This is a genomic window from Streptomyces sp. NPDC020747 (genome assembly GCF_044334695.1).
GTDB lineage: Bacteria > Actinomycetota > Actinomycetes > Streptomycetales > Streptomycetaceae > Streptomyces.
Genome location: NZ_JBIRTJ010000014.1, coordinates 226,251 through 315,935 on the forward strand (window position 1 = coordinate 226,251; position 89,685 = coordinate 315,935).

Here is an 89,685-nt window from a genome sequence, read left to right on the forward strand (position 1 = left end):
TGCCCTTGTCCGGGACCTGTTCACCCAGTTCGTGACTGTCCTGGCCCGCCGCGAGGAGCAGGGGTACCTGTTCCTTCGTGACGTCCGCGCGGAACACCTTGACCTCGTCCGCGCCCGGGGCGGTCGTCGCGCCGGGTTCTGCCTGTGCCACGGGTGCGATGGCCACTCCGCCGAGCAGGAGCGCGCCGGCAGCGAGGATCGATCTCGCTCTTCGTCTCATGAGCCCCCCTTGCAGTTGTCCGCCACAGCAGCGAACAGATGCCAGGCTCATGACACTTCATCGTCAAGTCAAGAGCGCCTCAAGGACAGCGAAACGCCGGTGCGCTTACCCCAAATGGGCGCATACACCGGCGTGTTGAGAGGCCGGGCCGATTGCTGAGGTGTCCGTGAAACACCTCGCGGCGGGAGGGCGGGGTCCGTGGGGCGCCTCGCGACGGGACGACCGGGTCCGTGAGCCGCCTCGCGACGGGAGGGCGAGGTCCGTGGCCCCCTCGCCACGGGACGCCAGGGCCCGTGGACCGCCTCGCCACGCGGACCACTCGCTCCGTGAGCCGTCTCGCCACGGGACGACCGGCTCCGTGGGCCCTCTCACGACGGCACGACCGGGGACGTGAACCCTCTCGCCACGGGACGACAAGGCCCGTGGACCGCCTCGCCACGCGGACCACTCGCTCCGTGAGCCGTCTCGCCACGGGACGACCGGCTCCGTGGGCCCTCTCACGACGGCACGACCGGGTCCGTGGACCCCCTCGCCTCGACACGCGGGCCACTGGCCCCGTGGGCCGCCCCGTCACGGGGACCGCCACGTCCGTGAACCATCTCGCCGCGGCGACGGCATGGCCCGTAGGCCGTCCGGCCGCGGCGAAGGTCGCGGTCTCTTCCGCCACGAAGCGGCGGCCCCTCCCGGCGAGGACTGCGCGGAAGGGGCCGCGACGGTTCTCGCCGGTCAGCCCGCGAGGTTGTCGGCCATTTCCTCGGTGAGTGTGGACTCCGTCCCCGGGATGCCGATGTCCTGGGCCCGCTTGTCGGCCATGGCGAGCAGCCGGCGGATCCGGCCCGCGACGGCGTCCTTGGTCAGCGGCGGGTCGGCGAGCGCGCCCAGCTCCTCCAGGGAGGCCTGCTTGTGCTCCATGCGCAGCCGTCCGGCGGCGGCGAGATGCTCCGGGACCTCCTCGCCGAGGATCTCCAGGGCCCGCCCGACACGGGCCCCGGCGGCGACGGCCGCGCGGGCCGAGCGGCGCAGGTTGGCGTCGTCGAAGTTGGCGAGCCGGTTGGCGGTGGCGCGGACCTCGCGCCGCATCCGCCGCTCCTCCCAGGCCAGCACGGACTCGTGGGCGCCGAGGCGGGTGAGGAGGGCACCGATGGCGTCCCCGTCCCGCACGACGACCCGGTCCACGCCCCGTACCTCGCGGGCCTTCGCGGCGATCGAGAGGCGGCGGGCGGCGCCGACCAGCGCGAGCGCGGCCTCCGGGCCCGGGCAGGTCACCTCCAGGGAGGACGAACGGCCGGGCTCGGTGAGCGAGCCGTGGGCCAGGAAGGCCCCGCGCCAGGCGGCCTCGGCGTCGCAGGTGGCCCCCGAGACCACCTGCGGCGGCAGACCCCTGATCGGGCGTCCCCTGCCGTCCACCAGCCCCGTCTGGCGGGCCAGCTGGTCACCGCCCGCAACCACCCGTACGACGTAACGGGAACCGCGGCGCAGGCCGCCCGGAGCCATCACGATCAGCTCGGAGCTGTGGCCGAAGATCTCCAGGATGTCCCGCTTCAGCCGGCGTGCCGCCATCGCCGTGTCCAGCTCCGCCTCGATCACGATTCGGCCGCTCACCAGGTGAAGGCCGCCCGCGAACCGCAGGATGGCGGAGACCTCCGCCTTTCTGCAGCAGGTCCGGGTGACGGGAAGCCGGGAGATCTCGTCCTTCACCGCTGCCGTCATCGCCATGGGCCGATCCTTCCATGCATCCGAAAAATACGGTCGTACGCGGCGGCCAACAGCTCCGGATCGTGCCTCGGAGAACCGTCGGTCCGGGCCACGGGCGCCAGCTCGACCGCGGCGCCGAACCGCTTTGCGGCATCGGTGAGTAAATCGCGGTCGGGCACGGCGGCCTCGTCGGCCAGCACCACGTCCAGGGCGAGTTTAGGGGCGTGTCGTCCCAAAACCTCCAAATGACGCTGCGGGGAGAAGCCATCGGTTTCTCCGGGCTGCGGAGCGAGATTCAGGGAGAGGACCCGGCGGGCCTTCGTCTCGATGAGCGCGTCGAGCAGCTCGGGCACGAGCAGGTGCGGGATCACCGAGGAGAACCAGGAGCCGGGGCCGAGGACCACCCAGTCCGCGTCGAGGACCGCCGCGACGGCCTCGGGGACGGCCGGCGGGTCGTGCGGCACGACGTGGACGGACTGGACCTCGCCGGGTGTGAGCGCCACGGTCGCCTGTCCGCGGACGGTGTCGACGTCCTCGGGCCGCACCGGGTCGTGGCCCTTGACGAGCGCCTGGAGCTCCAGGGGCACGGCGGACATGGGCAGCACCCTGCCGTGCGCGCCCAGCAGCCTGCCGACCAGGTCGAGGGCCTGGACGTGGTCGCCGAGCTGTTCCCAGAGGGCGACGATCAGCAGATTGCCGACCGCGTGCTCGTGCAGCTCGCCCTTGGACTGGAAGCGGTGCTGGATGACACGCGCCCAGGTCTGGCCCCACTCGTCGTCGCCGCACAGCGCGGCCAGGGCCTTGCGCAGGTCGCCGGGCGGGAGCACGCCCAGCTCGTCGCGCAGCCGGCCGCTGGAGCCGCCGTCGTCGGCGACCGTGACGACCGCCGTGAGGTCGCCGGTGATGCGGCGCAGCGCGGTGAGCGAGGCGGACAGGCCCATGCCGCCGCCGAGCGCGACGACCTTGGGCTGGGCGCCGCGGCGGCGCGGCTTGGCGCCGCGGCTCTCGACGGGCTTGCCCCCGCGTGTCTCGGGGGCCATCCGCCGCAGTCTGCTCAGCCGCGGACTACGTCCCGTCATTCGCGGCCCATGTCCCGGTGGACGACGACCGTCTCCACTCCCTCGGACACCAGACGGGCGGCGAGCTTCTCCGACATGGCGACGGAGCGGTGCTTGCCGCCGGTGCAGCCGACCGCGATGGTCACGTAGCGCTTGCCCTCGCGGCGGTAGCCGGTCTGGATGAGTCGCAGCAGCTCGGCGTACCGGTCGAGGAACTCCTTGGCGCCGGGCTGGTTGAAGACGTACGCGGCCACCTCCTCGTTCAGGCCGGTGTACTGGCGCAGCTCCGGGACCCAGTGCGGGTTGGGCAGGAACCGCATGTCCACGACCAGGTCGGCGTCGACCGGCAGGCCGTACTTGAAGCCGAAGGACATGACGGTGGCCCGCAGCTCGGGCTCCTCCTCGCCCGCGAACTGGGCGTCCATCTTGGCGCGCAGCTCGTGCACGTTCAGGCTGGAGGTGTCGATCACCAGGTCGGCGTCGCCGCGCAGCTCGCGCAGCAGTTCGCGCTCGGCGGCGATGCCGTCGACGATGCGGCCGTCGCCCTGGAGGGGGTGCGGGCGCCGCACTCCCTCGAAGCGGCGCACCAGGGCGTCGTCCGAGGACTCCAGGAAGACGATCCGCCGGGTGACGTTCTTGGTCTCCAGGTCCGCGAGGGACTCGCGCAGGTTGTCGAAGAATCGACGTCCGCGGACGTCCACGACGACCGCGATCCGCGCCACGTTCCCCTGCGAGCGGGCGCCGAGCTCCACCATGGTGGGGATCAGCGCGGGCGGCAGGTTGTCGACGACGAACCAGCCGAGGTCCTCCAGACACTTGGCGGCGGTGGACCGGCCCGCGCCCGACATTCCGGAGATGATCACCAGCTCCGGAATGGCCGCCTCGGGGACGCCGGCCGGCTCGATGGTGGTGCCCGTGTTCACTTCCGCTCCGTCTTCCTGTGCCGCTTCGTCGGCTTCTTGGCCGGCTGTCTGGCCGGCCGCCTCTCGTTGTGTTCGATCCTCGCGCGCTTCGCTGTGCGATGCCTCTGTTTCAGCCGTGTGCGGTTCCCCGGTTCCGGCCGCGGGCGGTTCGGTCTCCGCCGTGCGCCCTGCCGAGGGTTCTTCCTGCTCGTGCTCGGTCATCTCTCCTGCCCCCGTCGTTCGTCGGAGGGGCCCGCGGACACGGGCTCCCCCGCGGAACCCGCCGTAGTCTCGGATTCCGCGTCTGTCGCGTCTTCCTCTGGTGCGTGTTCCTCTGGTGCGAATTCCTCGTCTTCCATGATCTCTCCGGTCGCGGTGTTCACGGCGGGTGCCGTCGGGGCCGCCTGGGCGAGGGCCACGGCGATCGACTCGGCCGTCTTGCGGCCTATGCCGGGAACTTCGCAGATCTGGTCGATTGTCGCGGACCGCAGCTTCTTCACCGAGCCGAAATGCTTGATCAACGCCTGTTTGCGCGTCTCACCGAGGCCCGGCACGTCGTCCAGCGGGCTCGCCCTGAACCGCCGGGCCCGCTTGGTGCGCTGGTAGGTGATCGCGAAGCGGTGCGCCTCGTCGCGCACACGCTGAAGAAGATAGAGCCCTTCACTGGTACGTGGCAGCACCACCGGGTCGTCCTCGCCGGGCACCCAGACCTCTTCGAGGCGCTTGGCCAGGCCGCACACGGCGATGTCGTCGATACCGAGCTCGTCCAGCGCCCGCTGGGCGGCGGCGACCTGCGGCTGTCCGCCGTCGACGACGACCAGCTGCGGGGGGTACGCGAACCGCTTGGGCCGCCCGTCCTCCTCGGTGAGCCCCGTCTCGCCGTCGGCCCACTCGCCGGTCTTCTCCTTCTCGGCGAGGTACCGCCTGAAGCGGCGGGTGATCACCTCGTGCATGGACCGGACGTCGTCCTGGCCCTCGAAGCCCTTGATCTGGAAGCGGCGGTACTCGCTCTTGCGGGCCAGCCCGTCCTCGAAGACGACCATGGACGCCACGACGTCGTCGCCCTGGAGGTGCGAGATGTCGTAGCACTCGATCCGCAGGGGCGCGCTGACCAGGTCGAGGGCCTCGGCGATCTCCTCCAGGGCCCGGGAGCGGGTGGTGAGGTCGGAGGCCCGCTTGGTCTTGTGCAGGCCGAGCGCCTGGTGCGCGTTGCGCTGGACCGTCTCCATGAGGGCCTTCTTGTCGCCGCGCTGCGGGATCCGCAACGACACGTTCGACCCGCGGCGCTCGGCGAGCCACTCCTGGACGGGCTCCACGAGTTCGGGCAGCGCCGGGACGAGCACCTCCTTCGGTACGGAGTCGCCGGTCTCCTCGCCGTAGAGCTGCTGGAGCGCGTGCTCGACCAGGTCACCCGTCGTGACGGCCTCGACCTTGTCGGTGACCCAGCCGCGCTGGCCGCGGACCCGGCCGCCCCGTACGTGGAAGATCTGAACGGCCGCTTCCAGCTCGTCCTCGGCGAGCGCGATCAGGTCGGCGTCCGTCGCGTCGGCGAGCACGACGGCGCTCTTCTCCATGGCCTTCTTGAGGGCCTCGACGTCGTCGCGCAGCCGGGCGGCCCGCTCGTACTCCATCTCCTCCGCCGCGTCCGCCATCCGGCCCTCCAGACGGCGGATGTACGTCCCTGTGCGGCCGGCCATGAAGTCGCAGAACTCCTCGGCGAGTTCGCGGTGCTCCTCGGGGGAGACCCGCTCGACGCAGGGGGCGGAGCACTTGCCGATGTAGCCGAGCAGACAGGGGCGGCCGGTGCGCGCGGCGTTCTTGAACACGCCCGCGGAGCACGTCCGTACGGGGAAGACGCGCAGGAGGAGGTCCACGGTGTCGCGGATCGCCCACGCGTGTCCGTAGGGACCGAAGTAGCGCACGCCCTTCTTCTTCTGGCCGCGCATCACCTGCACGCGCGGGAACTGTTCGTTCATGGTGACCGCGAGATACGGATAGCTCTTGTCGTCGCGGTACTTGACGTTGAACCGGGGGTCGAACTCCTTGATCCAGGAGTACTCCAGCTGCAGCGCCTCGACCTCCGTGGACACCACCGTCCACTCCACCGACGCGGCCGTGGTGACCATCGTGCGCGTCCGCGGGTGGAGGCCGGAGAGGTCCTGGAAGTAGCTCGCCAGGCGCTGACGCAGGCTCTTCGCCTTCCCGACGTAGATCACCCGGCGGTGTTCGTCGCGGAATTTGTAGACCCCCGGCGAGTCGGGGATCTGTCCCGGCTTGGGGCGGTAACTGGAGGGGTCGGCCATGTCTCACACCCTACTTGCGGGGTGTGACAGCGCGACGGCCTGTCGGCCCTCGCGGCCACCGGCTAACGCGACTCCAGGAACGTGAGAACCGCCAGCACCCGCCGGTGATCGTCCGCGGCCTCCGGCAGCCGGAGCTTGCCGAGGATGCTGCGGACGTGCTTCTCCACGGTGCCCTCGGTCACCCACAGACGCCGCCCGATGCCGGCGTTGGAGCGGCCCTCGGCCATGAGCTCCAGGACCTCCCGCTCCCGGGTGCTGAGGAAGGACAGCGGGTCGTCGCGGCGCTGGGCCGAGACGAGCTCCCGCACCAGGGAGGGGTCCACGACCGAGCCGCCCTTGTGGATGCGGTCCAGGGCCTCGATGAACTCGTCCACGACCGTGACGCGGCTCTTGAGCAGATAGCCGATCCGCCGCCCGCTCGCGAGCAGCTCCAGGGCGTCCTCGACCTCCACGAAGGCGGACAGCACGAGGATGCCGAGGTCGGGATACCGCTCGCGGATGCCGCGGGCCGCCTTCAGCCCCTCCGTGGAGTGGGTGGGCGGCATCCTGATGTCGACGATCACCAGGTCCGGCACGTGCTCGGCGACCAGTTCCAGGAGCGCGTTCGCGTCGCCCGCCTGGCCCGCCACCTCGTAGCCGAGCCGCTCGCAGAGGCTGGCCAGACCCTCTCTGAGCAGGACGTCGTCGTCGGCCAGGACGACCCTCCCGCGCGCGGGCCGCTGTGCTGCGTCCATGGTGCTCCCCGTCCGCTCGGCCGACCGGCGCGGTGCGCGTCTGCGGTACGCCTCCAACAGCCTGCCGGACATGGCCGGTTACGGCTAGCCGCAGGTGGGCAATGGTGGAGAACCGGAAGCCGTTTCGGGGGCTGGCCGTGACGACACGAAGACAGCCAGCGGGAATGCTCGTAGCAGTGCAGATGCAGGTGGGCCGCCGCCCCGGGCGAGGGGCGGCGGGCCGATGACCGAAAGGCTGCGGAAGATGCGACAGACACGGATCGAAAAGCGACGGCGGTCGGTCCGTGTCCGGCCGTACGAGGACGAGTTCTCCCCGTACGGGGACGAGGAGCGGTACGCGGACGGCCTGCGCTCCGGCCTCGACCCCCGCGACCCGGACGTCGTGCGCGCCAAGCGCCTGCGGTCGGCACCGGACGGCGGGACGCCCCGCCCCTGAAGCCGGACGGCCGCCTCACCGTCCGTGCGGACCGCCCGGAGCGTACGTACGTCGCCGAGTCCACGGCTCCCCCCTCGTCGGGTCTCCGACACGGCGTACGTTCCGGGCAGTCACATGTCCGGGGACGACCGCGGGTCGGTCCGGGGAGGGCCGCCGGTCACTCCGCGGCGGGCAGCGGCAGGGGCAGCCGTGCGATCAGCGTGGTCCCTCTGCCCTGCGGGCTTCTGACGGTCAGCCTGCCGCCGATCGCCTCGACCCGGTCGGTGAGCCCGATCAGCCCTGAGCCGCCGCCCGGTTCGGCTCCCCCGACCCCGTCGTCGCCGATGACGACCTCCAGGACGTCCTCGTACACCCTCGCCCGGACCTCGACCACCGTCGCGCGCGCGTGCTTGGCGGCGTTGGTGAGGCACTCGGAGGTCACGTAGTAGACGGCCACCTCGGTCTGTTCCGGGAGGCGGGCCCCCGGCAGCTCCAGATCCAGCTCCACGGGCACGGCGGAGCGCCTGGCCAGGGCGCGCAGGGCGGGGCCGAGGCCGCCCTTGGAGAGGATCGCCGGATGGATGCCCCGGGAGATCTGCAGCAGGTCCTCGAAGGCGTCGTCCAGGCCCTTGCCGATGTGCGCCAGCTGCTCGACGAGCTCGGCCGGCTGGTCCGCCGTCATGGACTCGGCCGTGCGCAGGTCCAGCTGGAGCGAGACGAGACGCTGCTGGACGCCGTCGTGCAGATCGCGTTCGATGCGCCGCCGGGACGCGTCACCGGCGGCCACCACGCGCGCGCGTGAAGCGGCCAGTTGGGCACGGCTGTCCGCGTTCGCGATGGCGGTGGCGATGAGTTCCGTGAAGTCGGCGAGGCGCGACTCGGTGCCCCTGGGCAGCGGTTCGGGGTGCGGGGCGGACACGACGACGGCGCCCCAAAGGCGGTCGTCGACGACGATCGGCGCCCCGGCGGAACGGCCGACACGGGCCGCGCGCCCGGTGGCGGCCACCGCCCGCGCCGCCCCCTTGCCCTCCGTCGCGGCCGTACGGGCCGAGCCGAGGACGGTGACGGCGCCGTCGGCCTCGTACCGCAGAACGGCCGCGGAACTCGTGCTCAGCAGCAGTCCCACCTCGTGCGCGACGGCCGTGAACACCTCGTGCGGCGGGACTCCGCGGGCCACCAGGGTGGCGACACTGCGCAGCGCGGCCTGTTCACGGGCGGCGCGGCGGCTCTCGGTGACGTCGCGCGCGGCGGCGTAGATGAGGCCCTCCTCGATGACGGGACGGCAACTCCACTGCAGCCAGCACTCGGTACCGTCGCCGCGTACGTAGCGGTTCTCGAACTCGACGACCTCGGCGCCGGTCGCCAGCCGGTCGAGGATGGCCTGGACGCGGTCCCGGTCCTCCTCGTGCACGAAGTCGAGGTACGGCCGGGACAGCAGGGTGCTGCCGGGGTAGCCGAGTGTCCTCTCGAAGGCCGGGTTCACCCGCTTGAAGTAGCCGTCGAGACCGCTGATGCACAGCAGGTCCAGGGAGAGGTTGAAGATGCTCTCCAGCTCCTGTTCGGCCTTGTGGCGCCGTCCGTGGGCGGCGCCGAACGACGCCATGGTGGCGTTCATGCCGCGCAGCAGCTGCGCCCAGGTGCCGCCGAAGGCCGCGACGTCGGCCCGGTGGCCGAGCCGGTTGTCGTCGATCGCCGTGTTCATCGCGCGGATCTCGGCGGCGAACCGCTCGCTGGTCACGTGGAGTTCGCGAAAGGTGTCGGCCACGTCGCCGATCTCGTCCCGTCCCGTGTAGCGGATGTCGTACGACAGGTCGCCGTCGGCGAGTGCCTTGGCGCCCTCGGACACCTCGGTGAGGGGGCGGTTGATCGAGCGGCGCAGGGCCAGCGCGAGGACGGTGACGGCGAGAAGGACCACTACGGAGAGGCCCAGTTCGCGTTCGCCGCGGTCCTTCACTGCCCGCAGATCACGGTCGGCGGCGGTCGCCAGTTCGTCCTCGGCGGCGTCCGCGATCGCGCGCAGGGCGGTGAGGCGGCCGGTGGAGGCTGCCAACCAGCGTTCCAGGGAGGGCAGTTTCGCGGTGTCGCCGACAGCGAGGGCCTCGCGCGTGGCCCGGACCGTACGGCCCGCGGGCTGGAGCAGTACACCCGACAGCCGCACCTTGAGCCGCCCCGACACGTTCTGCCGGAAGGTGTCGAGCTGGGCGGCCTCCAGTGCCTGCCAGGGGTCGCCCGTGGCACCGGGGGCTTTGTCGGGGCCCGTCGCGAACAGGACGGCCAGGTCGGCGCGTTCGCGCTCGGCGGCCTCGATGGCCTCCAGTACGGCGAGATAGCCGTCCGCGGCACGGCCGGAGGCCCGTGAGGGGCGGCCCGAGTCGAGGTGGTGGACGGTGTTGAGCAGGTCGTTCGTGAGGCTCGCGTACGCCTGACCGGTCTGTGTCGCGGTGAACGAGCCGCTGCCCGCCTCCAGTCTGGTCGCGAAGAGCTGCCGGCCCTTCGCGTCGAGTTGTCCGAGGACGTCCGGCTGACCGGTTCCGCGGGCGGCGCCTTGCGCGGCGCCGTCCCGCGCGGCGGTCAGCGCCCGGTCCGTGGCGTGCCGGGCCGCGTCCCGTTCGGCCGTCACGCCCCGCCTGTCCGGGTCCGCCGCCACGAGGACCTCGGCGAGGCGTTCGCGGGCCAGGGCGTCGGTGAGCGCGGTCAGGGTGAAGGAGACACGCGTCGCGGCCCTGAACTCCCGCAGGGTGCGCGCCTCGCGCCAGTCGGTCACGGCCGAGAAGACCGTGAAGGCGAGGAGCCCGGAGACCGGCAGCAGCACCAGCAGCATGAGCTTGGTGCCGACGCGCAGGCGGGCGAGCAGCGGGGTGCCGGCGCGGGGGCGCCCGGTTCGTTCGGGCCGGCCTGCTCGTCCGGCCCGTCCGGACTGTTCGGACTGTTCGGCCGGTCCTGCCCGTCCTGCCTGTTCCGCCTGTTTCGTTTGTGCGGACCCCCGCAGGCGGAGAGGGCCGCGTGCGCCGACGAATCTCCGTACGATGCCCGGCTGCCTTGGTTCGCCGTCCCCGGCGTCCGCCGGCCCGCGTATACCGTCCGGGGTATGTCGTCCGCCGGGTGTCATGGCCCGGCCGACGGGTAACCCTGGTGGTCGGCCAGGTCCTTGTCGATCCGGCCAACCGCCTTGTCGAGGGCGGCCTTCACCGGGGCCCGGTCGAGCATGATCTCCGCGAAGGCACGCGAGAAGGCACCGCTGACCGCCGGATAGGCCGGGGTCTGCGACCGCGGCCGCGCGACACCGCTCTTCAGCTGCTCGATGAACAGCCGCTCGGCACCGCCCTCGGCGAACCTCGGCGAGAGCTCGACGGCGCTGCCTGTCGCCGGGATCGCCCCGTTGGCCCGACTCATGCGCAGCACCTCCCGGGGCTTCAGGAGGTGGGCGAGGAACCGCCAGACCGCGTCCCCGTCGACGGCGCCCGCCGTGACACCCCACTGCCAGGAGCCCATCCCGGTGACGGTTCCCCTGCCGAAGTCGGGCAGCGGAACGATCTTCACGTCGTCGGGGAACGCCTTGCTGAACTCGGGGTACGCCCAGTGCCCCACCCAGGAGATGGGGCTGCGTCCGCTGGTGAAGGCCTTGTCGTCCTTGTTCGGGTCGACCAGCCCCTCCTTCACCCAGCTCTGCAGGACGGTCATCGCCCCGACCGCCTCGGGCCCGTTGAGGAAACCTTCCGCCGCCCGCAGGTCCCGCGGGTCGAGGAGGTCGCCGCCTGCCGACCAGACGGCGGGCACGAAACCGTACGTGTTCCACTCATGGCCCGAGAGCACGCGGTTGAGGAGCAGGTCGAGGGGCTTCTCGTAGCCCTCCTTGCGCAGCTTCCGCAGGATGCCGGTCAGTTCGGCGGCCGTCCAGGCGTCGTCCGGGCCGCCCGGGACGCGGATGCCGGCCTTCTTCAGGACGGAGGGGCGTACGTAGAGGCCGAGCCCGGAGTCGAAGGTACCGACGCCCCACAACCGGCCCTCATAGGTGCCCTGTTCGCGGATCGAGGGCAGGAGATCGGCCTTCACCGCCTCGGGCACGCAGGAGTCGAGCGGCTTGAGCTTGCCCGACCACGCGTAGTTGTAGAGGTTCGGGCCGTCGAGGTCGAGCAGGTCCGGCAGTTCGCCGCTGGCGGCCGCGGAGACGACCAGTTCGTCGTACGGGCGCTCTTCGGGGAGCGTGATCAGCTCGACCCGTACGTCCTTCTGTACGGCGTTGAAGTCCTTGACCTGGCCGCGCAGTGTGTCGAGTTCTCCGCTCGGTCCCGCGTGGAACCACACGGTGATGTCGGTGGTGCCTTCGAGCCTGCCGTCGCAGGTGGTGTCGCCGCGCTTCGCGGAGCGCTCGCCGTCTCCCCCGCCCCCGCCCCCGTCGCAGCCGGCGGCGAACAGGGCCCCGGACAACGCTCCGGCGAGGACCACGCGGCGCGTCCGGTGCGTACCGGCTTTGCTGTTGAGCTTCCTCATCGCGCACCCCCAACAGACCGACAGGACACGGTCACCCCAGGGCAGCGCCATGCTACCGCGCGTCACCCGGCACTGCGCTCCGTAAGCGCGAACGATCTTTTCCGGCATGGGACTTCAGCACTTTCCGGCTAGCCGGAAAGCCAACCCGGCAGCCGGTTGGGAAGCTGTCCGCATGTCCATGCGCTGTCTCATCGTCGATGACAGCGCCCGGTTCCTGGAGGCCGCGCGCGCCCTGCTGGAGCGCGGCGGGGTCCGGGTCGTCGGCGTCGCCTCGACGGGCGCGGAGGCGCTCACGCGCGCGCGGGACCTCGCCCCGGACGTCGCTCTCGTCGATCTCGACCTGGACGGCGAGAGCGGCCTCGACGTGGCGGGACTGCTCGCGGACGCCGTGCCCGCCGTGATCCTCATCTCGACGCACTCCCTGGAGGACTTCCAGGAGTTGGTGGCGGACAGCCCCGCCCGCGGCTTCCTGCCCAAGTCGGCACTGTCGGCACGGACGATCCGGGACCTGCTGGAGCGGTGAGGCGGGCTCCCCGACCGAGGTGGCCGGACGCTCCGGCCGGGGTGGTCCGACGCCCTGACCGAGGTGGTGGGGAGCACGTACGGACAGCGAGGTTGCGCACCAGGTGTTGTCCGGGCCTGATCAACACGCTTCAATGCGGGGTGACTTGGGCGGGCACCACCGCGCAGGGACGCGAACGTCCCCCGCGCGCCGACCGTGTGGCCTCTCCGACCAGCCCGAACGGCCCGACCAGTCGCTGCGAGCACTCACAGAAAGGCCCCTGAATGCGGGACGGCACACAACACGCGGACGCTGCCACGGCGGAGCTGGAGACGGCCCTGCGGGGCGGCCCCTTCCATGTCGCCCTGCGCGTCGCGATCGCCACCCGTGGACTGCCGCTGCAGCGCGTACAGCACCATCTGACGCGGTACGGGGTCAAGGTCGGCGTGACGAGCCTGAGTTACTGGCAGCAGGGCGCCCGGCGTCCGCAGCGCCCCGAGTCGCTGCGGGCCGTGCGCGCCCTGGAGGAGATACTCCAGCTGCCGGACGAGTCACTGATCCGGCTGCTCGCGAAGGCCGACGAACGCCCCGAGGCGGAGCGCGCCGCGGCCCGCTCGTACCGCTCCCTGGTGGAGGCCTCCGGCGCCCTGGAGAAGCTGCTGGCCGAGCTGGACTCACCGCTCGACGGCGGACTGCACACCATCGGCCACCACGAGCGCGTACGGATCGGCACCCGGCGCGAGCTGGTGGGACGCGACTCCCAGCACATCGTGCGCGCCCACAAGGACGGCATCGACCGCTTCGTCGCCATCCACCACGGCGACCCGGGATGCGACCCGGAGCACATGGCGGTGCACGCCCTGGAGAACTGCCGCACGGGACGCGTCCTCTGGCACCACGACACCGGTGTCCTCGTCGCCGAGCTGCTCTTCGACACGCGGCTGCGCGCGGGTGACACCTTCCTGTTCCGCTACGGCGTCGAGGACGGCACGGCCGGCGCGTGCGGCGAGTACGTCCGCGGGTTCGGCTTCTCCGGCGGGCAGTACGCCCTCCAGGTGCGCTTCACCGAGGACGCGCTGCCCATGCGCTGCCACCGGTTCACCCAGCACTCGGCCGCGGCACCACGGAGCGGCCGCCAGGAGCTGACACTGAGCGACCACCATCGGTCGGTCCACGTCGTGGAGCAGCGGGTGCGGTCGGGGATCGTGGGGATCGGGTGGGACTGGGAGTGAGGGGCGGGGGCGCCGTGGTGAGGGCCGGCCGGGGCGAGATGCCGGGGGCCGCGGTGAGGGCCTGACTCTGGAGCCCGAGACGTAAACGTTTACGCAAGCGTTTACGTGCCCCTTGGCATCGGGTACGGTCCGATCCGGAACGGCGCCCGACGAGGGCGTCGGCGAGGGCGAACGCAAGGGCAAGGGAGGGGCTCACCCATGGCGACCATGGTCGACGTGGCCCGGAGCGCGGGCGTGTCCGTCGCGACGGTCTCGCACGTACTCAACGACACCCGCCCGGTACGGCCGGCCACCCGCCAGGCCGTGCTCGACGCCATCGACGAACTCGGCTACACGCCCAACACCCTGGCCAGATCGCTCGTCACCTCGCGCACCCGGTCGATCGGGCTCGCGGTGTCGGCGATCAGCAACCCGTACTTCACGGAGATCCTTCAGGGCGTGGAGGCCGGTGCCCTGGAGCGCGGCTACAGCCTGCTGCTCGCGGACCCGCACGACGATCCGGTGCACGAGCGCAAGGTGGTCCAGCTGCTGCACGAGCGGCGCGTGGACGGCATGCTCGTCGCGCCGTCGGCACATCCGGAGGAGCTGCTCGGCTACCTCGGGCGGCACGACGTACCGACGGTGTTCCTGGACCGGCTGGTCGACGGCGGCCGGACGCCACCGGGTTTCGCCTTCGACCAGGTCTGCGCGGAGAACACCGAACCCGTCACGCTCCTGGTCAGGCATCTCGCCGAGCTGGGGCACAAGAGGATCGGCCTGGTCGCGGGCCTGCCGGGGCTCAGCACGACGAGTGAGCGGATCTCCGGTTACCGGCACGGCCTGGCGTACGCGGGACTCCCCTACGACGAGCGGCTCGTGGTCCCCGGCAACTCCGAGGCGGCGGGCGCCGAGCGCGCGACCGACGCCCTGCTGTCCCTCCCGGCGCCGCCGACGGCACTGGTCACCGCCAACAACGCGATGACCATCGGCGCGCTGCGGGCCGTGCGCGAGAAGGGCCTGTCCGTGCCCGGCGACCTGGCTCTGTGCTGCTTCGACGACTTCTCCTGGGCGGACCTCTTCTCGCCCCGGCTCACCGCGATCTCCCAGCCCAGCAAGGAGATCGGCGCCCAGGCCGTACGGCTGCTGCTCGACCGGCTGGACTCCCCCGGCCGCGAGGCCCGTACGGTCCGGCTGCCCTCCGCCTTCGTGCACCGCACCTCGTGCGGCTGCCCCGAGAAAGGATCCGACTCGTGATCGTCGTCGCCGGTGAGGCCCTGATCGATCTGGTGCCGCGTGAGGCGGGCGCGCTCGCGGGGCTCGACCCGCGGCGCGGCGGCGGCCCCTACAACACGGCGGTGGCGCTGGGCCGGCTCGGCTCCCCCGCGGCGTTCTGTTCGCGGATCTCTCAGGACGCCTTCGGCGAGGCCCTGGTCGGCGGACTGCGCGAGGCGGGCGTCGACGTGTCGTCCGTGCAGCGGGGCACCGAGCCGACGACCCTCGCCGTCGCGTCGATCGGCGCGGGCGGTTCGGCCCGCTACTCCTTCTACGTCGAGGGCACCGCGGACCGGCTGTTCTCGGCGTCCGCCCAACTCCCGGACGGGACAAGGGCGGTGTCCTTCGGTACGTGTTCGCTCGTGCTGGAGCCGGGTGCGACGGCGTACGAGGAGCTGATGCGGATCGCGTCCGCGCGGGGGGTGTTCACCGCGCTCGACCCCAACATCCGCTCGGTGCTGATCCCGGACGCGGACGCCTACCGGACCCGGTTCAAGAGCTGGCTGCCGTCGGTGTCGCTGCTCAAGCTGTCGGAGGAGGACGCGGAGTGGCTCGGCGGCACTCCGCGCGAGTGGCTGGCCTCGGGCCCTTCGGCCGTGGTCGTCACGCGGGGCGGCGACGGGCTGACCGCCTTCACCCGTGACGGCTCGGAGTACGCCGTGCCGGGCGAGCCCGTCGACGTGGTGGACACGATCGGCGCGGGTGACACGGTGAACGCGGCGCTGCTGCACGGCCTCGCCGCCCGCGACGCGCTCTCCGGGCCGGCGCTCGCGCGTCTGGGCGCCGACGGCTGGGCGGAGTTGCTGCGGTTCGCCGCCCGGGCCGCGGCGATCACCTGCTCACGGGCGGGCGCGGAACCGCCGTACGCGCATGAGGTGGGCGCTTTCTAACGGGCGCGACCTGGACGGCTGATCACACAACGCGCCGCGTTCCACGGGAGCTTGAGTTCCGGTGAACGCGGCGCGATGTGCCTGGCGGGTGTACGCACGCGCAGGAGTCCGGCCGTCCTGCGGGGCCGTACTCGTATCAACGAACCGGCTCAGGCCTTCTGGGCCCTCGTCGTCTTCTTCGCCGGGGTCGCCTTCTTCGTGACCGCGGCCGACTTCTTGGTGGCCGTGTTGTTGGCGGCCTTTTCGGTGGCGGCCTTGGTCGTGGTGGTCTTGGCGGGGGTGGTCTTGGCCGTCGCCGTCTTCTTTGCCGTCGACCTGGCGGCCACCGCCTTCTTGGCGGCCGTCTTGCGCGGGGCCTTCACCTCCGAGGCGTCGCTGACGCGCTCCGCGCCCAGGACCTCTTGCAGGAACTTGCCCGTGTGGCTGGCCGGAACCCCGGCGACCTCCTCGGGTGTGCCCTCGGCGATGACGAGGCCACCGCCACCGCCTCCCTCGGGGCCCATGTCGACGACCCAGTCGGCGGTCTTGATGACGTCGAGGTTGTGCTCGATGACGATGACCGTGTTGCCCTTGTCGACCAGACCGGACAGCACGGTGAGCAGCTTGCTGATGTCCTCGAAGTGCAGACCGGTGGTCGGCTCGTCGAGGACGTACACCGTGCGTCCGGTGGAGCGCTTCTGGAGCTCGCTGGCGAGCTTCACGCGCTGGGCCTCACCACCGGACAGGGTGGTCGCGGACTGACCGAGCCGGACATAGCCGAGGCCGACGTCGTTCAGCGTCTTGAGGTGACGGGAGATCGCCGGGACCGCCTCGAAGAAGTGCATGCCTTCCTCGATCGGCATGTTCAGGATGTCGGCGATGGACTTGCCCTTGTAGTGGACGTCCAGGGTCTCCCGGTTGTAGCGGGCGCCGTGGCAGACCTCGCACGGGACGTACACGTCCGGGAGGAAGTTCATCTCGATCTTGATCGTGCCGTCGCCCGAGCAGTTCTCGCAGCGGCCGCCCTTGACGTTGAAGGAGAAGCGGCCGGGCATGTAGCCGCGGACCTTCGCCTCGGTCGTCTCGGCGAACAGCTTGCGGACGTGGTCGAAGACTCCGGTGTACGTCGCCGGGTTGGACCGGGGGGTGCGGCCGATGGGCGACTGGTCGACGTGCACGACCTTGTCGACGAGGTCGTCGCCGTCCACGCGCGTGTGGCGCCCGGGAACGCTCCTGGCGCCGTTCAGCTCGCGGGCCAGGTGCGTGTACAGGATGTCGTTGACCAGCGTGGACTTGCCGGAACCCGAGACTCCCGTGACGGCCGTGAGGACGCCCAGCGGGAACGACACGTCGATGTCCTGGAGGTTGTTCTCACGGGCGCCGTGCACCGTGAGCTGCCGGGACGGGTCGCGGGGGCGCCGGATGTCGGGCAGCGGGATGGCCTTCTTGCCGGACAGGTACTGACCGGTCATCGACTCGTCGTTGGCGAGCAGCTCCTTCAGGGAACCGCTGTGCACGACCTTGCCGCCGTGCTCGCCCGCGCCGGGGCCGATGTCGACGATCCAGTCGGCGACCTTGATGGTGTCCTCGTCGTGCTCGACGACGATGAGCGTGTTGCCCATGTCGCGCAGCCGGACCAGGGTCTCGATGAGCCGGTGGTTGTCGCGCTGGTGCAGGCCGATGGAGGGCTCGTCCAGCACGTACAGCACGCCGACGAGGCCCGAGCCGATCTGGGTCGCGAGGCGGATGCGCTGGGCCTCGCCGCCGGAAAGGGTGCCCGCGGCGCGGTTGAGCGAGAGGTAGTCCAGGCCGACGTCGACCAGGAACCGCAGTCGTTCGTTGACCTCTTTCAGGACGCGCTCGGCGATCTTCTTGTCGCGGGCGTCGAGCTTCAGCTCGCCCAGGAAGTCCGCGCATTCGCTGATGGACATGGCGGAGACCTCGGCGATCGACTTCTCCATGACCGTGACCGCGAGGACGACCGGCTTGAGGCGCGTGCCCTGACAGGTGGGGCAGGGCACCTCGCGCATGTAGCCCTCGAAGCGCTCGCGGCTCGCGTCGCTCTCGGCCTCGCCGTGCCGCCGCTTCACGAACGGGACGGCCCCTTCGAAGGGCGTGGTGTAGACACGCTCCCTGCCGTACCGGTTCCGGTAGCGGACCTCGATCTGTGTCTTGTGTCCGTGGATCAGCGCCTTCCTGGCGCGCTGCGGAAGACCGGCGAAGGGGATGTCGGTCCGGAATCCCAACGCGTCCGCGAGAGCTCCGATGAGACGTCCGAAGTAGTCCTTGGTGTGACCGTGCGACCAGGGGTGGATGGCTCCCTCGTCGAGCGACTTGTCCTCGTCCGGGACGATCAGCTCGGGGTCGACCTCCATGCGCGTACCGATGCCCGTGCAGTCCGGGCAGGCGCCGAAGGGCGAGTTGAAGGAGAAGGAGCGGGGCTCCATCTCCTCGAAGGACAGGTCGTCGTACGCGCAGTACAGGTGCTCCGAGTACATGCGCTCGCGCTCGGGGTCGTCGGCGGGGAGGTCGACGAAGTCGAGCACCACCATGCCGCCGGAGAGACCGAGGGCGGTCTCCACGGAGTCGGTCAGCCGGCGCTTGGCGCCCTCCTTGACCGTGAGGCGGTCGATGACCACCTCGATGGTGTGCTTCTCCTGCTTCTTCAGCGTGGGCGGCTCGGTGAGCTGGATCGTCTCGCCGTCGACCCGGGCGCGGCTGTACCCCTTGGTCTGGAGATCGGAGAAGAGGTCGACGAACTCGCCCTTGCGCTCACGCACGAGCGGCGACAGGACCTGGAAGCGGCTTCCCTCCGGCAGCTCCAGGACCTTGTCGACGATGGCCTGCGGCGACTGGCGCGTGATGGAGCGGCCGCACTCGGGACAGTGCGGCTTGCCGATGCGCGCGAAGAGCAGACGCAGATAGTCGTAGACCTCGGTGATGGTGCCGACCGTCGAGCGCGGGTTGCGCGAGGTCGACTTCTGGTCGATGGAGACCGCCGGGGAGAGGCCTTCGATGAAGTCGACATCCGGCTTGTCCATCTGGCCGAGGAACTGCCGGGCGTACGAGGAGAGCGACTCCACATAGCGCCACTGTCCCTCGGCGAAGATCGTGTCGAAGGCCAGCGAGGACTTGCCCGACCCCGACAGGCCCGTGAAGACGATGAGCGAGTCGCGCGGGAGGTCGAGCGAGACATTCTTCAGATTGTGCTCGCGCGCTCCACGGACGATGAGACGGTCGGCCACGCCGGTCCGCACCTTTCTTGAGATAAGTGACAGGGGCGAGGCCCCCGGCTTTTCGGAGACCCTCGCCAACACGGTCTTTCAGACGACGGGGCCCCCGTCTTTTTCAGACTAGAGGGAGCCACTGACAACGCCGGTCTGGTTTCCCTCGTTCACAACAATCCCGGGCCCTCCAGCATGCCCGACGCCGCACCCGACCATATAGCACGCGCATTCGATTTACGGCGGCCGCCCGCAACCTTCACCCAAACGTGTGGCGGGACTATCGTCGGGCCCATGAACGATCATGTGCGCGACCTGGCGTCTGTACGTGACGCGACCGAGCGGCTCCTCAACGCAGTCGGCAAACTGGACAACGCCTCCGTGGCCGAGCCGTCACGGCTGCCCGGCTGGAGCCGCGGCCACGTCCTGGCCCACCTGTCCCGCAACGCGGACGCCCTCGTGAACGCCCTCGAAGGCCGACCGATGTACGTCTCCGGGGAGGCCCGGGACGCCGACATCGGGCGGGACGCCCCGCGCCCACTGGAGACGCAGCTCACCGACCTCCGCGAGAGCGCGGCCCGCTTCCAGGAGACGGGGGCCGCGCCCGCGGACTGGTCCCGCACGGTGGAGCTGCGCAACGGCGTCACCGACTCGGCGTCCCGGGTGCCGTTCCGGCGGTGGATCGAGGTCGAGCTGCACCACGTGGATCTGGGGATCGGCTACGACCTGGAGGACCTCCCGGAGGAGTTCGTGGAGCGCGAGATCGTCTTCCTCACGGACCGCTTCACCGGACACCCCGAGGTGCCGCACACGCGCGTCACCGACGGCACGCGCGCGTGGAGCACGGGACGCGTCTCCGGAGACGACGCCCCGGAGCGAGCGGTGGGCGCCGAGGGCGGTGCGGAAGTGACCGTGACCGGCCCCGCGCCCGCCCTCCTCGGCTGGCTCGCGGGCCGCCGCGACGAGTCCGCGCTGAGCGTCGAAGGCGGTCCGCTGCCCGCGCTCCCCCCGCTATAGGCTGAGCGCCATGACGTACAGCGGAGCGGTGACGGTCGGCGGCCCTGCGGATGTGCACGAGTTGCGGGACCTGATGATCTCCAAGGTCGCGGTCGGCCCGATGAACAACAACGCCTATCTGCTGCGCTGCCGGGCCACGGACGAGCAGTTGCTGATCGACGCGGCCAACGACGCCGGCACGCTGCTGACGCTGATCGGTGACGACGGCATCGCGTCCGTCGTCACCACGCATCAGCACGGCGACCACTGGCAGGCACTCGCGGAGGTCGTGACGGCCACGGGCGCGCGCACGTACGCGGGACGGGACGACGCCGACGGCATCCCCGTACCGACGGACGTGCCGGTCCAGGACGGCGACACGATCCGAGTGGGCCACGTCGAGCTGACCGCCCGCCACCTGGTGGGCCACACACCCGGCTCGATCGCCCTGATCTACGACGACCCGCACGGGCACCCGCATGTGTTCACGGGGGACTGTCTCTTCCCGGGTGGTGTGGGCAACACACGTAAGGACGCGAAGGCGTTCGCCAGTCTGATCCACGACGTCGAGACGAAGATCTTCGACGCGCTGCCGGACGAGACCTGGGTCTACCCGGGACACGGCGACGACACGACGCTGGGCGCCGAGCGTCCACACCTGCCGGAGTGGCACGCGCGGGGTTGGTGAAACCACGCGCGCCCGGAGGCGAATCGCCGATCGCCGGGCGGGAGTTGGTGAGGCGTCCGATGCCGGGTGTGCGGTTCCCGGCCGTGCGCGCCGGTGCGCGCCCCGTGTGAACGGAGCGCACACTCCGGTGCCCCGCACGCGCTCCCGGCGCACGGGGCGCGCGCGGTCCACTGGTAGCTGGTCCCGCACAGGATGACGGCTCCTGCGCGGACGGGTCGCCGGCCTGTCGATCCCCGCCCTCGGCCGGCGGCCCCGCCCTGGCAGCGGTGGCCGACGTCGGGCGGCCACCGCCCCAGAACGCCGTACGCGCTTGCGCCCCACGAGTTCACAACATTGCAACACCAGTTCCCATCATGCGGACAGTTGCCCCTGTGACCTCGACAGACGGGCCTGCCCACTGTCACTCTCCCGCCATGCATCTTGCCCAACGCGCCTTGCGCCGCGCCGCGTCCACCGCCACCGTCGCTCTGCTCGCCGTCGCCGTCGGCTGCGCCCCGCAGCCCGAGGAGAAGGCGTCGGACAAGCCCTCCGGTTCCGGCGCCGAGTCGTGCGCCAAGGGCGAACTGGCCACGGAGACCTCCGGGAAGCTGACCATCGCGACCGACGAGCCCGCCTACGAGCCGTGGTTCAAGGACGACAAGCCGGCCAACGGCGAGGGCTTCGAGTCGGCCGTCGCGTACGCCGTGGCGAAGCGGCTCGGCTACGACAAGGGCGATGTCGTCTGGCAGAGCGTGCCCTTCAACAAGGCCTTCGCGCCCGGCGAGAAGACCTTCGACTTCGACATCAACCAGGTGTCGATCAGCGACGAACGCAAGAAGGCCGTCGACTTCTCGTCCGGCTACTACGACGTGCGCCAGGCCGTCATCGCGCTCAAGGACTCCAAGGCCGCGAAGGCGAAGAGCATCGCCGACCTCAAGGGCATCAAGCTGGGCGCCCAGGTCGGCACCACCAGCCTGAACTACATCAACGACGTGGTGAAGCCGACCGAGCAGCCGGCCGCGTACGCGAAGAACGACCAGGCCAAGTCCGCGCTGAAGAACGGCCAGGTGGACGCCGTCGTGGTCGACCTGCCGACCGCGTTCTACATCACCGCGGCCGAGGTGACGGACGCGAGGATCGTCGGGCAGTTCGAGAACCAGGGCGGTACGCCCGAGCAGTTCGGGCTCGTCCTGGACAAGGGCAGCGCACTCACCTCGTGCGTGACGGACGCCGTGGACGCCCTGCGCGAGGACGGCACCCTCGCCGCCGTCGAGAAGCAGTGGCTGTCCGACGCCGTCGACGCACCAGTCCTCAAGTGACGTTCGTGAAGGAGGAGTCGGGCGGAGAGCGGGAAGAAGACTCCGGCGAGGGAGACGCACGCGAGGCGTACGTCCCGTCGTGGCGGCGGATCGAGCGGGAGCGGTACAAGCGCTCCCGTGCCCGCCGCGCGACGGCGATCGCCGCGCTGTCCACCCTCGTGACCGGCATCGTCCTCTACCTCGTCGTCGTCAACGCGCCCGGCTGGCCGCGCACCAAGGAGACGTTCTTCAGCGCGCAGTACGCGCGCGAGGCGTTCCCCAAGGTCCTGGAAGGGCTGTGGCTGAACGTCCGGCTCCTGCTGGTGTGCGGCGCCGCGGTCCTCGTCCTCGGCATGCTGATCGCCGTCGCCCGCACCCTGCGCGGTCCGGTGTTCTTCCCGCTGAGGGCGCTGGCCGCCGCGTACACCGACTTCTTCCGCGGGCTGCCGCTGATCATCAACCTGATGATCGTGGTCCTGGGCGTGCCGGCGCTGCGGCTGCAGGGCATCACGGTCGATCCGGTGCTGCTCGGCGGGACGGCGCTCACCCTGACCTACTCGGCGTACGTCGCCGAGGTGTTCCGCGCCGGCATCGAGTCTGTCCACCCCTCGCAGCGCGCCGCGGCCCGCTCGCTGGGGCTGAGCAACCGGCAGGCGCTGCGGTACGTGGTGCTCCCCCAGGCCGTACGCCGTCAGGTGCCGCCGCTGCTCAACGACCTGGTGTCGCTGCAGAAGGACACCGGGCTCGTCTCGATCGGCGGCGCGGTCGACGCCGTGCGCGCCGCGGACATCATCGTGGGCCGCAGCCTCAACTACACGCCGTACATCGTCGCGGGACTGGTCTTCGTCGCACTGACCATCCCGATGACCCGGTTCACCGACTGGGTCACGGCACGGATGGACCGGCGGCAGGCGCAGGGAGGGAGCATATGAGCGAGACACCCGGCAAGGCACCCGTGGGCTCCGGCGTGCCCGTGCTGCGGATGGAGGCCGTCCGCAAGACCTTCGGCGACTCGGTCGTCCTGCGGGACGTCGATCTTGAGGTCGCCCCGCACACGGTGACGGCGCTCATCGGGGCCTCCGGCTCGGGCAAGTCGACGCTGCTGCGCTGCGCGAACCTGCTGGAGGAGATCGACGACGGCGCCATCTGGCTGGACGACGAGGAGATCACCGACCCCCGGGCCGACCAGGACGCGGTGCGCCGCCGGATCGGCGTGGTCTTCCAGGCGTACAACCTCTTTCCGCACATGACCGTCCTGCAGAACATCACGCTCGCCCCGCGACGCGTGCACGGCGTGGACCGCGCGGAGGCGGAGGCGCACGCCGGTGAGCTGCTCGACCGGCTCGGGCTCGGCGCCAAGGCGGACGAGTACCCGGACCGGCTGAGCGGCGGCCAGCAGCAGCGGGCCGCGATCGTCCGCGCCCTGGCCGTACGCCCCAGGCTCCTGCTCCTCGACGAGATCACGGCGGCCCTCGACCCGGAGCTGGTGGGTGAAGTCCTCAGTGTCGTGCGGGACTTGAAGGAGGACGGCATGACCATGGTGCTTGCCACGCACGAGATGGGCTTCGCCCGCGATGTCGCGGACCAGGTCTGTTTCCTCGACGGCGGCGTCGTACTGGAACGGGGCACGGCCGAGGAGGTGTTCGGCGACCCGCGGGAGGAACGCACGCGACGTTTCCTGCGCCGGATCGTGGAGGCGGGACGGCTGTAGGCGACGGCCTGGCGCGGGGCGGGTCGGGATTCGTGGCTCGGGGCGGACGAGGACGGCGTTCGGAAATCCTGGATCGAGGTCATGCGTCGATGGTGGCACCCGCCACTGACAATCGGCCGCCGTCCGCCGGGCGCCTCCCGTCAGGCCGCCGATCGTCCTCTTCCGTCAGGCCTCCGCCTGAGCCTCTCCCGCCAGCGCCGCGACCCGCTCCACCCCGAACACGTAACCCTGCACCCCGCAGCCCGCGATCACGCCGTCGGCGCGCAGCGAGACGTACGAGTGGTGGCGGAACTCCTCGCGCTTGTGGATGTTGGAGATGTGGACCTCCAGCACGGGCAGCCCGTCGCAGGTGTTGAGGGCGTCCAGGATCGCGACGGAGGTGTGCGAGTAGGCGCCCGGGTTGATCACGATCCCGGAGTGTTCGAGGCGTGCCTCGTGGATCCAGTCGACCAGTTGGCCCTCGTGGTTGGACTGGCGGAAGTCCACCGTGCCGCCGTGCGCGGCCGCCGCCTTGGCGCACATCGCCTCGACGTCGGCGAGGGTGTCGGAGCCGTAGATCTCCGGCTGGCGCTGCCCGAGGAGGTTCAGGTTGGGGCCGTTGAGAATCATGATCGGGGCGTTGGCGAGGGTGCGGGGCACGGTTCCTCCGGTCCGGTCGGGTGGCTCGGCCCGTTCAGGACCGCTGCTCAGACCCGGTTTATCACGGTGCGCCGACACCGGGACGGCCCCTACCCTCCCTCGCATGACGACTCCCGCGTACCCGCCCAAGCCCGTGCCCGGCGACCGGGTGGCCGTGATCTCGCCGTCCGCCGCGCTGCCGGGGGTCCTTCCGCTCCCGTACGAGTTGGGTCTTGAGCGGCTGCGCAAGGAGTACGGCCTGGAACCGGTCGAGTTTCCGGCGACCCGGAGGATGGGTTCTACGCCTCAGGAGCGGGCCGACGACATCCACGCGGCGTTCACCGACCCGGACGTCAAGGCGGTCATGGCGTCGATCGGCGGTGACGACCAGATCACCGTGCTGCCGCTGCTGGACCGGGAGTTGATCCGCGCCAACCCGAAGCCGTTCTTCGGGTACAGCGACAACACGAACCTGCTCGCCTACCTGTGGAACACGGGAATCGTCGGCTATCACGGCGCGAGCGTGATGGGCGAGCTGGGCCGGCCCGGCGCCATGGACCCGCTGACCGCCGAATCCCTGCGGGCGGCGCTCTTCGGCTCGGGCGAGTACGTACTGCGTCCGGCCGAGAGGTGGCGCGATGTCGACCGTGACTGGGCGGACCCGGCGACCTTCGTGTCGGCCCCGGAGACCCGGCCCGGCACCGGATGGACCTGGGTCAACGCCGACCGGGTGGTGGAGGGCCGCAGTTGGGGCGGCTGTCTGGAGATCCTGGCCTGGCTGCTGATGGCCGACCGGGAGATCCCGCGCGACCTCTCCCTCCACGGCGGCGTGCTCTTCCTGGAGACCTCGGAGGAACTGCCGAGCGGTGAGGAGGTCTTCCGCGTCCTGCGGAGCATGGGCGAGCGTGGACTGCTCCGGCGTTTCTCCGCGCTGCTGATGGGCCGGGCGAAGACGTGGTCCTTCGAACGCCCCAACAGCCCTCAGGAAGGCGCGCGTTACGCGGCGGAGCAGCGCGAGGCCGTACTGCGCGCCATGCGGGCGTACGCCCCCGACACCACGATCGTCTTCGATGTGGACCTCGGGCACACCGACCCGCAGATCGTCATCCCCTACGGGGGAGTGATTCGCGTGGACGGTCCCGCCCGGCGCATCACGGTGACCTACTGAGGCCACCGGGCCCCCGTGCGCCCCCGTAACTCCTGGTGACCGTGGGTAGTTGACGCGGCATGCAGCGTGCACGCACAGTAAAGCCCCCTTCCATGCCGCGGCTCGCGGCAGCCGCGCTCGCCGGGACGGCCATCGAGTTCTACGACTTCTTCGTCTACGGGACGGCGGCCGCTCTCGTCCTGGGCCCGCTCTTCTTCCCCACGTTCTCGCCGGTGGCGGGGACGCTGGCGGCCTTCGGGACGTTCGGGGTCGGGTTCGTGGCGCGGCCGTTGGGCTCGGTCCTGTTCGGACACATCGGGGACCGGCACGGCCGGCGGCCCGTTCTCGTCCTCTCCTTGTTGCTGACCGGCGCCGCGACCGTCGCGGTCGGCTGCGTACCGACGTACGACTCCATCGGTACGGCCGCTCCCGTGCTGCTCCTTGTGCTGCGTTTTCTGCAGGGGCTGGGGCTCGGCGGGGAGTGGGGCGGGGCGGTGCTGCTGACCGCGGAGCACGCTCCGGCCGACCGGCGCGGGCTGTGGTCGAGCTTCCCGCAGATCGGGCCCGCGGTGGGGTTCGTCCTCGCCAACGGGGTGATGCTGGTGCTGTCGGCGACGCTCTCCGACGCACAGTTCGCGAGCTGGGGTTGGCGGGTGCCGTTCTGGGCGGCCGGCGTGCTCGCGGCGGCGGGGCTGTGGCTGCGCTCCTCCCTGGCGGAGAGTCCCCAGTTCCTCGAACTGCGCGAGCACGCGCGCGTGCCTCTCGCCGAGGTCGTACGTGAACACTGGCGGCTCGTCCTGCTGACGGCGGGGGCGCTGGCGATCGGGTACGCGGTGTTCTACGCGGTGACGACCTGGTCCCTCGCCTACGCGACCGAGCGGCTCGGAGTGAGCCGTACCGTCATGCTGACCTGCATCATGGCGGCCGTCGTCGTGAAGGGTGCGCTGACTCCGTTGGTGGCGATTCTCGGCGACCGCCACGGACGGCGGCCGCTGTGCCTGGCGGGCTGTGCGGCCAGCGCCCTGTGGATGTTCCCGATGATCGCGCTGCTGTCGACGGGCGAGCCGCTGCTGATGTTCCTCGGTTTCCTGGTCGCGCTGATCGCGTTCGTGACGATGTTCGGCGTGATCGCCGCGTATCTGCCGGAGCTGTACGAGCCGCGGGTGCGGTGCACCGGTGCGGCCGTGGGCTACAACCTGGGCGGCGTGCTCGGGGGTGCGCTCACGCCGATCGTGGCCACGGCGGTCGCCGAGCAGAGCGGGCGGGTTCCCTGGGGTGTGGCCGCCTATCTGACGGGCATCGCGCTGCTCAGCCTGGGGTGCTTCGCGCTGCTGCCGGAGACTCGGCCGGTGGCTGTCGTGGCTACGGAGCCGGCCACGGGGTGAGCCCTCCGCAGGCCGTACGTAAACGATTGCGCAAGCGTTTACGTACGGCCTGCGTGCTCGCTGGGCTCTACGGGTGCACCCCCTTCGGGCGCGGCCCCTACGGGTTGATCGCCAGTTCCAAGTACGCCGCGAACAGGACCAGGTGGACGCCGCCCTGGAGTGGGGTGGCTCGGCCGGGGACGACGGTGAGGGAGCTGACCACCACGGTCAGGGCGAGCAGGACCATGTGGGTGGCGCCGAGGCCGAGGACGAGGGGGCCGGAGAGCCAGATGGAGGCGACGGCCACGGCGGGGATGGTGAGGCCGATGCTGGCCATCGCCGAGCCGAGGGCGAGGTTCAGGCTGGTCTGCACCCGGTCGCGGCGGGCGGAGCGCAGTGCGGCGATCGTCTCGGGGAGCAGGACGAGCAGGGCGATGATCACGCCGACCACGGAGTGCGGCATCCCGGCCGCCTCCACCCCGGACTCGATGGTGGGCGACACGCCCTTCGCGAGACCGACCACACCGATGAGGGCCAGGCCCAGGAGCCCGAGGCTGATGCCCGCGCTTCTGGCGGACGGGGCGTCGGCATGGTCGTCCGCGTCGATCACCTCGCCCTGCCTGGTGATCGGGAGGAAGTAGTCGCGGTGCCGCACGGTCTGGGTCGCCACGAACAGGCCGTAGAGGACGAGCGAGGAGAGGGCGGCGAAGGTGAGCTGGGCGGTGGAGAACTCGGGGCCCGGCTTGCTGGTGGTGAAGGTCGGCAGCACCAGACTGAGCGTGGCCAGCGTCGCGACGGTCGCGAGCGCGGCGCCGGTGCCCTCCGCGTTGAAGACGGCGAGCCCGTGCCGCAGTGAGGCTACGAGCAGGCTCACGCCCACGATGCCGTTGCAGGTGATCATCACGGCCGCGAAGACGGTGTCGCGGGCGAGTGTGGAACTCTTGTCGCCGCCGTCCACCATCAGGGTGACGATCAGCGCGACCTCGATGATCGTGACGGCGACGGCGAGGACCAGCGAGCCGAACGGTTCACCGACCCGGTGTGCGACCACCTCGGCGTGGTGGACGGCTGCCAGCACGGCTCCGGCCAGTACCAGCGTCACCACGGCGACGACGGCGCCGGGCAGGTCGCGGCCCCAGGTGAAGACCAGCAGCACGACCGCCAGCGCGGGCACGACGGCCGTCCACTGCGTCAGGAGTGACCGGAGCCGAGCGATCATGCAGCGATCGTCGCAGAGGTGAACGGGCCCCGCACTCCGGTCGCGCGGGCCCCGTTCACGGGGCGCATGGGCTACTTGAGCTCGCGCATCTCCCGCAGGTCACAGTTGGTGTAGACGCGCTCGCCGATGCACAGCGCGCCCAGTTGCTCCGCCAGTTCGGCCGTTTCGGGGGCGTCGCTGTTGCTCATGGCCTCCTCGTACGAATCGAATTCGATGAGGGCCAGATAGCGGCGGGGGTTGTCGCGGTCCTGCAGGAGCGTGTGGCGCGTGGGGCCGCCCGGGCTGCCGGCGTTGCGCTCCCCGGCTTGCTGGAGCAGCTGCTGCATCTCGTCCAAGCGCTCGGTCTCGAAGTCGATGATCTGCACGAACTTCATCGGTGCCTCCATCCGGCCACGGCGTCCCCGGGCCGGGAAACGCGCTCAGGAAACAAGCAAGCACCGGGAGCGGTGGTCGGCAATTCGCCGCGGGCCGCTCCCGGTGCTGGTTGTCTCTACGTCCGACGTGGTCAGGCCTCGATGCTGTCCTTCGGAGCGCCTTCGTCGTCGCTCTGCGCCGCCTCGGCCGCCGCCTGCTTCTTGGAGGCCATCAGGCTGGTGATCGTGGTGATCACCAGGACTCCGCAGATCACGCCGAGAGAGACCGGGATGGAGATCTCCGGGACGTGGACGCCCGATTCGTGCAGCGCGTGCAGCACCAGCTTGATGCCGATGAAGCCGAGGATGACCGACAGGCCGTAGCTGAGGTGGACCAGCTTCCTGAGGAGTCCGCCGATCAGGAAGTACAGCTGCCGCAGACCCATCAGCGCGAACGCGTTGGCCGTGAAGACGATGTACGGGTCCTGCGTCAGGCCGAAGATCGCCGGGATCGAGTCGAGCGCGAAGAGCACGTCGGTGGTGCCGATCGCCAGCATGACGACCAGCATCGGCGTCATGACCCGCTTGCCGTTCTGCTGGATCCACAGCTTGGTGCCGTGGTAGCGGTCGGCGACTCCGAAGCGCTTCTCGGCGACCTTGAGGAGCTTGTTCTCCTCCCAGTCCTCGTCCGACTCGTCCGCCCGGGCCTCCTGGATCAGCTTCCAGGCGGTGTAGATGAGGAACGCGCCGAAGATGTAGAACACCCACGCGAAGCTCGCGAGGATCGCGGCGCCCGCGGCGATGAATATCGCGCGCAGGACGAGCGCTATGAGCACACCCACCAGCAGCACCCGCTGCTGGTACTGCGTGGGCACGGCGAACTTCGCCATGATCAGGACGAAGACGAAGAGGTTGTCGACGCTCAGCGACTTCTCGGTGATGAAGCCGGCGAAGAACTCTCCGGCGGGCTGGCCTCCGGAGAAGAGGAGCAACCCCAGGCCGAACAGCGCGGCCAGGACGATCCAGACGACCGTCCAGATTCCGGCTTCCTTGATTGATACGTCGTGCGGCTTGCGGCCGATGAAGAAATCGACCGCGATGAGGGCTGCGAGGCCCACGATCGTCAGGACCCAAAGGGTCACGGAAACATCCACTGCGCCTCCGGCAGTACGTAACGGCAAGTGTCAGCGTCGTCGCTGCCGGAGGTCTCTTCCACCCGATGCAGGTAGGGCGCGTGATGCGCCCGGTGCACTCGGGCCGACGCCCCGGGATCTGACCAGATCCGTATTGACGGGTACGCCGCAGATGGCAGGGAGTACTCCCCTCCGTACGGAAAAGAGTACCCCAATCACCAAGGAAAGGTAAAGAGATTAGTAAAAGAAGAACCAAATCCCCAGGTCAGGGCGCTTGAAGAACTCTTGGTAAAGGGTGCGCGGAGGCCTCAGCGGTTCCAGGAGCGGCGGGCCGCCGCGACCTGGGTGAGGACATGCTGGAGCACCTGGCTGCCCGGGGGGACGCGCGAGGGATCGTAAGTCCACGCGTGCCCGACCCACGGGTCGGCGAGGTGGTCGTCGGGCACGGGTGTGAGCCGGAGCAGCGAGCGCCACAGCGGGTCGAGCAGCGGTCCGTAGGCGGTGGCGTCCTCCCGGTCGGCGACCAGCATGAGGTGGACGCCGACGGCCGGGCCCTCGTCCGCGAGATAGCGCAGCTGGGTCACGGCGCGGTCGTCGAAGCCGTGCGGGAAGTCGTTGACGATCAGCAGCTGCTCGGCCGTGTCGAGGTCGGGCGGCAGGGAGTCGGCCGCGCCGGCCCGGATCGCCATCTGTACGAGATCGACGCGTTGCGTGAGCCGGGCCAGTACGTCGGTCACCCCAGCCGCTCCGGCGGACGGCGGACCGTTGAGCACGCCCGTCTGTACGAGGGGCGCGAGGGACGAGGCACCGGAGCCCGCCGGGTCGATGACATGCAGTGTGTACTCGCCCGCCGGGTAGACGGCGAGGAGCCGGGCCGCGATCGCCACCGCCGTGTCCATGCCGAGGCGGCGCAGGTCGTCGGAGTCGGTGATCGAGGCGTCGGAGGATCCGGAGCGTCCGCTGTCGATCCACAGACCGCGCTCCAACGGCAGCCGCACCAGCATCGGAATGCTCAGGCCCGCGCTCTCGGGCAGGTGGAGGTCGCCCAGACGCACGGCCATGGGGATCTCCATCGGGACCCGGTAGCCGTGCCAGACGGGGTTGTCCCAGCGCGCGAAGGCGGTCGGCAGCGCGGGCTCGACGACCTCCGCCTCGGCGGTGAGCTGGGCGAGGTCTCGGTCGAGGGCCTCCCTGGCCCGGTCGATCAGCTGGGAATGCTTGGCTCGGGCGGCCTCGCGCGCCGCATCGCCCTGGCCGCCGATGCGGCTGCGCGGGTCGGACAGGACCTTGTCGAGCTCCTGCTCCATCCGCGACTCTGCGAAGTCGACCGCGCTGCGGTACGCGGCCGTGGCGCGGGCCAGATCCTCGAACATGCCCCACACCTGGTTGTACAGGCGCTCCTCCATGGACCAGCCGGTCGCGTCGCCCGCGACGGGCTGTGCGGACTGTCCCGGCTGGGCCGGGGGCGCTGTCGGCGGAGGCGGCGGAGGCGCGGCGGCCTGCCGTCCCGGGTGGCTGTAGTTGACGGGTCCGCCGACTCCGGCGGGCTGGGTGACGGCGGACGGGTCCGGCTGGCCGGGCCCTCCGGGGTGGCCGCCCTGCGGCGTGGCGTGCCCGGGAGTGCCGGACGCCGCGTGTCCCTGCCCGCCCGGGTGTCCCTGCTGCGGTGATACGTGACCGGGGGCGGCCTGGGGCGTGGTTCCGCCCTGGTTCTGACCCACTGCCGGGGTCGCGGCGTGCCGCGAGCGGTCGCCCTCCGACGTCCGCGGCGGGGGCGCGGCCACCGAACGGGCGAGGCCCTGGGCGACCGCTTCGTTGATGCTGCCCGCGAGTTGGCGGGCCTGGGGCAGGCCCTGGTCGGCGAGGAGCTCGGCGAGGCCGCCCGCGTATCCCTGGCCCACGGCGCGGACCTTCCAGGCGCCCTGCCTGCGGTAGAGCTCGAGTGCGACGACAGCCGACTCGGCGTCGAGCCCCGTGATCGTGTAGCTGGCGACCTCGGAGCCGTCGAGTCCGGTGACCGCGACGAAGGGTGCGGCGACGGAGCCGAACCTGAGCGGCCCGCTGCCTCCGGACGGCAGCGCGAGCAGCACGCTGACCCGGTGCACGGACTCGGGCAGGGCGTCCAGGTCACACGCGAGGCGGTGGTCGGCCGCCGCCTGCTTGGAGACCTCCAGGCCGGGCAGAGTGGGTGAGCCCGGATGGGCCACCCACTCGACACCGTGCACCGTGCCCTGTTCGTCGCTGAGCGTGGCCCCGGCCACGATCGGTTTTCCGGCCGACACCCGGATCTCAAGTCGGGCCTGGGGCAGCGGGTGGTTCTGCCCCCGGACCAGCTCAGCCGTCATCGCCTTCGTTCCCCCTATGTACTCGTGCGCCGGGTGCCGGGTTGCCTACAGGTGCGGCAGGATCGCCGGCATCAGGTCCTGGAAGGTGCGGCCGTTGGCCGGCGTACCGAGAGCGGTCATCTGCCAGCCCGCGCCCGCGCGGTGGACCTTCGCCATGATCTGCGCCGTGTACTGGCCGCCGCCGGCCAGGGTGTAGCGGGCCAGCTCCTGGCCGTTGGTCTCGTCGACCAGGCGGCAGAACGCGTCCTGCACCTCCTGGAAGGTCTGGCCCGTGAACGAGTTCACGGTGAAGACGATCTGGTCGATGTGGACCGGGATGCGCGCGAGGTCGACGAGGATCGCCTCGTCGTCGCCACCCTGGCCCACGCCGCCCACGAGGTTGTCACCGGTGTGGCGCACGGAGCCGTCGTCGCTGACGAGGTGGCGGAAGAACACCACGTCGACCGGCTGCTTGTCCGCGAACAGCACGGCGGACGCGTCGAGGTCGATCTCGCGGGTGCGAGAGCCGAACAGGCCACGTCGCGGGGCGGCCTGCCAGCCGAGCCCCATGCGGACCGCGGTCAGCGTGCCTCCGTCGTTCTTCTGCAGACTGATGGCCTGACCCTTGGTCATGTTGACCGTCACGCGCTGTTCCCCTCTCGAACTGTCCCCTGTTGCCGCAGAGTCCTGCGGTTGACCAGCAACCCTACGCAGAGCCACTGACAGCGCCGAACCCTGGTGCACACTTTGTGTCGGTCTTGCAACACACCGCGCCACTCCGGGTGTCAGGCGATACCGGCTTCCTTCATCTGTCGCAGTTCCTTCTTCATCTCCGAGACCTCGTCACGCAACCTCGCGGCGATCTCGAACTGCAGGTTCGCGGCGGCAGCGCGCATCCGCTGCGTCATCTCCTCGATCTGCTCGGCGAGTTCCGCCGCGGGCCGGTCGGTCGGGACGGTCTCCTTGGCCTTGCCCTTTGCGGACTTGGCCCCCTTGGCGGCCTTCCCGCCGAGTGCGGGCACGGGGGCCTTTGCACCCTTGCCGTCCGACGACTTGCGGTAGCCCGAGCCGAGCAGCTGTTCCGTGTCGACGTCCTCGCGGGCGATCTGCGCCACGATGTCGTTGATCTTCTTACGGAGGGGCTGCGGGTCGATGCCCCTCTCCGTGTTGTACGCGACCTGCTTCTCCCGGCGGCGGTTGGTCTCCTCGATGGCCTTCTCCATCGCCGGGGTGATCTTGTCGGCGTACATGTGGACCTGACCGGACACGTTACGAGCGGCGCGGCCGATGGTCTGGATCAGGGAGGTACCGGAGCGCAGGAAGCCCTCCTTGTCGGCGTCGAGGATCGACACCAGGGAGACCTCGGGCAGGTCGAGGCCCTCCCTGAGGAGGTTGATGCCGACGAGGACGTCGAACTCGCCGGCCCGCAGCTCGCGCAGCAGCTCGACGCGGCGCAGGGTGTCGACGTCGCTGTGCAGATAGCGGACCTGGATGCCCAGTTCGAGGAAGTAGTCGGTGAGGTCCTCGGCCATCTTCTTCGTGAGGGTGGTGACCAGGACGCGCTCGTCCTTCTCGGTGCGCTTGCGGATCTCGTGCACCAGGTCGTCGATCTGGCCCTCGGTGGGCTTGACGACGACCTCGGGGTCGATGAGGCCGGTGGGACGGATGATCTGCTCGACGAAGCCGTCGCCGCGCGAGAGCTCGTACTTGCCCGGCGTCGCCGACAGGTAGACGGCCTGGCCGATGCGCTCCTGGAACTCCTCCCACTTCAGGGGGCGGTTGTCCAGGGCGGACGGCAGCCGGAAGCCGTGGTCGACGAGCGTGCGCTTGCGGGAGGCGTCGCCCTCGTACATCGCGCCGATCTGCGGGACCGTGACGTGCGACTCGTCGATGACGAGCAGGAAGTCGTCCGGGAAGTAGTCGATCAGCGTGTTCGGCGGGGAGCCGGGCTCGCGGCCGTCGAAGTGCATCGAGTAGTTCTCGACGCCCGAGCAGGAGCCGATCTGGCGGAGCATCTCGAGGTCGTACGTCGTGCGCATCCGCAGCCGCTGGGCCTCCAGGAGCTTGCCCTGCTTCTCCAGCTCCGAGAGACGCTCGCCCAGTTCCTTCTCGATGTCGTTGGCGGCACGCTCCAGGCGCTCGGGGCCCGCGACGTAGTGGGTGGCCGGGAAGATGTAGAGCTGCTGGTCGTCACTGATGATCTCGCCGGTGAGCGGGTGCAGCGTGGAGAGGGCCTCGATCTCGTCGCCGAACATCTCGATGCGGACGGCCAGCTCCTCGTAGACCGGGAAGATCTCGATGGTGTCGCCGCGGACGCGGAACGTGCCGCGGGTGAAGGCCAGGTCGTTGCGCGTGTACTGGATGTCGACGAAGCGGCGCAGGAGGTCGTCCCGGTCGATCTCGTCGCCGATCTTGAGGTTGACCATGCGGTCCACGTACTCCTGCGGCGTACCCAGGCCGTAGATGCAGGAGACCGAGGCGACCACGACGACGTCACGGCGGGTGAGCAGCGAGTTGGTCGCGGAGTGGCGCAGGCGCTCCACCTCCTCGTTGACCGAGGAGTCCTTCTCGATGTAGGTGTCCGACTGCGGGACGTACGCCTCGGGCTGGTAGTAGTCGTAGTACGAGACGAAGTACTCGACGGCGTTGTTCGGCAGCAGCTCGCGGAACTCGTTGGCCAGCTGGGCGGCCAGCGTCTTGTTCGGCGCCATCACGAGGGTGGGGCGCTGGAGCTTCTCGATCATCCACGCGGTGGTGGCGGACTTGCCGGTGCCGGTCGCGCCGAGCAGGACCACGTCCTTCTCACCTGCGCGGATGCGCCGCTCGAGGTCGGCGATGGCAGCGGGCTGGTCGCCGCTGGGCTGGTAGGAACTGACGACCTCGAAGGGCGCCACCGTGCGTTCGATCTTGGATACGGGCCGCATGGGTTCCACCGTACGACCCCGCACTGACAACGGGGTCGCGTCACCAGTTCTGCGGGGTGCGGGAGCCGGGGCGCCTGGAGCTCCGGCGCGGGCCGGGCACGGACCGGCGGCCGGTGTGGCGGACGGTGTGCGCCGGGATGCCGGGCTTCTGCTCGGCGGGGCTCCAGTCGGGCTTGCCCATGACCATCAGCGGGTCGAACATCACGACGACACCGGCCAGCAGCAGGAAGGCGAGAGGGCCGACCATCAGGGGGGCCAACAGGGTCGCGGGCGAGTCCCCGGAGGGGGTGCTGGCGGCGCCGTGCAGATGGACGTTGAGGGCGGCCATACCGGTGTAGTGCATGCCGCTGACGGCGAGACCCATGACGAGGCTCGCGCCCACGCTCCACATGAAGCCGCGTACCTGACCCGCCGCCCACAGGGCCGCGATCGCGGCGACGACGGCTATGACGACCGAGGCGGAAACAGTGAAGGTGTTGTACTCGAGCTTTCCGTTGAGTCGCATTCCGGCCATACCCAGGTAGTGCATCGAGGCGATGCCGAGCCCGGTGATGGTGCCCCCTGTGAACAGGGCCGTTCCGGAGGCTCCCCGGTAGCCGACGATGAAGATCCCGATGCCGACCATGACGATCGCCACGCCGAGGCTCGCGAACGTCGTCAGTTTGTCGTAGTGGACCGGGGTTTCCCGGACGGAGAAGCCCATCATCGCGACGAAGTGCATGGTCCATATGCCGGAACCGATCGCCGCCGAACCGAGGGCGAGCCAGCCCGGCCGCCAGGAGCGGGTGACGAGCATCGACCTCGTGGTGCAGCGCAGGCCCAGTGCTCCACCGAGGCAGGCCATCAGGTACGCCACCAGCGGCGTGACGAGTCCGTAGCTGAATCCGTCGACCGTGCCCTGCATGCGCGGTTGCCCTTCCGCCCTGTTGAGTCCCGGAAATTCGTGAGGTGCCCCCGTCCCAGGACCGCCACGGCGGTCAGGGTTGACGCAGAGAGTATGACTCGCCCCGGAACGCTCGAACGATTTTCCGGCAAAGAATCACGGCCTTGCCCCACTTGTGCGGCACGCGTGATCGGACATGGGCAACTCCATTCAATCTGTGGCCATCCTGCACCCCCCTACTGTTGACCCTCTGCTGTCACTCTAGGACGGTCCGTGAACACAGACGCAAGGAGTACGCATGCACGCGCGCGCTGCCGCCGCCACGACCACCGCGCTCCTGGGAGCCGCTGTCGTTGTTCTTCCCCCACACACCGCCCATGCCGCGCCGGACACCGACCGGACACAGGTGATCGCTCACCGCGGCGCCTCCGCCTACGCGCCCGAGAACACCCTGGCCGCCATCGACAAGGCCGACGACCTCGGATTCCGCTGGGTCGAGAACGACGTCCAGCGCACCAAGGACGGCCAGCTCGTGGTGATCCACGACGACAGCCTGACCCGCACCACCAACGTCGAGGAGGTCTTCCCCGGGCGCGCCCCGTGGAAGGTCAAGGACTTCACCGCCGCGGAGATCGCGCGGCTGGACGCGGGCACCTGGTTCAGCCCCCGGTACGCGGGCGCGCGCGTGCCGACACTGAAGCAGTACATGAACCGGGTTTCACGGAATCACCAGAAGCTCGTCCTGGAGATCAAGAATCCCGCGCTCTACCCGGGCATCGAGCGGGAGACCCTCAAGGTCCTCAGCAACGAGGGCTGGCTGGGTCCGGCCCACGTTCGGAGCAAGCTGGTCGTGCAGAGTTTCAGCGCGGACAGCATTCGGGCCGTGCACGCACTGCGGCCCGACATCAAGACGGGCTTCCTGGGTACGCCGGCGGTCGCGGAGCTGCCCGCGTACGCGCAGTTCGCCGACCAGATCAACTCGTCGCACACGACGATCTCCCTCGGTTACGTCGCCGCGATCCACGCGCTCGAAGGACCGCACGGCAAGCAGCTGGAGATCTCCACCTGGACCGTCGACACCGCGGAGGACACGCGGCGCGTCGCGGGCTTCGGCGTGGACGGCGTCATCACGAACAAGCCGGACGTGGTGCGGGAGGCGCTGAACGAGGGCTGAACCCGCCTTCACCAGCTCTCGCCGGTGGCACGGACGCTCACATGCGTCCGTGCCACCGGCGTTGTCAGTGGTGCGCCGTACCGTGGAGCGCATGGACAGCCAAGGGCAGAACGAGCAGCGAGTGGTGTGGACCGTCGTCGACAGCGACATCGGTCCGCTGCTGCTGGCCGCGACCGGCGAAGGCCTGGTCAGCGTCGGTTTCCACGCCACGGACGCGGTGCGCGACAAGACGCTCGACCGGCTCGGATCCCGATTCGGCACCGAGCCCGTCGAGGCACCGGAGTCCCCGCTCCTGGCCGAGGCGATACGTCAGATCGCGGCGTATTTCGCGGGCGAGCGCAAGGACTTCGAGCTGCCGCTGGACTGGTCCCTGATCTCCGGGTTCAACCGCCAGGTGCTGCGCGAGCTGGCGTCCGGCGTTCGGTACGGGTCCGTGGTGGGGTACGGCGATCTGGCCCGGCGGGTCGGCCAGCCGGGGGCCGCCCAGGCGGTGGGCATGGCCATGGGCGCCAATCCGCTGCCGGTCGTCGTGCCGTGCCACCGGGTGGTGGAGAGTGACGGCGGCATCGGCGGGTTCGGGGGCGGCCTGGAGACCAAACGGAAGCTGCTGGCGCTGGAAGGGGTGCTGCCGGAGCCGTTGTTCTGAGGGTGTCCCGGTGCTGGAGGTGCCTCCATCCTGAGGGGTGCCTCTAAGTGCTCGGTCGTGGGGGCGCGGTCGCTGTTGTCGTGAAGGGGTCCTGAGCTCAGGGCCAGGGGGAGGATGCGCCGGTGACCACATGGTTCACGCACGGAGATGTGTCCGAAACGGTGCGGTTCGCAGCGGCGGGCAGGGTAGGCGCGTTCGGTTGTAGTGCCGCGGGACGCTGCCGGTGACCGCCGTCGAGCGACCTGTCGCCGGGCCGATCGGCGCGGAGGAGCTGCCGGCGCTGCGGCGCCGGATATCCGCCGTTCTTGTCGCCAGTCAGATCCTCGGCGGGCTCGGTGTGGCCACGGGCATCGCGCTCGCGGTCGTACTGGCCCAGGAGGTCGCGGGCACCGAGTCGCTGGCCGGGCTCGCGCCCACCGCGACGGTCACGGGGACGGCCGTGCTCTCTGTGCCACTCGCAGCGCTGATGACCGCACGCGGCCGACGGCCGGGGCTCGTACTGGCGTATCTCATCGGAGCGTTGGGGGCGGGGATCGTCGTGGTCGCGGCGGCGATGGACAACTTTCCGCTGCTGCTGCTCGGCATGGCGGGGTTCGGCGCGGCCTCGTCCGCGAATCTGCAGGCTCGGTTCGCGGCAGCGGACCTGGCGGAGCCGCAGCGGAGGGCGCGGGCCATCTCGAACGTCGTGTGGGCCACGACGATCGGCGCGGTCCTCGGCCCCAACATCGCCGCACCGGCCGGCCGCAGCGTCTCCGGGCTCGGCATACCGGAGGCGGCGGGACCCTTCCTCTGGGCGGCCGGTGTCTTCCTCATAGCGGCGCTCCTGGTCGCGGTGCTGCTGCGCCCCGATCCGCTGCTCACCGCGCGTGCGCTGGCGCCGGTCGAGGAGCAGTCCCCCGCCGCACGTTCCATACGGGCCGGGGCGGCCGCTGTCCGGGCCTCGCCACGGGCCCGGCTGGCCCTGGTGACCGTGACCGTCTCGCACACGGCGATGGTGTCGGTCATGTCGATGACACCGGTCGATCTCGGTCACCACGGAGCGAGCATCGATCTGATCGGGCTGGTCATCAGCATCCACATCGCGGGCATGTTCGCGTTCTCGCCCGTCATGGGACGGCTGTCCGACCGATTCGGGCGACTGTCGGTGATCGGCCTTGCCGTGGGGCTGCTGGCCTGCGCGGCGCTGCTCGCGGGCACCGCGGGTGCCAGTCATGCGCAGACCGCTGCCGGGCTCTTCCTGCTGGGGCTCGGCTGGTCGGCCGGTCTCGTCTCCGGCTCCGCGCTCCTGACGGACTCCGTGCCGCAACCCGCGCGCGCCGCCGCGCAGGGCCTGTCCGACCTGACCATGAACAGCGCGGCGGGTCTCGGCGGCGCGGCGGCCGGCCTCGTCGTCGCCCAGGCGAGCTACGGCTGGCTGAATCTCGTCGCCGCCTGTCTGCTGCTGCCGCTCGGTGCCCTGGCGCTGTTCACCCGAGGCCGGCCCGCCGCTTCGTGACGTACCCACGGAGACCCGCGCGAGGGCTGGCCGGAACGGTGCGGCGGTAGCAGACTCCGCCATGCGCACAGCCGCTGGCATCCGAAGTCACGGGGGCCGAAGGGACGGCGATCACGTATGAGCGGGAACAGGGCAGTCGCGTATCTCAAGCCGGGCGCGGTGGAAGTCAGGACCATCGACTACCCGACGCTCGAACTGCAGGACGGGCCAGGGGTGGCGTCCGCGAACATCGGCCGCAAGTGCCGGCACGGAGTCATCCTCAAGGTGCTCGCCAGCAACATCTGCGGCAGCGACCAGCACATGGTGCGCGGCCGGACGACAGCGCCCGAGGGGCTCGTCCTCGGGCACGAGATCACCGGGGAGGTCGTGGAGCGAGGCCCGGACGTCGAGTTCGTCGAGGTCGGGGACATCGTCTCGGTGCCGTTCAACATCGCATGCGGGCGGTGCCGCAACTGCAAGGAACGCAAGACCGGCATCTGTCTGAACGTCAACCCGGCCCGCCCCGGGGCGGCCTACGGCTATGTCGACATGGGCGGCTGGGTCGGCGGCCAGGCGGAGTACGCCATGGTCCCGTACGCGGACTTCAACCTGCTGCGGTTCCCGGACCGGGACCAGGCGCGCGAGAAGCTCCTCGATCTGACCATGCTGTCGGACATCTTCCCGACCGGGTTCCACGGCGCGGTGACCGCGGGCGCCGGGGTCGGCTCGACGGTGTACGTCGCCGGGGCGGGGCCGGTCGGTCTCGCGGCCGCGGCGTCGGCGCAGCTGCTGGGCGCCGCCGTCGTCATCGTCGGCGACCTGAACGCCGAACGTCTCGCACAGGCCAGGAGTTTCGGCTGCGAGACGGTCGACGTCAGCGAGGGCGACGTGGGCGAGCAGATCGACCAGCTCCTGGGTGAGCCGGAGGTGGACGTGGCCGTCGACGCGGTCGGCTTCGAGGCGCGGGCCCACGGTCCCGACGCCCAGGAGGCACCCGCCACGGTCCTCAACTCGCTGATGGGCATCACGCGCGCGGGTGGCGCGCTCGGCATTCCGGGCCTGTACGTCACGGACGACCCCGGCGGGATCGACCAGGACGCGCGGACCGGGACGCTGAAGGTGCGGCTCGGTCTGGGGTGGGCGAAGAGCCACCGCTTCACGACCGGTCAGTGTCCGGTGATGCAGTACCACCGGGGGCTGATGAAGGCGATCCTTCACGAGCGGGTGCACATCGCCAAGGCCGTCAACGCGACGGTGATCGGTCTGGAGGACGCTCCGCGCGGCTACGCCGAGTTCGATCAGGGCGCCAGCCGCAAGTACGTCCTCGATCCGCACGGGGCACTGAACGGAGCGAGGCCTGTCTGAGCCCCGAAGGCCAAAGGGGTGTCCACGCGCGCGTGGACACCCCTTTCCCCCGTCAGGTCAGAGAGCTGCTCGGGGATGCTCGGGGGACCTGAGAGCTACTCGTAGTGCCGCGCTTCGAAGACGTTCCCGTCCGGGTCTCGGAAGTAGAAGCTCCGCTTGGCCTTTCCGCGGGCGCCGTACGCGTCGTGGGTGAAGTCCGAGAGGGGAACCGCACTCTCCTCCAGGCGGGCGTGGAGCGCGTCGAAGTCCTCGCCCGGGAGGGACAGGCAGACGTGGTTGACCGGATGGCCCGCACTGGCGGCCGCGTCGGGGACGACGTCCATACGGGGTGCCATCGTCAGGGGCGCGAGGTCGAAAATGGTCTCCTCGTTGAGGCGCACGGAGGGAAAGGACACCTTCCCCGCGGCGAACTCGGTGACCCTGATGGGCTCGAGGCCAAGCGCCTTCTCGTAGAAGTCGGCCGAGGCCACGGGGTCGCGCACCCAGAGGACGACGTGGTCGAGACGTGTCGAGTTGTCCGTCATGACCTCAGGCTGCTGCCTCGTTGTGCTGGTCGCAAGGGTTTGGCCGGGTGCGTCGCCCGCCAGGGATGAGGGGAGAACCGACAGACAGGAGGCACGCGCGTGCTGGTGGTTTCCGAAGAGGTACGGGAGGCGCTCGCCGCGGGGCGGCCCGTGGTGGCACTGGAGTCCACGATCATCGCGCACGGGCTGCCGCGTCCGCGCAATCTCCAGGTGGCACTGGAGCTGGAGGACGTCGTGCGCCAGGAGGGTGCCGTTCCGGCGACGATCGCCGTGCTCGACGGGCAGCCCCGCGTGGGTCTCGACAAGGAGCAGCTGGAGCGGGTCGCCAACGAGGACGGCATCCGCAAGCTCGGGCATCGCGATCTGCCCCTCGCGGTCGCCGCGGGGGTCAGCGGGGCGACCACGGTTTCCGCGACCGCCCTGCTGGCCGCGCAGGCGGGCGTACGGGTGTTCGCGACGGGCGGGCTCGGCGGCGTACACCGGGAGTGGACGGTGACGCAGGACGAGTCCGCCGATCTGGGGCTGCTTGCGCGCACCCGGATCACGGTGGTGTGCGCGGGGGTGAAGTCGATCCTGGATGTGCCGGCGACCCTGCAGCGGCTGGAGACGCTGGGGGTCGCGGTCGCCGGGTACGGGACAACGCACTTCCCCGGCTTCTATCTGTCCGACTCGGGTCACCCGGTGGACTGGACCCTGGAGTCGCCCGGTGAGGTCGCGGCCGTCATGCGCGCTCAGGACGCGCTCGACGGCCCCGAGTCGGCGCTGATCGTCGCCAATCCGGTGCCGGAGGCGGAGCAGCTCGATCCCGAGCTCCACGCGCGCGTGCTCGCCGACGCGCTGAACGCGTGCGAGGCGGAGGGCGTGAGCGGCCAGGCGGTGACACCGTTCCTCCTCGGTTATCTGGTGCGCCACACCGAAGGGGCGTCGCTGAGCGCCAACCTGGCGGCGGTACGCGGCAACGTACGGCTCGCGGGGCGGATCGCGGCTGCCTGGGCAGGCGCGTGAGCGGGGCGAGTGGCCCCGGCAAGGCTCCCGGCGGGGCTCTCCTGGTCGTCGGCGACGTCGTCACGGACGTCGTCGCCCGGCACCGTGGGCCGCTCGCGTCCGGCACCGACACGGCCGCCTCCGTCCGGACCGTGCCGGGCGGCGCGGGCGCCAACGTCGCGTGCTGGGCGGCCCGCCGGGACGGCACGGAGGTACGCCTGCTCGGCAGGGTGGGCATGGACTCCGCCGCGTGGCACGAGCGCGAGCTGGCCGCTTCGGGGGTGCTCCCCCTGCTGGTCATCGACCCCGAGGCGCCGACCGGGACGGTGGTCTGTCTGGTGGACACGGGCGCTTCGGCGGAGCGCACCTTCCTCACGGACAGCGGCGCGGCCCTGCGGCTCACCGCCGACGACTGGTCGCCGTCACTGCTCGACGGTGTCGCCCGGCTGCATCTGTCGGGCTATCTGTTCTTCTCCGAGCCGTGCCGTGCGCTGGTGACGGTGGCGGTGGAGTCGGCACGCGCGCGTGGGGTGCCGGTGAGCGTGGATCCGGCGTCGGCGGGATTCCTCGCGGTGCTGGGGGTGGACCGTTTCCTCACGCTCATCGAGGGTGTCGACGTCCTGCTGCCCAGCCGGGACGAGGCCTGTCTGCTGACCGGTCTGCCCGATCCGGCGGACGCGGCGGCCAAGTTGAGCCGCCACGTCCCGCTGGTGGTCGTCAAACAGGGCGGGGCCGGAGCCCTGGTCGCCCGGTCGGGGGAGGTCCGGGCCCGGGTTCCGGCGGTGCCCGCGACCCCGGTCGACACCACGGGTGCCGGTGACGCCTTCACCGGCGCCTTCCTCGCCGCACTCCTCGCGGGCACCCGACCGGAGGAAGCCGCCGCGGAGGGATGCCGGGCCGGGGCACGAGCGGTGGAACAGGTGGGCGGGAGGCCGACGACGAACACATAGGCCTCCCGGGCCCGTGGACCGCTCCCGGCCGACGCGAACCACACGGATCAACACAGATCTGCCCCGATCCACCCCGATCCGCCCGGGCGGGCTACGGAGGCCCGAGCGTCCGAGGCTCGTCGCGGCGAGTCGCAAGCCCTTCGATCCTCGGGAGGGGGCACCGCAACCCTCACCAGGCACTACACCTTCCGCCCCCACGCGGAGATCAGCGGCGCCGTGGCCAGGTCCATCCCGCCCGTGGCCACGTTCGCGAGGTGCCGGTCGATGTCCTGGTCCGTGGCGAGGCCCGCGGCGACGAGCCGGTCGCGGACCTGACGGATCGTCGCGGACTCCAGCGCGCCGCAGGCCGGCGAGGTGATCGGGAAGTACGCGTCGGCCTCGACCTGTCGCAGCCCGGCCTCGCGGAGCAGACGCGGAAGCCGACGCCCGTACGCGAGGTCGGCGCCGTGCTCGGTGAGCAGCTCACGGAACCCGTGGCGCAGCCGGTTGGCCAACTGCTGTTCGGGGCCGCGCTCGTCGGGGCAGGCCAGCGGCTGGAGCGCCGGGTCGGCGTCCTCGACCAGGAGCCGTCCGCCGGGCCGCAGCGCTCGGATCATCGAGTGCAACGCCCGCTCCCTGTCCGCCACATGGACCAGGACGAGCCGGGCGTGCACGAGGTCGAAGCCCTCCCCCGGCGGCTCGTCCGCGCCCACGTCGTGGACGCGCAGCTCGACGGGAGGACGGAACGCCGAGGTGGCCCAGGAGGTGTCGACGTCGGTCGCGACGACCTTGCCGGTGGGGCCGACCTTCTTGGCGAGCCAGGACACCACGGACGTGCCGCCGGCGCCGACCTCCCAGCAGCGCCAGCCGGATCCGATGCCGAACCGTTCGATGTGCCGGAACGTCGTGGGGTCGAAGAGAGCGGCGAGGGCGTCGAAACGCTGCCCCGCCTCGGTCTGCCGGTTGTCGAGGAGATACCCGTCGGTTCGCGTCATGCGCCGATCATCCCAGTTGCCCCGCTTGTCCATGATGGTTGACGCTCCCGATGTCAAGCGCGTCGCGCTCGGCCCGCCAACAGCCGTCGACGCCTCGTCAGTACCGGCCGAGGTCCTGAATCCGGAGCGGAATGTTCCGTTCCCACAGGCTTTCCCGGCCGTCGAAACATCCTGGCAGACTGGCCGCGGCAAGGCGCAGAGTGCGGCGCGAGGAGATCCACGCTAGGAGATCCAGATGTCCATGGCAGGGAATCTGCGAAGGGTCACGGGCCTGAGCAAGGTCGGCGGCCTCCGCAGGGTGGCACGGCTGACACGGCGGCGTGCCCGTGTCGACCTGAGTCATCCCGCCCGGTCTCCGCTGGGCACCGCGGTGGTGAACTGCGTGGCGTACGAGGAGGGGTCGAGGGTCCCCGCCGGCCGCGATCTGGTCGAGACGGTGCGGCGGATCCGCAAGGCCGACGGCGGATTCGTCTGGCTCGGGCTGCACGAGCCGACGGAAGTGGAGTTCGCGGGCATCGCCGAGCTGTTCGACCTCCACCCGCTGGCGGTCGAGGACGCGGTGGACGCCCATCAGCGCCCGAAGCTGGAGCGGTACGGTGACACGCTGTTCGCGGTGTTCAAGACGGTCTGCTACGTCGAGCACACCGAACTGACCTCGACCAGCGAGGTGGTGAACACCGGCGAGATCATGGTGTTCGTCGGCCAGGACTTCGTGGTCACCGTGCGGCACGGCAGGCACGGTTCGCTGGGCCCGTTGCGTGAGGAGCTGGAGGCCCGCCCCGAGCAGCTCGCCAAGGGCCCGGCCGCGGTGCTGCACGCGATCGCGGACCATGTGGTGGACGACTATCTGAACGTCACGGACTCGGTGCAGGAGGACATCGACCAGGTCGAGACGGACGTGTTCGCCGCGAACGGCGCGCGCGCCGACCCCGGGCGCATCTACCAGCTCAAGCGTGAACTCCTTGAGCTGAAGCGGGCGGTGGTCCCGCTGGGCCGGCCCATCATGGATCTCGCCACCCGGCCGATCCGGGTGATCGACCCGGAGATACAGGCCTACTTCCGCGACGTCTCCGACCACCAGCTGCGGGCCGCCGAGCAGATAGCCGCGTTCGACGAACTGCTCAACTCGATTCTGCAGGCGCATCTCGCACAGGTCAGCGTCGCGCAGAACGAGGACATGCGGAAGATCACGGCATGGGCGGCGCTGATCGCCGTGCCGACCATGGTCTGCGGGGTCTACGGCATGAACTTCGACTACATGCCGGAGCTGCACTGGAAGTTCGGCTACGGCCTGGCTGTCGGCGTGATCGCCATCGCGTGCTCCACGCTCTACCGGGGGTTCAAGCGCAACGGCTGGCTGTGACACCGCTCGTCCGGCACTTCCTGCCGGACGAGCGCGTGTCGCGGTGATGCCGCGGGGACGTCGTCGGAACGGCGTGTCCCCGTGAGGACCTCATGGGGACCTCGGGTCAGCGTGCCGCGCTCTTCGCGTAGACGCTCTCGGCCCAGCCCGCGAGTTGTTCGTCCGTCAGATGCGCGGCCAGGTCGGCCTCGCTGATCATCCCGACCAGACGCTTGTTCTCGATCACAGGAAGGCGGCGGATCTGGTGCCCCTGCATCTCGCCGAGCACGTCGCTCACGTCGGCGCCCGAGTCGATCCAGCGCGGTGTGCCCTTGGCCATCTCCCCCGCGGTGATGCGTGCCGGGTCGTGCCCCATGGCCACGCAGCCGATCACGATGTCCCGGTCGGTGAGGATGCCGCAGAGCCGTTCGTTCTCGTCACTGATGGGCAGCGCGCCCACGTTGAGCTCACGCATCAGCTGGGCGGCACGGTCCAGCGTCTCGTGAGCGGGGATCCACTGGGCGCCGCGGTGCATGATGTCTCCGGCGGTGGTCATGTGGTACCTCCCGGTGCCGGACGGCCGGCGCGGCGCGGGGAGGCACCGCTAGTCCCGGCGCCCTACATTCTCGCCGGGTACGGGGAGATACGCACCCGGAAGTTCGCCGCTTCGGCCTGACATCCCGGCCCACCCGGGCTCTCCCCACCCACCTGTCCACCTGATCTCTCCTCGCCCATCCGTCTGCCCGGGCTCTCCCCTCCCCCTCGTCCCCGACCGGGTTCCCCCATGCGTTCGTCCACCGAGACCGCCCGTCCACACCCGTCCACCCGCGCGGCATCATGGGCCGGGTGCGACTCGAAGCGATCACCTGGGAACGGCTCGGCGACCTGCTCGCCGAGCGCCTGCTCGACCTGAAGCCGGCCGACGGGAGTCCCTGGCCGCGTATCGCCTTCGACGGGGCTCCGGCCGCCCGGCCCGGTGATCTCGCCGAACTCGTCGCCGAGGCCCTGCGCCCGCGCGGCCGGTCCGCACTCGTCGTCGGCACGCAGGACTTCCTGCGACCCGCCTCCCTCCGGTTCGAGTACGGCCACCAGGACGTCGAGGCGTACTACGGCGGCTGGTTCGACACCGGCGCCCTGTGGCGCGAGGTCTTCGGCCCGCTGGAAGCCGGCGGCGACGGCCGTGTACTGCCCGACCTCTGGGACCCGGCCACCGACCGGGCAACCCGTAGCCCCTACGTCCAACTCCCGCCCGGTGCCGTGCTGTTGCTGCACGGTCCACTACTGCTGCATCACTGGTTCCCGTTCGACCTCACCGTCCACGTACGCCTCTCACCGGCCGCGCTGCGCCGGCGCACCCCCGAGGGCGAGCACTGGACGCTTCCCGCGTACGAGCGTTACGAGCGCGAGACGGCGCCGGGCGACGCGGCCGACATCCTGGTGCGCGCGGACGACCCGCGCCGCCCGGCGTGGAACGGCTGAGCCACGGCGGAGCTCCCGTCTCGCCGCGGCAGGGCTCCCGTCTTGAGGTTCTCACCCGAAAGGGCTTTTACATGCACACGCATATAATTAGTCTGGTGGCATGACGATCTCCTTCGACGACTCGGTCCGTGCACTCCTCGACGGCAAGAACTTCGCCGGCGTCGCCACACTCGGTCCCGGCGGTGCTCCCCAGAACTCGGTGGTCTGGTTCAAGCGAGAGGGGGACACCGTCCTCTTCTCCTCGACCGACGGCCGGCAGAAGATCCGTAACCTCCGGCGTGACCCCCGGATCAGCGTCTCGGTCTACGACCTCGCCGACCCCTACACCTCGGTGGAGATCCGCGGCACCGCCGAGATCCTCCCCGACGAGGGCAAGCGCCTTCCGTACGAGCTCTCGCACAAGTACCTCGGGATCGACCCGCCCGAGGAGAAGGACGACGAGGTCCGCGTGATCGTCCGTGTCGTGCCCGAGCGGATCGTCGGCTTCTCGGCGTGAACCGGCTTCTCGGCGTGAAGCGGATTCTCGGCGTGAACCGGACGGGCCGCCTCCCCGGGGCGGGAATGACACACCCATGACGACCACGGCGACTCCCCCGCCCCGTACCGGGCTTCTCGTCGTCCAGCCGGTCAAGCGGCGGCACTGTGCCGAGTGCCGGGGCGGGCCGCTCTCGTTGCTGGTGCTGGAGGAGGGAGCGCCCCGGTGTCTCGACTGCGCCGATCTCGGGCAGCTGGTGTTTCTGCCGCGGGGTGACACTGCGTTGACGCGGAGGTCACGGGAGGGGAGCGCGCTGTCGGCGGTGGTCGTACGGTTCAACCGGCGGCGGGGCCGGTACGAGCGGCAGGGTGTGCTCGTCGAGGAGGCGGCGCTCGCGCGGGCCGAGGAGCGCTGTCTCGCGGACGCGGAGGCGCGGCGGAGGCGCCGGGCCCGGGACGCGCGGCGGCGGGCAGCGGAGGATGTGCGGTTCACGGAGGCGTTCGCGGAGGAGATCCGGCGGCTGTTTCCCGGCTGTCCGGACGATCGGGCGTACGCGATCGCCGGGCACGCCTCGGTGCGGGGCAGCGGGCGCGTGGGGCGCGGTGCCGCCGGGCGGGCCTTGTCCGAGGGCGCGGTGACATCGGCCATTCGCGCCGCGGTCAGGCACACGGACACCCCGTACGACCAGCTGCTGATGAGCGGCGTTCCGCGGCATGAGGCCCGGCGCCGGATCGCTCCCGCGGTCGAGACGACGCTCGCGGGGTGGCGCGCGGGTGAGGACAGAGGCGAGGGCAGAGGCGAGGGCGAGGCAAAACGGGGGTGAGCGAAACCCGCCCCAGCCACTCACCCGAACAGCCCTCAGCCGCGCCCCGGCTCTCCAGCCGCCCCACTCCCGGGGCTGGCTCCCAGGCCCGTCCCGGGTATCCCGAGTCCGCCCCGGACCTCGCCCCGGACCTCGCCCCGGGCCCCGCCCCGAGACGACCGGACATGCCCCGAGTCCCTCGGCCATGGTCACCCTTCTCGTACGGCATTTCACTTGTGGTGACAGGGAGTGCTGGGCAGGATCTCTGGGTTCGGGGTCGTCCGGACCGGCGGTTCTGGGAGCGGTGCGCGAGTTGTCGCCCAGGGGTTTTACTACGCGGGAGTTGCCATGATCGAGGGACCGTACTTCGTCATCACCGTGGTGGGGGTGCTCGGCACCGGCTTGGTGGCCGGTGTTTTCTGTGGGTTCTCGACGTTCGTGATGAAGGGGCTCGCCGCGCTGCCGCCGGCGCAGGGAGTCGCCGCGATGCAGGCGATCAACGTGACCGCGCTGATGCCGGCGTTCATGTTCGTGTTCATCGGCTCGGCGGTGCTGTGTGCCGTGCTCGCGGTGGTCACCTTCGTCCTGTGGCCCGACGAGGGCACGGTGGAGATGCTGCTGGGCAGTGCGCTGTATCTGTTCGGCTGTTTCGGGGTCACGATCGCGGCGAACGTCCCGCGCAACAACAAGCTGGCCACGATGGAGGCGGGTACGCCGGAGGCCGTCGCGTACTGGCCCACGTATGTGAGCGAGTGGTCGATGTGGAACCACGTCCGCACGGTCGCGTCGGCCGCCGCCGCGATCTCGTACGTACTGGCGCTGACCTGAGGCGTACCAGTCGGTCGCGCACGTCCGAGGCGGGCGCGGTCACGGCGTCGTATCGTGGCGGGAAGAGTCTGCCGACAGGCCCTCGGCCCGCCGCCCGGACGATGGTGTCGGCGACGGAGACCGTAGGGGCCCCGTTCACGTACGTGAGGGAGACGGCCGTGGCCGATCCCAAGGGTTTCCTCAACGCCTCCCGCGAGGAGTGGCCGCGGCGCCCCGTCGGGCAGCGGGTCCATGACTGGGACGAGGTGTACGTCCCGGGGGCGCTGCTGCCGATCATCCGCACGCAGGCCGACCGGTGCATGGACTGCGGTGTCCCGTTCTGCCACGACGCCTGTCCGCTGGGCAATCTGATCCCCGAATGGAACGACCTGGTCTCGCGCGACGACTGGCGGGCGGCGAGCGACCGGCTGCACGCGACGAACAACTTTCCCGAGTTCACCGGCCGGTTGTGCCCCGCGCCGTGCGAGGCGGGCTGCGTCCTGGCGATCAACCAGCCGGCGGTCACCATCAAGAACGTCGAGGTCGCCATCGCCGACCGGGCCTGGGAGGACGGGTTCGCGCCGCCGCGGCCGCCGGACCGGCTGTCCGGCCGAACGGTCGCGGTGATCGGCTCCGGGCCGACCGGGCTCGCCGCCGCGCAGCAGCTGACCCGGGCCGGGCACACGGTCGCCGTGTACGAGCGGGACGACCGGATCGGCGGGCTGATGCGGTACGGGATCCCCGAGTTCAAGATGGAGAAGCGGCACCTGGAGCGGCGGGTCGCCCAGATGCGGGCCGAGGGAACGAAGTTCCGTACGTCGACCGCCGTCGGCCGGGACGTCGGGGCGGCCGAGTTGCGGGCCAGGTACGACGCCGTCGTCCTCGCCGTGGGCGCCACGGCCTGGCGTGAACTACCGGTCCCCGGGCGGGAGTTGAGCGGCATCCATCAGGCGATGGAGTATCTGCCGCTGGCCAACCGGGTGTGCGAGGGGGATCTGGAGACGTCACCGCTGTCGGCGGCGGGCAAGCATGTCGTGATCGTGGGTGGTGGTGACACGGGTGCCGACTGTCTGGGTACGGCGGTGCGCGAGGGCGCGAGGTCCGTGACGCAGTTGGACATCTACACGCAGCCCGGCGAGGAGCGCGACGAGGACGCCGATCCGTGGCCGGTGTACCCGAAGATCTACCGGCTCTCGGCGGCGCACGAGGAGGCCCGGGACCTGGAGACCGCACCCGCGGCGGACGCGGACGCGCGGCTCTTCGCGGCGTCGACACTCCACTTCACGGGAGATGCGGCCGGGCGGGTGCGTTCGCTGCAGCTGATCGAGGTCGACGCGGAGCGCCGCCCTCGCCCCGGGTCCGGGCGGGTGCTCCCCGCCGACCTCGTGCTGCTCGCTCTCGGTTTCTCCGGCCCCGACCGCTCCGACGGCCTCGTCGATCAGCTCGGACTCGCACTCGATCCCCGTGGCACGATCACCCGCGACGCGGACTTCGCGACGAACGTGCCCGGCGTGTACGCCGCGGGGGACGCCGCGCGCGGCCAGTCCCTGATCGTGTGGGCGATCGCCGAGGGGCGGGCGGTGGCGGCGGCGGTGGACCGCCATCTGACGGGCGCCTCTCAGCTGCCGGCGCCGATCGGGCCGTACGACCGCCCGATGACGGCGTAGCCGCGGCGCGACCGGCGCCGCCGCTCACGCCGGCCACTCACGCCCGCCACCCGCCGCTCGACTCCCGCCCCCCCCTCGCTCCCGCTCCCGCTCTTCAGCGTTCGTCCGTCCCCGCCATCTTCGCGGTCGCCAGGGCGACCCGGTTCCAGGTGTTGATCGCGAAGATCAGGGCCAGTACCTGGGCCAGTTCCTTTTCGTCGAACCGGGCCGCGGCCTCCGCGTAGACGTCGTCCGGGACACCTCCGTCGGCGACCAGGGTCACCGCCTCCGTCAGGGCGAGGGCCGCGCGCTCCTTCTCGGTGAAGAAGTGCGGGGCCTCGCGCCACACGGCGACCATGTGCAGCCGGTCCTCGCTCTCGCCGGCCTTGCGCGCGTCGTTGGTGTGCATGTGGAGGCAGTACGCGCAGTGGTTGAGGTGCGAGGCGCGGATCTGGATCAGCTCGACGAGGGCCGGGTCGAGCCCCTCACGGGCCGCGATGTCGAAGCCGACGAGGGCGCGGAACGCCTTCGGAGCGGCCTTCGCGAAGTTGATCCGGGCGCTCGTCGTCGTGTTCGTCGTCAGGTGCGCCAGGTGCGTCGTGTTCGTCGTGTTCGTCGTGTTCGTCGTCATGACTATGAATCTACGAGCTCAAAAGACCCCCTGTAGGGTGCATTTCCATGGCGGATTCATGGGTCAATTCGGCGGAGCGCATCGGCGCCGACCTGCATCTGGAACTGTCCGGTCCAGGTGGCCGCCGTGCCGCTCTGATCCGTGCCCTGCGCGAGGCGGTCCGCAGTGGACGTCTCGCCCCGGGCACCCGGCTCCCTCCGTACCGCTCGCTCGCCGCCGACCTGGGCGTGGCCCGCAACACGGTGGCCGACGCGTACGCCGAGCTCGTGGCCGAGGGATGGCTGACCGCGCGGCAGGGTTCGGGCACCCTGGTCGCCGAGCGGGCCGAGCCGTTGGGCGCGCACGCGCGCGTACCCAAGAAGGCACCCCCACGCGCGCGTGGACCGCGACACGACCTGCGGCAGGGCACGCCGGACGCGTCGTCGTTCCCGCGTGCCGCGTGGCTGGCCTCGTACCGGCGGGCTCTGCGGCAGGCTCCCAACGAGGCGTTCGGGCCCGGTGATCCCGCCGGCCGGATCGAACTGCGGGTGGCGCTCACGGAGTACCTCGCCCGCGCGCGCGGCGTCCGTACCGAGCCGGGGCGGATCGTGATCTGCTCGGGCTTCGCGCACGCCCTGAGGCTGCTGTTCCCGCAGGTGCTGAGGGGTCCGCTGGCCGTCGAGTCGTACGGCCTCGCCTTCCACCGCGAGTTGCTGACGGCGGCGGGCGTGCGGACCGTCCCGCTGCCGCTCGACGAGGACGGCGCCCGGGTCGACGGCCTGGGCAGGGAGCGGGCCGTACTGCTCACGCCCGCGCACCAGTTCCCGACCGGTGGACCACTGCATCCCGCGCGGCGGGCCGCCGTGATCGACTGGGCACGCGCGCGTGGAGGGGTGGTTCTGGAGGACGACTACGACGGTGAGTTCCGCTACGACCGCAAGCCCGTGGGGGCCGTCCAGGGCCTGGACCCGGAGCGGGTCGTGCACATCGGCTCGGTCAGCAAGAGCCTGTCACCCGCGTTGCGGCTGGGCTGGATGGTCCTTCCGGAGCGGTACGTCGAGGGGGTCCTGGAGGTCAAGGGCGAACGGGAGGCGTGGGCGAGCACCCTGGACCAGCTGACGCTCGCGGACTTCGTCGCCTCGGGTGCGTACGACCGTCATGTACGGCGGATGCGCCAGCGGTACCGGAAGCGGCGGGACCGGCTGGTCGACGCGCTCGCCGTGCACGCGCCGCATGTCGAGGTCACCGGGATCGCGGCCGGGCTCCACGCGGTGCTGCGGCTGCCGCCCGGGAGCGAGCAGTCCGCCGTGAAGGCCGCCGTGTGGCAGGGCCTCGCGCTGGACGGGCTCGCGGAGTTCCGGCATCCGGAGTCGGCCATGGCCGCGCCGGACGGCCTGGTCGTCGGATACGCGACGCCTTCGGAGCATGCGTACGGGGCCGCGCTGGAGGCGTTGTGCGCGGCGCTGCCGCCACCGTGAGCGCGCTGCGTGAGGTGTGAGCAGTGCGTGAGCCGTGAGTGCTGGGAGCCAGGTGAGCACTGGGAGCTGGGTGAGCACTGGGTGAGGAGCAGGCGGTCGGCCGGAATCCGACCTCCGGGTGACATGTCACACAACAACGGGTGGGATCCTCGGCTGTAGGAGGCGTGTCGTTGTCGCGGCCGTACCCCGGTCGGGCAGGAACCCGCCCCCATCCTTCGTTCCGTCGTCAGGCGCAGGGCCACCCCCGCGCGTCCCCCCTGTTGGCGGTCGGTCCTGGGGGGTGTTCGATGACGACGGTTTACGAACGTCATGGAGACGGTGCGCGCGACGGGGACGACCCGGGCGGTGTCCCCCGCATACGCGATCCACTGGCCTCCCGGTTTCCTCAGGCCGCCCCCGAAGTGCCTCAACCCACCGCGGAAGCGGTCCCCTTGGCGAACGCCGTCCCCTTGGCGGAAACGGTGCCATTGGCGGAAGCCGTCCCCTTGAGTGATCCGCGAGCCGCGCGCATCCCGTTCGCCGGCTCCAAGGCGGCGCATCTCGCGCGTGCCGCGCTGGCCGGGCTGCCGGGGTTCGTAGTGCCGCACGGCGAGCGAGCCGGCGACGCCGATCCGGAAGGGCTGCGCCGCGCCTGGCGGGAGCTCTCCGCCGACGGCACACGCCCCCTCGTCGTACGGTCCTCCTCGCCGCGGGAGGACACCCAGGAGTCGTCCCTGGCGGGGCAGTTCGCGTCAGTCCTTGACGTACAGGGCCGGCACGAGTTCCGTGCGGCCGTGCGGACCGTGCTCGACTCGGCGCACCGGCCGGACGGCACGGTCGCTCCGATGGCCGTGCTGGTGCAGCCGATGCTCGCGGCCCGCGTGGGCGGGCCTCCGGGTCGCCCATGGCTGTCGTCGTTCCGTCCCCTCCCCGCACCACCTGCCCACCGGCCGTCCGCGCAGATCCCCGCGCCGAACCGTGCTGAGAGTGCTCACCGGACTCGGTCTCGGCTATCTCGCCCTCTGGGCGACCGGTGCGCTGGGCATCCTCGCGCTGTCGTACTGGACCCGGGAACAGACCCCCGAGCCGGAGGGGACACACGCGGTTCAGGGCATCCACCACTTCCAGCCCGTGGACGCCGAAGGGGAGCTGTGGCGGGGCGCCGCGCCCTCCCCCGCGGGCTACCGGGAGCCGGCCAGGCTCGGCTTCACCACGGTCGTCGACCTGCGGGCCGAGGACCTGAGCGCCGCCCAGCCGGCCGGGCCGGGCAGGGCCGGCCCGATTGCCGTACGGCTGCCGATCCGGGACGGACAGACCCCGACGCCGCACCAGGTACGACGCTTCCTGAGCGTCGTGGGCGCGGCCCCGGGGCCGGTGTTCGTGCACTGTGGGGCGGGTGTGGGCCGTACGGGGACGATGGCCGCGGCGTATCTCGTGCAGGCCGGGCAGGAGTCCCCGTCGGCGGCGGTCCGGCGCAACCTCGCGGTCGGACCGCCTTCGATCGAGCAGATCTACTACGCGCTGAGCCTCGGCCAGGACCGCGCCGAGCAGCCACCGTTCCCGATCGTGGCGGTGAGCCGGCTGGTGGACGCGCCTCGGCGCATGTGGTCCTGGTGGTGAATCGACTGGGTCACTGGATCAACTGAATGCCAAGGTAGGAAGCACGTGGGACAAGTAGGTGCGGATCAAGGACCGGCCGGTGGGCGGCCTCAGGAGAGCAGGAAGTCTGCATCCCCCGCCTTGGCTCCCTGAATGAACGCGGTCATCTCGCCGGGGGTGTAGATGAGGGCGGGGCCGTCCGGATCCGCCGACTGACGGACCGCGATCCGGCCGTCGGAGAGCTTCATCGCCTCCAGGCAGTTGCCGCCGTTGCCGCCGCTCCACGGCTTGTGCCAGCCTTCGCTGCCCAGTTCCCTGGCGGGCATGCCGTTGTAGATCCGCGCGTTGCGTATCCGGGTCTTGATGCGATCCATTCACAGCTCCTTGCGGAGATCCAGCAGGATCTCCTTCGTGCGATGTGCCGTGGCGGCCTGCGCCGCCATGCGGTCCATGACCTCGAGGTGGGTTGCCACCTCGGTACGTCCGTCCAGGTAGACGGCGCCGGTCAGGTACTCGCTGTAGACCATGTCCGGAAGTTCGGGCATGGCAAAGCGGAACAGCACGAAGGGCCCGTACGTGCCCGCGTGCGGCCCCGAGGAGAAGGGGGCGATCTGCAGCGTCACGTTCGGCAGCTTCGTGGCCTCGAGCAGCCGGTCGATCTGGGCGCGCATGACCTCGGGGCCGCCGACGGGGCGGCGCACGGCGGTCTCGTCCATCACGGCCCAGAACCGGGGCGCGCCCTCGCGCGTCAGCAGCTCCTGGCGTTGCATGCGCAGCGCCACATGGCGCTCGATGTCCTCGGGTCTGGTCTGGCCGATGGCGCCGGATTCCATGACGCCACGCGCGTACTCCTCGGTCTGCAGCACTCCGGGGACGAAGTGGGGTTCGTACGAGCGGATGAGGACGGCCGCGCCCTCCAGGCTGACGTACATCGAGAACCAGCCCGGCAGGATGTCGTGGAAGCGCTGCCACCAGCCCGGCAGGTTCGCCTCCTCCGCCAGGGCGACGAAGGCCTCGGCCTCTTCGTCGGAGACGCCGTACGACTTCAGCAGGAGCTGGAGGTACGGGATTTTGAGCGCTACCTCGGCCATCTCCATGCGGCGGACGGTGGCGGAGGTGACGCGCAGGATCCGCGCCGCCTCCTCGCGCTTGAGCCCCGCGCGTTCCCGCAGGTCGAGCAGGCGTCGTCCGAGGACGACCTGCCCGACCGTCGGCGCGGACCGCGGCTCGCTCACGTCCACCTCCACTTTGTCCGGACAGCCCGGGCGGCGCCCGTTCGGGCCCCGGACCGGGTACCCAACTGACGCCGCGCCACGTGCTGTTGCGAGCAGTGTGCCATGGCCATACGACCCGGAACACTGCACTCTGCAATTTCCAGAGTGACACTTGCCAAGTGTTCACGACGGGGAGATAGTGGCAAGCGTGATTCCGTCCGCGCCGTTAGGAACAGACGCAGCCGAGGACCGGTTCCGTCTCGGTGCCGCCGCTGGGGTACGCCCCGAGGTGGCAGCCGAGCGTCGGTTCCGCTTCGAGCTGGCCGCACATCCGGGCTCCGCAGCACAGGCCCGGCATCTGACGCGTGCCCGGCTGTCGGGCTGGTCGGTCTGTGAGGACACCTGCGACACGGCGGAGCTCGTCGTCTCCGAGCTGGTCACCAACGCCATAGTGCACACGGCCAGCCGCCATGTGGTGTGCGAGCTGCACGACGGCGGTGAGCTGGTGCGGATAGCCGTCCGTGACGAGGGGTGTGCGCCGGGTGAGCCCCACCCGTCGCCACAGCGTCCCGAGGAGGAGCACGGGAGGGGATTGCTTCTCGTCGCGGCGATGTGCACAGCCTGGGGCGCCCAGGAAACCGGTCCCGGACTTCTGGTCTGGGCCGACCTTCCGCGCTCGGCGAACAACGGCGCCGAGCCGCGGTCGGACCTGGGCTGGAGTGCGAGGAGCCGGCCGGCCCCAGCCGGCTCCTCGCCGACCGGGGAACACGCGCACGCGGAGCCGAACGGCTCGCAGCCGCCCCCGGCCGGGCACGACTGGTAGTGACCTGAATCGTTCCAGCCGCTTCCCGGCTGGTGCGGCGACAGCCGTTTCCGGACGGTTCGGAAAATTTGGAGAACGGACGGGGCTGAATGGGTGTGAGGGCAACGTCGGCCGGTGCGCCACGGGTGCTGAACCTGGACACGCTGGTCCGCCTGGAGCGCGGCCTGCGGACGACGTCCGGGACCGGGCCTTCGCGGCGGCTGACCGTACCGGAGGGCATGCGGGCACCACTGGGCTGTGACGCGGTGGCCATGCCCGCGAGACTCGGCCCGCTGCTGATGCCCCGCCTGCCACGCGTCGGCTGTGTGTACGCCGACAGCACGCACTGGTGGTGGCTCGTACCCTCCGACTCCGACGTCGCCCTGGAGTGGCCCGCGCCCGCGCACTACGCCACGGGGGCGCTCGTACCCGCCTCGCCCGGCCTCCCCGGGCTCATCCACAGACCCGGCGGCACGCTTCCCTACACGCCGCCGATCCCGCTCTATCTGGCGCTGTGCCGGCTGACGGGGACTCCACCGGCCTGGACGAGGCCCGTCAGCGCGTGAGCGCTCCGCTGGGGTGCGCTGCATTCGTCTGCGGATAGTCGTGGGCTGGTCGCGCCCCGCGGCGGAGCCGCTTATGTCACAGCCCCGCGCCCCTTCGCCCCCCACACACACAGCGCGCGGCCCTAAGCGCCCGGGCGTGCTCCGGTTACGCCGTGGCGGACCGGGCGCGCGCCCTGCCCGATGACGTCCCGCGCCGCGATAGTGGCCGTTCGTCCACGATCGGGGGAGGTCACCGGTGGGACCGGCGGAATCTGCGGGAGCTGCGAAGAAGACCGGGCGGAGAACCACGAAGAAGACCGGCAGGGCGGGGAGGACCGGGCCGGCGGGAACCGTGAAGACGGGATCCGTGAACGGGAAGCCCGGCGCGGCCGAACCCGACCCGTCCGGGCCCGAACCGTCCAAACCCTCCGAACCCGAACCGTCCGAGTCCGAGCGGCTGCTCTTCGGCGGCCCTCTGCGCTACGACATGGGCTGGTCGCAGCACTCCGACGCGTTCATGGAGCTGAACTTCCGGGCCATGGTGACGCGGCTGCCCTCGCTGCTGGCGTCCAGCTTCCGGCTCGCCTGGCAGGCGGACCGCCAGGCCGCACGGATCGTGCTGAGCGCGGAGGTGGGCCGGGGCCTCGCCCAGGCGGTGAGTCTGCTCGCCGTCAACAGCGTCCTGGGGCGGCTGATGGCGACCGGCCCGGTGCAGGACCGGCTGCGTGACGCGGTGCCCGCGCTCGTCACGGTCGCCGTCGTGATGCTGCTGGCCGCACTGCTGCGGGCCGCCTCGACGTACGCCACGGGCCGGCTCGAACCGAAGGTGGAGCGCGTCGCTACGGAGCTGTATCTGGAGCGGGCCGCGGCGGTCGAGCTGTCCGCGATCGAGGACGAGGCCTTCCACAAACTGCTGGACACGGCACAGTACGGAGCCTCGTCCGCCCGGCGCATGATCGGGATCGCCACGCGTGTGGTGAACGCGATGATCTCGCTGGTCGCGGCTGCCGGTGTCCTCACCGTGCTGCACGCGGCACTGCTGCCGCTCCTGGTGACGATGACGCTGCCGAGCGCGTGGAGCGCACTGACCATAGCCCGGCGCCGCTACGCGTCGTGGCACGCCTGGGTGCAGCACGCGCGGGCCGGCCGGCTGATCAGCGGTCTGCTCACCGAGCCCGCCGCCGCGCCGGAGATCCGCGTCCACGGGGTCGGCCCCTTCCTGCTGCGGCACTTCCGCGCGATGTCGGAGTACGCGGAGGCGGAACAGGCCCGGCTCGCCCGTCTGGAGGCGCGGACCGGGCTGATCGCGGCCGCCTGGACCGGACTTGCCACCGTGGCGACGTACGCGACACTCGGCGGGCTGCTGCTGGCCGGCGCGATGGCGCTGTCCGTGGCGGGCACGGCGGTGATCGCGATCCGTACGGGCTCCGCGAGCCTCGACACGCTCGTACTTGAGGTCAACACCCTCCATGAGGAAGCCCTGTTCGTCGGGGATCTTCAACGTCTGTACGTGGAGGCGGCCGAGCGCGCGATCCCGGTCGGCGGCGTGCCGCTGCCCGAGGATCCGCGCGAGATCCGCTTCGAGGACGTCACGTTCACCTATCCGGGCAGTGCGGCCCGCCCCGCGCTGTCGGACCTGACGCTCACTTTGCCGCTCGGCAAGATCGTGGCGCTCGTCGGGGAGAACGGCTCCGGGAAGACCACCCTGGTCAAGCTGTTGTCGGGCCTGTACGCGCCGCAGCGGGGCCGGATCCTGTGGGACGGCGTGGACGCGGCGACCGCCGACCGGCATCAACTCGCCGAGCGCATCGCGATGGTGGCGCAGGACTTCAAGAGGTGGCCGTTCACCGCCCGGGTGAACGTCGCGATCGGCCGGACCTCGGCGCCGCTCACCGACGAGCGGCTGCGCACGTCCGTCACCGAGGCGGGCGCCGAGGACGTGGTGGACGATCTGCCGCGCGGTCTGGACACGCTGCTGGCCCGGATGTTCAGCGGCGGCCACGAGTTGTCGGGCGGCCAGTGGCAGCGGCTCGGTATCGCGCGGGCGGCCTACCGCAGGGGCGCGATCCTGGTCGTGGACGAGCCGACGGCGGCTCTCGACGCCCGTGCCGAGCTGGAGGTCTTCGAGAAGATCCGGGCCCTCGCGGGTACCGGTCAGACGGTCGTCCTCATCACACACCGCCTCGCGTCGGTGCGCCACGCCGACCTGGTGCACGTCCTCGACCAGGGCCGGCTCGTGGAGTCCGGCACTCCGGATGAGCTGCTGTCCTCGGGCGGGGTCTACGCCGAGCTGTACTCGCTCCAGGCGGAGCAGTTCGCCGCCAAGGTGCCGGCGCCCAAGGCCGGTTGAGGGCCGGCTGAAGGCCGGTGCGTCTTACGCCGGGGGCGCCTCACTCGGCGAGTTCCCGCACGACCACCAGGAAGGCGTCCGTCGACAGATCCATCACGACCTCGACGTGCTGCCCCTCCAGGCGGCGTGCCTGCGCGAACTCCTCGGCCGGCCACGAACCACGCGGCCCACCGGCGGGAAAGCGCTCCAGCACCGTTCGCCCGTTCACCACGTTGCACCTCCATGTAGCGCTGCTCTCCTGAGATCTCCTGAGAGCCCTTGAAGAGTTAAACGCCAAACATGGGGTGGACGTCTCGCGAAGTGACGTTACTGAGACGTAGCTGACACGAGGCCATCACACCTCGAACCCAGTCCTCGTACTCAGTCCTCGTACTCGTCGTGGTACCGGACGCGCTCGCTGCCGGCGGGCGCGTCCAGTGCCGACGCGCGCCCCTGCGGCCGCTCCCACTCCTCCTGCCGGCCGAGGGCGGTGAGGTCCAGGAGACTCGTGGTGGAGCCCAGTCCGTCCAGTCCGCGCTCGTACGTCGAGTACGTGTGGAAGACCCGCTCACGGTCGCGGAGGAAACAGCTCACCCCGGGCCGTTCGTACGGGTCGTGGCTCTGGCCGCCGGCGCTGCTGTCGTGGCCCTCGAACGACACCTGGAAGTCGTGGTTGAAGTCGTTGCCGTACGACGAGTACCAGGGCACCGTCCATCCCATCCGCGCCTTGAAGGGCAGGATCTTCGTGTACGGCGCCCTGGAGACCACCGCGAACTCGGTGCCCCGCGCGCGCAGATGCGCGAGGTGCCCGATCTGGTCGACGAAGCCCGAGCAGCTGCGGCAGCCGGAGTCCCACTCCGGCGCGAACATGAAGTGGTAGACGACGAGTTGAGGCCGCCCTTCGAAGAGGTCGAACAGCGTCGCCTTGCCGTCCCCGCCCTCGAAGACGTACTCCTTGTCGATCTCGACCATCGGCAGTCGTCGCCGCTCGGCGTTCAGCGCGTCGCGCGCGCGGGTCGCTGCCTTCTCCCTGACCAGCAGTTCCTCGCGTGCGCCGCGCCACTCGTCGCGCGACACGATCCGCGGAAGCGTCATCTGCCCCTCCTCCGGTGCGGTGCTTTCCCTGGGTGGACCGGAGGGAGGGGCGGAACTCATCGGTGGGGCGCGGAATTTCTTTCGGCCGGTGCCTCAGTGCATCAGTACGTCCGCGGCATCAGTACGTCACCGGAAGCGTGAGCAGGCCCCGGGCGCGGAGAGACGGTCGCCACCGGAGGTCCCCCGGGTCGCCGTCAAGCTTCAGGTCAGGGAGGCGTTCCAGCAGGGCGGCCAGGGCGATCTCCGTCTCCAGGCGGGCCAGTGGTGCGCCCAGGCAGTAATGGATGCCGTGGCCGAGCGCGAGATGTCCGCCGGCGTCGCGCCCGAGGTCGAACCGGTCGGCGTCCGGGAAGCGGCGGGGGTCACGGTTGGCGGCGGCCAGGGACAGCAGGACCGTCTCGCCCGCCGGAACGGTGACGTCGCCGATCGTCACGTCCTCCCGCGGGAAGCGGCGGATGGCCAGCAGGGCAGGTCCGTCGTAGCGGACGAACTCCTCGGTGGCGGCCGGAAGTCGGGCGGGGTCCGCGCGGAGAGCGGCCAGTTGGTCGGGGTGCTGGAGCAGCGCGAGGACCGCGGTGCCGATGAGCTGCACCGTGTTCTCGTATCCCGCGAAGAGGATGAGGAAGGCGAGCGACATCAGCTCGTCCTCGGTGAGCCGGCCGTTCCCCGCGCTGTCGCTGTCGTCCCTGACCGCGATGAGGTCGGAGAGCAGGTCGTCGGCGGGCTCCTTCCGCTTGTCCGCGAGGAGTTGGGTGAAGAAGCCAAGCATCGCCACGACGGCTTCCTTGGCGGCCTGCGGCCTGGCCGGGTCGGGCGCGACGAGCGCGTCGGTCCAGTCCCGGAAGTCGCGGCGGTGCTTGTCCGGTACGCCGAGCAGGTCGCAGATGACGGTGATGGGGAGGGGCGCGGCGTACGCGGCGATCAGGTCCGCGCTGCCGTGGGCGCCCAGTGCGTCGAGAAGCCGGTCGGCGGTCTGCCTGATGGGGGCGCGCAGTTGCTCGACGCGGCGCGTTGTGAAGGCCCGGCCGACCAGGCGGCGGATGCGGGTGTGGTCGGGCGGGTCCATGTTGAGGAGGTTCGCGTCCAGGGCGGGCGGCAGAGCGAAGCCCTTGTAATTCCCGGGCAGCGCATGCCTCTTGTCCAGCGAGAGGAGCGGGTTCGCCAGGGACTCGCGTACGTCGTCGTAGCGCGTGACCAGCCAGGCGGGGCTGCCGTCGGGGCCGACGACACGGTGCACGGGCGCGGTGTCGCGCAGCCGGTCGTAGACGGCGTACGGATGGGCGAGAAGGCCATCGGTGAGAAGGTCCTGATCAGTGGACATGGGCCCACCCTAAGCGCCCCGTTGGGGGGCGCGGGGAACTGCGCGACAAGCCCCCACAAGCCCGCAGCAGAACGAACCGCATACCCAAACGAGCCGCACACCCAGCGGAGCGCTCACGTGTCGTAGTCCTGGATCCGCTTGCCGTGGCTCCGGTCGATCAGGGCGGGCATCCGTTCGTTCATCTCCCGCACGATCGCGGGCACATCGAGGGTGAGCAGCTCGCGGTCGCGCATGATCACCCGCCCGTCGACGATCGTCGTGCGTACGTCGCCGGAGCGGGCGCTGTGCACGAGGGTGGCGGCGAGGTCGTGCACGGGCTGGGTGTGCGGGCCGCTCACGTCGACGAGGATGATGTCGGCCCGGCGGCCCGGCGCGAGGCTGCCGATCTCCTCGCCGAGGCCGACCGCCCGCGCGCTCTGCAACGTCGCGTGGTGCAGGGCCTGTCGGGAGGTCAGCCGGCGCGGGTCGCTCTCGGTGAACTTCTGCACCAGCGCGGTGAGGGCCATGGACTCCCACACGTCCAGGGAGTTGTTGGACGCGGCCCCGTCCGTGGCGAGGCCCACGGAGATGCCGAGCTCGCGCAGGGCACGTACCGGAGTCGTCGTGGGCCAGGCGAACTTGAGGTAGCCCCGGGGCGCGCTGGCCACGGCGATCCGGCCGGTGGCGCGGGCGAGTACGGGCAGGTCGCGCTCCATGATGCCGGTGCCGTGCGCGATGAGCAGGTCGGTGTCGAGGAGTCCTGCGCCGGCCAGCACCTCGATGGGGGTGCGGCCGTGGCGGGCGAGGCCGGTGTCGGCCTGGTCGCGGTTCTCGGAGGCGTGGATGTGCACCAACAGGCCGTGTTCGTCGGCGAGTCGGGCGGTGGCGGCGAGGTCGGCGTCCTCGACGGTGTACGGGGCGTGCGGCGCGAGCGAGGTGGTGATGCGGCCGTCGGCGGTGTCGCGGTGGCGGAGGGCGAAGTCCAGCGACTGCTCGCGTCCCTCGGCGCCCTGGGAGGAGAAGAACGCCTGTCCGAGGTTGGCGCGCATCCCGCTCTCGGCGGTCACGGCGGCGACCGTGTCCATCGAGAAGTAGTGGTCGGCGAAGCAGGTGACCCCGCCCCGGATCATCTCGGCGCAGGCGAGCCGCGCGCCCAACTCCACGTCCTTCTCCTGGAGGTTGGACTCGATGGGCCAGACGAACTCGTTGAACCACTCCTCGATGGGCAGGTCCTCCGCGATGCCGCGCAGGGTGACCATCGGGGAGTGCGTATGGCAGTTGACGAGGCCTGGCATCGCGACCTGGCCGCGGGCGTCGATGCGCACGGTGTGCTCCGCGGCGGGGAGATCGACCGGTCCGGTGGTGACCGCCTCGATACGGCCGGCCCGTACGACGATGGTGGCGTCCTCGACGAAGCCGATCTGTTCGCGTTCGTCGTGCACGAGGGCGGTGCAGCGGGTGATGACGAGATCGGCCGGGAGACCGGTTTCACCGGCAGAGCTGTTGGTCGTCGCGTCGGGCGTGGGCTCGGGCGAGGTCATCACGCCACGGTACGACGGGATCGTGCCGTCGGGTGACGTGAACCGCGCATCCTGTGCCGGCCCTGTCGCCCCGGCGGTTTCCCGCGCACGCTGGCCTCATCATTCGACGGGCGGCGCCCCTTGGACGGCGCGTCCGGGAAGGAGCCCGGCATGCTCCTCGGCACCTGGAACCTGGAGAACCTGTACCGGCCCGGCGGCGCGTTCGGACCGCGCAGCGAGACCGCGTACAAGGCGAAGCTCACCGCTCTGGCCTCGGTCGTCACGGAACTCGACCCCACGCTGCTCGGCGTGCAGGAGGTCGGAGATCCGGAGGCGCTGGCGGACCTGGCGGGGATGCTGGACGGCGACTGGCACATCGCGCTCTCGGAGCATCCGGACAGCCGCGGCATCAGGGTCGGTTTCCTCAGCCGCCCGGAACCGCGGACGGTCATCGACTCGAACTCGTTCCCCGCACCGCTGCGACCGGTGCAGGGCGACGACGACGGTGAGCCCGTCTCCCGGACGGGCCGCGGCTTCCTGGCCGCGGAGATCACGATCCCGGGGATGACCCTGACCGTGGCGGTCTGCCATCTCAAGTCGAAGCTGCTGACCTTCCCGGGCGGCCGGTTCCAGCCGCGGAACGAGGGCGAACGGGCCCGCTACGGCGCGTACGCCCTGTACCGGCGGGCGGCCGAGGCCACGACGCTGCGTGCCGTCGCGGACGACCTCCTCGACGGCAGGGGCAAGGAGCGGAACGTGGCCGTGCTCGGCGACCTCAACGACGAGGTGGCGGCCGCCACAACCCAGATCCTTCAGGGTCCGCCCGGTTCCGAGATCGGTACGCCGGGCTTCGAACGGCCCGACCAGGGCGACGCGGCCCGGCTCTGGAACATCGCGCCCCTCATACCGGAGGAGCAGCGTTTCTCCCGCGTCCACTCCGGCCGCCCCGAACTGATCGACCACATACTGGTCAGCCGGCTGCTGCTCGACCATGTGACCCGGGCGGGCACGGGGACGCCGGTCCGGGCACCCGCGCTTCCGTCGGTCGACGGGAACGCGGGTGCCCGGCGGGACGCGGCGGGGTCGGACCACGCGCCGGTGTGGATGCGGGTTGAGTCCTGAGAGGAACCCTCGGGGAAGCCTGTTCGTCGCTCAGGCGCTGAGGCGGTCGGCCGGAGGGTCGTCCGCGAGGCCGGCGCGTTCGCGCTGCTCCACGAGTTCGTCGAGGAGGGTGGCGAGGCGCTCGGTGTGCCGCGGGGTGAGCCGGCCCGTGTCGTCGAGGTGGACGGCGCAGGCGGTGGTGGTGTCGACGAGGCGTTCGAGGGTGGCGGCGACCTCGTCGGTGCCCTCCGTGTGCCGGGCCAGGGTGGGCAGTTCGGCGGCGGCGCGGTCGATCGCGGCCCGGGCCTCGGCCAGCTTCCGGTAGGCCTCTCGGCGCAGCGCCCAGCGGGCGGCCCGGTCGTCGGCGCCGCTCAGCACGTGGGTGAGATACGCGTGGGCGGCGTCGGTGGCGGAGGCGAGGCGGGCCTTCACGTTCCCGCCGCGCTGTCCCGGGGCCGGCAGATGGCCCACGATCAGCACGATCGCGCAGGCCAGCAGCGTCTCGCCGATACGGCTCCAGGAGGCTTCCGGCGCCCCGCCGACCATGACGAGGGAGAGCACAAGGACGGTGACGACGGCGGTCTGCGCGGCGAAGTGCCTGGTGGCGACGGGTATCAGGGCTCCGCTGATCGCCACGAGCGCCACCAGCCCCTCCGGCCGGGGCAGCACGGCCGCGAACCCCGCGAAGACGAGGGCCCCCAGGACGGTGCCGGCCGCCCGGTTCAGCACACGCGAGACGAGCGGCCCGAGGTCCGGCTTCACGAGGAAGACGGCGGTGGCCGGCAGCCAGTACCAGTGCACGTGGTGCAGGGCCTGCGCGACGGCCGCGCTGGCGCCGTAGCAGAGGGCGACACGGAAGCCGTACTCACGGCCACCCTGACCGGTGACCGTGCGGAGCAGTGCCTTGGCGCGGAAGGGCCGTAGGCGCAGGCCCTTGTGCGCGGTCTGCCGGGCGCCACGGTCTAGGGGGTTGGCGCCGGAGTTGCCGTGGAGGGAAGCGCCGCGCTTGTCATCGGCCTTGTCGCTGCGGGTCTTCTCGCCGTCGGTGTCGCTGCCGCCGGCCTGCCTGCCGCCGGTCTGCCGGCCACCGATCTGGTTGTCGCCGGTCTGCCGGCTACCGGTCCGCTGGTCGCCGGTCTTCCTGCCACCGCGGTCGAAGGTCTCGGCGGCGTGCAGGAGTGCGTCGTCGAGGGCGCGCAGTCCGGGTACGGACCGGGCGGGCGCGGGCAGCGGCCCGCAGGGCTCGCCGGTCCGTACGGCGGCGGCGAGCCGACGCGGCCCCTCCGCCGTACGGGCGAGCAGCGCGTCCCCGGCCCAGGCCAGCGCGGTCGCGGCCTCGGCGAGCGGCAACGCGGCGGCGTACTGCGCCCGTAGCCGCCGCTCGGCGGAGGAACTGGCGTACCGCCGCAGCCGGGGCCCCGCGAGCGCGTCCTGCGCATGGTCGAGCGCGGCGGTGAGGGCGGCCCGCCGGGCCCCGGCCTGCTCGCCGCCGGCAGCGGAGAGCAACTCGGCGATGGCGTCGTAGACGTCCGCGACGGCCACCCGCTCCCCGTCGAACCGGAAGTCATGGGCGAGGGCCCCGGGTGTGGGCAGCACAAGCCGCAGCACGATCAGCCAGCCGGCTCCGGCCAGGAAGAACAACGCTCGCTGCCACCCGGGTTCGGGCAGCGGCATCCCGGCCCCGATGGCCGCGGCGACGAGCAGCTGCGTACCGGCCCCGGAGGACACGGGCCCCACGGCGCTCACGGCCCCGGCGAGCAGCCCGAGCGCGGTGAGTGTCAAGGTCAGCGGAACGGCCCCGAGGCCCTCCCCCGCGTACGTACCGACGACGAGCCCCGCGGCCCCGGCGAGCCCGGGCACCCCGATGCGATGCACGGCGGTGCGCCGGCTCCCGGGCCGGTCGTTGATCCCGGCGAGCATGGCTCCCAGGGCGGCCATCACCCCGACGGACTCCCGCCCGACGAGCACGGCCGCGAGCAACAACGGCCCGGCGGCGAGCGCCCCGCGCACGACGGCGTTCCACGGCACGGGCCCCCTCTGCGCACGCAGCGCATGCGTGAGCCAGGGAGGCAGGGCAACGGAGACAACGGAGAAGGGTCGCGGCACGGGCACGGGGCTCCTGTCGGGACGAGGGCGGTTGCGGGTGGCATGCCTTCGGGCGACGTCGGCCTTGGCGGTGGTGTTTGCGAGCGATGTATACGGGTGGCGCTTACAAGTGGTGCTTACGGTAGGTCGGGTTCCTGGAGGGTATGGGGTCCATGCGTTTCGGGGGTGTGACGATTGTCGTAGTGGCCACGTTCTTTATGTACGCAATCGGGATGTACGCAATCGGGGGCAGGCCCCAGACGCCCGGGACGAGAAGGGGCAAGTCCCGATCACGCAAGACCCGGTCCCGGCGCCCCTGCCGTCGACTACGGTTACGACTGCTGACATACAGCGGCTGACCAGGGCGAAAGGACGACCTACGTGAACGCGGCTCCGCTGAGCCCCGAGGATCCGACCGAGCTCGGCGGATTCGAGCTGCTCGGCCGCATCGGTCACGGCGGAATGGGCCAGGTCTACCTCGGTGAGTCGCCCGGTGGAGAGCCCGCGGCGGTGAAGGTCATCAAGCCCTCGGTGGTCGACTCCGAGACGCGTCTGCGCTTCGCCCAGGAGATCGAGGTCCTCAAGACGATCTGGGGCCCGCGCATCGCGGCGTTCCTCGACGCGGACGCCGAGGCCGAACAGCCCTGGCTGGCCACGGAGTACATCGACGGGCCGGACCTTCGGAAGCACATCCACACCCATGGCTCCCTGCCCCTGGTGCTGGCCGCCTCCTTGGGTGCCACGCTCGCGGAAGCCCTCGCCGGAGTCCACAAGCAGGACCTGCTTCACCGCGACCTCAAGCCCGCGAACATCCTCCTAGGACCGAACGGCCCGAAGATCATCGACTTCGGCCTCGCGGTGTTCACCGAGTCGAGCGCGTCTCTCACCGCCCCGAACACCGTGCTCGGCACCCCCGCGTGCATGGCCCCCGAGCAGGCCAACGGCGTCAAGCCGCTCACCTCGCCCGTCGACGTGTACGCGCTCGGCGCCGTCCTGTTGTACGCGGCGACCGGCCACTACCCGTTCCAGGCCGACAACATCCACGCCCTCTTCCACCTGATCACCAAGGCGGACGCGCGGCCGGACCTGACCGGAGCCCCGGAGGAACTCGTCCCGCTCCTCACGGCGATGCTCTCGTACGACCCGCAGGCCCGGCCCGACCTGTCGGCGGTCGTCAAGGCGTGCCGCGCCGTGATCGAGGCCCAGGGTCTCAAGATCGCCCAGGCCCGGCGTCGCCTCACCGCGCACACCGCGGCGACCACGGTCCAGGACACTCCGCCCGTTCCCGACGTACCCGCGGTCCCCGCCGTCCCCGCCACTCCGATGGATGCCATGGATGCCGTGGACGCCACGGATGCCGCCGCGTTCGCGGACCTGACCACAGCGGCGCTTCCCCAGTCGCCGGGCGCCACCGCGCCCACTGTTCCCCTCCCCCAGGACGCCGCCGCCCCCGCCGTGTACACCCCCACGGTCAAGGCCGAGCCCAGCCCAGCCGTCCCCGATCAGCCGCCCGTCCGGCCCGTCGCGGCCCCCGGCACTCCACCGGCGGCCCACCGTGGGCGGGAGCGCACCGGCCCGGGGCCGCTCCGCACCTCCGCCCAAGCCAAGCGTGTCGCCCAGCAGTTGCGCGAGACCTACGCCCAGCGCGCGAAGTTCTGACCCCGGACCACCCCGAGGCACCGCCGGACACGGGAAGCCCGCACCCCGCACGACACATCAGCACAGGAGGCAGCGCACGTGACCGTCGACCAGGCCGACGTCGCTCGGGACGCCCAGCAGGGCAGCGCGCCGGGAGAGACTCCGGAAACTCCGGAGGCTCCGGAAACCGCCAAGTACCCGCCCGGTTCGCAGATCGAGGTCCGGGACGAGGAATGGCTCGTACGGAACGTCACGCACACGGACCACGACGGTGACCGTATCGAGGCGGTGGGCGTCTCGGAGTTCGTACGGGACCAGGAAGCCGTCTTCTTCACCGCGCTCGACGACGTGCAGCTGATGGACCCGCGCCGCACCAAGCTGATCGCCGACGACTCCCCCACCTTCCGCCGCAGCCGCCTCTTCCTCGAAGCCGTCCTGCGCAAGACGCCCCTCCCCCAGTCCGAGCGCGGCCTGGCCCTGGCGGACAGCTTCCTGCTCGACCCGCTGCCCTATCAGCACCGCCCGGCGCAACTCGCGCTGTCCGGCAGGAACCTGCGCCCGCGCATGCTCATCGCGGACGTGGTCGGTCTCGGCAAGACACTCGAAATCGGCCTGACGCTGGCCGAGTTGATCCGCCGCGGTCGTGGTGAGCGCATTCTCGTCGTCACCCCGCAGCACGTCCTGGAGCAGTTCCAGCACGAACTGTGGACGCGTTTCGCGATCCCGCTCATCCGCCTGGACTCGGTGGGCATCGAGCGCATCCAGCGTGAGATCCCGGCCGGCCGCAACCCGTTCACGTACTTCAAGCGTGTCATCGTCTCCATCGACACACTCAAGAACACCGACCAGTACAAGCACCACCTGGAACACATCCGCTGGGACGCGGTCGTCATCGACGAGTCGCACAACCTCATCAACCGCGGCTCGCTCCGCAACCAGCTCGCCCGTCTCCTCGCCCCGCAGACCGACGCCCTGATCCTGGCCTCGGCGACTCCGCACAACGGCGACGCCCGTTCCTTCGCCGAGCTGATCTCGCTCCTCGACCCCGCCGCGATCCGTGACCCGGAGCGCTATGACGCGGACGACATCAAGCATCTCTTCATCCGCCGTACGAAGGTCAGTCCCGAGGTCCGCGACCAGATGAAGGGCCAGTGGGCGGACCGCGGCCCGAGCGAGTCGGTGCACTGTACGGCGACGCCGGCCGAGGAGAGGGTCTTCGAGGAGCTGGCACAGGTGTGGCTGCCGCAGGACCCGGACACGTCCTCGGTGAGCGAGAGCCGCCTCTTCCCCTACACGGTGCTGAAGTCCTTCCTCTCCTCGCACGTGGCGCTGGCGGCGACGGTCAACGCCCGGATCAAGACGCTCACCGCGAAGGAATACGCGGTTCCGGGCCCCGAACTGGCCGCCCTGCACCGCCTGAAGGACCTCACCGCCGACATGTCGGAGGCGGACTCGGCGAAGTTCACGGCTCTCGTGGAGCAGCTCCGAGCGATCGGGGTCGGCCCGAAGAGCAACACCCGGGTCGTCGTCTTCTCCGAGCGTGTCCAGACGCTGGAGTGGCTGCGCAAGGCGGTTCCGGCGGCTCTCGGCTTCAGGGGGAAGGCGTTGCAGGAGGCCGCGCGGGTCATGCACGGCGGCCTGTCCGACGAGCAACAGATGCAGTGCGTCGAGGACTTCGGCCTGGCGGACACCCCGGTCCGCATGCTGTTCACGGGTGATGTGGCGTCCGAGGGCGTCAACCTCCACCGCCAGTGCCACCAGCTCGTCCACTACGACGTGCCGTGGTCCCTGATCCGTATCGAACAGCGCAACGGCCGTATCGACCGCTACGGCCAGTCCCATCAGCCGCAGTTCCGCGCGATGATCCTGACGAGCGGGGTCGACGGCGCGAAGGACGACCGCACGGTCGCCGAACGCCTTCTTGAGCGTGAGGACGAGGCGCACCGCAGCCTCGGCACGGCGGAGGCGGTCTCGGGCCTGTACCGCGCCGACGCGGAGGAGAAGTCCCTCATCCAGGACCTGCTGCGCGGCCGTACGGTCGACGAGTCCCTGGACGCGACGGCCAAGGCGGCAGCGGCCGAGGACTCCGGCACGGACTTCCTCGCGGACTTCTTCGGCGCCGTGGGCGACGACCCCCAGGAGGCGGACGACGAGGCGCCACCCGCCCCCGCGGACGTGCCGCGCCTCTTCACCGGAACCCGCGAGTTCATCGACGAGGCGGTACGCGAGGCATTCCCGGACGCGCAACGGCAGCTGGACCTGGACCAGGACGCGGAGTCGGGCCTGATCTCCTTCAGGCCGCCGTCGGACCTGATGCACCGCATGAAGGCGCTGCCACCGGACTACCGCCGCGAACAGCGCCTGCACGAACGCCTGTTGGTGACCCTGAACCGCAAGCTGGCGGACCTGTCGCTGGTACGGGCCCGGGAGTCGTCGACGTCCAGCTGGCCGGAGATCTCGCTGCTGACCGATCTCCACCCGGTCGTCGAGTGGCTGACGGACAAGGTCCTGGTGCGCCTCGGCCGTCAGGAGGCCCCCGTCATCACGGCGGACGTGGAGGCCCCCACCTATCTGATCCAGGGCATCTTCTCCAACGCGCTCGGCCGGCCGACGGTGGTCAAGTGGATGGCCGTACGGGCCGGGGCCGAGCCCGAGGACATGGTGACCGTACTGCGCCGCGCGGGCGTCGGCCCGACGATGGCGAACCCGCTCCGCTCCCACGACCTCGACGCGCTGAGCGCGGGCATCCCCGGCGCCCTGGCAGCGGCGGAGGACTTCCTGCGCCGCCACAGTGACGACTGGGACAGGGCGCTGCTCGACCCGATCGAGAAGTACAAGGAACGCCTGGGCGACTGGGAACAGCCGACGCTGGCGGGCGGGGACACCAAGTCCAAGCTCACGGGCCTGGCCGACTCGCTCCTCACCACCGGCCGCCCGATGCTCCGGGTCCTCGCCGTCCTCGACTCCGCCGCCTGATCCACACGAGGTTCTCCAGCCATGACCTACGACTCGCTCGTCAACCGCGGCGACTACTTCTCGGCGCACTACCTGGCCGAGGTCTTCCCCAAGGATCTCAAGGCAGGTCTCCTCGCGACGTGGAAGGACCGCGAGGAGGAGGCCCGTGACACGGAGGCCGACCCGGACGCGCTCCCCGTGACTCCGCGCGTGGGCCTGCGCGAGCTGCGGCGCCCGTACTTCAGGGCGCGGGCCTCCTTCGCGGAGGCGGCGGCCGAACCGGACGACGCGACGACGTACGACTCACCGGCATGGCGTGAACGGGCCGCGGAGCTGAACGCGTCGTCGCTGCGCGCCCTCGGCTACGACGCCAAGCCGCAGACCCTGACCGTGGAGCGCGCCGACCACACGTACGAGGTCCAGGTCGCCCACGCCGAGACCGGGTTGGTCGCCCTGGACTGCGGCTGGGCCGCGGAGCCGGACGCGGCCCTGGACGCGAGCGGAGCGGGGCGGCTGCTGCACCGGATCGCGCTGGACGGCTCCACCGAGCTGACGACGGGTTCGAAGCTGGCCTCGTTCCTCTTCGCGTGCGAGGACGCGCCGCGGTACGTGCTTCTGCTGGTCGGCGGCGTGATCGTGCTGGCCGACCGGGCGGTCTGGGGAGAGGGCCGCTACCTCGCGGCCTCGCTGGACGCGGCACTGGAGCGCAACGACGCACGCGCGGGCGGCGAACTCGACACCCTGGCGGCCCTGTTCGGAGCGGATTCGCTCCGGACGCCGGAGGAGGGCGGCGAGAATCCCCTCGCCGGACTCGTCGACAAGTCCACGAAGCACGCGGTGGGCGTGTCCTCGGACCTGCGCGACGGCCTGCGTCTGTCGGTGGAGCTGATCGCGAACGAGGTCCTGGAGCGACTGCGGGCGGCCGGGGTCCGTCCGGAGGACGTGAAGGAACTCCCCGAGCTGTCCAAGCAGTTGACCAGGGAGTCACTGCGTTTTCTGTACCGGATCCTGTTCCTGCTGTACGCGGAGGCGCGGCCGGAGCTGGGCATCCTGCCGTCGGACTATCCGGAGTACCACCAGGGGTACGGCCTCGGCCGGCTGGGCGAGCTGGTGGCGGAACGGGACCTGGTCGGCGAGAAGGCACGCGAGGGCTTCTACCTGTACGAGTCGCTGGACCTGCTGTTCCGGAAGGTCCAGGAGGGCTACCGCTCGCGCAAGACGCATGGCGAGGCGGCCACACCCTCACCTGATTCCGCCTCCGGTTCCTTGTCCGGTTCCGTGTCCGAGGACATCGGGCTCCGCTTCGAGCCCCTCCACTCCAAGCTCTTCGAGCAGGAGTCGATCCGCCTGATCGGCGCCCGCTCGGTCGAGGACCCGCGCTTCGACGAGGACGAGACGGGCGAGCCGCGTTACGTGGACACGCGCCTGCGCAACGCCACCCTGTACCGCGTCCTGCGCCTCCTGATGCTCACCCGCGGCAAGAAGGGCGAGCGCGGCGGCTTCATCTCGTACGCCCAGCTCGGCATCAACCAACTCGGCGCGGTCTACGAGGGCTTGATGTCGTACTCGGGCTTCGTGGCGAGCGAGGAGCTGTACGAGGTCGCGAAGGGCGGGGACGCCAAGGACGGCTCGTGGCTGGTCCCGGCGTCGAAGGCGGGCGAGTACGCGGACTCCGTCTTCGTACGGAGGAAGGACGAGGAGACCGCCGAGGAGGTACGGGTCCGGTATCGGCCGGGGTCGTTCGTGTACCGTCTGTCGGGGCGGGACCGGCAGACGTCGGCGTCGTTCTACACGCCGGAGTCGCTGACGAAGGTGACGGTGCAACTGGCATTGCAGCACCGGCTCGACCAGGAAGGGTCGGAGACCGAGGCGCGGGAACTGCTCGACTGGAAGATCTGCGAACCGGCGCTGGGTTCGGGCGCGTTCCTCAACGAGGCCATCAATCAGGTGGCGGCGGAGTACCTGCGCCGGCGACAGGACGAGTTGCGTGTCTCGATCGACACGGAGAAGTACGCGGTCGAGTTCCAGAAGGCCAAGGCGTACATCGCCCTGCACAACTCCTATGGCGTGGACCTGAATTCGACGGCCGTGGAGCTGGCGGAGGTCTCCCTGTGGCTCAACACGATGCACCCCGGGATGGAGGCGCCGTGGTTCGGCCTGCACCTGCGGCGCGGCAACTCGCTGATCGGCGGCCGACGGGAGATCTACGCGGCGGACAGGCTGAAGAAGGGCGGCTGGCTGGGCGCCACACCTGAGCGTTTCCCGCTGACGCAGGCGGTGGCGGAGACGGAGGCCGGGGGTGGCCTGCCTTCTGGTGCGGTGCACCACTTCCTCCTCCCCGCGAAGGAGTGGGGTGCGGTCGCCGCCGAGAAGGAGGCCAGGGCCCTGGCGCCGGAGGAGGCGAAGGCGCTCGGTACCTGGCGAAGGGCGATCACCAAGTCCCCGTCGAAGCGGCAGACGGAACGGTTGCAGGGGCTGGCCAGGCGGTCCGAGTACCTGTGGGGGCTCGTCGCCCGACGCCTGGAGATCTCCGAGCGGGACATCTCCCGGCGGATCGATGTCTGGGGCGCGGAGGACGGCTGGCTGCGCTCACCGCAGGACGCGGTGCCGCGTGAAAAGGTCCTCGCCGACCTGGAGGCCGTGGACACGCCGTACTGGCGCCTGAAGAAGGTCATGGACGCGTGGTGCGCGCTGTGGTTCTGGCCCGTGCAGGAATCCGGGCTCCTCGACGGGTCCCACGAGATGTACGCGCGGGCGACCGAAGTGGCGGCTCGCGGAACGGCGTTGGGCGATGGGGTGGCTGCCGGGGATGCGCCGGACGCCGCCGAGGTGGTCCGTACGTACGAGGAGATGGATCTCCTCGGCAACGTCACGGTCCGCGAGGTCACCCGCGCCGACATCGCCAAGCGCCGCAAGGGTTCCCGCAAGGAGGAGAGGGCCTTCGCCGGGCAGCGCCGGACCGTGATCCCGCTGGCCGACCTGGACGACTGGCTCGACTTCGCCGAGGCGCTGCTGGGGACGCATGACGTCTCGCAGGAGAACCTGGTCGGCTCCTTCGACACGCTCGACGAGCTTGAGCGGTACGAGGACGAGCTGCCCGACTGGATGGGCATGGACCGGTCCTACTGGCTGGAGAGTCGGTTCCCTTGGACGGCCTTGGCGACCGAGATCGCCGGGCAACAGGGCTTCTTCCATTGGGAGTTGGAGTTCGCGCAGGTCTTTGCGCGGGGTGGCGGCTTCGACTTGCAGGTGGGGAATCCGCCTTGGGTGCGGCCACGGTGGCAGGAAGATGTGCTTCTGGCGGAGCTGGAGCCTTGGTTTGTGCTGGCCGAGAAGCCAGGTGCGGAGGAATGGCGGCTGCGTAAAGAGGAAGTGCTGGGCACAGAGGCGGACGGCCTGGGATATCTCCTCGCCGAGCTCGCCACCCACGCGGGAGCCGTCGCCGCGCTGGGCAGCCCGGTCACGTATCCACTGCTTGTCGGTACTCAAGGCGACCTGTACCGGGCCTTCATGGCGCAGGTATGGCAGCACATCGCACCTCACGGCAGTGCAGGCCTGATCCACCCGGACACACACTTCCGTGGCACACGCGAGGGCGCAATCCGGGCTGCCGCGTACCGACATCTCCGTGTTCATGCGCATTTCGTCAACTCAGCCCAATGGGCGTTCGACGATCTGGACTGGGCCCAGCAATTCGGGATGCACATCTACGGAACGTCACAGGATCCCGATTTCCTGCATCTCAGCGAACTTCGCGACGCCGAGGTCCTTCCTGATTCTCTGATTCATGACGGGCGAGGCCCAGTGCCTGGCATTAAGCACAGCGGCTCGTGGGACATCAGGCCGCACCGCGAGCGCGTGGTACATGTGAACTCGTTCTTGCTGGCCAGCTGGCAGACTCTAACGGGCTCAGCCGGCAAGGCGGCCGAGACCCCTCTGCTGTACCCAGTCCTCGTGAGCGAGCAAGGGGCAATCGAGGCACTGGCCGCCTTTGGCAAGAGCCTGGCCGACTACAGCCCGATGATCACAAGGGGGTACGACGAAGCTGGCGCCAAGAAGCAGGGGCTGATCCGCTGGGGAAACCAGGCCGTCCCTGAGTTGTCAGACGTCATTGTTCAGGGCCCGCACTTCGCGTCATCACTTCCCTTCTCAAAGGAGCCGAGAATTCCCTGCCGGAGTAACAGGGACTGGGTTTCGCTTGTGCCGACAGAACTGCCCGAAGCAAGCGTCCCTGTGACTAACTATGTCCGGGCCACTGACGAGGCGACGTATCGGGCGGCTCAGGACTCCTGGCAAGGAAAGCCGTTCACAACGTTCTTCCGGCTGGCCTGGCGAGTCATGATTCCCAGCAACAATAGCCGCAGCTTGCAGGCCGCCCTCATCCCGCCCGGTCCCGCACACATCCACAACGTGCACTCCGCAGCCCTGGAAAACAATCGGCTGACCGTCCTCAACGCGGGCTTCTGGGCGACTCTGCCGCTCGACTATCTACTGCGGATCACCGGCCAGTCGCACCTCCAAGTCGGCGAGGCCCGCAAGATGCCAGCCCCGGACCCAATGCACCCCCTCGCCCCCGCCCTCCTTCTCCGCTCGCTCCGCTTGAACGCTCTCACTTCCCACTACGCCCCCCTCTGGGTGGAGCTGTTCGACCCCCGCTGGGCAGGCTACGAGGACTGGGGCAACCCCCACTGGCCGCATCTGAAGCCCCTCGCCTCCGGCCTCAAGCCGACCTGGGATTACTCCACCCCGCTCCGCGCCGAGTTCGGGCGCCGCGCCGCCGTCGTCGAACTCGATGCTCTCGTAGCCGTCTGGCTCGGCATCACCGCCGACCAACTCGTTGCGATCTTCAAGTCCCGCTACCCGCAGCTGTACGCCTACGAGTCGGTGACCTACTTCGACGTCAACGGCCGCAAGATCGCGGGCGACTTCAACACCTACGGCCACGGCCAAACCAAGCAGGACTACCTCGATCTCCTCGACCACCTGGAAAACCCCGAGCACACCCCGCCCCCGGCTGGCTTCGAGGCCCCCTTCTACAAGGCCGACCGCGAAGCCGAAATGCGCGCCGCCCACGCCCACTTCCAGACCCGCCTGGATGCCGAGATCGCCGCCGGTCGCTGGTCCCCGCCCCCGGCTGCCTCCTCCTCAGTGCCGGAACCGGCAGACGCCTGACATCGATCCGTGGGCGTGACCTGAAAGCCTGCCGCCACACCACATACGGCGGTGCCCCGTAACCGACCCCGGACGGTCACGGGGCACCGCAAAGGTCGCGCTTCGCTCTACGCCACGTGCTGGGCGGCAAAGCCAACGAACCGTGTCCAAGCGTTCGGCGTGAGGCTCACTATGGGACCCATTTTGTCCTTCGAGTCGCGCACATGCGTACGCCCCAGCCAGGATGCGACTTCGACACACTCGCCGCCGTTACCAGCGCTGTAACTACTCTTGAACCAGGCCATGTCGTCAACGTCCGGTCTGGCCACTGCCCCGCTCATCTCTCTCCCAACAACTTCTCGATCAACGAGAGCGATTCGGCCGGTGTGAGCGCCTGCGCGCGGAGACTCCCGTACGCAGCCTCGATCTCCCGGACCTTTCCCCGCTCCGTATGGACGCGGCTGTCCCCCTGGACCTCCGTGTAGGCGATCCTCCGCCCATCCTTGGTCTCCATCAAGGTGAACGGGCCAGCCAGTCCTGCATGTTCCAGACGGGAGAGCGGCATCACCTGAATCTCGACGTTCCGCTTCTCCCCAACAAGTAGGAACTGCTCCAGCTGGCCGCGCCAGGCCGCCTCCCCGCCGAGTGGGCGCCGCAGCACTGCTTCCTCGATCACGAAGGTCACGTGGGGTGCCGGGCGCCGGGCGAAGATCTCCTGTCTCGCCAGGCGTGCAGCTACTCGCTGTTCGATGACCGCTTCTTCCAGCAGTGGTCGCCACATGGCGAACACGGCCGCCGCGTACTCCTCGGTCTGCAACAGCCCTGGTGCCGCCTGAGTCGCGTACAAATGCAATTCGACCGCCTGCGCCTCGAACTGGGCCGCATCCCGAAAGAACGCCGGATACTGAGCCCTCCCCACCTCCTCCTTCCCCACCCTCAACACCCCACCGGCATCCAGCACTTCATCGGCGAGGTCGATGAACTTCGGCGGCGGAATCCGCCTCCCCTGCTCGAACGAGGCGATCGTCGACGCGGAGTACCCCGTCCGCGTCCCCAACTCGGCCCGGTCGAGCCCCGCCCGCTCCCGGCACAGCTTCAGTTGGCGCCCGAACACATGCAGGATCCCCGCCCCGAACTCGTACTCGCCCTCCGCCTGTTGCGGCTCCTCCACGCCAGTACCTCCCGTACGCACCGCACGACCACCACCACCGAACACCCCGCAATGCCACCGCTCCCGCGACCAACGCGCCGCGCGGGAGGCCGGTCACGCCGCACCGCGCGTACAACCGCACACCGGCCGCGTACAACCGACGGCGGTCAGCGCGTCGCTCCTGTTCAACGCTACGCACACTCCGTAACCGTTGACCGCATGAAGTCAGCAACTCCCCCACAGGGGCATATGCCACAACGCCGGGCGCTCGTACGTGAGTTCGCGATGCGGTTCACATCAACCCCACGCGGCGCACGACTGGCCCGACGCCTCACCTCGCACCGGCTGAACGAATGGGGGTATCCCTACACCTCATCGGCCAACGAGACGGTCACCCTGATCACCGCGGAGCTGACCGCGAACGCAGTCCGCCACGGTCACGTACCGGGCCGCGACTTCCATCTCCGTCTCACCGAGAGCGGCGGCGCGTTCCGGATCGAGGTCGCGGACACCCGCTCCGAGAAGCTCCCCGCCCCGGGAACACCGTCCCTGGACGGCGAGTGGGGCCGCGGCCTCCTCCTCGTAGCGGCCCTCGCCGACGACTGGGGCGTCACGCCACGCCCGACCGCTCCCGGCAAGACCGTATGGGCGGAACTACGCGTACCGGCAGGCGGCGGCGCGGGGTGACCGACCGGCGTCGACCCCAGTGCTCGCCCGACCCGCGTCCGGCAGAATCGGTACCGACCTACCACCGGGTCGTTCCGGCTACGAAACGCGCGACGAGGACACATGTCGCAGGAGGACAGCGACGGGTTCCGGTTGTAGGAACGGAACTGTGTCGGCCAGTACTCACGTAGGGGGCTTGGGTGTTCAATCGGCTTGAGGTCAGCGTGTTGCCACCGGGCCCCCGGTGGGCTGCCCAGTTGTCCTTCCGGATCGATGGCGAGGAAGTGGTGGCAGCGGCGGCCGGAGAGGGAGGCCGCGGTCCGTTTGCCGAGGAGGCGTTGCCGGCCGAGGGCCAGGGGCCCTTCTGGGCGACCGGCGAGGGACGACGCGTAGTGCTGGGTGAGCCCGAGTGCACGGGCGGATGCTGTGGCTACCTGTCCGTGTTCGTGCAGCGTCACGGCGGGATCGTGGAGTGGTCCGACTGGCAGGTGCCCGATGGTGCGACACGCCCTCCGGCCTTTCACTTCGACGCCGATCAGTACGACGCCGAACTGACCCGAGCACTGACAACGTTCGCCTCGTGACAGTTCGCCGCGTGGGTGGTTCTCCGCGCGGCGGGACAAGGACCGGCCCGCAAGACCGATCACCGGCCCAACCAGGCACTACGCTGAGCCCGAACCGCCCGGTGAGCCTCAGGAGACCCCATGCTGACGCGACTCGAAGTCCACGGGTTCAAGAACCTGCTGGACCTGTCGATCGACTTCGGGCCGTTCACCTGTATCGCGGGCGAGAACGGCACCGGCAAGTCGAACGTCTTCGACGCCGTCCAGTTCCTCTCCCTGCTCGCGGACAACTCGATGATGGAGGCCACACAGGAGGTTCGAGGAGTCCACGGGCAGCGTCACAGCGACCCCCGTGACCTCTTCTGGAAAGGGTTCACGCCAGGTCACCACCGTATGGGCTTCGCGGCCGAGATGATCGTGCCGGGCGAGGTGCAGGACGACTTCGGCCGGATCTCCCGCACGACCACCTCGTTTCTCCGCTACGAGCTGGAGCTCGGGTACCAGGAGCCCTCGGGTCTCGACCGGCTGGGCCGGCTCACCCTCCTCAGAGAGGACCTGCGCCACATCACCAAGGGCGCGGCGAAGCAGCATCTCCGCTTTCCGCACAGTGCGGGTCAGTTCCGCAACGCGGTGATCACCGGTCACCGCAGCGGCGCGCCTTTCATCTCGTCCGACACCGACGCGGAGAGCGGCGAGCCCATCGTGAAGATCCACCAGGACGGAGGCAGCCGGGGACAGCCGAAGCCCGCGGCCGCCTCACGTGCCCCCGGTACGGTCGTGTCCACGATCACGTCGAGTGACGACCCAACCATCCTGGCCGCCCGGCGCGAGATGGAGTCCTGGCGGCGACTGGCCCTGGAACCGTCGGCCCTGCGTAGCGCCGACGGATTCCTGGACCCGTCAGTGATGGGAGTGGACGGATCGCATCTGCCCGCGACCCTCTATCGCGTCGCGCACAGTCCCGACGCGGGAGACCCCGATCAGGTGTACGCGAGGGTCGCGGGCCGCCTGTCCGACCTGGCCGGCGTCAAGATCCGGGACCTGAGTGTGGACCAGGACGAGGTCCGGCAGCTGCTGACGGTACGAGTGAGCGAGGAGGACGGTACGAGGCTGCCCGCCCGTAGCCTCTCCGAAGGCACTCTGCGTTTCCTCGCGCTCTGCGTCCTGCTTGAGGACCCCACCGTGGGGGGCATGGTGTGCATGGAGGAGCCGGAGAACGGGATCCATCCGGCCAACCTGATCCCCATGGTCGAGCTGGTCCAGGACCTCGCTGTCGATCCCGCCACGGCTCCCGGCCCGGACAACCCGTTTCGGCAGGTTCTCATCAACACCCACTCCCCCGGCGTCGTCCAGCTCGTGTCCCCCGAGGACGTGCTCTTCGCGGACACCGCCGTGCACCGCCTGGAGGACGGCTCGACCGCCCGCGCCCTGCGGCTGCGTCCGCTCCAGGGCACCTGGCGTATCCGGGAGGGCCAGCGCGACTACGTGACCAAGGCGGACATCCTTCCCTACCTCACCACTCCGCCCGGCGCGCAGACCACGCTGAGCACGCGGGCGGCGTGACCCCGGCGAATCCCGGTTTACCGGCGAGGGCATCAGTAACGACGGCCTGGTGCCTCACATCGAGACGGTCGCCGCTGTCGGGGCAGGTCCAGAAACGCGTTCCCCCACCACCGCCACAAGCTCCTCGAACACCTCGCCCCCTACGGCCCCGTGGCCCAACTCCCCTCCTGGCAAGCCTTCGTGAGCGACCTCGACACGGCTCTGCTCGCGGCGTCGTGAGCGGCGTGGCGGCACCGCGGGAGCCCGGTCGGGCACTGCCGCACCGTCACATGGGTTCGTGCGGGTGGGGCTCGTTGGGATTCGTACCGCGGAACTCCAGCTCGACATCGTCCAGTTCCCGCCGGGCGTCGAAGACCAGTTGAGCGTTCCGCTCCACACTCACCTCCACCGTGTGATCGTTGACGTCTCCCAGCAGCCGCACTTCGGGCATTGCGAGGGCATAGTCAGCCTTGTACATGAACCCTTCGAGGACGAGCCCGACGTCCACCGTCACCTGCCCGAGCACTAGGCCGTACTCGTACTCCTCCACGGTGTCCCAGACGATCGAGTGGGTGTCCGGCGTGATGCCGTGGATGGTCAGGTCCGTGATTCCAGCCGGTAGTTCCACCCCGTTCAGTGCCCAGACTCCGTACGTGCTGTCGTCGGCGGACGGGTCTCCGACGGAATCACCGAGCAGTTCCTCGCAGGCCGACGCCACCGCGTCGGCCAGGGAGACCTCTCTCGAAACGCCGTCGTCGTCGGGGAACGGGTACATCGCACCCCGTTCAGAGTCGTAGAGAGTTGCCTCAGGGAGGTGGAGGGTCACCTCAGGATCGTGTGGACGACGCTGTGGGACGGGCAGGCGCATGGTCACGACGCAGGGTCGCTCGCCGTTGCCGGACGCCTCGGCGGTCATGGAGACGCAGTCGGAGAGGTCGGGTGTCTCGGCCCGGGCCACCACCTCCAGAACCAGTTCGAAGTTCACCAAGGAAGCGGCTTGCCAGCTGGCCATTCCATCGCGCCTGACGTGGACCGAGAACAAGTGGGCCTCCGAGGACCAGAGAACACCTACGTGGTGATCGCCGACGAGCCTCTCCTGTGTCGTGGAGATTCCCCTACGGTCGAGGAAGTCCCGGACTGTGGCGAGCAGTGTCGTCTCACTGTCGGCCCGCTCGGCTCCGTCGATGAAGCCAGCCACGAAAGCGAGTAGCGCGAGCAGAAGACGGTCCACCTCTCTCCGGTACGCGCCTTGGTAGGAACGGGGAAGAGCCGCCTGAATGCGCTTTCGAACCGACTCATGCACCGCTCCGACCGAATCGGCAACGGCGATGCCGTCCTCCGCGTCGGTCCGGGCCGGGGATGTCGGTGACGGCCAGGCCCGGTTACGCGCGAAAGCGAGCGTTTCCGGGCCCTCGCCGATGAACCTGGTCCGGAGGCGCGAGCTGATGCGGTCGGTGTCGACGGGGGTGCTCATGTAGTCGGCGATGGTGGGCAGGTCCAGGAACTCCGGACCGCCCGGCACGCCCTCGGTGGCGACTCTCAGGAGTTCCTGCGTCAGTGGCCCCGCAAGCCCGGTTTCGTGCGCCGTCTCGGCGAACAACATCTGCACCGCCACGTCTCCTGACCCGGCCCGTCCATGCAGGTCCCAGGCCCCCTGAGCCCAGGTAGCTGTCACACCGTCAGTCTGGTTGAGGATCACCATGATGTGACGAGGCCTCGACTCACTGAGGATGCGCGCGACGCGCTCGAAGCCCAGGAGCTGTCCTCCTTTGTCGACCCTCGCATGCCCGGCAAAGTAGAGCAGTACTGTGTCGGCCACTTCACCTGCCCGGCGGACCTCTTCGAAATCCCTGCCCGACCCGTGGAGGTTTTCGAGCGAGACGCAGCGGTCGTCGGGCAGGTTCCAGCCTTCCGCTGAGGTGAGGAAGGACCGCATCGCCGCGACAGCCGCGTGCGCTTCATGCCGTGCGTGGTTGCCGTTGTAGTAGCGGGAAGAGCCGATGAGCAGAGCGCTGGTGCGTTCCGGATCGGGCAGGCCCCGACTCGGGCCCGGCACAGGCGGTGGCGCGGATTCCTCCGAGGCGCCCGGCAGCGGAGGGCGCCCTACAGGTTCGCCTTCCCGTAGCAGTTTCAGCAAGTCCTCGGACGCGCGGGCGAACGGGTACAGCGCGGGCGGGACCGAGTCCGGCTCGGACGTTGCGATCGCCTGGATGTCCACCGCGCCTCCCGGGCTCCTGGCGGCGATGTGCCGGCTGAGAGCCTCGTACGTGCGCCAGGCGTCCCGGCGGCTGAGGCGCGACGCGAGCCGCTGTCGAGTCGTCTCGTCGAAGAAGACGATCGCCGGCCCGTCCTCGTACGTCTGAATGTTCACGACGGGGCTCGTCAGCAGTTCGGCCAGGTCGCCGACACCGGCCTCGGGGAGGATCTGCTGGCGGATCAGGTGCATGAGCGGGAGGCTCAGTCTGCCGAACGGGCTGCACAGCGCCGCCAGCCGTACCGCCAGGGGCGAACCTGTGCGCAGGAACACCTCCGTCGGGTCGGGGCCGGTGCGTTGCGCGACGTTCGGCACGGGGAAGAGGCTGGGCACGATGCCGGTTCGGGGTACCAGGACAGCGTCGTACCCGTGGGGCGCCCCGCGCATGAACGTCTCCGCCCAGCGGGCCAGGGAGTGCGGGGAGAACGTGAGCGTGGGCAGTGGCCGCCAGTCCGCGTCCTTGGCGTTGGGCAGCGTGCGGACCAGCAGGGGGATGTGAAAGGTCAGGTCGGAGTTCCTGAGGGCGGGCCTGCGCTGTCCGACGCGGATCGCGGGGAGGTCCAGGCCGGTGCGGTGCCACAGACGGGCCGGCAGCGGGTTGAGCAGCGCGACGGGGCCTTTCGCTCCCCAACTACGCAGCAGCTGCCAGGTCTCCGGTTGCCGCCAGCCGGGCGCGACACAGTCGGAGAGCACCAGCACCAGGCGTCTGCCGTCCGAGGAGACGGCCTGCCCGGGAGCGACGCGCCTGTCCTGGTGGTCGGTGACGACCGGGGTGGACCCCGGCCGCAGGCTCCATGTCCGCACGCGTCGGAACGCGCCCAGACCGGCCAGGAGGGTGGCGAACTCCGCGTTCGTGTTCTGCCAGACGGCCATGGTGGGCGACGCGTCGACGACGAGCAGCACCTCGAACCACGGCTCGGGGCTGGGACCCATGACGGGAGTGAGCTCGCCGGTGCGGCGGTAGTCGCGGACGGTCGCGTCCAGGTCCAGTTCCGACCGCCGGCCCTGGGAGTAGCGGCGCTTGAAGGGGCGTAGCGCTCTGCGCAGTTCCATTGCCCGGGGCAGATCCCGGCCCCCCGGAACGGCGACCGAGGTGCCTGGCGCCGGTCGGGCGTGCGGCAGCCGCTCGTAGAGCACGGCCGTGCCCGCGTCCTCCACGGGGCGCGGCGAGGCAGGTGTGTCGGTGTCGGAGGCCGACGGTGACGCGGGGTCCGCCCCCGCGGCGTCGGAAGGCGCGGGCTCGGGCAGGTCGCCGCATGGTGCGGCCTCCGTGGCGGTGGGAGCCGCGGGGGCCGCGGCCAGCCACAGGGCGTCGGCGATCGATGTGGCGTCCGCGTCCTCGCCCAGGGCCCCGGCCAGCACGCGGACCAGCGATTCGAGGGCCTCAGCCACCGGAGAGTTCGCGCAGGAGGAGGTCGACGATCCGATCGCGCCGTGCACCGGTGGGCGCCTGCTCGTCGCTGATCAGCCTTACCGCGTTGAGGAGTTGGTCGACCGCCAGGGAGTCACCCCTGGCCACACGTTCGGCGAAGTCCTTGATGAGCTGCGCCACCGGTCCGCCGTCGGGCACCTCGCGTTGCAGGTGAGCCACCACCGCGTCGCGGAGCGTGTCCTCTGTCGGCGCGGGCATGGGGTAGCGGATGCAGCGGCGCAAGAAGGGGGCGGGGAAGTCGCGTTCGCCGTTGCTGGTCATCACGATGAACGGGAACCGCGTGCACTGCACATGGCCGTCCCGTACGAGACGGGTCCGCTTCTTCTCGCCCCAGACTCGGATCTGCACCTGCCGCAAGCGGTGGCGTACGAGTTCGGGGATCTCGAACTCCCCGCGCTCCAGCACGTCGAGGAGGTCGCTGGGCAGGTCGAGATCGCTCTTGTCGATCTCGTCGATGAGCAGCGCCCGGGGCTGGTCGCCGGGCAGCAACGCGGTGCCCAGGGGCCCGAGTTCGAGGAACGGCGCGATGTCGTCCACGGGTTGGGGACGCTCGGTCCGGGCGTGGCCGCGGCCACGCCCGCGGCTCCGGCCCGTGGGCCGTCCCTGATGGGCCGTCTGGTGCAGGCGCAGGGAGTGGATGTGGCCGAGCGCGTCGTACTGGTACAGCGCGTCCGGCAGCGTACTGCGCGAGGTGATGTGCCAACGCAGTACGGGCCCGAGTTTCAGTTCCGCGGCGACCTGCTCGATGACGGTGGACTTGCCCGTACCCGCGGAGCCTGTGATCAGCAAGGGACGGTGGAGGTAGAGGGCGGCGTTGACGGCGTCGGTCAGGCCTTCCGGCGGCTGGAAGGCCTGCTGGTCGGGGACCCGAGGGAAAGTGCGCCACGGAGGGGGGTCGGCGAGGGTGACATCACGCGGTTCGCCGTCCCCGACGTAGTACGTGTTCCAGGACATCAGGCGCTCCTCTGGTGGGTCGGGGGCTGCTGTTCGAACCAGCGGCAGAAGTCGAGCCATTCGAGGTCGTGCCAGGCGGCCCGGATTCCCGCCAGGCCGACGAGGTGTTCGTCCGCCGGTCGCGCCGGACGGGCGGGTCCGCCCACCTCGGCACGCCAACGACGCCGGTACGCCTCGATGAACTGGTCGGGCAGCCGCTCCCAGTACGCGTCCAGGCACTCGCGTCCCCGACCGTCCACGTCGGCGTCCGTGCGCGGCCACAGCAGGATGGGGGTGTAGGTCAACAGCATCTCCACCAGCTCGGTGAGGTGCGGCGGACGGTGGTCGAGGCCGATGGCCCGGTCGTACGCTCCCCAGCGCAGGCTGTCCGTCAGCGCGCCCGTGTCGCGGGTGTCGCCGTCGGCCAGCCAGTCGACCGGCGCGCGGTCGTCACCGGGACGCTCGTCCAGCTCCTTCAGCCGGTCCCGGCCCCTCTCGTTCATACCGGCGAGGTAGCCCGGGACCGCGAGCCGTCCCGCCCAGCGCAGCACCACCGTGTGACCGGCTCCCAGTGCGTACTGGCCGTCGGACGCCTTCTCGGGCTCCCAGGTCAGCATGAGCGGGGCGGGGACCACCACGTCGATGTTCCTGAGCCGGGCGCCTCCCGGGACCTTCTTCCACGCCCAGGCGATGATCTCGGGGAACAGGCGCTCGACACCGGCGCGGGTGGGTTCGCAGGGGAACTCCTCGTGGTGTTCGCCGCGCTCGCCGTCGCGCAGCCACACCGAGAGCGACTCCGGCCAGTCGATCCGAGCGGTGTGCAGGCTGATGACCAGTCGCCAGGTCCCGTCCTGGCGTAGTGCGGCCTGCCGCGCCACGGCGTCACTGAGTTCGACGACACCGTCCACGCTTCCCGCCCAGGCGTCGACCCGCTCGTCATCGGGGTCGAGGCGGCAGCGGTCGGCGATGGCGGCCACGGCCCGCGCCAGGCGTCCGACGGGATTGGCGGTGGCGAACACGCGCAGCGCCGCGTGTTCGAGTATGTACCGCAACAGGTCGGTGCCCTCGGTCCGCTTCGGCGGACGCAACGGATCAAAGGACGGATCGGCCGCCTCGTAGGCGGCGTTCAGGTCGGCGGCCACGCTCCGCAGAGCCGGGGTGGTGAGGGCCCGGCCGGCCCACGCGTGGACCATGTCCACCGTGGTACCCGCCTGCAGCAGTCCGTCGGCCACCTGCCGGACCCGCAGTGCTCCGGGTGACTCGGAGGCCTCCGCCTGTTCACGCAGTGCCCGCAGTGCCTGAGGGTTCCAGCCGCCGGCCAGGGCCGGGTGGCCGGGCCATGCGGCCAGTGCCTCGCGGAGGTCCTCACTCCCGAAGTCGCCGATGTGCCGGCCGGGGGTCCAGGTGGGCCGCCGCACGTTCAGCGCCACCCACAACTCCTCGACCGCGTCCGGGTCTCCGTCCCGGTCGAGGTTCTCGCAGTTCTGCTTCACGATCCTGCTCGGCTTCGTCAGCTCCAGCTTGAGGGTGGCCGCTCGCAGGAACTCTCCGCGGCCCAGGACGCCGTGGCGCAGCAGCAAGGCGAGTTCACGGCTGAAGTCGAGGTCGTACGCGTTCTGGTGCGCCGCCGCCGCCATGAGCAGCGAGTGTCGGTTGTTCCCGAGGGCGAAGCCACCTGCCAGCGCACGCGTGTCGGGGACGCCCGCACCGGCGTGGCAGGTGTCGATGAGGGTGATGACCCCTTTGACGCCGGGCAGGTCCCCGGCGTCGGCGATGAGCTTTCCGACCTCGACGGAACTGCCCGCGTCCCCGGCCAGGGTGTCGTCCGCCATGTAGTAGAGCGTCGCGTTGCCCATCGGTGTCTGACCGTGGCCGAGGAAGGCGAGGACCAGTTCGGCGCGCGCTTCGTTCGCCCGGCGAGCCGCGGCCCGGACCGCGTCCTCGACCTGCCGGGCGGTGACCTTCCCGGACCGCAGTGCGGGGCCGCCGTCGGGGTCACTCGGCACGCAGGCGCCGATCTCCGGATCGGTGAGGAGCCCGTGCAGCTCCTCGGCCATGGTGACGAGGGTGCTGAGGTGTTGCTTCGCGGCCGGACACTGGGTGGCGACGACCAGGGCGTGCCGGACCGTCGTCGTCGGCCGGGCTGCGGTCATGAACCGGCCACGGGGGCGACCGTCCCGGCGGCCGTGCCCGTCCCGGCACCCGCGTCCGTCCCGCCGGCGGGGGCGGACGCGGCGGAGAGCGTCCGCATCACCGGCTCCGCGACCTCGGCGCGCTCCAGGTAGGTGGTCGCCCCATGGGCCCACCACATACGGGAGTCGAATCGCCGCGGCGTCGGTCTGACCCCTCGTTCGTTCGGCCGGACGAGATCGGCGAGCTTGCGCCGCGGCACGATCAGGTCGTCGCCGTCCCAGAAGTCCAGCCAGCGATCGACGCAGTCGGGGGTGGCGGGCGGCCTCGGCCTGAGCCTCGGCCAGACGAGTCCGCTGGTCGCGATCGGCGAACCGATGGTGACCAGCAGCGGCACGGGACCCTTGTACGACGCCAGCGTCTCGAACGCCACGACGCTGCCCAGGGAGTGCCCGACCACGACGGTGGGCCGAGCGGGGTCCAGGCACTCCAGGACCCGGGCCCTGATCCGCTCGTCGAGCGTCGTGTCCTGCCCGTCCTTGCCCTTGTCCTTGTCCTTGCGCCGCAGATACCGCGCGGGCTGCGACCATGTGCGCAGTACGTCACTGGCGGACGCCCAACGGGTCACCTGAGCCACTCCGGGCACCGCGACCACCGCGGTCGCCATGGCCCAGAGGTGACGCCCGGCTCCGACGAAACCCTGCGCCTGGCCGTCGGGGCTCAGCTGCGCCCGTACGCGTGCCAGTGCCCTGTCGCCCTGGTTCTGAGGCCGCGCCGCCTCCTCTTCGAGGAACTCGGCGAGCAGGCCGAGCACGATGGCCGCTTCCTCGTCGTCGAGATCGTCCGGGCCGCCCACGCTCTGGGGCTCGGCATCGGTGAACAGGTCGCCGTAGTAGGCGAAGGAGCAGTCCGCCAGCCAGTCCATGGTCAGCGCGGAGATGTCGGAGGCGAGGTTCGCGGCCCGCGCCCCGCCGGCCAACGCCCGCTTCCACTCCATGAGTTCTTCGCGCGGGACCCGCGGCCCGCCGATGCCGTGGACGAAGACCAGTTTCGGTTTCGGCGTGCTGTTCATTTGGTGTCCCCCGACCCCTACGGGCGCTTGACCGATCGCCCTTCACTCAGGGGACGAAGCTACCAAAGGGCCGGTCGTCCGCCTACCGAATCGGATGATCTCGTGCGATGGCGGTGTGCCGCGGTTCCGAGGTGCGGCGCGAGCCGGTGGGCAAGCGTATGAAGGCCGTGATCGTGCCGGCCGACGATCCCGGCGTGGATCCGGTGGGCCGCCTCACGCAACGGGCATCCCGCCGGCGGCCCACCGCCGCACTGCCGATTTCGTTACCGGGCCTGGGGGTGCTCGTGGCCGGGCTCCAACCGAAAGTCGGGACAGTCGCGGTTTTGACATGCGCCCGGGCCCCAGACGGGAACGAATACGCCGAGGGTCTTGTGGCGGTGGACCGCGGCCGGCACGGATTTCTTGCAGGTCGGGCACGCGTACGCTTCGGACTTACGCTTCATTTTGACCATATTTTTACGATATGCCCGAACTGGCGGGTCGGGAAGTGCCCCGCCTCCTCGCCGCCCTGAGCGTGGGCGGGGTTCAGTGTCCCGACCTGGTGATCCAGTGGGGGGCTCGGGGTCATCCGCCACAGGTGGTGAGCTGGGCCGCTCGGTGGTCCCGGAGGCGTCTCTCTGTTCGTCGGTCTGTTCCGGAACGCCCGTGGGGGCGGGTCTTGTGAGGCTGAGCACCACGGAACCCGCCAGGACGAGGACGATGACCGCGAGGCTGATCGGTGAGGGTATTTCCGGGATGCCGGGGCTGATCATCTTGTGGGATGCCTGGAGGATGAGCTTGATGCCGATGAAGGCGAGGATGATCGCGAGGCCCTTGTTGAGGTAGTGGAAGCGGTCCAGGAGGCCGGCGAGCATGAAGTAGAGGGCCCGCAGGCCGAGGATGGCGAACGCGTTGCTGGTGTAGACGATGAAGGCGTCATCGCTGACCGCGAGGACGGCCGGGACACTGTCGACGGCGAAGATCAGGTCGGCGGCCTCGATCGCGGCGACCACCGCGAGCAGCGGGGTCGCCATCCGTTTGCCGGCCTCTTTGACGAAGAACTTCGCCCCGGCATACTCGTCCCGCACGGGGATGATCTTGCGGAGCATCCGCACGGCAAAGCTCTTGCCCGGGTCGAAGCTCTCCTCCTCATTCTTGAGGAGTTTGTAGGTGCTGTAGAAGAGGACCGCCGCGAAGGCGAACAGCACCGCGGTGAAGCGGCTGACCACGGCCACGCCCAGGGAGAGGAAGATCCCGCGGAAGACGAGCGCGCCGATGACTCCGAAGAACAGCACACGGTGCTGGTAGGCGCGAGGTACCTTGAAATACGCGAAGATCACGGCGAACACGAAGAGGTTGTCGACCGACAGGCTCTTCTCCAGCAGCCAGGCCGTCGTGTACTCGGTGCCGGCAGTGGAGCCGAGGACGAGGAAGACGACCGCGCCGAAGATCAGGGCGAGGCTCACCCACAGGCCACTCCAGGCGGCTGCCTCCTTGAAGCGGATGACGTGCGCGGTGCGGTGGGACAGCAGGTCCACGGCCAGCGACACGACCACCGTCGCGGCGAACGCCCCCCACAGCCAGAGCGGGACCTCAAGCACGCCGAACACCTCACCACGGCCCGCGCGAAATACGCCGACCCTTATACAGGAGTGTCCGCCATTGCGCCCCCGGGGGCATGCGGAGCGGTGAGGCCGGACGGTGCGGAGACGCCGGTGTCCCCGAGCGCCTTCCAAGTCGGGGATGCGACAGGCGATGAGCTGTGCCCGACGTGCCATACACCGGCGTCACAGGTGATCCAGCCCGAGTACGTCGGCGAGGCCGAGTTCCGGGCCCGTTTCCGCCGGGAGGCGTCCTTGGCCGCGCAGGTCGACAGCCCGTGGGTGGTGCGGGTGCTCGACGCCGACACGGAGGCGGCGGCGCCGTGGCTGGCCACCGCGTTCGTGCCCGGACCTTCCCTGGCGGAGGCGGTCGCGGCCTGCGGACCGCTGCCGGAGCGTGCGGTACGGGTGCTGGGCAAGGTGCTGGCGCGCGCTCTGACCGCAGTGCACGAGGCACGCCTGGTGCACCGGGACGTCAAGCCGGGCAACGTCCTGCTCGCCCTCGACGGCCCCCGCCTGATCGACTTCGGCATCGCCCAGTCGCCGGGTGTCACGGCGCTGACCGAGCCCGGCGCGGTCGTCGGCACTCCCGGCTACCTCGCCCCCGAGCAGGCCCGGACCGGCGGCGAGGCCGCCTCTGCGAGCGACATGTTCGCCCTGGGCTGTGTGCTGGCGTACGCCCTCACCGGGCAGCGGCCCTTCGGCCTCGGCGACCCGGCCGCCGTCCTGTACCGCACCGTGCACGAGGAACCCGACGTGCCCGGCCTCGACCGGCTGCCGCTCCCGC

Annotated in this window: 70 protein-coding genes and 3 pseudogenes (1 of these 73 cut by a window edge); 38 read left to right on the plus strand and 35 right to left on the minus strand. The window is 70.5% G+C overall.

All coding sequences use genetic code 11. The annotated features are described in order from the left end of the window. The 6 genes from ACH4YP_RS33430 to ACH4YP_RS33455 all read right to left on the minus strand — a co-directional run. A protein-coding gene (locus ACH4YP_RS33430) for a M14 family zinc carboxypeptidase (protein ID WP_398494525.1) crosses the window boundary here: on the minus strand, positions 1-220 show its start. It extends 2,735 nt beyond the left edge of the window; 220 of the gene's 2,955 nt are visible here — the first part of the coding sequence; its start codon is at positions 218-220; the stop codon falls past the left edge of the window. A 726-nt stretch (positions 221-946) separates the two neighbouring features. After that, on the minus strand, positions 947-1,936 hold the full coding sequence (gene whiA, locus ACH4YP_RS33435; protein WP_361052744.1) for a DNA-binding protein WhiA: 990 nt from the start codon (positions 1,934-1,936) through the stop codon (positions 947-949). Next, complete coding sequence (yvcK, locus tag ACH4YP_RS33440) at positions 1,927-2,994, minus strand: uridine diphosphate-N-acetylglucosamine-binding protein YvcK (protein ID WP_398494527.1); 1,068 nt, start codon at positions 2,992-2,994, stop codon at positions 1,927-1,929. Before yvcK ends, whiA begins: the two co-directional genes overlap by 10 nt. Further along, entirely contained in the window at positions 2,991-4,097 is a 1,107-nt protein-coding gene (gene rapZ, locus ACH4YP_RS33445; RefSeq protein ID WP_361052750.1) for an RNase adapter RapZ, read from the minus strand. Before rapZ ends, yvcK begins: the two co-directional genes overlap by 4 nt. After that, positions 4,094-6,178, minus strand: coding sequence for an excinuclease ABC subunit UvrC (gene uvrC / locus ACH4YP_RS33450; RefSeq protein ID WP_398494529.1), 2,085 nt, complete (start codon positions 6,176-6,178; stop codon positions 4,094-4,096). The genes rapZ and uvrC overlap by 4 nt, the downstream gene beginning before the upstream one ends. A gap of 62 nt (positions 6,179-6,240) precedes the next feature. Next, on the minus strand, positions 6,241-6,912 hold the full coding sequence (locus ACH4YP_RS33455; RefSeq protein WP_361052756.1) for a response regulator transcription factor: 672 nt from the start codon (positions 6,910-6,912) through the stop codon (positions 6,241-6,243). 244 nt (positions 6,913-7,156) lie between these two features. On the opposite strand from ACH4YP_RS33455, the gene ACH4YP_RS33460 reads away from it, so the two are divergent. Continuing rightward, on the plus strand, positions 7,157-7,348 hold the full coding sequence (locus ACH4YP_RS33460; protein WP_266740963.1) for a hypothetical protein: 192 nt from the start codon (positions 7,157-7,159) through the stop codon (positions 7,346-7,348). Positions 7,349-7,505: 157 nt separating this feature from the next. On the opposite strand, the gene ACH4YP_RS33465 is transcribed toward ACH4YP_RS33460, so the two are convergent. Next, complete coding sequence (locus ACH4YP_RS33465) at positions 7,506-10,148, minus strand: PAS domain S-box protein (protein WP_398494532.1); 2,643 nt, start codon at positions 10,146-10,148, stop codon at positions 7,506-7,508. Between the two features lie 284 nt (positions 10,149-10,432). After that, the gene (locus ACH4YP_RS33470) at positions 10,433-11,818 is read right to left on the minus strand and encodes a sugar ABC transporter substrate-binding protein (protein ID WP_361052763.1); all 1,386 of its coding nucleotides are present in this window, start codon (positions 11,816-11,818) and stop codon (positions 10,433-10,435) included. Between the two features lie 172 nt (positions 11,819-11,990). Between ACH4YP_RS33470 and ACH4YP_RS33475 the strand changes: the two genes are divergently transcribed. The 4 genes from ACH4YP_RS33475 (at position 11,991) to ACH4YP_RS33490 (ending at position 15,693) form a co-directional block, all read left to right on the plus strand. Further along, entirely contained in the window at positions 11,991-12,341 is a 351-nt protein-coding gene (locus tag ACH4YP_RS33475) for a response regulator transcription factor (protein WP_361052766.1), read from the plus strand. Positions 12,342-12,604: 263 nt separating this feature from the next. Then, positions 12,605-13,552 (plus strand): hypothetical protein, encoded by a 948-nt coding sequence (locus tag ACH4YP_RS33480; RefSeq protein WP_398494534.1) that lies wholly within the window; start codon positions 12,605-12,607, stop codon positions 13,550-13,552. A 198-nt stretch (positions 13,553-13,750) separates the two neighbouring features. Beyond that, positions 13,751-14,785 carry a LacI family DNA-binding transcriptional regulator gene (locus ACH4YP_RS33485; RefSeq protein ID WP_361052772.1) on the plus strand — a complete coding sequence of 345 codons (1,035 nt, stop codon included), beginning with the start codon at positions 13,751-13,753 and terminating at the stop codon, positions 14,783-14,785. Then, a complete protein-coding gene (locus ACH4YP_RS33490) occupies positions 14,782-15,693 on the plus strand; it encodes a carbohydrate kinase (RefSeq protein ID WP_398494536.1) in 912 nt (303 codons plus the stop codon). Before ACH4YP_RS33485 ends, ACH4YP_RS33490 begins: the two co-directional genes overlap by 4 nt. Positions 15,694-15,842: 149 nt before the next feature. On the opposite strand, the gene uvrA is transcribed toward ACH4YP_RS33490, so the two are convergent. Further along, the gene (gene uvrA, locus ACH4YP_RS33495) at positions 15,843-18,917 is read right to left on the minus strand and encodes an excinuclease ABC subunit UvrA (protein WP_398494537.1); all 3,075 of its coding nucleotides are present in this window, start codon (positions 18,915-18,917) and stop codon (positions 15,843-15,845) included. Between the two features lie 273 nt (positions 18,918-19,190). Here uvrA and ACH4YP_RS33500 point away from each other — a divergent pair, with 273 nt between their 5' ends. The 5 genes from ACH4YP_RS33500 to ACH4YP_RS33520 all read left to right on the plus strand — a co-directional run bounded on the left by ACH4YP_RS33500 (position 19,191) and on the right by ACH4YP_RS33520 (position 23,568). Continuing rightward, on the plus strand, positions 19,191-19,913 hold the full coding sequence (locus ACH4YP_RS33500; RefSeq protein WP_398494539.1) for a maleylpyruvate isomerase family mycothiol-dependent enzyme: 723 nt from the start codon (positions 19,191-19,193) through the stop codon (positions 19,911-19,913). 10 nt (positions 19,914-19,923) lie between these two features. Beyond that, on the plus strand, positions 19,924-20,580 hold the full coding sequence (locus tag ACH4YP_RS33505; RefSeq protein ID WP_398494541.1) for an MBL fold metallo-hydrolase: 657 nt from the start codon (positions 19,924-19,926) through the stop codon (positions 20,578-20,580). A gap of 413 nt (positions 20,581-20,993) precedes the next feature. After that, positions 20,994-21,878 (plus strand): ABC transporter substrate-binding protein, encoded by an 885-nt coding sequence (locus ACH4YP_RS33510; RefSeq protein WP_398494543.1) that lies wholly within the window; start codon positions 20,994-20,996, stop codon positions 21,876-21,878. Further along, positions 21,875-22,789 carry an amino acid ABC transporter permease gene (locus ACH4YP_RS33515; protein ID WP_398494545.1) on the plus strand — a complete coding sequence of 305 codons (915 nt, stop codon included), beginning with the start codon at positions 21,875-21,877 and terminating at the stop codon, positions 22,787-22,789. The genes ACH4YP_RS33510 and ACH4YP_RS33515 overlap by 4 nt, the downstream gene beginning before the upstream one ends. Positions 22,790-22,839: 50 nt before the next feature. After that, positions 22,840-23,568: an amino acid ABC transporter ATP-binding protein gene (locus tag ACH4YP_RS33520; protein ID WP_398494617.1), complete on the plus strand. Its 729-nt coding sequence runs from the start codon at positions 22,840-22,842 to the stop codon at positions 23,566-23,568. 165 nt (positions 23,569-23,733) lie between these two features. Here ACH4YP_RS33520 and aroQ read toward each other — a convergent pair whose 3' ends face one another. Further along, positions 23,734-24,207, minus strand: a complete 474-nt coding sequence (gene aroQ / locus ACH4YP_RS33525; RefSeq protein ID WP_398494547.1) for a type II 3-dehydroquinate dehydratase — start codon at positions 24,205-24,207, stop codon at positions 23,734-23,736. 103 nt (positions 24,208-24,310) lie between these two features. Between aroQ and ACH4YP_RS33530 the strand changes: the two genes are divergently transcribed. After that, a complete protein-coding gene (locus ACH4YP_RS33530) occupies positions 24,311-25,354 on the plus strand; it encodes a S66 peptidase family protein (protein ID WP_361052799.1) in 1,044 nt (347 codons plus the stop codon). 59 nt (positions 25,355-25,413) lie between these two features. Beyond that, entirely contained in the window at positions 25,414-26,718 is a 1,305-nt protein-coding gene (locus ACH4YP_RS33535; RefSeq protein WP_398494549.1) for an MFS transporter, read from the plus strand. Positions 26,719-26,815: 97 nt separating this feature from the next. Here the strand turns inward: ACH4YP_RS33535 and ACH4YP_RS33540 are convergent, their stop codons facing one another. The 7 genes from ACH4YP_RS33540 to ACH4YP_RS33570 form a co-directional block, all read right to left on the minus strand. Then, positions 26,816-27,916 (minus strand): calcium:proton antiporter, encoded by a 1,101-nt coding sequence (locus ACH4YP_RS33540; RefSeq protein ID WP_398494551.1) that lies wholly within the window; start codon positions 27,914-27,916, stop codon positions 26,816-26,818. 71 nt (positions 27,917-27,987) lie between these two features. Next, complete coding sequence (locus ACH4YP_RS33545) at positions 27,988-28,290, minus strand: hypothetical protein (RefSeq protein ID WP_361052808.1); 303 nt, start codon at positions 28,288-28,290, stop codon at positions 27,988-27,990. A 131-nt stretch (positions 28,291-28,421) separates the two neighbouring features. After that, positions 28,422-29,423, minus strand: coding sequence for a TerC family protein (locus ACH4YP_RS33550; protein ID WP_361052811.1), 1,002 nt, complete (start codon positions 29,421-29,423; stop codon positions 28,422-28,424). 287 nt (positions 29,424-29,710) lie between these two features. Further along, on the minus strand, positions 29,711-31,747 hold the full coding sequence (locus ACH4YP_RS33555; RefSeq protein WP_398494554.1) for a TerD family protein: 2,037 nt from the start codon (positions 31,745-31,747) through the stop codon (positions 29,711-29,713). A 45-nt stretch (positions 31,748-31,792) separates the two neighbouring features. Continuing rightward, positions 31,793-32,371, minus strand: a complete 579-nt coding sequence (locus ACH4YP_RS33560) for a TerD family protein (RefSeq protein WP_055615261.1) — start codon at positions 32,369-32,371, stop codon at positions 31,793-31,795. A 140-nt stretch (positions 32,372-32,511) separates the two neighbouring features. Continuing rightward, entirely contained in the window at positions 32,512-34,650 is a 2,139-nt protein-coding gene (gene uvrB / locus ACH4YP_RS33565; RefSeq protein WP_361052818.1) for an excinuclease ABC subunit UvrB, read from the minus strand. Positions 34,651-34,690: 40 nt separating this feature from the next. After that, positions 34,691-35,554 (minus strand): MHYT domain-containing protein, encoded by an 864-nt coding sequence (locus tag ACH4YP_RS33570; protein ID WP_361052821.1) that lies wholly within the window; start codon positions 35,552-35,554, stop codon positions 34,691-34,693. 277 nt (positions 35,555-35,831) lie between these two features. Here ACH4YP_RS33570 and ACH4YP_RS33575 point away from each other — a divergent pair, with 277 nt between their 5' ends. From ACH4YP_RS33575 to fdhA, 4 genes are all read left to right on the plus strand, one after another. Continuing rightward, the gene (locus ACH4YP_RS33575) at positions 35,832-36,707 is read left to right on the plus strand and encodes a glycerophosphodiester phosphodiesterase (RefSeq protein ID WP_398494556.1); all 876 of its coding nucleotides are present in this window, start codon (positions 35,832-35,834) and stop codon (positions 36,705-36,707) included. A 91-nt stretch (positions 36,708-36,798) separates the two neighbouring features. Further along, positions 36,799-37,353: a methylated-DNA--[protein]-cysteine S-methyltransferase gene (locus tag ACH4YP_RS33580; RefSeq protein ID WP_398494558.1), complete on the plus strand. Its 555-nt coding sequence runs from the start codon at positions 36,799-36,801 to the stop codon at positions 37,351-37,353. A 223-nt stretch (positions 37,354-37,576) separates the two neighbouring features. Beyond that, positions 37,577-38,848 (plus strand): MFS transporter, encoded by a 1,272-nt coding sequence (locus ACH4YP_RS33585; protein WP_398494560.1) that lies wholly within the window; start codon positions 37,577-37,579, stop codon positions 38,846-38,848. Positions 38,849-38,965: 117 nt separating this feature from the next. Further along, complete coding sequence (gene fdhA / locus ACH4YP_RS33590; RefSeq protein ID WP_398494562.1) at positions 38,966-40,192, plus strand: formaldehyde dehydrogenase, glutathione-independent; 1,227 nt, start codon at positions 38,966-38,968, stop codon at positions 40,190-40,192. Between the two features lie 95 nt (positions 40,193-40,287). On the opposite strand, the gene ACH4YP_RS33595 is transcribed toward fdhA, so the two are convergent. Continuing rightward, a complete protein-coding gene (locus ACH4YP_RS33595) occupies positions 40,288-40,716 on the minus strand; it encodes a VOC family protein (RefSeq protein WP_361052836.1) in 429 nt (142 codons plus the stop codon). A gap of 99 nt (positions 40,717-40,815) precedes the next feature. On the opposite strand from ACH4YP_RS33595, the gene ACH4YP_RS33600 reads away from it, so the two are divergent. Together ACH4YP_RS33600 and ACH4YP_RS33605 are read left to right on the plus strand one after the other, a co-directional pair. Beyond that, positions 40,816-41,721 (plus strand): pseudouridine-5'-phosphate glycosidase, encoded by a 906-nt coding sequence (locus tag ACH4YP_RS33600; protein WP_361052839.1) that lies wholly within the window; start codon positions 40,816-40,818, stop codon positions 41,719-41,721. Then, positions 41,718-42,650, plus strand: coding sequence for a carbohydrate kinase family protein (locus tag ACH4YP_RS33605; protein ID WP_398494565.1), 933 nt, complete (start codon positions 41,718-41,720; stop codon positions 42,648-42,650). Before ACH4YP_RS33600 ends, ACH4YP_RS33605 begins: the two co-directional genes overlap by 4 nt. A gap of 179 nt (positions 42,651-42,829) precedes the next feature. On the opposite strand, the gene ACH4YP_RS33610 is transcribed toward ACH4YP_RS33605, so the two are convergent. Next, positions 42,830-43,624, minus strand: coding sequence for a methyltransferase domain-containing protein (locus ACH4YP_RS33610; protein WP_361052845.1), 795 nt, complete (start codon positions 43,622-43,624; stop codon positions 42,830-42,832). Positions 43,625-43,859: 235 nt separating this feature from the next. On the opposite strand from ACH4YP_RS33610, the gene ACH4YP_RS33615 reads away from it, so the two are divergent. Next, entirely contained in the window at positions 43,860-44,987 is a 1,128-nt protein-coding gene (locus tag ACH4YP_RS33615; RefSeq protein WP_361052848.1) for a magnesium and cobalt transport protein CorA, read from the plus strand. Between the two features lie 106 nt (positions 44,988-45,093). On the opposite strand, the gene ACH4YP_RS33620 is transcribed toward ACH4YP_RS33615, so the two are convergent. Next, positions 45,094-45,522: a CBS domain-containing protein gene (locus tag ACH4YP_RS33620; protein WP_189840433.1), complete on the minus strand. Its 429-nt coding sequence runs from the start codon at positions 45,520-45,522 to the stop codon at positions 45,094-45,096. Positions 45,523-45,803: 281 nt separating this feature from the next. Between ACH4YP_RS33620 and ACH4YP_RS33625 the strand changes: the two genes are divergently transcribed. The 5 genes from ACH4YP_RS33625 to ACH4YP_RS33645 all read left to right on the plus strand — a co-directional run bounded on the left by ACH4YP_RS33625 (position 45,804) and on the right by ACH4YP_RS33645 (position 50,196). Further along, positions 45,804-46,445 carry a uridine kinase gene (locus ACH4YP_RS33625; RefSeq protein WP_398494567.1) on the plus strand — a complete coding sequence of 214 codons (642 nt, stop codon included), beginning with the start codon at positions 45,804-45,806 and terminating at the stop codon, positions 46,443-46,445. Positions 46,446-46,545: 100 nt separating this feature from the next. Further along, on the plus strand, positions 46,546-46,941 hold the full coding sequence (locus tag ACH4YP_RS33630) for a PPOX class F420-dependent oxidoreductase (protein WP_361052856.1): 396 nt from the start codon (positions 46,546-46,548) through the stop codon (positions 46,939-46,941). A gap of 76 nt (positions 46,942-47,017) precedes the next feature. Continuing rightward, entirely contained in the window at positions 47,018-47,743 is a 726-nt protein-coding gene (locus ACH4YP_RS33635; RefSeq protein ID WP_398494569.1) for a DUF2293 domain-containing protein, read from the plus strand. 327 nt (positions 47,744-48,070) lie between these two features. After that, positions 48,071-48,550, plus strand: coding sequence for an anthrone oxygenase family protein (locus tag ACH4YP_RS33640; protein WP_361052862.1), 480 nt, complete (start codon positions 48,071-48,073; stop codon positions 48,548-48,550). A gap of 158 nt (positions 48,551-48,708) precedes the next feature. Continuing rightward, positions 48,709-50,196, plus strand: a complete 1,488-nt coding sequence (locus ACH4YP_RS33645) for a glutamate synthase subunit beta (RefSeq protein ID WP_361052865.1) — start codon at positions 48,709-48,711, stop codon at positions 50,194-50,196. A gap of 94 nt (positions 50,197-50,290) precedes the next feature. Here the strand turns inward: ACH4YP_RS33645 and ACH4YP_RS33650 are convergent, their stop codons facing one another. After that, the gene (locus ACH4YP_RS33650; protein WP_398494572.1) at positions 50,291-50,806 is read right to left on the minus strand and encodes a carboxymuconolactone decarboxylase family protein; all 516 of its coding nucleotides are present in this window, start codon (positions 50,804-50,806) and stop codon (positions 50,291-50,293) included. A 47-nt stretch (positions 50,807-50,853) separates the two neighbouring features. Between ACH4YP_RS33650 and ACH4YP_RS33655 the strand changes: the two genes are divergently transcribed. From ACH4YP_RS33655 to ACH4YP_RS33665, 3 genes and pseudogenes are all read left to right on the plus strand, one after another. Beyond that, complete coding sequence (locus tag ACH4YP_RS33655) at positions 50,854-52,263, plus strand: PLP-dependent aminotransferase family protein (RefSeq protein ID WP_398494574.1); 1,410 nt, start codon at positions 50,854-50,856, stop codon at positions 52,261-52,263. Between the two features lie 287 nt (positions 52,264-52,550). Further along, a pseudogene (locus ACH4YP_RS33660) lies at positions 52,551-53,060 on the plus strand (PEP/pyruvate-binding domain-containing protein); the annotation flags it as partial. 169 nt (positions 53,061-53,229) lie between these two features. Further along, positions 53,230-53,862, plus strand: coding sequence for a tyrosine-protein phosphatase (locus ACH4YP_RS33665; protein ID WP_361052871.1), 633 nt, complete (start codon positions 53,230-53,232; stop codon positions 53,860-53,862). A gap of 89 nt (positions 53,863-53,951) precedes the next feature. On the opposite strand, the gene ACH4YP_RS33670 is transcribed toward ACH4YP_RS33665, so the two are convergent. Both ACH4YP_RS33670 and ACH4YP_RS33675 read right to left on the minus strand, forming a co-directional pair. Continuing rightward, complete coding sequence (locus ACH4YP_RS33670; RefSeq protein ID WP_361052874.1) at positions 53,952-54,215, minus strand: DUF397 domain-containing protein; 264 nt, start codon at positions 54,213-54,215, stop codon at positions 53,952-53,954. Continuing rightward, the gene (locus ACH4YP_RS33675; protein ID WP_200398948.1) at positions 54,216-55,076 is read right to left on the minus strand and encodes a helix-turn-helix transcriptional regulator; all 861 of its coding nucleotides are present in this window, start codon (positions 55,074-55,076) and stop codon (positions 54,216-54,218) included. A 178-nt stretch (positions 55,077-55,254) separates the two neighbouring features. On the opposite strand from ACH4YP_RS33675, the gene ACH4YP_RS33680 reads away from it, so the two are divergent. The 3 genes from ACH4YP_RS33680 to ACH4YP_RS33690 all read left to right on the plus strand — a co-directional run bounded on the left by ACH4YP_RS33680 (position 55,255) and on the right by ACH4YP_RS33690 (position 58,752). Then, positions 55,255-55,878 carry an ATP-binding protein gene (locus ACH4YP_RS33680; RefSeq protein WP_361052877.1) on the plus strand — a complete coding sequence of 208 codons (624 nt, stop codon included), beginning with the start codon at positions 55,255-55,257 and terminating at the stop codon, positions 55,876-55,878. Positions 55,879-55,967: 89 nt separating this feature from the next. Continuing rightward, on the plus strand, positions 55,968-56,423 hold the full coding sequence (locus tag ACH4YP_RS33685) for a hypothetical protein (protein ID WP_361052880.1): 456 nt from the start codon (positions 55,968-55,970) through the stop codon (positions 56,421-56,423). Positions 56,424-56,889: 466 nt separating this feature from the next. Then, positions 56,890-58,752 (plus strand): ABC transporter ATP-binding protein, encoded by a 1,863-nt coding sequence (locus ACH4YP_RS33690; protein WP_398494619.1) that lies wholly within the window; start codon positions 56,890-56,892, stop codon positions 58,750-58,752. Between the two features lie 40 nt (positions 58,753-58,792). Here ACH4YP_RS33690 and ACH4YP_RS33695 read toward each other — a convergent pair whose 3' ends face one another. From ACH4YP_RS33695 to ACH4YP_RS33710, 4 genes are all read right to left on the minus strand, one after another. Continuing rightward, a complete protein-coding gene (locus ACH4YP_RS33695) occupies positions 58,793-58,963 on the minus strand; it encodes a hypothetical protein (RefSeq protein ID WP_186001198.1) in 171 nt (56 codons plus the stop codon). Between the two features lie 149 nt (positions 58,964-59,112). Then, positions 59,113-59,826 (minus strand): DUF899 domain-containing protein, encoded by a 714-nt coding sequence (locus tag ACH4YP_RS33700; RefSeq protein ID WP_398494576.1) that lies wholly within the window; start codon positions 59,824-59,826, stop codon positions 59,113-59,115. A gap of 118 nt (positions 59,827-59,944) precedes the next feature. Next, complete coding sequence (locus ACH4YP_RS33705; protein WP_398494578.1) at positions 59,945-61,147, minus strand: cytochrome P450; 1,203 nt, start codon at positions 61,145-61,147, stop codon at positions 59,945-59,947. Positions 61,148-61,260: 113 nt separating this feature from the next. Next, positions 61,261-62,667: an amidohydrolase gene (locus ACH4YP_RS33710; RefSeq protein ID WP_398494580.1), complete on the minus strand. Its 1,407-nt coding sequence runs from the start codon at positions 62,665-62,667 to the stop codon at positions 61,261-61,263. Between the two features lie 150 nt (positions 62,668-62,817). On the opposite strand from ACH4YP_RS33710, the gene ACH4YP_RS33715 reads away from it, so the two are divergent. Next, positions 62,818-63,768 (plus strand): endonuclease/exonuclease/phosphatase family protein, encoded by a 951-nt coding sequence (locus tag ACH4YP_RS33715; RefSeq protein WP_398494582.1) that lies wholly within the window; start codon positions 62,818-62,820, stop codon positions 63,766-63,768. A gap of 30 nt (positions 63,769-63,798) precedes the next feature. Here the strand turns inward: ACH4YP_RS33715 and ACH4YP_RS33720 are convergent, their stop codons facing one another. After that, positions 63,799-65,775, minus strand: a complete 1,977-nt coding sequence (locus ACH4YP_RS33720) for an FUSC family protein (protein WP_398494583.1) — start codon at positions 65,773-65,775, stop codon at positions 63,799-63,801. 438 nt (positions 65,776-66,213) lie between these two features. Between ACH4YP_RS33720 and ACH4YP_RS33725 the strand changes: the two genes are divergently transcribed. The 3 genes from ACH4YP_RS33725 to ACH4YP_RS33735 all read left to right on the plus strand — a co-directional run bounded on the left by ACH4YP_RS33725 (position 66,214) and on the right by ACH4YP_RS33735 (position 75,597). Further along, on the plus strand, positions 66,214-67,491 hold the full coding sequence (locus ACH4YP_RS33725; protein ID WP_398494585.1) for a protein kinase: 1,278 nt from the start codon (positions 66,214-66,216) through the stop codon (positions 67,489-67,491). Positions 67,492-67,683: 192 nt separating this feature from the next. After that, positions 67,684-70,446 (plus strand): DEAD/DEAH box helicase, encoded by a 2,763-nt coding sequence (locus ACH4YP_RS33730; RefSeq protein ID WP_398494620.1) that lies wholly within the window; start codon positions 67,684-67,686, stop codon positions 70,444-70,446. A 21-nt stretch (positions 70,447-70,467) separates the two neighbouring features. Next, entirely contained in the window at positions 70,468-75,597 is a 5,130-nt protein-coding gene (locus ACH4YP_RS33735) for a class I SAM-dependent DNA methyltransferase (RefSeq protein ID WP_398494587.1), read from the plus strand. Between the two features lie 107 nt (positions 75,598-75,704). Here the strand turns inward: ACH4YP_RS33735 and ACH4YP_RS33740 are convergent, their stop codons facing one another. Next, positions 75,705-75,917: a DUF397 domain-containing protein gene (locus ACH4YP_RS33740; protein ID WP_398494589.1), complete on the minus strand. Its 213-nt coding sequence runs from the start codon at positions 75,915-75,917 to the stop codon at positions 75,705-75,707. Beyond that, positions 75,914-76,747: a helix-turn-helix domain-containing protein gene (locus tag ACH4YP_RS33745; RefSeq protein ID WP_398494591.1), complete on the minus strand. Its 834-nt coding sequence runs from the start codon at positions 76,745-76,747 to the stop codon at positions 75,914-75,916. Before ACH4YP_RS33745 ends, ACH4YP_RS33740 begins: the two co-directional genes overlap by 4 nt. Positions 76,748-76,945: 198 nt before the next feature. Here ACH4YP_RS33745 and ACH4YP_RS33750 point away from each other — a divergent pair, with 198 nt between their 5' ends. The 3 genes from ACH4YP_RS33750 (at position 76,946) to ACH4YP_RS33760 (ending at position 79,518) form a co-directional block, all read left to right on the plus strand. After that, entirely contained in the window at positions 76,946-77,413 is a 468-nt protein-coding gene (locus ACH4YP_RS33750) for an ATP-binding protein (RefSeq protein WP_398494593.1), read from the plus strand. 236 nt (positions 77,414-77,649) lie between these two features. Next, entirely contained in the window at positions 77,650-77,976 is a 327-nt protein-coding gene (locus ACH4YP_RS33755) for a hypothetical protein (protein ID WP_398494594.1), read from the plus strand. Between the two features lie 120 nt (positions 77,977-78,096). Further along, on the plus strand, positions 78,097-79,518 hold the full coding sequence (locus ACH4YP_RS33760) for an AAA family ATPase (RefSeq protein WP_398494596.1): 1,422 nt from the start codon (positions 78,097-78,099) through the stop codon (positions 79,516-79,518). A gap of 265 nt (positions 79,519-79,783) precedes the next feature. On the opposite strand, the gene ACH4YP_RS33765 is transcribed toward ACH4YP_RS33760, so the two are convergent. The 5 genes and pseudogenes from ACH4YP_RS33765 to ACH4YP_RS33785 all read right to left on the minus strand — a co-directional run. Further along, a complete protein-coding gene (locus ACH4YP_RS33765; protein ID WP_398494598.1) occupies positions 79,784-83,143 on the minus strand; it encodes an SAV_2336 N-terminal domain-related protein in 3,360 nt (1,119 codons plus the stop codon). Then, positions 83,136-84,137: an ATPase gene (locus ACH4YP_RS33770; RefSeq protein WP_398494600.1), complete on the minus strand. Its 1,002-nt coding sequence runs from the start codon at positions 84,135-84,137 to the stop codon at positions 83,136-83,138. Before ACH4YP_RS33770 ends, ACH4YP_RS33765 begins: the two co-directional genes overlap by 8 nt. Beyond that, positions 84,137-86,269: a hypothetical protein gene (locus ACH4YP_RS33775; protein ID WP_398494601.1), complete on the minus strand. Its 2,133-nt coding sequence runs from the start codon at positions 86,267-86,269 to the stop codon at positions 84,137-84,139. Before ACH4YP_RS33775 ends, ACH4YP_RS33770 begins: the two co-directional genes overlap by 1 nt. After that, complete coding sequence (locus ACH4YP_RS33780) at positions 86,266-87,318, minus strand: alpha/beta fold hydrolase (RefSeq protein WP_398494603.1); 1,053 nt, start codon at positions 87,316-87,318, stop codon at positions 86,266-86,268. Before ACH4YP_RS33780 ends, ACH4YP_RS33775 begins: the two co-directional genes overlap by 4 nt. 587 nt (positions 87,319-87,905) lie before the next feature. Then, positions 87,906-88,898 (minus strand): annotated as a pseudogene (locus ACH4YP_RS33785) (TerC family protein); the annotation flags it as partial. Between the two features lie 183 nt (positions 88,899-89,081). On the opposite strand from ACH4YP_RS33785, the pseudogene ACH4YP_RS33790 reads away from it, so the two are divergent. Next, positions 89,082-89,685 (plus strand): annotated as a pseudogene (locus ACH4YP_RS33790) (serine/threonine-protein kinase); the annotation flags it as partial.

Coding starts and splice junctions, on each gene's coding strand:
- whiA (WP_361052744.1), bottom strand. CDS start 1,936: ATGGCGATGACGGCAGCGGTGAAGGACGAGATCTCCCGGCTTCCCGTC.
- yvcK (WP_398494527.1), bottom strand. CDS start 2,994: ATGACGGGACGTAGTCCGCGGCTGAGCAGACTGCGGCGGATGGCCCCC.
- rapZ (WP_361052750.1), bottom strand. CDS start 4,097: ATGACCGAGCACGAGCAGGAAGAACCCTCGGCAGGGCGCACGGCGGAG.
- uvrC (WP_398494529.1), bottom strand. CDS start 6,178: ATGGCCGACCCCTCCAGTTACCGCCCCAAGCCGGGACAGATCCCCGAC.
- ACH4YP_RS33455 (WP_361052756.1), bottom strand. CDS start 6,912: ATGGACGCAGCACAGCGGCCCGCGCGCGGGAGGGTCGTCCTGGCCGAC.
- ACH4YP_RS33460 (WP_266740963.1), top strand. CDS start 7,157: ATGCGACAGACACGGATCGAAAAGCGACGGCGGTCGGTCCGTGTCCGG.
- ACH4YP_RS33465 (WP_398494532.1), bottom strand. CDS start 10,148: ATGCTGCTGGTGCTGCTGCCGGTCTCCGGGCTCCTCGCCTTCACGGTC.
- ACH4YP_RS33470 (WP_361052763.1), bottom strand. CDS start 11,818: ATGAGGAAGCTCAACAGCAAAGCCGGTACGCACCGGACGCGCCGCGTG.
- ACH4YP_RS33475 (WP_361052766.1), top strand. CDS start 11,991: ATGTCCATGCGCTGTCTCATCGTCGATGACAGCGCCCGGTTCCTGGAG.
- ACH4YP_RS33480 (WP_398494534.1), top strand. CDS start 12,605: ATGCGGGACGGCACACAACACGCGGACGCTGCCACGGCGGAGCTGGAG.
- ACH4YP_RS33485 (WP_361052772.1), top strand. CDS start 13,751: ATGGCGACCATGGTCGACGTGGCCCGGAGCGCGGGCGTGTCCGTCGCG.
- ACH4YP_RS33500 (WP_398494539.1), top strand. CDS start 19,191: ATGAACGATCATGTGCGCGACCTGGCGTCTGTACGTGACGCGACCGAG.
- ACH4YP_RS33505 (WP_398494541.1), top strand. CDS start 19,924: ATGACGTACAGCGGAGCGGTGACGGTCGGCGGCCCTGCGGATGTGCAC.
- ACH4YP_RS33510 (WP_398494543.1), top strand. CDS start 20,994: ATGCATCTTGCCCAACGCGCCTTGCGCCGCGCCGCGTCCACCGCCACC.
- ACH4YP_RS33520 (WP_398494617.1), top strand. CDS start 22,840: ATGGAGGCCGTCCGCAAGACCTTCGGCGACTCGGTCGTCCTGCGGGAC.
- ACH4YP_RS33530 (WP_361052799.1), top strand. CDS start 24,311: ATGACGACTCCCGCGTACCCGCCCAAGCCCGTGCCCGGCGACCGGGTG.
- ACH4YP_RS33535 (WP_398494549.1), top strand. CDS start 25,414: ATGCAGCGTGCACGCACAGTAAAGCCCCCTTCCATGCCGCGGCTCGCG.
- ACH4YP_RS33540 (WP_398494551.1), bottom strand. CDS start 27,916: ATGATCGCTCGGCTCCGGTCACTCCTGACGCAGTGGACGGCCGTCGTG.
- ACH4YP_RS33545 (WP_361052808.1), bottom strand. CDS start 28,290: ATGAAGTTCGTGCAGATCATCGACTTCGAGACCGAGCGCTTGGACGAG.
- ACH4YP_RS33555 (WP_398494554.1), bottom strand. CDS start 31,747: ATGACGGCTGAGCTGGTCCGGGGGCAGAACCACCCGCTGCCCCAGGCC.
- uvrB (WP_361052818.1), bottom strand. CDS start 34,650: ATGCGGCCCGTATCCAAGATCGAACGCACGGTGGCGCCCTTCGAGGTC.
- ACH4YP_RS33570 (WP_361052821.1), bottom strand. CDS start 35,554: ATGCAGGGCACGGTCGACGGATTCAGCTACGGACTCGTCACGCCGCTG.
- ACH4YP_RS33575 (WP_398494556.1), top strand. CDS start 35,832: ATGCACGCGCGCGCTGCCGCCGCCACGACCACCGCGCTCCTGGGAGCC.
- ACH4YP_RS33580 (WP_398494558.1), top strand. CDS start 36,799: ATGGACAGCCAAGGGCAGAACGAGCAGCGAGTGGTGTGGACCGTCGTC.
- fdhA (WP_398494562.1), top strand. CDS start 38,966: ATGAGCGGGAACAGGGCAGTCGCGTATCTCAAGCCGGGCGCGGTGGAA.
- ACH4YP_RS33595 (WP_361052836.1), bottom strand. CDS start 40,716: ATGACGGACAACTCGACACGTCTCGACCACGTCGTCCTCTGGGTGCGC.
- ACH4YP_RS33610 (WP_361052845.1), bottom strand. CDS start 43,624: ATGACGCGAACCGACGGGTATCTCCTCGACAACCGGCAGACCGAGGCG.
- ACH4YP_RS33615 (WP_361052848.1), top strand. CDS start 43,860: ATGTCCATGGCAGGGAATCTGCGAAGGGTCACGGGCCTGAGCAAGGTC.
- ACH4YP_RS33620 (WP_189840433.1), bottom strand. CDS start 45,522: ATGACCACCGCCGGAGACATCATGCACCGCGGCGCCCAGTGGATCCCC.
- ACH4YP_RS33625 (WP_398494567.1), top strand. CDS start 45,804: ATGGGCCGGGTGCGACTCGAAGCGATCACCTGGGAACGGCTCGGCGAC.
- ACH4YP_RS33630 (WP_361052856.1), top strand. CDS start 46,546: ATGACGATCTCCTTCGACGACTCGGTCCGTGCACTCCTCGACGGCAAG.
- ACH4YP_RS33635 (WP_398494569.1), top strand. CDS start 47,018: ATGACGACCACGGCGACTCCCCCGCCCCGTACCGGGCTTCTCGTCGTC.
- ACH4YP_RS33640 (WP_361052862.1), top strand. CDS start 48,071: ATGATCGAGGGACCGTACTTCGTCATCACCGTGGTGGGGGTGCTCGGC.
- ACH4YP_RS33650 (WP_398494572.1), bottom strand. CDS start 50,806: ATGACGACGAACACGACGAACACGACGAACACGACGCACCTGGCGCAC.
- ACH4YP_RS33655 (WP_398494574.1), top strand. CDS start 50,854: ATGGCGGATTCATGGGTCAATTCGGCGGAGCGCATCGGCGCCGACCTG.
- ACH4YP_RS33670 (WP_361052874.1), bottom strand. CDS start 54,215: ATGGATCGCATCAAGACCCGGATACGCAACGCGCGGATCTACAACGGC.
- ACH4YP_RS33685 (WP_361052880.1), top strand. CDS start 55,968: ATGGGTGTGAGGGCAACGTCGGCCGGTGCGCCACGGGTGCTGAACCTG.
- ACH4YP_RS33690 (WP_398494619.1), top strand. CDS start 56,890: ATGGGCTGGTCGCAGCACTCCGACGCGTTCATGGAGCTGAACTTCCGG.
- ACH4YP_RS33700 (WP_398494576.1), bottom strand. CDS start 59,826: ATGACGCTTCCGCGGATCGTGTCGCGCGACGAGTGGCGCGGCGCACGC.
- ACH4YP_RS33705 (WP_398494578.1), bottom strand. CDS start 61,147: ATGTCCACTGATCAGGACCTTCTCACCGATGGCCTTCTCGCCCATCCG.
- ACH4YP_RS33710 (WP_398494580.1), bottom strand. CDS start 62,667: ATGACCTCGCCCGAGCCCACGCCCGACGCGACGACCAACAGCTCTGCC.
- ACH4YP_RS33715 (WP_398494582.1), top strand. CDS start 62,818: ATGCTCCTCGGCACCTGGAACCTGGAGAACCTGTACCGGCCCGGCGGC.
- ACH4YP_RS33735 (WP_398494587.1), top strand. CDS start 70,468: ATGACCTACGACTCGCTCGTCAACCGCGGCGACTACTTCTCGGCGCAC.
- ACH4YP_RS33740 (WP_398494589.1), bottom strand. CDS start 75,917: ATGAGCGGGGCAGTGGCCAGACCGGACGTTGACGACATGGCCTGGTTC.
- ACH4YP_RS33750 (WP_398494593.1), top strand. CDS start 76,946: ATGAAGTCAGCAACTCCCCCACAGGGGCATATGCCACAACGCCGGGCG.
- ACH4YP_RS33760 (WP_398494596.1), top strand. CDS start 78,097: ATGCTGACGCGACTCGAAGTCCACGGGTTCAAGAACCTGCTGGACCTG.
- ACH4YP_RS33770 (WP_398494600.1), bottom strand. CDS start 84,137: ATGTCCTGGAACACGTACTACGTCGGGGACGGCGAACCGCGTGATGTC.
- ACH4YP_RS33775 (WP_398494601.1), bottom strand. CDS start 86,269: ATGACCGCAGCCCGGCCGACGACGACGGTCCGGCACGCCCTGGTCGTC.
- ACH4YP_RS33780 (WP_398494603.1), bottom strand. CDS start 87,318: ATGAACAGCACGCCGAAACCGAAACTGGTCTTCGTCCACGGCATCGGC.